This is a genomic window from Candidatus Viridilinea mediisalina (genome assembly GCF_002532535.1).
GTDB classification, from domain to species: Bacteria; Chloroflexota; Chloroflexia; order Chloroflexales; family Chloroflexaceae; genus Viridilinea; species Viridilinea mediisalina.
In genome coordinates this window covers 1-95,327 of record NZ_NQWI01000006.1, presented here as the reverse complement: position 1 = coordinate 95,327, position 95,327 = coordinate 1, and the positions used below count along the sequence as shown (strand labels likewise).

Below are 95,327 nucleotides of genomic sequence, written 5' to 3'. Positions count from 1 at the left end.
GAACCCCTCCCTTTCACGATTCTTTCTATTCCTCTGGTGGCAGTGAGGTCGCAACATCATAGACCAGCACCTGCACATCGAGGCCATCGCCAGTAAGCAACTGGATGGTGTAGTCTTGAGTAGCAGCCTTAATTGCGGTCTCATCGCCAGCGGGCGCATAGGCACGGATACTCGCCTCTTCCTCAGAGATGCGGGTAATGCGTAGAATGGCGGTAGGGCTTGCAGCTTGGACACGCTGGCTAATCTCGGCGATAGCTTCCTCAACCGTCATGGACTCCTCCAGAATTATAGCAGGCTGAATAGTATAATCGGCTACTACTATACTCGTTTGCGCGGCTTTCGGCAAGGGGTGTCCGCGTTGCGACCATGTTGCAACGTCTTCTTGATCGTCCGCAGATTACGCAGATGAGGAAGCAATAATCTGCGTAATCTGTTGGGACAATTTGGGCGCATTTGTGACGGTTCGGTATGCTATGCTTAGGGAAGGATACTGGATATTACTACCGTTGTGACTTACTCTGTGGGGAGGTTTGGATGGGCTGTGCGCCTCCAAAATCCCCTTCTGTTGAGTTGTGCGGACAGCTTGCTTCGCCGCCCGCACAACCCACCAGCCTGAAGGAGCTTTGAGGATGCAACGTCACCTCTTTTTGGTTACGCTTGGTCCGGTGCAGGAGTTCATTGCGAGTGCGCGCCGGAGCCGTGATCTCTGGTTTGGGTCGTGGTTGTTGAGTGAGCTATCGCGGGCGGGGGCGGAGGTGTTGCTTCAGCCAACGTTTGACAGTCAACTTATCTTTCCGGCACCCAGTTCTGATGATCCGAGTCGTCTCACGGCATATAACGTAGCGAATCGTATCTTGGCAGAGGTACCGCAGGGTGTTGATTGTGAAGTGCTTGGCAAGGCTGTGGCAGAGGGCGTCCAAGCTCGTTTGGCAGCGTTGCGCGAGGCAGCGTTTGCCAACATCTCTTGGCATGCGGATCATCCCAACCTACGCACATTGGCATTGCGTCAGGTTGAGGATTTGATTGAGGTTACTTGGGTAGCGTTGCCGCTTACTGATGACTACAAAGCCTCGCGCAACCGTATTGAGGATGTTATGGCGGCACGCAAAGCTACCCGTACATTTGGGGCTGCGCCTCAGTTGTCGGGGGTGCATCAACCCAAATCATCGATTGACGGGAGCCGCGAATCGGTGATACCTCAGGCGCTCTCCCGTGCAGCGAAGGCTAACGTTGAAGGACGACGTCTGCTCTACCGCAGCTACCGGGCCGACTATGCGGAACAACTCTCTGGGGTTGATCTGCTCAAACGCTGGGGGGCTGTTGAGGCGCAAGAAGCCGACTTCCCTAGTACCTCGCACTTTGCGGCGCTGCCCTTTCTTGATCGTGAGACCGTCGGCGACCAAGCGGTTAGTACGGCCTTTGCACGCTACCTAGAGGGCTTGCGGGCTGCAGGTGCCCAACTCCATACGCTTGATCGCCGCTTTCAGCGCCCGCTCACTGGTGAGGTAGATGCGGCGATACTCTTTGAAGATCGGCTGGCGCTAGAGCTTGGTCAGGCCGATGTTGCGACTGCCCACGGTCACCTGCTTGACTTTTTTGTAGCGGCCACCAATAACCGCCGTCCTGATCCCTATTACGCCCTGCTGCTAGCCGATGGCGATAATATGGGCCTAGCAATTGATATGCAGAATTCTCCGGAGGCACATCGGATGGTTTCACGTACCCTTGATGGCTTTGCTGCTCGGGTGCGTGAAGTGGTTGAACAAGAGTATAGCGGCGCACTGATCTATGCGGGTGGTGATGATGTGCTCGCATTCTTGCCTATGCATACCGTTCTAGGTTGTGCACAGGCGCTCGCAGCGGCGTTTCAGCAGCAGATGGCCGCTGTTGGCTTAGGAGCAAAGACACCAACCCTCTCGGTTGGCGTTGCGCTTGTTCACCATCTTGAGCCTTTGGCCGATGCGCTGACCTTGGCTCGCCGTGCTGAACGCCTAGCCAAAGAGCTGCCTGGCAAAGATGCCTTGGGCCTGATTCTGAATAAACGGAGTGGTGCCGAGTGTGCGATCAGAGGCCGCTGGGCGGGTGGTATCTTCTTGCGGCGTCTTAAGCGATGGATTGAATGGTACCGCCGAGGGCGTATACCCGATGGGGTTGCGTATGAACTCCGTGATGTGCATATGCGCCTTACTTCACTTGGGCAATGCGATGAGCATGCGCTTACCGAGCATGTTTTGGCTGAAGAAGCGTTGCGTATTCTTAAGCGAAAGCGGGTTCGGAGTGAAGATGAAATGCGCGAGCTTGATCCAAGCACACTGGCGTTTGTACGCGCACAGCTTGGCTTGCCGCCAGAGCTACCTGATGGCCCACCACCCCTGCCCGCTGCGGATTGTATCTCTGTTGCTACCCTTGCACTCGAGTTGATGGTTGCGCGTGAGTTTGCCCAAGTTATGGGGCCGCTTGCGGAGCAAGAAGGAGCAGACTAGTGCCTACTTGGATTATCGAGCCGCATGATCCGCTGATTGTTCGTGATGGTCGCCCCTTTGGGCCGGATCCGGGGGTGCGGGCTGTCTCACTGGCCTTTCCGCTGCCTTCAACGACAACGGGCGCAGCACGTACCTGTGCAGGCTTGAATGCACAAGGGCAATTTGATCCGCAGCGGATCGCTGCAGTGAAGCAGCTTGCGGTACGTGGCCCATTGCTGGTTGAGTTGGATGAAAATGAGGACGTAGCCTGGTATGCACCTGCGCCATCCGATGCGCTTATGTTGGCCTCAGAGAAGCAGGATGATACGCTCGCTATCCGACGTTTGGTGCCTTTGGCGCTACCGACGGGTGCGACGACCGATCTGGAAGCAAGCTACAGCTTGGTAGGGCGGAGGCAGCGCGAAAAGGCCAAGGTGAGTGGCCAAGCACCCCAGTTTTGGCATTGGAATCGCTTTGAGCAATGGTTGGTTGCGCCGCAAGACGACGATGCGCTACGCGCCAGTGATCTTGGTCTGGCGGGTCTCCTGCGCGACTCGCGGATGCATGTGCAGATCAATGCCCAGCGCCAGACTGCCAAACAGGGTGCCCTCTTTCAGACCGTTGGCTTAAGTTTTACCACCAGAGATCGGCGTCGGCTTGCGCTGCTGGTTGAAGTTGCCCAGCCCTTTCCGCACTTTGCTGGTGGTATGGATTCTCTCGCTGGTGAGCGTCGGCTGGTGACGTGGCGGCAGAGCGCTGTGCAACTGCCAACATGTCCAGCGGAGCTACGCGAGGCGATCATCCGCGATGGGGCATGCCGTGTTGTGCTGCTAACGCCTGCTATCTTTCGCGCCGGTTTCCGGCCAGAGCGGCTATTGCGGCCCGCCTATGGGGTTGCACCTCGGCTTGTGGCGGCTGCTGTTGCACGTACCCAAGTGGTTTCGGGGTGGGATTTGCAAGTGCAAAAGCCCAAGCCGACGCGACGCATGGCGCCTGCGGGCTCTGTCTATTTTTTGATGCTGGAGGGTAGCCCTAGCGCACGGGCGGCATGGCTCGATGCCCATTGGATGGCAGTCGTGAGCGATGATGAGCAGGATGCGCGTGATGGTTTCGGCTTGATGGCCCTTGGGGTGTGGGATGGAGCATTGCAAGCGATGGGAGAAGATGATGCGCGGAGCTAATCTCAAAGAGCCACCAGAACTTACGCTGCGGGAAGACATGAACCGGAGTGTGCAGACACGAGCCTACCGCCTGCTCACCCCTCTGTTTGGCGGGAGTGTTCAGCCAGGCCAGCCCGATCAGCATGCTGCGGTGCGCGGAAGTAGCGTGCGTGGTCAGTTGCGCTTCTGGTGGCGGGCGACACGGGGCGGCTACTATCAGGGTGATCTGGCGCGGATGAAGGCGGCTGAGAGTCTGCTCTGGGGCGCGGCCAGTTCACTACGGCACAAAACGGGACGCTCACTGGTGGATGTGGTGGTTATCAATCAGCCTGGAGCACACCCGTTTACCCCAGTTAATCGCAGCAATCAGCCAATCCGCCCGCCGCTTACGATTGGGCATCCAAGCTCTATTGACAGCTATGCCGCCTTTCCGCTCAACGATAAGCCGGATACGTTTGTGCTCGATCACGTTGCCTTTCATCTGCAACTCACCCTTCCCGTGCGCTGGGAGGATGAGGCGAGCAGCGCGTTGTTTGCCGGAACACCAAGCGATGAATTGGCGGCGGCACTGTGGGCGTGGGAGACCTTTGGTGGCATTGGGGCGCGCACGCGCCGGGGGTTTGGCGCATTGCACTGTCTCCAAGTGGATGGTGTAGCGTGCCCCTTGCCCAACGACGTGCGGACGCTTAAGGCTTGGCTCAATCGGCAGTTGGCGCAACATGTGGTGGCTGGGGTGTGGCCTGAGCATGTACCCCACCTTGCACAGCATCTGCGCTTTCACGTTGGTACTCGGCACAACGAGGCGCTTAGCGCATGGCGTGAATTGATCGGTAAACTGAAAGATTTTCGTCAGCAACGCCCCGTGAATCGGGTGGAGAGACGCGGGAGAATCGTACCGCAACCAGGACGCAACCACTGGCCCGAACAGGATGAGGTGCGAGAGATCACGGGGCGGCGCAGTCGTCGCCACCAAGATGTCATCTCAACTGTTCGCAAATTTCCACGCGCCGCTTTTGGTTTGCCGCTGCTCATTCAATACAAGAAAGAGGATCAAAAGGATGGCGATCCGCGCGGCGACAATAAGGTCGTGGGGCGCTTGCGTGATGGTACAAATGTAGAACGGCTAGCCAGCCCGCTGATACTGCGTCCGCTGCTGGTGAACAACGGGGCGGTAGGGTTGGCCGCTATCCTTGAGGGGGTTGACATGCCCGACCAGTTGCTATTGAACTATGAGCGTGGAAGTCAAGTTGTGGAGTGGCAGCTTACCGCTGAGGAGGCGGCCATGCTGACGAATCATCGTGGCCAACCTATCCTTGGCAACGAGACGGATGTGGTGCAAGCCTTCTTAAATAGACTTGAGGGATAATTCATGAGTACACGTCTTCTGTTTGTTCATGCGCTCTCGCCGCTGCACGCTGGTACTGGCCAGGGGGTTGGCGTGATCGATCTGCCGATTGCCCGCGAAAAGGCGACTGGCCTGCCCTATCTGCCCGGCTCGTCGCTCAAGGGGACGCTGCGTGATACATCAGGCATTGCCGATGAGCAGCGGCAACTTATGTTTGGCCTTGAGACGACAGGTAGTGAAGACCATGCTAGCTCTGTGCGCTTCTCGGATCAGCGCTTGCTGCTCATGCCGGTACGGAGTCTTGCGGGTACTTTCGCGTGGGTCACTTCGCCCTATGTGCTGCGCCGTTTTGCGCGTGATGCGCGTGATGCAGGGGTGGCGGATGTACCGACGGAGGCGCCCGAACCTACTACCCAACCCAAGAGTGAGCAGGCTATCGTCTGCGACGAGAGTAGCCAATTGGTTGTGTCGGGCACCGACTTAGTGGTACTTGAAGATCTTGATCTCGCAGTGAAGCCTTCGCCAGAAGCAAGCATTTGGGCTGAATGGCTGGCACCCAAGCTCTTCCCTGACACGCTACCCGATGCTGCCTACTGGCAAGGGGCGCTCAAAGCGCGTCTCTGCATTGTACGTGACGACATTCTTGATTTCTTGTTGAACACCGCAACTGAAGTGGTCGCACGGGTGCGCCTTGAGGATGAGCGCAAGACCGTCATTAAAGGGGGGCTCTGGTATGAAGAGGCGCTGCCCACCGAGACCATCCTAGCTGGGCTTGTCGTTGCCGCGCCGGTGACAAATAAGCATAACCAGCGGTTGACTGCCGAGACGATCTCTGCCAACCTGGAACGGCTCACGCAGCACGCGCTACAGTTTGGCGGCAAAGCTTCGGTTGGACGCGGACTCTGCCGTGTCCAGTTGTTGTAGGAGCAGAAGACATGCATACCCGCGACCAAAAATTGGCTGCCGCTGTCTATGAACGGGTTACGGCGTTTAAGCAGCAGGGTGGCGATGCCCAAAAGTATGGCTCAATGGCCCACAAACTTCCCGTGCTGATTCGCACTGCTGGTTTGGCGCAAGCCCTCGCCTTTGTCGAGGCGCGCAATGATGTGCATCAACTGCAACTGATCAGCGATTTGGCTGCGGCGATCCAACAACCAGCACTGGTAGTGCGCAGTCGTCAGGCGCAGCTTGGCGAATATATGCTCCTGACCCGTGAAGCGCTGGCGGCGTTGCTCTGGTTCAAACGCTTCGCCCAATCGGTACTCAAGATTGACGACGCTACCAGCGGGGAGGAGTAGCCATGACCTTCAATCCACGCGCTGCGCTGCGCCGCATCGGGAACCAAGAGGTGGAACATGCCGGTCTTTGGTTTGATTGTTGGGCACCTGGTGATGATGCAACGCGAGAGGCGAGCCACGTAGCGAAAACCGCCGAGATCGGCATACCCGCACTCTATCCGCACGCTTTCGCCCGCTGGGAAGCTAGCCTGATAGCGCGCGGCATACGCCCACGAGTTGGGATTGTCGAAGGACGCATGGTGCTTGGGCTGGGGGCGGAGAGCGTTATCGAGACCGCCATCAGCCTACACCGCACCTACGGCGTTCCCTACATTCCAGGCAGTGCCCTCAAGGGCTTGGCGGCAGCCTATGCCCGTCGTTTCCTGAGCGGCGAGTGGGCAGCGGATGGAAGCGCCTACACAACCGTGTTTGGCCGTGGTGGTCATACTGGGGCAGCCGGCTACATCACCTTTTTCGATGCGCTCTACATCCCTAGTTTAAGCCCAGGCGACTGTCCGCTGCGCCCAGACGTGCTCACGGTACACCACCAAAACTACTACAACAGCGACCAGCCGAACCCCCCCGCTGATTGGGATAGCCCCATCCCGGTGCCCTTTCTGAGTGCAACGGGGCGCTATCTGTTGGCACTCGACGGCCCCTCTGCGGCGTGGGTTGAGCGCGTCTTTGATCTGCTGGCCGCTGCCCTCCAAGAGCTCGGCATTGGCGCAAAGACCTCCAGCGGCTACGGGCGCATGCGTGTGGAGAGGGTGGCGGGAATTGGGCAGGGGAACGCCGACGCAGCGCCGGTTGATCCAGCGGTGGCGCAGGTTGATGAGTTGTTGAAGCTGCTCAATGCTTTGCCGCCAAAACGGGTAGCTACTGAGATCGAAAAGTTTTACCACCAAGCGGTCGCGCTGGAGGTTGGCCCAACACAACGGGCGCGCATTGCCGCAGCAATTATTGCCAAGGTGCGCGAGGCTAAACGTGAAGAGCAGACTGCGAAGCGCCCGTGGTACCAGACGGTGCAGGGGTGGGTGGGTTAGGATGGCGTGCGTTGCCGCAACAGAGGGCAAAGGAGTGAAGGAAGAGGTGATGCCACCTTGAAGCTACGGATAAGCTATGGGGCTGCCACGTAATGGCCCTCACCCCCTGCCCCCTTCGACTACGCTCAGGGCATCGCCTCTCCCACGTTGTGGGAGAGGGGGGAAGGCATCAAGATTCTTGGTGTTGCAATGCGGTGGTGCAGATTCATAAGTGACTGAGGAGGTACAACTATGCATTCGCTCATGTATGCTCTGGTTGGTGAACAACCACTGCCCAATTTGCTCCCGGTGCGTTTTCTTGAACCGCACACTACGGTTCTTGTGCCTACCGATCGCACGGAACGGGTTAGCCAACGTTTGCGTGGCCTATTACCCCAAACCCGTCTTCTGTCGGTTGATCCCTACGACATCGCACAGATTGAACAGAAGATGCAGCAAGATTTTGACGCGCAGCCTCAAGCGTATGATCAAGTCGTCTTTAACTTGACATGGGGCACCAAAGCGATGTCCATTGCTGCCTATCGTCTGGCTGAACGCTTACAGATGCCCTTTCTCTACTTTCAGACTGAAGGGCGGCGCAGTCTGTTGTATCGCTATGTATGGAATGATAGCTCCCAACCGATCTTAGAGCACCAGCAAGAGATTCCTGGCATAATTTCGATCCAGGATTATGTGCAAGCGCATCTTGGTAGCTACAGCGTCGTAGGGCCTGCCAAAAACACAGGCGGCGCTTTTGAGCAGGCGATTGCTGCCGCATTGGGTGACGCGGTTGATGAGGTTGTGCTTGGCGTGAAGCTCAGCGGGGCGCTTGATGTTGACCTGATGGTACGCATCGGGAATCGTGTCGCGGTTGTCGAGGCGAAGACTGGCGGGGCTTCAAACTCGAAGAAGGGCATTGATCAACTCAACTCAATTGCTGGCCGTGAGTATCTTGGCATCTATACCGCTAAGTTTCTCGTTGTCGATCAGCGTTGGGATCATACCCGCTCAAACCTGAGGGAATTGGCCGAGGCACGCAATATTACGCTGCTTGAATTGCCGAGTTATAGCGCAGATCAAGTCATTAGTGATGATGAGGTGCGTCAATTGCGTGCGGCGGTGCAAGCGAAGTTGTGAATGATACACCCTTGGAGCAATAGACAATGATGACCACACCAACTGTCATGCTGAATAGTCCATGGGCAGGCATCGTAGTGCCGACGTTAGTCGGCTGAGGTCTTTGGCAGCGATGGGAAGCCGACGAACGTCGGCACTCCCTACGGCGCAAATAGGAATGTTCCTACGAACCTTCGCTCAGGGTGGCAACGCAACGGGGCAATCAACAACATCCGCTTCCCTAAGATGTTTGTGAAAGGAGGCAAAACCCTCCAATCCTCCCCCTTTTGGGCGCATTTGTGACGGATCGCTATGCTATGCTTAGGTTGGTGGTAAGCGTGCATTGCCGCAAAGGAACGTAGGAAAAGATCGCTGCTGTGCCCTGGGGCGATCCACGTTTGGCACTTCGTTCGCGTTCCCAAGGCACAAGTTCCTCATTGAGATCATGGAGTGATATGAGGGGCTTGGATGCGCATCAAGAAGGGCGTAGCAGCGGCCCGTGGGCTCTCCTTTCTGCCCATGAGCGGTGGGATGGGCCGCTGCTACGCCCCTACATGTGGTGTCTACGAATTTGAGGGCGTTCCGAATTTTTAGGAGGTCTCCGAATCATGGATTTCCAAGAAGAATTACGCCGTTTCCGGGAAAAGGTTGGCAGTCAACAGGTCGCCGGTTTGATCATCCCAGGCAGCTTACAAGCCACGACGGCGGCGCTCTTAATTGGCGCTTTACAACCTGCACGGGTAGCTTTTTTGCTGACCCCAGATACACGTGGTATGTCCCAGAAAGTCGCGCAACTGCTTGCGACTGATGCCACCCACTGGGAGCAGCCGCCTGATGATCACAGCAATATTCTCCAGATGTATGGTTCGCTGCGTAAGATCATCGATGCGTGGTCCGATCTGCCGCGTGAGCAGATTGCGGTTGATGTGACGGGTGGTACAAAGCTTATGTCGGTTGGTCTGGCGAAGGCGGCCTATGTACTCAAGATCACCACGCTCTATATAGAGAGCGAGTTTGCGCCTGATGCCAATGGCCGAAATGTGCCGCAACCAGGGACGCAAGGCCTTGTGCTGCCATCTGACCCCTACGTCGTCTTTGGCGATCTGGAAGAGGCTGAAGCCCGTCGCCTCTATGACGCCCACGACTATGATGGGGCGCACCGGGTCTTTACTGAGCTTGTCGGACGGGTGCCTCTACGTCACGACTATAAGCTCTGTGCCGCTATGGCGCATGCCTACGCTCTCTGGGATGCCTTTAATCTTGCTGCGGCGGAGGCTGAGTTGCACTCGATCCAGCAGCACCCGGCGTTGAACCAAGCGCAACAGCAATGCTTGGCCGAGCAGATTGATCTGATTACGACGGTGCGTCCGTTGGTTGAACTTCCTAAGCATCGATCGAACATGCAGCAGTTTGCTACAGCACAGGTGCGGCTGCTGGCCGATCCGCGAGTGGCGGGGGCGTTGCTGGCAACGCTCTATAGCAATGCATTGCGCCGCGCCGATCAGGATCGGCGCGATACTGCTGCGCTGCTGCTCTACCGTTGCCTTGAGTTGATGAGCCAGCAGCGCCTGGCGACCCATGGCGTCTGTACCGAGTGGGCGCGCGATCCGATGCGTCGCTTAACGGGACAGTTTCCTGATCTCGCAGATTTGCTGCGTAACCCAAAAGCCGGGTGGAGTAAGATCACCTTAGGCCAAGGCTACGATATTCTCAGGGTGATCGGCGATGCGTTTGGCACACGCTGTGATCTGAGCCGCATCCAGCAAGGTGCTGAGAATCGCAACCAGAGTCTTTTGGCACATGGTTTTGCTTTTATTAGCAGCGGCGATTACGATGACTTCAAGGCGGTGGTTGATGAGGTGATCGCGCACTGGTGTGCGGTGCAGCAGGTAGATTGGCAAGCGAGCTTGCAGCGTGCGACCTTCATGCCACTTCCGTAAATGGTGGGTAGGGTTTTCGGGGAGGGCTTTGCCCTCCCCGAACCCCTCCCCTTCAAGATTCTCTTTATGAGGCTCTCCCTATGTCCAATGCTTCTTCCCCCCGCCGTGGCGGTACCAAGCGCGATTCGTGGCGCACGTTCCATCGGCGGCTCTTTCTGGTGCGGCGCCTCGTGCGTGGCCCGGCGGATGCGCCGACGCTTATGGCTGATACGCGTGCCTTCTTTAATCAGGCGGGTGATGCTGAGGATATCTATCCGCCCGATGCGCGTACCGCTCTGCGCCACGATCTCGCGGCGCTGCGCGAGGAGTTTGGTTGTACTATTGATCGTGTGGGCGGCTGCTTCTATCTCAGTGACTATGGGCGCTTGGCGCTGCTCGATCTGCCCGATGATGATCTGGAGGCGTTGGCGTTTCTGTTGAGTTGGTTTGATGATAGTAGCCTGCCTTATGCGACATCGGTGGCGGCGCTGCTTGATCGCATTGTGGCCCTGCTGCCCCCTGAACGGCGTCAGGTGGTGGATCGTGATGATGGGATGGTGCGCCTTGAGCTGCCTCGCCCTTCACGCTCGCTGGAGCCAGAGACGCTGGCACGGGTGCGCCGCGCGCTGGGACGGCAGCAGATCAGTTTTGCCTATCGCTCCACCTTTGCCAGTGATGATCGGGTGGTTATCCATCGCGTTGCGCCCTATAAGATCATCTTTCGTGATGGCCATAACTACCTTGATGCCTACTGTATCGATTGTGGCGATGCGAGCATTGCGCCCCACTACCAACTCTATCGCATGGAGCGGATTGTGGCCGATAGTATCCAGATCCTACCAAACGTCTTGCCGCCTCTTACCCCGCCCCGTCCGCGCTACCGCCTGCACTACACCCTAAGCGCTGCGGTGGCCCGTCAGCGCGATATTGCACTCTGGTTTCAGCCGAGCGATGTCCACTTTTTGCCCGATGGCTCGGCGGAGATCCACGCCGAATGTAATAATCTCTGGCAGGCACGCCAGATTCTCTTGCGCTACCGCGAACATTGTGTTGTCCACGAACCACCTGAACTGGTCGCCATGATCCGTGAGAGTATTCGTGGTATGGCGGAGGCGTACAACACGTAGTAAAGGAATACCCATGAGCATCCTTCTTCTCAACTATAGCCACCCGCTCAACAAGGAGCAGATCGCACGCTTGGCGGCGCTGCTGCCCGATCCGGTGGCCGTGCGTGATTTGGCGAGCCAGGTTGATCGGGCGCGGCCCTTAGACGAGGTTGCGTGTGAACTGGCCGATGCGGCGGGCTTGAGTCCGATGGAGTGGCAGACGACGCCGCTGCTTATCAATCCGCCCGCTTTGGCCCCCGTGGCCTTGGCCTTGATCGCTGAAGTTCACGGGCGCTGCGGCAGCTTTCCGGCGCTGTTGCATGTTCGCCCGGTGGCCAATAGTACGCCAACGCGCTATGAGGTTGGTGAGGTGCTGAATCTCCAGGCGGTGCGCGAGGCGGCCCGGGGACGGCGCTGATCTATTGGCGAGGAGGCGAGGAGGCGAGGACGCGAGGACGCGAGGACGCGAGGAGGCGAGGAGGCGAGGAGGCGAGGGCGCGAGGAGGCGAGGACGCGAAGGTTTGGCGCTCAAATGCAAAAACGCAATAGCGCAAAAACCACAGCCCTATTTCCTGCTTCCTGCTTCCTATTTCCTATTTCCTATTTCCTATTTCCTGCTTCCTTGCCTTAGATGCATTCAGGAGGTGTAGCAACGTATGCTGACCTATACCGGACACCCTTTTGTTGATGTTGGTCTGGCGGCGATGGCGACGTATGTTGGTAAGGCTTCGTTTGCCGAGCTAACTGAGCAGGATTTTGATCAGGTGGCGCGCTATATTGAGGCCAATTATGTGCGTCCGCCGCTGCGTGGCCATTTGACGATGGCTTTTACGGCGAATGCTTGGTTTATTCAGGATGCTTTTAATCCCGATAAGCCCAATTTGACGGCGGAGAAGCGGGCGGAGCGTTTGAAGACGCGTGAGCGTTGGGCGCGGCTGCATGTGCGTCAATGGGAGGATGCGAGCACTACGAGTGACGAGCGTTGTGTCTTTACGGGCTTGCCTGCTGCCGCCCACGAGCTTTCGGGTAAGCTCCAGGCGGGGCGTGTGGGACGGAATCAGATGCCGCTCTTGCAGGGTGATGAGGCGATTAACTTTTTTGCTGGTGGTGATCCCGGTCTGCCGATTGCGCCCCAGGCGCTCTTGGCGTTGCAGTTTATGCCGCTGGGTTGCGCGAAGGTGGGCGTGGGGCTGTTGGCGGTGCATGCCGATAGCGAAGCGTTGACGTTGGCTTTTGCCCACAAATTCCGGGCGCAGAATGTCGCAGCCGTAACGCAGATGCAGGCAGCGGGTGAGGATAAGTTGCCGAGTGCGCCGCGTGCCTTGAAGACGCTGCTGGTTGAGGTGTTGTTGGAGATTGAAGGACAGCGTGTGCGTGAGCAGCGCCGTAGTGAGACGGCAGCTTCGCTTACGGCTTACAACTTTAACAATGGTAAGTCGCCGCAGTTGGTGATCTACCATCTGCCGTTGCAGATTACGAGCTTCCTGCGCGCCGTCTACGCGCCAGCCTACAAGGATGTCTGGCAGCAGGTGGTGGCGCGGGGTTGGCAACAGGTGGTGGCAAAGCGGACGAAGAAGGGGGCTGCGGCTGATCTGCCGCCGCCGCGCCATAACTATCTCTTTGAGGATCTCTTTACGCTGCCGCAACAGGCTGCCCGTTTTATTCGTACCTATTTTCTGCGGGTGCCTAGCCCCTCGCGCTACGAAGACGATCCGCGCAGGAACTATTCGCCGCAGCGTGAACGGGAGTTGATTACATGGCCGCTGGTGGAGCTTTTTCTGAAGGAGGTGTTGACCATGCATGAGGAACGGGTTGAGCAGATTAGGCTGCTCGGCGATAAGCTCGCGGACTATACGCGTCGTCAGGGGGGGAAGCAGTTCTTTCGGCAGTTCTTTACTGAACGAGAGACGTACAAGTTTCTTAATCTGTTGAGTAAGACCAATATCGCCTACACCAAGTTGACGCAAGGCCAGGATACGCTCTTTGATCTCGATGGCTACCTGCTGGTCTTTATGGAGGGTGATGATATGCTGCGCCCCGATTGGCGGCTGGCTCGCGATCTGGTGCTGATTCGGATGGTTGAGCGGTTGAAGGATTGGTTGGTTGATAATCCGCTGCCCGATGAGACGTTGCAACTCGATGCTACAGATAAGGAGCAATAGACATGGCTTTCGTAACTGGCCTCTTGCTGATCGATGCGCCCGCTGCGGCACTCAACAATCTTGGTTCGATCCCCGGTGAGCGTGAGGATAATACGGTAGGGGTGAAGGTGATTAAGACCAAAGAGGGCGCCTACCCCTATGTCTCGGCGCAGGCGTTGCGCTATTGGCTGCGTACCACGCTGGAGACGCGGGTGGCGGGTTGGCAGGCGGCGCCGATCTATCGTGAAGAGAAGGTTGCCTATACCGATGCCAATCCGCTGCTCTATTGGGATGATGATCTCTTTGGCTATATGCGTGCGCCCTCGAAGCGTGAGACGGCGAAGGCGCTGCGGGCGGCGGATACTTCGCGCGCTGGTGAGACGGAGACGACCGATACGATTACCCGCGTTGCGCCTTTCCGTGTGAGTACGCTGGTCTCGCTGGCACCCGTTACGCCAACGAACGATTTTGGTACGATGTCGCGCCACGAGGGCAATCCGGTGCCCCACGAGCATCAGTTTTACCGGGCGACGCTGAAGGGGCTCTTTTCGCTCAATCTACAGGCGTGTGGCACCTTCTCCTACCGCAACAAGACGGGCTTCCGTAATTTGGATGATGTGCGCATGAAGTTGGCTGAGGCGCTGGAGGGGTGTGAGCATCTGGAGGCGGAGAAGTCCTTTCGTTTGCCGCAGGCGCAGCGTGTCGCCCGTGTGCAGGCGCTCTTTGAGGGCATGGCCCAGCTTGAGGGCGGCGCAAAGCAGACGCTGCACTATACCGATGTGAGTCCGGCGTTGGTGCTGCTGGCGGTCACCAAGGGTGGCAACCATATCTTCCACCATGCGGTGGGGGCGAATCGGGTTGGGCAGCCTGAGATCAAAGCGAAGGCGCTGGAAGAGGCGCTGCGCGTCTACCGTGACGGTCTGCTCTCGCCGGTCTATGTGGGCTGGGTGCAGGGCTACCTTGACGCGGAGCGGGCTGCGTTTGAGCAGTTCGCAGCGAGCTACAACCAAGCGTTGCAGGCCGAGCATCCCGACCACCCGGCGCTCATCCAGATCGGCCATCCGCGTGAACTGTTCCAGCAGTTGGTTGCGGGCTTTGCAGCCAATCCGCGTTGGCTCGACTAGGAGGAGCATGATGCGTGTGTTAAAAGTTGTACTCGAAGGGACAACGACATCCTTTCGTTACCCACACTTCATGTTGAGTGTCCATCCGAGTTTTCCGTTGCCGCCGCCAGCGACGATCTACGGGCATATTTGTAGTGTCATGGGCGAGTGGGTTGCGCCTGAAGGTCTACAGTTTGCCTACCACTTTACGGCCCAAGGGATCGGTGAGGATCTGGAGCATATCCACGTCCTCACCGCCGCAACGGGGAAGTTGCCAGGAACAAAGCTGCCCAAGGTGATCGAGGGCAATGTGAATCCCTTGACGCGCCAGATTTTGCTGCATCCACGCTTGGTGCTCTACCTCAACCGGCCAGATTGGGTGGAGCATTTTCGCCATCCGCGCTACCCGGTGCTGTTGGGGCGTTCACAAGACCTGGCATGCTACACTCGTGTGGAGGTGGTTGAACTTGAGCAGCGCCCAGAGGTCTATTTTGAGCATACGCTCTTGCCCTACCGCGTGGCTACGCAGACGGCGGTGGGGGTTGTGGCGCTGATGCCGCGCTGGCTCGACTATGAGCAGCAGCGGCAGCCATCCTTTGCTCGCTACCTGCTGCTGCAACAGCGGGTACGCAGCCGCGACTTCAAGCAGTTTGGTGCGGCGGAACAGCCACGTTTCTGGGCCGATCCGCGTGCAATGCAGAGCAAAGGTGTTCCGCTGGGCCTTTGGTTCCACAGCTTTACGGGAGCAGAGGATGAAGCCCTCAGTCTGGCCTGATTGGGTGGATGGCCTGAAGGCGAAGAGCGTCAAGTATGGCGGCGAGAGTCTGGCCGAGCATACGTGGGCGGTACTGGTCAAGTTGGCCGAGTTGTACCGCCTACGGCCCGCGCTGCCCGCTCTTGTCGCTCTGCCTCGGCTTTGGCACTGCCTCTTTTGGGCCTGCTTGCTGCACGATGCTGGTAAAGCGGCTCATGGCTTTCAGGCACGGCTGCGCGGCGGGCCCGCCTGGCGGCAGCGCCATGAGGTCTTGTCGCTGGCGTTGTTGGCCTGGCTGTCCCACGGTTTTGATGATGATGAGGCGCGTAGTGTTGTGGCGGCGATTGTCTCGCACCACCGCGATGCTGATGTGATTCAGCAAACCTATCCCGACCTCGATGATGATCCTTTGGAGCCCTTGTTGGCTGAACTGGATGCGCCAACCCTGAGCCAGCTCTGGCGCTGGCTGGCGGAGTGCGCCATGGCCTGGCGTGATGCGCTGGGCTTGCCCAAAGCTGTGGTGCAGCCCATCGCGCTGCCAGACGAGGCGCAGGCGTTGCGTTTGGTGCAAGAGGAAGGGGTGCAACGGGTGCGGCGCTGGCTCTATGTCTACGACGATTGGCTCGACGACCTGCCACTGGCCCCGGTCAGCCAACGCATGTTGGGCATCATCCTGCGCGGTCTCACCACCAGTGCCGATCATATGGCCTCGGCCCATCTCGCATGTATGCCCTCGCCAGTGCAGGAACATTGGCAGCAGTTTGCCGATCGCATTTTGGCCCCACTGCGCGTACATGAGCCAACATTGGCCCCCTACCGCCACCAGGGAGCGAGTGCGGCGGCAGCAGGCCAATCGGTGCTGCTCAGTGCGCCAACGGGCAGCGGCAAGACCGAAGCGGCGCTCTATTGGGCCCTTGGTGCCGGACAGCAGCCGGTGGCGCGCCTCTTCTACGCACTGCCCTACCAGGCCAGCATGAATGCGATGTTTGATCGGCTGCGTGCCCCGCAGACCGGCTTTGGCAGGGATGCGGTCGGCTTGCAGCATGGGCGGGCGCTCCAGGCGCTGCATGCACGCCTGCTGGAAGCGGATGCTTGGGCAGCCACGGCGAGCACAGCGGCCCAGTGGGAGCAGAACCTGAACATGCTGCACGCCCGCCCGATCAAGGTCTTCAGCCCCTACCAGATGCTCAAGGCGCTCTTTCAACTGCGCGGCTTTGAGGCCATGTTGAGCGACTACGCCTATGCCGCGTTTATCTTTGACGAAATTCATGCCTACGATCCGGCGCGTTTGGCACTGATCATGACCATGATTCACTATTTGCGCGAGCAGTACCAGGCCCGCTTCTTCGTCATGTCGGCCACCTTCCCCACGCTCATCCGTGAGCGGCTGGTGCAGGCGCTAGATAACCCGGTGATCATTCAGGCCGAGCAAGCGCTCTTTGCCCAATTCTGTCGCCATCGCCTACACCTACTCGATGGTGAACTGCTGACCGACGGGCCAGCAGCGATTGTCCGTGAGGTACAAGCGGGTAAACAGGTTCTCGTGTGTGCCAATACGGTAGCGCGGGCGCAAGGGCTGCATACAGCACTGTTGGCAGTAGGCTTGACCAGCGAACAGGTCGTACTCATTCATAGCCGCTACACCTTTGGTGACCGCAACCAGCGCGAACAGGCCATCCGGGAGCGTTGCGGAGTTGGAGTTGCGCCAGCAGCACGCAAACCCTTGGCACTCGTCGCCACCCAAGTGGTTGAAGTGAGCCTCAACCTCGATCTCGACACCATCTATAGCGATCCTGCGCCGCTAGAAGCCCTCTTGCAACGCTTTGGGCGCGTCAACCGCAGCGGCAAAAAGGGCATCTGCCCCGTGCATGTCTTCCGCGAACCAACCGACGGCCAGGGCGTCTATGGGCGTAGCAGGGACGCGGAGCAGGCGGGCCATATTGTGCGCGTCACCTTGGCGGAGCTCGAGCAGCACGACGGTGAGCTAGTGGATGAAGCGGCCATCAATGGATGGCTTGACGCGATCTACGCCGACAGCCAACTGTGGCAGGCGTGGAACGAAGAATATGAGCGTGTCGCCGAGCAAGCAACAACGATTGTGCGCGATCTGCTGCCCTTTCGCAGTGATGCCCAGAAGGAAGAGGCCTTTGAGCAACTCTTCGACGGCGTTGAGGTCATTCCAAGCGCTTTTGAGCAGCAATACATCAATCTGCTCATGCAGGATCGCTTTATTGAAGCCAACAACTTCCTCGTAAGCATCAGCAAGCAGAAGTTTGCGATCTTGCGTAACCAGGGCAAGCTCCGCAAAGCGGAAACTCACGGTAGGCGGAGAGCTTGGATCATAGATGTGGTCTACGATGATGATCTAGGGGTACAATTTGACGCAGAAGCGCGTGACAAAGACTGGGATTAGATCAAAACAACAATCTACAATCTGCAATCTACAATCTGAAATGGAGCTCCACCAATGAACCTCATCACCCACCACCTCATCTTTACTGCGACCGCACAGACCCCGTTGGCCCTCGGCGAGCAGAGCGGCTCGGCGGTACGCGGGGCCATTGCGGGGGCGCTCTGGGGGCGCTTTTGTGTCAACAAGGAGGCACCGACATGTTCAGCATGCCCACTCTTCCACGCCTGCCCAGTGGCAGCATTGCTCGCTCCGCTGCGCGATGAGCAGCAGAAGGGCGGCGAGCAGCGCCCGCGCCCGTATGTCACGCGGCCCCCCCGCGACGGGGCGCGCACCTATGCGTCCGGCGAGCAATTCCAGTTTGGGCTGGCGCTCTTTGGCTCAGCGACCGCTTTCTACCCCTATGTGATCATGGCCGCCCACGCACTCGAAGAGCATGGCCTAGGGACGCGCCTGGCGCAACTGGGTGGTCAGCGCGGACGACTGCGCCTTGCGGAGATTGCCGCCCTCGATCCGCTCAGCGGAGCGCGTCAAACGCTCTACAGCGCAGAGAGCGGCATCGTCGAGCAGCCCGCACTGCCCATTGATAACCAAACGGTCGCGCAGTTTGCGGCAACGTTGCCGAGCGATCAGATCACCTTGCGCTTCCACACACCACTGCGCCTGATCGAACAGGATCGGCTGCTCAAGCGCATCGCGCTGCGTCCGCTGCTGCAACGGCTCATGCGCCGTCTCGACGATCTGACCATCGCCTATGGCGAGGGGCCGCTAGACATTGACTTTCGCGGCCTGCTCGCAGTAGCCGAAGGGGTGCGCGTGGTTGATGATCGCACCCGCTGGATTGACGTCGTAAGCATGAGCCAGCGTCAAGGACGACGCACGCCCATTGGCGGGCTGGTGGGCCAAGCGACCTTTGCGGGCGACCTTGGCCCGCTACGCGAACTCTTGGCCTGGGGCAGCCTAGTGCATGTTGGCAAAAACGCCGTCAAAGGCGACGGCTGGTACAGCGTCGTATAACGTTTGGATGCACCTTACCAATTTGTCTTTTTACATTACATTGCCTGCGGCAGGGCGGGGGCTGCGCCCCAAACCCCATTTTTTGTTTCGTTTTGGCGGCTTCGCCGCCAAAACGAAACAAAAAGAGTTTTTTTGGGGGAGGCGAAGCCTCCCCCAACCCCCCTCCGGGGGCTACGCCCCAAGCCCGCTTTTTTGGGGGAGGCGAAGCCTCCCCCAAACCCCCTCCGGGGACTTGACTTAAATTGAGAGAAAAAGAGTTTTTTGGGGGAGGCGAAGCCTCCCCCAAACCCCCACCAGGGGCTTCATGGCCTGCAACAAAGGAGAAAGATCACATGCATCTCTTTGTACAAGAAAAGGGTGCCTTCATCGCCAAGCACCAGGGCCGTTTGCGCGTAAATAAGGAGAAGACACGTTTGCAAGAGGTGCCACTCTTGCATCTGCAACAGGTGATTGTCAATGGTGGCGGGGTGGGTATTAGTAGTGATGCCATTCGTGCATGTTCCGAAGAGGGCATTCCTATTCATTTTATTAGCTCGAATGGGACGCCTCATTCCAGCCTCTACAGTGCCGGGCTGACCGGGACGGTCTTAACGCGACGGGCGCAGTTGCGCGCCTACGATGGGCCGCCGGGGGTGGCGCTGGCGCAGGGTTTTACGCTCGGGAAGTTGCAGAATCAGGCCAATCTTTTGCGCTACATCGCCAAATATCGCAAAGAGGCGGCACCCGAGTTGTACGACAGTTTTATGCTGGTGGCCAGCGAGGTGGTAGACAGCCTACAAGCGATACGCAATCTGCGCGGGGGTTGTGTTGATGAGCTGCGTGAGCAACTGATGGGTATTGAGGGGCGTTATGCTGCCCGCTACTGGGGCGCATTGGCGGCGTTGGTACCGAGCGAACTGGCCTGGCCGGGCCGCGAGACACGCGGCGCCAGCGACCCCTTCAACCAAGTGCTCAACTATGGCTATGGCGTTCTCTATGGCCAAGTCGAGCATGCCTTGGTCTTGGCGGGGCTTGACCCCTATGCGGGCCTGTTGCATGCCGACCGGCCTGGCAAACCCAGCCTCGTGCTCGATCTGATCGAAGAGTTTCGCCAGGCGGTGGTAGATCGCACACTGCTCGGCCAGATCAACCGAGGCTGGAGCATCGAGCGTGACGAGCGGGGTTGGCTCGTGGCAGCGACACGCGAACGCATCGTCGAGAAGGTTCTAGAGCGGCTTGAGTCTGCCGAAGCCTACGAAGGTAAGCGCCAGCCCCTGCGCCACATCTTGCAGTGTCAAGCGCGCCACATCGCCACCTTCGTACGCGGCGAACGCGAAGAGTACACCCCCTTCGTCATGGGGTGGTAGCCATGCAATGCCTGCTCATCTACGACATCCCGCACGACGGAACGCGCCAAAAAGTGGCCGATGCGTGCCTCGACTACGGCCTCCAGCGCGTCCAATACAGCGCCTTCGTCGGCAACCTGAGCCGCACCCACCAACGGGCGCTCTTCCAAGAGATCGAGCGACGGGTGCGGCGGCGCAGCGCAAACATCCAACTCTTCCCGCTCGACGAGAAGAGTTGGAATGGACGGCGCGTCTTGGAGCAGCGAGGAGTTGATGACGCCAACAACAATTGAAGTAACCGACCTCAAACAGTGGCGCTACTGCCCACGCATCGTCTGGTATCGCTACTGCCTGCCAGCGGTACGCCCGGTCACCGACCTGATGGAGCACGGACGAGAGGCGCACGAACGGGAAGAGGGGCGCGAAGAGCGGCGCTCGCTGCGCCCGTACGGACTAAAGGAGGGCGAACGCCACTTTGACGTGCGGATCTACAGCCCAGAGCTGGGCCTCCGCGGGCGGGTTGACCTTGCCATCATCACGCCGCAGCGCAACCACCCCCAAGCGGAGGTGGTGGTGGTGGAATACAAAGACAGCGAACAGCGTCCGGGGCCACACTTCAAACTACAACTCACCGCCTACGCACTGATGCTCGAAGCGATGTGGCGGCTGCCGGTACGGAGCGGCTGGTTCTACCTCATCCCCCTTCGGAGGGCCGAGCGCATCGCTATCAGCCCAACGCTGCGGCGGCAGGTAACAGAGAGCGTCGCAACCATCCAGCAAGCGATTAGCAACGAAACCATGCCAGCCCCACCCGCAACACGACGTATCTGCGTAGACTGCGAATTTCGCCGCTTCTGCAACGACGTCGTATAACTTCGCACCACCGGCGGGGCATCGCGGTGGCTTCGACAGGCTCAGCCACCGCGATGCCCCGCCAAAAAAACCTCGTGCGCTGCGTGGGCGGCTTCGCCGCCCACGCAGCGCAAAAAAAGAGTCAAACACCACCAAAACAACCCCTTTCAGAGGGGTCACTCGCAACTCGCCAAAATCGCACCGTTTGGCGGGGGCCATTTGTACAACGTGTAAAGCATTTTAAGGTAACAAAACGCATCACAAAGGGTTCGCAAATCACTCGCAACTTAACGCGGATCTGACACAAAAACCAAGTTGCGAAACGGAGGCTTGACATGGTGCAGCAATGGGTTACAATGAGCGCACAGAACGCCTTCTGCGGTCCGCAACGGGCACCAGGCGAGGGAGAGGCTAGGCTTTGGTTTTTTGGACTGGCGGCGCTTCAACGAAATCGGCTCAGGGTTGAGCACTGAAACTTGAGTCAGGTCGCACAATCGGTACCTTATTCCAAGCTTCAACGAAATCGGCTCAGGGTTGAGCACTGAAACGCGAGCTTCGGCGCTGATGTGGCGCTGGCTGTTGGCGGCTTCAACGAAATCGGCTCAGGGTTGAGCACTGAAACATGATCTTCAGTACCGTCTCGTCGCCCTCCGCGTAACGCTTCAACGAAATCGGCTCAGGGTTGAGCACTGAAACGCTGGCAGACGGCCCGCCTCGTCGAGAAGGCCGGGGCTTCAACGAAATCGGCTCAGGGTTGAGCACTGAAACGGCCGATGAGCAGGTGCAGACTCAGGCTCTCCGCGTTGCGCTTCAACGAAATCGGCTCAGGGTTGAGCACTGAAACTCATCAGAAAGGTTTGAGAGATGAGTACCACGAATGGGCTTCAACGAAATCGGCTCAGGGTTGAGCACTGAAACTGGCGCTTGCGGAACTCCGCAATGCCGCCATCTGGGGCTTCAACGAAATCGGCTCAGGGTTGAGCACTGAAACATTTTTGGTGTTACTCCATCCGGGTCGGGTTTGCCGCTTCAACGAAATCGGCTCAGGGTTGAGCACTGAAACGAAACAAACTGCGTTGGGCCGCCAAACGCCGCAAGGCTTCAACGAAATCGGCTCAGGGTTGAGCACTGAAACGTCCGTTTACGGCGCTCCCAATACGAGTTCTGCTGGCTTCAACGAAATCGGCTCAGGGTTGAGCACTGAAACTGACTTGGTTGGATTTGTCGGTACACAATCGTCTAGGCTTCAACGAAATCGGCTCAGGGTTGAGCACTGAAACGGTTGACCGTTCGTCCGTACTTGACCGTGATTGAGCTTCAACGAAATCGGCTCAGGGTTGAGCACTGAAACAAGAGCGCAGTGGCATCCTTGCGTGGCTGGTCAAGGGGCTTCAACGAAATCGGCTCAGGGTTGAGCACTGAAACATCATCATTCGCGGGCGCCTCGACACCCAGCGCCAACGGCTTCAACGAAATCGGCTCAGGGTTGAGCACTGAAACAAATACCAAAGTGGACGAGCGTTGCCGACGCTGCGTGCTTCAACGAAATCGGCTCAGGGTTGAGCACTGAAACACTGTAGTGCGCGGCGGTCGCTTCTGATCCTGCTCAGGCTTCAACGAAATCGGCTCAGGGTTGAGCACTGAAACTCGTAACCGCCACCCTTGCCGTCGGCTCGGTCTTCGCTTCAACGAAATCGGCTCAGGGTTGAGCACTGAAACTCGGCAACCAGATGAAGAAACTGATCGAACTTGTCAGGGCTTCAACGAAATCGGCTCAGGGTTGAGCACTGAAACGCAGGAAGTCGCCGCCTATCTCGCCACGCTCACGCCCGGCTTCAACGAAATCGGCTCAGGGTTGAGCACTGAAACTGATTTCACCGTGCCATGCGCCGTCGGAGAGGATATTGGCTTCAACGAAATCGGCTCAGGGTTGAGCACTGAAACTCCTTTCTTCGGGCTTTCTTCTGTCGTCAACCTGCGTGCTTCAACGAAATCGGCTCAGGGTTGAGCACTGAAACCGCCTCTTCCGCCACGGGGTAGAGGGTGGCGTAGAACGCTTCAACGAAATCGGCTCAGGGTTGAGCACTGAAACTCACCGCGCAGCATGACAATCGTGTTGGCGAGGGCGGCTTCAACGAAATCGGCTCAGGGTTGAGCACTGAAACCATACAGACTAAAGCTCACACGTCGCCCGTCATGAGCTTCAACGAAATCGGCTCAGGGTTGAGCACTGAAACATCGCGTTGAGGCGGCGAACCGCCTCGCTCATGTCTCGCTTCAACGAAATCGGCTCAGGGTTGAGCACTGAAACATTGCGACGGTGGATCGGCTCTTTGAAGTTGCGCGCGCTTCAACGAAATCGGCTCAGGGTTGAGCACTGAAACTTCACAAAATCGGTCAGCACGGGAAGGGCTTGGTTGCGCTTCAACGAAATCGGCTCAGGGTTGAGCACTGAAACATCCGGTGGCGGCGTTTGTCCAACAGCGCAACGAAGAGCTTCAACGAAATCGGCTCAGGGTTGAGCACTGAAACAGTTTCCAGTAGCACCGCCCGGTGCAGCGGTGAAGGCTTCAACGAAATCGGCTCAGGGTTGAGCACTGAAACAGTAGCTATTTTGCTGGACGTTGCAATAGTCATACGCTTCAACGAAATCGGCTCAGGGTTGAGCACTGAAACTTGACGAAGACATACATAAAACCTCTCTTGCTATACTGGCTTCAACGAAATCGGCTCAGGGTTGAGCACTGAAACGAAAGCGGCAAGGGTCGACGCAAAGCGTTCAGTAAGCTTCAACGAAATCGGCTCAGGGTTGAGCACTGAAACGCGACGGGCGCTTACTGGCTGTGCGCCGCCTCACGGGCTTCAACGAAATCGGCTCAGGGTTGAGCACTGAAACTGGCTCGCCATCGTTGAGCCTCACCTCATTGACGACGCTTCAACGAAATCGGCTCAGGGTTGAGCACTGAAACATCACTGGCGCGGGGGCGGTTTGCGGCGCTGTGATGCCCTTCAACGAAATCGGCTCAGGGTTGAGCACTGAAACCGTCGGTGCGGTCGGCGGCGAACGCTGCTGCCATGCGGCCCTTCAACGAAATCGGCTCAGGGTTGAGCACTGAAACACCTCCCCGCAGCCGTGCGTCTCTACGCGCCAGATGCCCTTCAACGAAATCGGCTCAGGGTTGAGCACTGAAACGTAGCGCGGCACAGCGCCGCGCAACGGGCTAGGAGGCTCCTTCAACGAAATCGGCTCAGGGTTGAGCACTGAAACGCGAGCGCCGCCCCCGCTGCACGGGAGTCAGGTTCGCCTTCAACGAAATCGGCTCAGGGTTGAGCACTGAAACATGCCAACGTGACCACGGCGAAGATCGCCAATGCCAACCTTCAACGAAATCGGCTCAGGGTTGAGCACTGAAACGCAACTGCGAGATCTCGTTGGTTGCGCCCTGCTCCCCTTCAACGAAATCGGCTCAGGGTTGAGCACTGAAACGCCGAAACCGTCCTCCGCACACTGGTGGAGCGCAACGCCTTCAACGAAATCGGCTCAGGGTTGAGCACTGAAACTGGCGGCTTCAATGGCGTTGTAGGCGTCCATGTCGCCCCTTCAACGAAATCGGCTCAGGGTTGAGCACTGAAACACGGCAACCATTGCGCCGCTGGCAACGCGGGCGCGCCTTCAACGAAATCGGCTCAGGGTTGAGCACTGAAACCTTAAACTCTCGCTCATCTGACACTCCTTGTGTCTCCTTCAACGAAATCGGCTCAGGGTTGAGCACTGAAACCCTCAAAGCGCCGCCAGAGCGGAACGCGGGTTTGCGTGGCTTCAACGAAATCGGCTCAGGGTTGAGCACTGAAACGCGAGGCACGCGAGGATTGGTAGCACCGTCAAGCCGCGCTTCAACGAAATCGGCTCAGGGTTGAGCACTGAAACAAGGCAAGACAAATGAGCAAGCGAAATATCACCAAGGCTTCAACGAAATCGGCTCAGGGTTGAGCACTGAAACGCTCTAGCGGGTCGTCGCACGGCTCGTAACTCAGTTCACTTCAACGAAATCGGCTCAGGGTTGAGCACTGAAACCTGAACAGGCACACCACCTGACGAGGCCTCCACTCCTTCAACGAAATCGGCTCAGGGTTGAGCACTGAAACCGGTTCGCAACCGCCAGAGGAGGCAGATATACATCTGCTTCAACGAAATCGGCTCAGGGTTGAGCACTGAAACTGCGACGCGGCAGCTGCAATGCTTGACGCACCTCCCTTCAACGAAATCGGCTCAGGGTTGAGCACTGAAACGCGTACCGCGTCAATGGCGGCTTGCTGATAGTCTCTCCTTCAACGAAATCGGCTCAGGGTTGAGCACTGAAACTCGCACGGCGCGAGGGGCTTGGTGGGCGGCTTGGCTTCAACGAAATCGGCTCAGGGTTGAGCACTGAAACGCACCACCAGCCGCGACATCGTGGTATCGCGTCGTGCCCTTCAACGAAATCGGCTCAGGGTTGAGCACTGAAACGCACTTGACAAGGCGGGTTGATTGTGCTATACTTCATCTTCAACGAAATCGGCTCAGGGTTGAGCACTGAAACATCCTGAAATATCCAGGCGCAAAATGGGCGCTTGCACTTCAACGAAATCGGCTCAGGGTTGAGCACTGAAACCCGTCACGTTTGCGTTCGTGTTAGTCATTTCATTCTCTTCAACGAAATCGGCTCAGGGTTGAGCACTGAAACTCGACATGGGGCGCTGGGGAGCCGAGCAGAAGAAGGCTTCAACGAAATCGGCTCAGGGTTGAGCACTGAAACACGGTTCGGTAGACCTCGCACCACATCTGGTTCTTCTTCAACGAAATCGGCTCAGGGTTGAGCACTGAAACCCACATAAGCGGCGGGAGGCTCGGGGAAGGGTCGCTCTTCAACGAAATCGGCTCAGGGTTGAGCACTGAAACTTCGCCAGCCGCACGTCACAGCGGTTGACGGGAACCCTTCAACGAAATCGGCTCAGGGTTGAGCACTGAAACGTGCGAAGTGCTTGTGCCAGGTCTGCGGCCACGCACTCTTCAACGAAATCGGCTCAGGGTTGAGCACTGAAACAAGCGCCATCGCCTCCATGTCGGCGATGGCAAGCGACTTCAACGAAATCGGCTCAGGGTTGAGCACTGAAACGATAACTCCATTCACTACTCAATCTCGTCGCCACCCCTTCAACGAAATCGGCTCAGGGTTGAGCACTGAAACTCGCGCATCTCGTCACGCGAGAACCACATATTGGCTTCAACGAAATCGGCTCAGGGTTGAGCACTGAAACCTGGCGCGACACCTACCGCGCCGAAGAGCAGAAGGCCTTCAACGAAATCGGCTCAGGGTTGAGCACTGAAACATGTGTGCAGCGGGAACGTACAATGGCACACGCTCCACCTTCAACGAAATCGGCTCAGGGTTGAGCACTGAAACTCGCCACCGTGCAAAGCCTCAACCCGCGTCGCTTGCTTCAACGAAATCGGCTCAGGGTTGAGCACTGAAACTGGTAGCTGGCAATCCATCCCTGACGCTGGGTTGGACTTCAACGAAATCGGCTCAGGGTTGAGCACTGAAACGCGCCAGTTGAGCGCTTCATCGGCAATCTGCTGCGCTTCAACGAAATCGGCTCAGGGTTGAGCACTGAAACCTCGTTGAGCGCGAGGGTGGCGGTTCGTTCCTGGACCTTCAACGAAATCGGCTCAGGGTTGAGCACTGAAACTTGTGACCCTCCATGTGGTACGGATGTCCAGTGGTTTCTTCAACGAAATCGGCTCAGGGTTGAGCACTGAAACTACCATCGCTGGCGGTAGTGCAAGCATGGCACTTGGCCTTCAACGAAATCGGCTCAGGGTTGAGCACTGAAACCTGACGGGGTTCGCGTCGTCCGAGAAATCGTGGATCTTCAACGAAATCGGCTCAGGGTTGAGCACTGAAACTTCCCTGGCCGCGTCTTGGTTGAGGGTGTCATTGCTCCTTCAACGAAATCGGCTCAGGGTTGAGCACTGAAACCGCTTTCGCCGTACCGCTGCCGGCGAAGAATCCGGCCTTCAACGAAATCGGCTCAGGGTTGAGCACTGAAACACGCATCGCGCAAGCGACGGCGGGTAAAGCCGTAGACTTCAACGAAATCGGCTCAGGGTTGAGCACTGAAACCTGCTACGTTGTCTCCAAAGATCTCCGTAACAGCATCTTCAACGAAATCGGCTCAGGGTTGAGCACTGAAACTGCAGCAGATCGATGTCGGCTACGGGACGGATGCCCTTCAACGAAATCGGCTCAGGGTTGAGCACTGAAACGCAGGAGTACGCCCTGTTGATGTGGGGCCAGGCGGACTTCAACGAAATCGGCTCAGGGTTGAGCACTGAAACCCGCGCAGCGGGGGCGGCGCTCGCGGGGCTCGTCGCCCTTCAACGAAATCGGCTCAGGGTTGAGCACTGAAACAGCAGACATGGACGACCATCGCCAACATTATCACGATCTTCAACGAAATCGGCTCAGGGTTGAGCACTGAAACAAGCTGTTGCCGCAAACGATGCGGCGTATGTCAAGCTTCAACGAAATCGGCTCAGGGTTGAGCACTGAAACGCTGTGCAGGTGCGCGACAAAGCCGCCGCCGTCGCACGTCTTCAACGAAATCGGCTCAGGGTTGAGCACTGAAACGTCGGGGGTCGTGAAGCTGTACTCTCCGGCGACGCTCTTCTTCAACGAAATCGGCTCAGGGTTGAGCACTGAAACTCGAAGTGGGCGCGTAGCTCGGGCAACATCTTCAACTCTTCAACGAAATCGGCTCAGGGTTGAGCACTGAAACGCGACGACGCCATCGAGTTCGGCCACAACGATCTCTCTCTTCAACGAAATCGGCTCAGGGTTGAGCACTGAAACGCGATTCGCGTGATTCGCACCTGGCGCGTGGTGCCGTTCTTCAACGAAATCGGCTCAGGGTTGAGCACTGAAACACGGCAAACGAGTAGCGCTGGCCCACGGTTGCCGGTGGTCTTCAACGAAATCGGCTCAGGGTTGAGCACTGAAACCCTGGTCTTCTTGCAGCGCCGCCACGCGACCGAGGTTCTTCAACGAAATCGGCTCAGGGTTGAGCACTGAAACGATAGTTTCGGCTTGTGAAGTCTTGCCCACGGGCGCGTCTTCAACGAAATCGGCTCAGGGTTGAGCACTGAAACATCTTGCGGTACAGTTCCGCAAGGTTATTGAGGAGCTTCAACGAAATCGGCTCAGGGTTGAGCACTGAAACATAGGTCGGCATGCCCGATGCATGCCGTTCGTGTCTTCAACGAAATCGGCTCAGGGTTGAGCACTGAAACTCGGCTCGTCGGGCTCGTCGGGCGCTTCGAGCTGTGGTTCTTCAACGAAATCGGCTCAGGGTTGAGCACTGAAACCGGCTTCAACGGATCAGGCGAGGGCCAGCGGATGTGTTCTTCAACGAAATCGGCTCAGGGTTGAGCACTGAAACTTTGAGGTGACTGGGTAATGACCGTGCGCGGTACGGTCTTCAACGAAATCGGCTCAGGGTTGAGCACTGAAACGCTGATGGATCAGTGCAGACTGCTCATCGGCGACGAGTTCTTCAACGAAATCGGCTCAGGGTTGAGCACTGAAACGCTCACGGCGGAGGAGGCCAAAAAGGAATTTGCGGCGTCTTCAACGAAATCGGCTCAGGGTTGAGCACTGAAACGCGAGGATCAAAATCGTTCCGATGTGCACGCGGGTGACTCTTCAACGAAATCGGCTCAGGGTTGAGCACTGAAACACGACCACATGGATCGCACCAGTGAAGCTCTGGATTCTTCAACGAAATCGGCTCAGGGTTGAGCACTGAAACGTTTCCGGTGAATAATGAATCGCGTCCTTATATTATTCTTCAACGAAATCGGCTCAGGGTTGAGCACTGAAACACCGTAGTCGTTCGTGCGCGTGTCGCGCAGTTCCGCAAGGCTCTTCAACGAAATCGGCTCAGGGTTGAGCACTGAAACCCAGGCGGTTCGTGCCACGTTCGCCGCCAAAATGCCTCTTCAACGAAATCGGCTCAGGGTTGAGCACTGAAACAGCCCACCAAGCCCCCGCCTCACACGCGGGGGCAAGTCTTCAACGAAATCGGCTCAGGGTTGAGCACTGAAACCGATAGAGGCATGTCCGAGGCGGAGGGACTTGCCGAGTCTTCAACGAAATCGGCTCAGGGTTGAGCACTGAAACCCGCCTCTGGCGCGACACCTACCGCGCCGAGGAACAGTCTTCAACGAAATCGGCTCAGGGTTGAGCACTGAAACAAACCCTATTGGTTGACCTGCTGCACACCATATGGGTCTTCAACGAAATCGGCTCAGGGTTGAGCACTGAAACGTGAGTCATGGCGTGTCATGCCGTTACGCGATCTGATTCTTCAACGAAATCGGCTCAGGGTTGAGCACTGAAACTAATTAAGGAGTTTGTTATGGCCTGCATGGAACCATTCTTCAACGAAATCGGCTCAGGGTTGAGCACTGAAACTCGCGCCGTGCGAGGGGCATAGCACAGAAAGAACATCTTCAACGAAATCGGCTCAGGGTTGAGCACTGAAACCCTTCATCGTCACCTTCACCGCCGACAATCCGTTCTTCTTCAACGAAATCGGCTCAGGGTTGAGCACTGAAACTCGCCGCGATTGACGGCGCGATGGTTTCAACGGTGATTCTTCAACGAAATCGGCTCAGGGTTGAGCACTGAAACCTGATACGGATCGACGCCATCCGGTGCGCCAAAGAGTTCTTCAACGAAATCGGCTCAGGGTTGAGCACTGAAACCGTCGAGGTCGCGAAGGTTGAACCAGGACGGATCATCTTCAACGAAATCGGCTCAGGGTTGAGCACTGAAACTCATAGGGCCGTATAGCCCCGCATCGCCAGCACATTCTTCAACGAAATCGGCTCAGGGTTGAGCACTGAAACGATAATGTGATTCGGCAGCGTGCCGGGCCGACGGCGGCTCTTCAACGAAATCGGCTCAGGGTTGAGCACTGAAACCGGCTGACAGCGCGGCGGGCTGGGCCTCGGCAACAGCGCTCTTCAACGAAATCGGCTCAGGGTTGAGCACTGAAACCTCATCCGATTCGCCATTGCCGCAATACGACTGCCTCTTCAACGAAATCGGCTCAGGGTTGAGCACTGAAACCCCTTTGCGATCCTCCGTAACCCAAACGTCCCGCTCCTCTTCAACGAAATCGGCTCAGGGTTGAGCACTGAAACCGCCGCCAAAATTAATCACCGTGTCAACGCCGAGCATCTTCAACGAAATCGGCTCAGGGTTGAGCACTGAAACCGCCAGACGGCCCCATCGGGCGGCGGTAGGTCTCAAGTCTTCAACGAAATCGGCTCAGGGTTGAGCACTGAAACACCTGCATGGCCGTGGCTTCTCTGATGCGACCATCCGTCTTCAACGAAATCGGCTCAGGGTTGAGCACTGAAACCGCAAAACGGCGACACCGATGTAGGGTATCGCCTCGACTCTTCAACGAAATCGGCTCAGGGTTGAGCACTGAAACTTTGGAACATGGCGCTTGACGTGGAGTTCGAATTCGTCTTCAACGAAATCGGCTCAGGGTTGAGCACTGAAACTCTCAGTAACGGCAACCCCGTGCTGCACACCGCGAACATCTTCAACGAAATCGGCTCAGGGTTGAGCACTGAAACATCGTCGTGCTGAACGGCGAATTGCTTTGGGCCTCTCTTCAACGAAATCGGCTCAGGGTTGAGCACTGAAACGTGTACGGAGGACGGTTTCAGCAGGGACGCCGCTGAATCTTCAACGAAATCGGCTCAGGGTTGAGCACTGAAACTTTTGACCACCGCATGGAACAACATCAGCACCGTGATTCTTCAACGAAATCGGCTCAGGGTTGAGCACTGAAACACGTCGGTCTCCAGTCAGTCACCAGGTCAAAGACGATTCTTCAACGAAATCGGCTCAGGGTTGAGCACTGAAACCACTGAGCGCCACGGGCGTCACAAGGTCGCCAGCAGTCTTCAACGAAATCGGCTCAGGGTTGAGCACTGAAACATTGACGCACCCTCCCCCGCCAATGGCGCGGGGGATCTTCAACGAAATCGGCTCAGGGTTGAGCACTGAAACTTGCGGTCAATGCACGAAGCCAGGCGGGTATGGCCGCTCTTCAACGAAATCGGCTCAGGGTTGAGCACTGAAACGCAAGCCAAGCCGGGCGAAGGCTTGCGCCGTGGTGTTCTTCAACGAAATCGGCTCAGGGTTGAGCACTGAAACGTGGTGATGCTCACGCGAGCGAGCGGGATATCCCACTCTTCAACGAAATCGGCTCAGGGTTGAGCACTGAAACCGAAGCCGCCAGCGCCCCCGCGCCTGAGCCAGCGGCTTCTTCAACGAAATCGGCTCAGGGTTGAGCACTGAAACTCGAGCTTCAGGTCAAGGGTGATGCTTACTTCGCTTCTTCAACGAAATCGGCTCAGGGTTGAGCACTGAAACTTGTTGAGCCGGTGACCGATGCGCTCGTTGCGGCGCTGGTCTTCAACGAAATCGGCTCAGGGTTGAGCACTGAAACGTGTCACGCCCCCTGCGGCGCCCCATTCGTATCTCGTTCTTCAACGAAATCGGCTCAGGGTTGAGCACTGAAACTCATTACTCGTTACTCGTCACTGGCTCACCGCACTTCTTCAACGAAATCGGCTCAGGGTTGAGCACTGAAACCTGGTACGTCTGGCATATAGGTCATTAGATTATATTTTCTTCAACGAAATCGGCTCAGGGTTGAGCACTGAAACTGGATGGTTTACTCAGAGGGGGCTGCAATCCATCAGTCTTCAACGAAATCGGCTCAGGGTTGAGCACTGAAACCTGCTGCTTTTGGCGCTGCAACAGGAGATGCAGCTCTTCAACGAAATCGGCTCAGGGTTGAGCACTGAAACTCACGGCAGAGCGGGCCGATGGTGCGCCGGTGATCATCTTCAACGAAATCGGCTCAGGGTTGAGCACTGAAACTATTCTACAATCCTGACACGATTGTTACGATGTCTGATCTTCAACGAAATCGGCTCAGGGTTGAGCACTGAAACTCCAGGGCTGTAGCGCCGGACGGACATGGGGCTATCTCTTCAACGAAATCGGCTCAGGGTTGAGCACTGAAACTCTGTACTGTCACGTTTGCGTTAGTCATTGTCGTGTTCTTCAACGAAATCGGCTCAGGGTTGAGCACTGAAACCCACTGCGCGATTTTTCGTGCATTGTCGCGCTTGTTCTTCAACGAAATCGGCTCAGGGTTGAGCACTGAAACTCTGAATCAATCACCTCCACCGGACGGAAGAAGCCGTCTTCAACGAAATCGGCTCAGGGTTGAGCACTGAAACGCATATCGCATTGCAACGCGGCGCAAGTAAGCAAGTTCTTCAACGAAATCGGCTCAGGGTTGAGCACTGAAACAATTCGGAGCGGAGGCCTGGGGGGGCTTGAAGGATTGGTCTTCAACGAAATCGGCTCAGGGTTGAGCACTGAAACGGCATACCTGCCCACGCTTCGCTATCCCTGACGAATCTTCAACGAAATCGGCTCAGGGTTGAGCACTGAAACCGACGAGGAGCGCAAGGTTGATCATTCGCGTGTCGATCTTCAACGAAATCGGCTCAGGGTTGAGCACTGAAACGCGTCAGGAGTTGACGCAGCGAGGCGAGGAGGCGGTGTCTTCAACGAAATCGGCTCAGGGTTGAGCACTGAAACCGACTCAACCGCAACGTGCGACTGGTGCGCAGCCAATCTTTCTTCAACGAAATCGGCTCAGGGTTGAGCACTGAAACAAGACCACGCAACGGGGCGGACTAGCCGAAATCTCTTCTTCAACGAAATCGGCTCAGGGTTGAGCACTGAAACTAGAACGCGGTGATCTTGACTACCTTGGCAGTGTTCCTTCAACGAAATCGGCTCAGGGTTGAGCACTGAAACCGAATGATCACCAGTTGTTCCTGCATGGAACGTCCCTTCTTCAACGAAATCGGCTCAGGGTTGAGCACTGAAACCCAATGGCGGCCCACGTAATCACGTCCGCTTTGATTCTTCAACGAAATCGGCTCAGGGTTGAGCACTGAAACGTGGAATAAACCCACGGTACTCTCCCCAGAAGTTGCTTCTTCAACGAAATCGGCTCAGGGTTGAGCACTGAAACGAATGAAGAGACTGATGGTCTCTTCCGACCAGTCTTCTTCAACGAAATCGGCTCAGGGTTGAGCACTGAAACAAGTCCTCTCGCACGCCGATAAAGATCATACGCTCTCTCTTCAACGAAATCGGCTCAGGGTTGAGCACTGAAACTAAAGTGAAGGACGTCGCGTTCATCGTGGCCCTTCGTCTTCAACGAAATCGGCTCAGGGTTGAGCACTGAAACTCAACTCTTTGAGGATTTCGACAAAGACTAACTTCATCTTCAACGAAATCGGCTCAGGGTTGAGCACTGAAACTGCAAGGCAACGTTGTTGCCTGTGGCAAGCCACACTCTTCAACGAAATCGGCTCAGGGTTGAGCACTGAAACACGTCAGCCAAGCCGCCACCGGCGAAGAGGGTTGCGATCTTCAACGAAATCGGCTCAGGGTTGAGCACTGAAACAGCAGTGCAAAGACGGCGTGCGTAGCGGCGTCAAGTCTTCAACGAAATCGGCTCAGGGTTGAGCACTGAAACTAGCACCACTGACAAAACTTGTCAACAATGTTTGACAATCTTCAACGAAATCGGCTCAGGGTTGAGCACTGAAACCCTCGGTGCGGCACATGCGCTTGGCAATGGCGGCGATTCTTCAACGAAATCGGCTCAGGGTTGAGCACTGAAACATTGCGGTGGTCTCCTTGCTAATTGCTTCCCTCACTTGTCTTCAACGAAATCGGCTCAGGGTTGAGCACTGAAACTGACTCGCATGCGCTCCACTCGTCCCGCCTGCGCGTTCTTCAACGAAATCGGCTCAGGGTTGAGCACTGAAACAAGCCGCCTCGAGGATCGCGGGGTAATAACTACTTTCTTCAACGAAATCGGCTCAGGGTTGAGCACTGAAACCATCTATCAACGCTTGCAGCGCTCCATCATCGAAGCTCTTCAACGAAATCGGCTCAGGGTTGAGCACTGAAACGCACGCAGTTAGTTATCAATCTGCACTGCATACGTGCTTCAACGAAATCGGCTCAGGGTTGAGCACTGAAACTTACCGCGTTCTGGACAGCAAACGGCGAGTCAATTCTTCAACGAAATCGGCTCAGGGTTGAGCACTGAAACGCGACATCTTCTCGATGTCGGCGGGCGTGGGCGTGTCTTCAACGAAATCGGCTCAGGGTTGAGCACTGAAACGAACAATTTCTGGCAGGCGCGCCGAATGATCAACTGCGTCTTCAACGAAATCGGCTCAGGGTTGAGCACTGAAACGCGCTCGAGGCGGCGTGGGAGCAGATGCGCGAGGCGTCTTCAACGAAATCGGCTCAGGGTTGAGCACTGAAACATTCATTCATCACGCCCCGGTAGACGCCCTGACTCGTCTTCAACGAAATCGGCTCAGGGTTGAGCACTGAAACACGTCCCGCAGGCTGCCGAGGCCGATCTAGTCACCTTCTTCAACGAAATCGGCTCAGGGTTGAGCACTGAAACCGTCTTTCTCTGGCGGCGAGTGCGAAATCAGGTACTCTTCAACGAAATCGGCTCAGGGTTGAGCACTGAAACCTGGTGAGGCGGTCAAGTACGGCTTGCTCATATCCGTCTTCAACGAAATCGGCTCAGGGTTGAGCACTGAAACACCGAGAGCTGTCGCTACGGCGTACACTACGATTTTTCTTCAACGAAATCGGCTCAGGGTTGAGCACTGAAACTTGATCGTGCCATGTGCCGCGCCCCCGACTAGACGCTCTTCAACGAAATCGGCTCAGGGTTGAGCACTGAAACGTAGTCGTTGGCACGGGTGTCGCGCAGTTCCGCAAGTCTTCAACGAAATCGGCTCAGGGTTGAGCACTGAAACACCTCGCGGCTTTGCTTTGCCGCAGGCAAACCCCGGTCTTCAACGAAATCGGCTCAGGGTTGAGCACTGAAACAGCGGCACACGCTCCGCGATCATCGCCACGAGGGTGGTCTTCAACGAAATCGGCTCAGGGTTGAGCACTGAAACACACAATGCTGAGTGGCGCGAGGTGCGGGCGAACGCAGTCTTCAACGAAATCGGCTCAGGGTTGAGCACTGAAACTTCCGTGGCGGTTCTCTACGTAGTAGATTTTGCGCGTCTTCAACGAAATCGGCTCAGGGTTGAGCACTGAAACCGTCTCAATTCAAGTCGGTGCTACTCATTCCTGACGCTCTTCAACGAAATCGGCTCAGGGTTGAGCACTGAAACAGTGGCTCTGGGTGAGTAGCACGCACGACATGCATATCTTCAACGAAATCGGCTCAGGGTTGAGCACTGAAACATTCTGTTCCGACGGCACATGCCGCCATCTCAGCCTCTTCAACGAAATCGGCTCAGGGTTGAGCACTGAAACCACGACATGCGTTGATTCGGATCGGGATCGAGCATGGTCTTCAACGAAATCGGCTCAGGGTTGAGCACTGAAACAGGTAACATGTAGCATGCTCTGTCCTTCTACGAGTACGTCTTCAACGAAATCGGCTCAGGGTTGAGCACTGAAACGAAAACGTCCCCGAGGGCGTCACGCCGCGCACGGTATCTTCAACGAAATCGGCTCAGGGTTGAGCACTGAAACCCGACACGAACGTCACCTTGTGTAAGAAAAAATGCTCTTCAACGAAATCGGCTCAGGGTTGAGCACTGAAACCGTCGTTGGTGCGGGTGTCGCTGTTCACCGCTTGACTCTTCAACGAAATCGGCTCAGGGTTGAGCACTGAAACCTGCTAACCATTGTTTCCTTGACCTTAATCAGTGCGTCTTCAACGAAATCGGCTCAGGGTTGAGCACTGAAACGTGCCCGCGACGGACGGGCGGCGCTGGAAGCGATGTTTCTTCAACGAAATCGGCTCAGGGTTGAGCACTGAAACGTATTTTGGGTGCCCCGCCACCACAGCGGCGACGGGGCTCTTCAACGAAATCGGCTCAGGGTTGAGCACTGAAACACTCAATCAGGGCGCGGGCGATACCGCGTCCCTCAACTCTTCAACGAAATCGGCTCAGGGTTGAGCACTGAAACATGAGAGCGCATGCTCCAGAACATGACGCAGAACACTCTTCAACGAAATCGGCTCAGGGTTGAGCACTGAAACAGTGTTGGTAACGGCGTTGGTTAGCGCGATGAGTTCCTCTTCAACGAAATCGGCTCAGGGTTGAGCACTGAAACGTGAGAGGGGAAGGATGATACATGGAGATAATAATTCTTCAACGAAATCGGCTCAGGGTTGAGCACTGAAACGGTCAAACAGCGCGTCCACGGCTTCGGGCGCAATGATCTTCAACGAAATCGGCTCAGGGTTGAGCACTGAAACGCTCGCGGATGGCGAGGGCACGTTCGTACAATGGCAATCTTCAACGAAATCGGCTCAGGGTTGAGCACTGAAACGGCGGCTCGTTCCGCATTGGCCGATAGCGCCGTAGACTCTTCAACGAAATCGGCTCAGGGTTGAGCACTGAAACCTAGCTCGTTGCCTCCCGATGAACCGGGCTACTTCACTCTTCAACGAAATCGGCTCAGGGTTGAGCACTGAAACTTCCGCACCATGTCGCTTCAACCATGTGAACAGATTATTCTTCAACGAAATCGGCTCAGGGTTGAGCACTGAAACATTGCGTTTGATGAGGAGTGCTGGCTTATTCATATTCTTCAACGAAATCGGCTCAGGGTTGAGCACTGAAACTCGCCATCCGCGAGCAGGTGCTGGGGGAGAATCATCCTCTTCAACGAAATCGGCTCAGGGTTGAGCACTGAAACGAATGAAGAGACTGATGGTCTCTTCCGACCAGTCTTGTCTTCAACGAAATCGGCTCAGGGTTGAGCACTGAAACAGCGGCACACGCTCCGCGATCATCGCCACGAGGGTGGTCTTCAACGAAATCGGCTCAGGGTTGAGCACTGAAACGTACGCGGTCTGGTTGTCTGGCAGGCCGCGTGCGGCTCTTCAACGAAATCGGCTCAGGGTTGAGCACTGAAACTGTTAGCGGCGATCAAGTATTCGTGTTCTGCGCGGCTCTTCAACGAAATCGGCTCAGGGTTGAGCACTGAAACGCTTCGGGCTGATGGGCATCCGGTGAGGGCGTTGAATCTTCAACGAAATCGGCTCAGGGTTGAGCACTGAAACAGCTCACAATGTCGCGCTGAAATGGAAACAGGCGCGGTCTTCAACGAAATCGGCTCAGGGTTGAGCACTGAAACCAATATATGAATGATGATTTGCTTTTTCGTTCGCTCTTCAACGAAATCGGCTCAGGGTTGAGCACTGAAACCGAAGCGCTCGCAACCGACCTGGACTGCAACGCCGCCTCTTCAACGAAATCGGCTCAGGGTTGAGCACTGAAACACCAGGGGCCGGTGGGGAGCTTCGGGGGCCGATGGTCTTCAACGAAATCGGCTCAGGGTTGAGCACTGAAACCACGGTGATCGGTTGGTGCAATCCCTCGGCAGCAATTGTCTTCAACGAAATCGGCTCAGGGTTGAGCACTGAAACACAACACCCAGGCTTCGTCCGGCTCATCTGCGACGATCTTCAACGAAATCGGCTCAGGGTTGAGCACTGAAACAACTCCGCCACGGGGCAATCATCGGCGCACGTCGCCTTCTTCAACGAAATCGGCTCAGGGTTGAGCACTGAAACGGCTGCTCCAGAATCCATTCGAGCGCGGAAACGTCGTCTTCAACGAAATCGGCTCAGGGTTGAGCACTGAAACAGGAAATACTCAAGATGATTCTGTCCCGTTCGCCCTCTTCAACGAAATCGGCTCAGGGTTGAGCACTGAAACCCGCAAGCAGCGCCGCCTTGCGCCCGTTCAGTACGCCTCTTCAACGAAATCGGCTCAGGGTTGAGCACTGAAACGCGTGCATGGAGCACGACGGCCAATTCCACAACCTTCTTCAACGAAATCGGCTCAGGGTTGAGCACTGAAACGCATCTGGCGCAAGAGCTTGACGGCATCCTTTTGGCTCTTCAACGAAATCGGCTCAGGGTTGAGCACTGAAACTCACCTTATCGATGGCGGGGGCGAAGTCGAGCGTAGCATCTTCAACGAAATCGGCTCAGGGTTGAGCACTGAAACTGCTAAACTGCTTGCTTGACTTGAAAGAAGTATAGTCTTCAACGAAATCGGCTCAGGGTTGAGCACTGAAACATACCGCCCTTCCGTACTCGTGGTGGCTGTAGGCGAATCTTCAACGAAATCGGCTCAGGGTTGAGCACTGAAACCACCGAGAGCTCGTCTCCGCTGCTCTGTGTCGCCATTCTTCAACGAAATCGGCTCAGGGTTGAGCACTGAAACGCACCCGCCCTCCGAGCGCGACGTGGCGCTGAGCGAGTCTTCAACGAAATCGGCTCAGGGTTGAGCACTGAAACGGCTCTGGCTCGTCTGGCTGGCCCTCGCAAATATCTATGGTCTTCAACGAAATCGGCTCAGGGTTGAGCACTGAAACATCGTCACATACGCGACGCGGGCGGCGTGGGCGCGGGTCTTCAACGAAATCGGCTCAGGGTTGAGCACTGAAACTGCGCGGAGGATGCTGCCATTTTGCCAACGTTACATTTCTTCAACGAAATCGGCTCAGGGTTGAGCACTGAAACGCATCAGGATTGAGGTAGGTCATAGGATTACGCCTCCTCTTCAACGAAATCGGCTCAGGGTTGAGCACTGAAACAAGGGCATTGGCCCTAATGCTTGTCCGATTCCACAACGGATCTTCAACGAAATCGGCTCAGGGTTGAGCACTGAAACGCAAGCGCCACCACTGCCCAATGGATGGTGGCGAATTCTCTTCAACGAAATCGGCTCAGGGTTGAGCACTGAAACCCTCAACCTCGCGCCCGATGTCGTCATTTGCGCCTTTCTTCAACGAAATCGGCTCAGGGTTGAGCACTGAAACCGTCAAGGATGGTTTCTCCGTCAATAACGACGATTATCTTCAACGAAATCGGCTCAGGGTTGAGCACTGAAACGCCATCGCTAAGGTGATGGCGGAGAAGGAGGTCGAGTCTTCAACGAAATCGGCTCAGGGTTGAGCACTGAAACAGCAGCGGCAAGCGCGTCGTAGCTTGCGCTGCTGATAGTCTTCAACGAAATCGGCTCAGGGTTGAGCACTGAAACATGTGCCGGTCTACCACGGGGACATTGCCAAGTTGATCTTCAACGAAATCGGCTCAGGGTTGAGCACTGAAACCGGCTCGCTGAGCGAATTGATGATCAAGTCACCGTCGTTCTTCAACGAAATCGGCTCAGGGTTGAGCACTGAAACCCATCACCAACTCGTAACTCAGTGGGGTTGGCGTGCCTCTTCAACGAAATCGGCTCAGGGTTGAGCACTGAAACAGCTGAAGCTACGCCACCGCCGTGGCGGCGTAGCTACTCTTCAACGAAATCGGCTCAGGGTTGAGCACTGAAACTGTTGAAGAGTTGCGCGACGCGGGTGTCACCGCAGAATTCTTCAACGAAATCGGCTCAGGGTTGAGCACTGAAACCGCGTCGCTCGTGCCGTCGTGAAAATCGACGTTCGTGATCTTCAACGAAATCGGCTCAGGGTTGAGCACTGAAACTCACTTGAAAGAAGTATAGCACATTCAAGATAGATTGTTCTTCAACGAAATCGGCTCAGGGTTGAGCACTGAAACGTCCGGACGCTTCGCATACGCGGAATGAAGCTCCTTCTTCAACGAAATCGGCTCAGGGTTGAGCACTGAAACCACACCGCAGCGTGAGCGTCACGGTGTCCACGCCAACTCTTCAACGAAATCGGCTCAGGGTTGAGCACTGAAACGTGCTTCAGCGAAGCGCATCGCCTCGCGGAAGGTTTCTCTTCAACGAAATCGGCTCAGGGTTGAGCACTGAAACGTCTATTAGCCACAGATCGCCCGATTGCGCCCGTGTTTCTTCAACGAAATCGGCTCAGGGTTGAGCACTGAAACGATTGTGGCGGCGTGGCAGGCGTACAAGCCACTCTCTCTTCAACGAAATCGGCTCAGGGTTGAGCACTGAAACGGGTACACCGCGTCTCTGGGGCTTGCCGGTGGTTGAGTCTTCAACGAAATCGGCTCAGGGTTGAGCACTGAAACCTCCCACTCTGCCCATACACCGTTGCGTATCACGACGTCTTCAACGAAATCGGCTCAGGGTTGAGCACTGAAACGCGTGAGTTCTGCGATGACCGGCATGCAGTCCGCAATCTTCAACGAAATCGGCTCAGGGTTGAGCACTGAAACTAGCGCGGCATATCCGAGAACACTTGCTATGAACCTTCTTCAACGAAATCGGCTCAGGGTTGAGCACTGAAACCGCAAAGGGGGCGTACAGGACGGCGTTTAAAAAGCGTTCTTCAACGAAATCGGCTCAGGGTTGAGCACTGAAACACGGCGGCGCTCGACGCGGCGCGGGCAGACCGCCGTCTCTTCAACGAAATCGGCTCAGGGTTGAGCACTGAAACGCTGGGGATTGACGGCGAAGGCGAGCAAATATGGGTCTTCAACGAAATCGGCTCAGGGTTGAGCACTGAAACGCCATACCCGTGCCGCTCGCGACTGATGCGATCTAGTCTTCAACGAAATCGGCTCAGGGTTGAGCACTGAAACTTGGGTTTACGGTGCGTCTCATTGAGCTGCATCGTGCTCTTCAACGAAATCGGCTCAGGGTTGAGCACTGAAACAAGAACTTGCGGGGTGGCACCGCGAACGGTGGTTCGTCTTCAACGAAATCGGCTCAGGGTTGAGCACTGAAACCTTGAGAGCTTCATCGGCAATCTGCTGCGATGGCCCATCTTCAACGAAATCGGCTCAGGGTTGAGCACTGAAACGCCGTAGTAGTAGCGACCCTCGTTGTCCTTGAGCAGGTCTTCAACGAAATCGGCTCAGGGTTGAGCACTGAAACATCGTATGTTTCGTGTATCGGAATGAATTGTGTAATTTCTTCAACGAAATCGGCTCAGGGTTGAGCACTGAAACATTGCGTTTGCTATGCCGGATCTGTCTGTGCATATCTTCAACGAAATCGGCTCAGGGTTGAGCACTGAAACGTCGGAACGGTACACATTGGTAGCACACCAGTGTGTCTTCAACGAAATCGGCTCAGGGTTGAGCACTGAAACTGCGCTGGGCCATACCGCAATGCAACGATTGCAACGATCTTCAACGAAATCGGCTCAGGGTTGAGCACTGAAACTTGGACCAAGCTGCTTGTCGGTTTCGGCGGCTTTATCTTCAACGAAATCGGCTCAGGGTTGAGCACTGAAACGTGGGCAGGGGCAGGGTTGCCGCGCTCACCCCCAGGCTTCAACGAAATCGGCTCAGGGTTGAGCACTGAAACAATCCCGCCGTGCCGCATCCTTGAGGTGCGGCGCAGACGGCTTCAACGAAATCGGCTCAGGGTTGAGCACTGAAACGCCCGACGTGGGCGCGGCGACGGGTGATTGGGTAGACGCTTCAACGAAATCGGCTCAGGGTTGAGCACTGAAACGATAATGCTTTGGAGATCTGCAGGCTCCACCGCCCGCTTCAACGAAATCGGCTCAGGGTTGAGCACTGAAACGCGCAGTCGTAGCGCTCAAGAAGATCGTTAATCGGCTTCCTTCAACGAAATCGGCTCAGGGTTGAGCACTGAAACCCGCCGGTGGCGGAGTGTAACACGGTTGAACTCGCCTTCAACGAAATCGGCTCAGGGTTGAGCACTGAAACAACGGCAATCAGCTCGGCACGCATCGCGCCAAATGCCCCTTCAACGAAATCGGCTCAGGGTTGAGCACTGAAACGCCACGGGCGCGGGGACTGGTGGGTGGTGGCTTGGGCCTTCAACGAAATCGGCTCAGGGTTGAGCACTGAAACTGGCGAAAAAATACTGGTCGGGATCGCCGTACCGGGCCCTTCAACGAAATCGGCTCAGGGTTGAGCACTGAAACACAAAGTGGCCGCAGGCATCATTTGGTGCCTCGGTCTCCCTTCAACGAAATCGGCTCAGGGTTGAGCACTGAAACGACGATCGGGACGGTGCGGACGCTGTTTGGGCGCAGCCTTCAACGAAATCGGCTCAGGGTTGAGCACTGAAACTGCTGGTGTTGTCGCGCATCCAGCGGTACACGGTACGCCTTCAACGAAATCGGCTCAGGGTTGAGCACTGAAACGTGCTCGAAGACATAGGCGTAAAAGATCCCAGCCGCCCCTTCAACGAAATCGGCTCAGGGTTGAGCACTGAAACTTCAGCGCCGAGTTGGTGAGTGGGTACATGCTGACCCTTCAACGAAATCGGCTCAGGGTTGAGCACTGAAACTGGGCTGTAAGCCTTGCAGCAGGCGCACGTACTCTCCCTTCAACGAAATCGGCTCAGGGTTGAGCACTGAAACGCGATCTCGCTCCGCAGTTGGGTACCGCAAATCTGGCCTTCAACGAAATCGGCTCAGGGTTGAGCACTGAAACATTTTGTAGAAATCAACAAACTCGTGCGTGCGCTCCACCCTTCAACGAAATCGGCTCAGGGTTGAGCACTGAAACCGATACACACTCTGCTTAAACTTCTCCGGCGGAAGGAACCCTTCAACGAAATCGGCTCAGGGTTGAGCACTGAAACCATCGAACTGCTGCGGGCTAATATAGCCCGCCGCCCCTTCAACGAAATCGGCTCAGGGTTGAGCACTGAAACGCGGCTGAGTGTATCGAACCACACCCGGAGCGACGAGCCTTCAACGAAATCGGCTCAGGGTTGAGCACTGAAACCTACCGTAACCCGAGCTTTGACACCAACAAGATCCCCTTCAACGAAATCGGCTCAGGGTTGAGCACTGAAACGGCACGGGACATGGCGAGTATTCGGATCGCCTGGGCCTTCAACGAAATCGGCTCAGGGTTGAGCACTGAAACTTCAGAATGCAAAAAGCCCCTCGCCATGCTTGCTGACCTTCAACGAAATCGGCTCAGGGTTGAGCACTGAAACGGGAAATGATTACATCGCAGGCACGAGCACCTACGACCCTTCAACGAAATCGGCTCAGGGTTGAGCACTGAAACTCGCTCGGCGGCAGCGGCCCGGGGCGATCTATCGCCACCTTCAACGAAATCGGCTCAGGGTTGAGCACTGAAACATGCCGAGATACCTGCCGACGGGGTGCATGCGGGGTGCCCTTCAACGAAATCGGCTCAGGGTTGAGCACTGAAACCGTTGGGGGCTCTAAGAATGGTTGGTGGCCATCTGCCTTCAACGAAATCGGCTCAGGGTTGAGCACTGAAACAGTGCAGCGCCATGCCGATCTGTTCCAAATAGACCGCCTTCAACGAAATCGGCTCAGGGTTGAGCACTGAAACTGGATGAATTGGCGCGTCGCCTCGCCCGCGATCTCGCCTTCAACGAAATCGGCTCAGGGTTGAGCACTGAAACGTTAGACAATCGAAACGGCTTCTGATCGCGCTCTCCCCTTCAACGAAATCGGCTCAGGGTTGAGCACTGAAACTGCCTGAACTGGCGAAGATGCTTGAGGATGTGTATGCCTTCAACGAAATCGGCTCAGGGTTGAGCACTGAAACGCGATGGGTACGCCGACAAGCAGTGTGACGGTACGCCTTCAACGAAATCGGCTCAGGGTTGAGCACTGAAACTGCTCGCGTCGCTTGGCGCGTTCAGCGGGGTCTGACTTCCTTCAACGAAATCGGCTCAGGGTTGAGCACTGAAACCGTGCCGCGCTGCGGTTGATGCGCTCACCCCCGCGCCTTCAACGAAATCGGCTCAGGGTTGAGCACTGAAACGTACAACCCAATCCCCATCGGAGTCGAGAGAGGAACCTTCAACGAAATCGGCTCAGGGTTGAGCACTGAAACTGACCGTGATGGCATTGAGTACGATGGAACTCACGATCCTTCAACGAAATCGGCTCAGGGTTGAGCACTGAAACATTCGAGCGCCGTGGTGTCGTGACACTGCACCCATCCTTCAACGAAATCGGCTCAGGGTTGAGCACTGAAACCCGCTACCGTGGTAGCGGGGGCTTTGCTGTGACTACCCCTTCAACGAAATCGGCTCAGGGTTGAGCACTGAAACTTGCCGATCTCAACGGCAGCAATACTACCTGTTGGCCCTTCAACGAAATCGGCTCAGGGTTGAGCACTGAAACATTGGTCTATGATTTTGGCGCGGTGTGCGTTGATGCCCTTCAACGAAATCGGCTCAGGGTTGAGCACTGAAACATTCACATACAGGGTATGCGTTCGCGCCTTAGCCCCCCCTTCAACGAAATCGGCTCAGGGTTGAGCACTGAAACTACGGTGAGGAGCCGGAGATTGAGAGCATTGCAGACATCCCTTCAACGAAATCGGCTCAGGGTTGAGCACTGAAACTCGCCCCGGGGAGTCGCACGGTGCAGGTTACTGCTCGCCTTCAACGAAATCGGCTCAGGGTTGAGCACTGAAACACGTTTGCAGTATTTGGAGTGTGTCGCCCGTTTGCCCTTCAACGAAATCGGCTCAGGGTTGAGCACTGAAACACCAGCGCATCCGCTACCTGGCCCGTGATGGTTTCCCTTCAACGAAATCGGCTCAGGGTTGAGCACTGAAACACCAGCGCATCCGCTACCTGGCCCGTGATGGTTTCCCTTCAACGAAATCGGCTCAGGGTTGAGCACTGAAACGAAATAGGGGCACCATGCAACGCTGACACCCACGGCCTTCAACGAAATCGGCTCAGGGTTGAGCACTGAAACACACGCTGCATTCACCACGCACGACGCGGATGGGTCCTTCAACGAAATCGGCTCAGGGTTGAGCACTGAAACTCTCCGGGGGGGCGTGGATTCCATGGACAGAGGGCTCCTTCAACGAAATCGGCTCAGGGTTGAGCACTGAAACTTGCGCTCTCCCTAGCGTAAGGGCGTTTTGTTATTCCTTCAACGAAATCGGCTCAGGGTTGAGCACTGAAACACGATGCACAGATGACGCTCAGTGCCTACATCCGCCCCTTCAACGAAATCGGCTCAGGGTTGAGCACTGAAACACCGTGCGCGGGTGATCAATCGCACGCTGCATTTGCCCTTCAACGAAATCGGCTCAGGGTTGAGCACTGAAACATGAGCGCCGCCTCGCTGATGGTCTGTGCCGCCACCCCTTCAACGAAATCGGCTCAGGGTTGAGCACTGAAACACTTGCGGTGGGTGCTACGGGCTGTCAACGGGTGCGAGCTTCAACGAAATCGGCTCAGGGTTGAGCACTGAAACGGGCGTTACCGTAGCGCCGCCATGGTCGTCGATGGTCGCTTCAACGAAATCGGCTCAGGGTTGAGCACTGAAACATAATCGGGCTGTTGGCAGTGTAGGGCGCTTGTTGTGCTTCAACGAAATCGGCTCAGGGTTGAGCACTGAAACTGTACCCGGTACAAGGCGTAGAGGGGGCACCAGCCCTGCTTCAACGAAATCGGCTCAGGGTTGAGCACTGAAACTCGCCGACATCAGGCACGGCCTCGCCTGCCTTGTGGGCTTCAACGAAATCGGCTCAGGGTTGAGCACTGAAACAGGTGCAACGAGTGCAGCACTGATGCAGCCGATGTATGCTTCAACGAAATCGGCTCAGGGTTGAGCACTGAAACGTGGGATCGTTGGCGGCGATGGGGTGGAGCGACTCTGCTTCAACGAAATCGGCTCAGGGTTGAGCACTGAAACTCGCCAAGCGCGAGCGCGGCCCAGTTCGCGCCAAGCCGCTTCAACGAAATCGGCTCAGGGTTGAGCACTGAAACGTCAATCCACCCCACCTGAGCCAAAGTGGGCGTGTTGCTTCAACGAAATCGGCTCAGGGTTGAGCACTGAAACGTGGGGTGCTGCCTGATGACGTGCTAACCGACCTGCTTAGCTTCAACGAAATCGGCTCAGGGTTGAGCACTGAAACAGGTCAGGCGGCGTGCCGCGCAAATCCTTCCAGTCAGGGCTTCAACGAAATCGGCTCAGGGTTGAGCACTGAAACACGGGTAGCGCGGTGGTACTGGGTGACGACGGGCAAGCTTCAACGAAATCGGCTCAGGGTTGAGCACTGAAACATCGTCGCCAACGTCGCCTCCGCCACGTGCTACCTGCTTTAACGAAATCGGCTCAGGGTTGAGCACTGAAACTTGTGGTACTATCTCACAAGGATCAGATCGACCTTCGCTTCAACGAAATCGGCTCAGGGTTGAGCACTGAAACTAATAGGAATGATTGTCAATACGAGGTCTATTGGGGCTTCAACGAAATCGGCTCAGGGTTGAGCACTGAAACTCGAGGATGGCGCGAACCATCGCGGCGCTGAAGAGAATGCTTCAACGAAATCGGCTCAGGGTTGAGCACTGAAACGCTCGTGGCCGCTCTACAAACAGCCAACGGGCCGCTCTTCAACGAAATCGGCTCAGGGTTGAGCACTGAAACGCGAGCGCCTCAAGCGCCACGCCGCAACGCTCTGCTTCTTCAACGAAATCGGCTCAGGGTTGAGCACTGAAACCTGCGTATGTGTAAAAGCTAGGCATTTTGCCACCATTCTTCAACGAAATCGGCTCAGGGTTGAGCACTGAAACATTCAAACAAGCTCGGTAGCAGGGTAAAGCCGGTGATCTTCAACGAAATCGGCTCAGGGTTGAGCACTGAAACTGCCTGCGCCGGGGGCGGTCATCAGCCGCCACATACACTCTTCAACGAAATCGGCTCAGGGTTGAGCACTGAAACTGGTAGGTGCCGCGATGGAATGACAAAGATGAGGGCTCTTCAACGAAATCGGCTCAGGGTTGAGCACTGAAACAATGCGACTGGCCACCATCCAGAGGATCGCCGCACGTCTTCAACGAAATCGGCTCAGGGTTGAGCACTGAAACAGTTCCGCTACGGTGTCGAGTGGGGATGGGGTGATATTCTTCAACGAAATCGGCTCAGGGTTGAGCACTGAAACAGATCACGGGCGAGGCGAGCGGCGAGGACGGCTCGGTCTTCAACGAAATCGGCTCAGGGTTGAGCACTGAAACTGGCGTGCTGGGTGTCTGGGGGCGGGAAGGGGCGCGGTCTTCAACGAAATCGGCTCAGGGTTGAGCACTGAAACTCGCAAGTGCTGCGAGTTTACGAATTGATAGTGGTCGTCTTCAACGAAATCGGCTCAGGGTTGAGCACTGAAACAATCTTTCACTATAGTATGTTGGCGGAATAATGAGCTCTTCAACGAAATCGGCTCAGGGTTGAGCACTGAAACCTGATGGATTTGGTACGTGTGTGGTGGCGGGTGCAATGTCTTCAACGAAATCGGCTCAGGGTTGAGCACTGAAACGTGCGCTCAGCCACGCGAGGCGCTGCTGGCTCACCCCTCTTCAACGAAATCGGCTCAGGGTTGAGCACTGAAACACGCCTTGAAGAGCCGGGCCGTGCGCTCTACGGCCTCTTCAACGAAATCGGCTCAGGGTTGAGCACTGAAACAAGAGTCGACTGGGAGGGGACGCTCTGGCTCTGGCGTCTTCAACGAAATCGGCTCAGGGTTGAGCACTGAAACAGACGCTACGCGGTTGCCAGCGGCCAGCATCGATGAATCTTCAACGAAATCGGCTCAGGGTTGAGCACTGAAACTGCATGTGCAATGGAAGTGGTTTGCGCAGTGGCACGATCTTCAACGAAATCGGCTCAGGGTTGAGCACTGAAACGCGAATTTCAGCGGATCGCGCTCCATCATCATATGCTCTTCAACGAAATCGGCTCAGGGTTGAGCACTGAAACTTTTTGTTGCGCTCTGCTGTTGGTTGTTTGACGTATCTTCAACGAAATCGGCTCAGGGTTGAGCACTGAAACGTCGGAGACGGGCGAGTGATGAAGCCGCTACAGGTAGGTCTTCAACGAAATCGGCTCAGGGTTGAGCACTGAAACCGCCAAGCTGTGGCACACTCGTGTTGGCACGGCTGGTCTTCAACGAAATCGGCTCAGGGTTGAGCACTGAAACAAGGGAAGCTAATCAAGTCCTGCGAGACCTTCCGCGTCTTCAACGAAATCGGCTCAGGGTTGAGTACTGAAACCCGCCACTGCGAGGCGGGCGGCTTCTTTCACCTGCCTTCAACGAAATCGGCTCAGGGTTGAGCACTGAAACTTGGGCGCGTGGTGCGTATCCTGCAGAGGAACGGCGGGGCTTCAACGAAATCGGCTCAGGGTTGAGCACTGAAACAGCAATTCGGGTGACACTTGGGGCAACTGGGTAAACTTCAACGAAATCGGCTCAGGGTTGAGCACTGAAACCCCGCTGGGGGAGGGGGCCGCGCTGGGGGAGGGGGGCTTCAACGAAATCGGCTCAGGGTTGAGCACTGAAACTATGGGGCGCGTATGTTTGCCGTTTGGATAGGTAAGAGCTTCAACGAAATCGGCTCAGGGTTGAGCACTGAAACTTGAGCCGACAAGGGGCACGGTAGCAAGTTGGTTAGCTTCAACGAAATCGGCTCAGGGTTGAGCACTGAAACAGGCGGAGATGGCCGGAATATCGAGCGAGAAGATGGCTTCAACGAAATCGGCTCAGGGTTGAGCACTGAAACGGGCGGCGCTTGGCCACGTTGCGCAGCCATGCCGGTTGCTTCAACGAAATCGGCTCAGGGTTGAGCACTGAAACACACTGGCTCTACCGCGAGATCCAGCGGCGTGGGCGCTTCAACGAAATCGGCTCAGGGTTGAGCACTGAAACGTACTTAGTCGCTTTCAGCCTCCCCGCGTGTATCCAAGCTTCAACGAAATCGGCTCAGGGTTGAGCACTGAAACTCGCTCACACGGCGGTCATTCAGAGTAATCCTTATTGCTTCAACGAAATCGGCTCAGGGTTGAGCACTGAAACTGTCCAGCGCCATCATTGCGGCGCTGGCAGGCGTTGGCTTCAACGAAATCGGCTCAGGGTTGAGCACTGAAACATTACTCAGTTCGATGGCTTTACGGGACATAGCAAGCTTCAACGAAATCGGCTCAGGGTTGAGCACTGAAACTCGCCTCCTCCGCGCGGTAGGTGTCGCGCCAGAGGGCTTCAACGAAATCGGCTCAGGGTTGAGCACTGAAACACCGACCGCCCATTCGGGGATGGTAACGCTACGGTTAGGCTTCAACGAAATCGGCTCAGGGTTGAGCACTGAAACGCATGCGCGTCCACAAATTGCTCAACCGGCAGCGGATGCTTCAACGAAATCGGCTCAGGGTTGAGTACTGAAACTTCTCCTCTCACAACCATCATAGCACGGTCACAAAAGCTTCAACGAAATCGGCTCAGGGTTGAGCACTGAAACTTACTTGATGATCCATGCCGTCACCTCCCCTCTATGCTTCAACGAAATCGGCTCAGGGTTGAGCACTGAAACCGCTGATCCTGCGCCGGGCCGCGTGCTGCTGTTGGGCTTCAACGAAATCGGCTCAGGGTTGAGCACTGAAACGTCGGTGTTGGCGTTGTTGTGCCGCCGGTGGGCGTGCTTCAACGAAATCGGCTCAGGGTTGAGCACTGAAACCAATGATGCTGGTTGCGGACGCCAACGATGTTCTCCGGCTTCAACGAAATCGGCTCAGGGTTGAGCACTGAAACATGTGCGTTCGCCATACATAGTAGTGAGGACATAAAGGCTTCAACGAAATCGGCTCAGGGTTGAGCACTGAAACGAAGAGCATCAAATGGAGTGCCGCAACCTCTACCTGCTTCAACGAAATCGGCTCAGGGTTGAGCACTGAAACCGCCAACAGGTGACGCGGGCGGCTCAGGCGTGACGCGCTTCAACGAAATCGGCTCAGGGTTGAGCACTGAAACGTTGCGGTGCCAAAATCGGGCACAGGCCGCCGTATCAGCTTCAACGAAATCGGCTCAGGGTTGAGCACTGAAACCTTCGGGGGTGCGCACGGGCGGGGGCGGCGGGGGCACGCTTCAACGAAATCGGCTCAGGGTTGAGCACTGAAACACACAGCCGCATTGATCTGCGGCGCACCGGGCGCAAGCTTCAACGAAATCGGCTCAGGGTTGAGCACTGAAACGTCACTTGGGCCGTTGCGCTCGCTGCACCTCACCCGCGGCTTCAACGAAATCGGCTCAGGGTTGAGCACTGAAACGTCACTTGGGCCGTTGCGCTCGCTGCACCTCACCCGGCTTCAACGAAATCGGCTCAGGGTTGAGCACTGAAACTCGAAGGCTCGCGGGATCTGGTTGCCGCCCTGGTGGCTTCAACGAAATCGGCTCAGGGTTGAGCACTGAAACAAGCAATTGTAAAGGTGCTGGCGGGGCAAGAGCTGGGTGCTTCAACGAAATCGGCTCAGGGTTGAGCACTGAAACGACGAAACGTGCCTCATCCTCGACTTCCTTCCCGCGCTTCAACGAAATCGGCTCAGGGTTGAGCACTGAAACGCACTGACGCGACGGCTCTTGGCGGTCGTCGGCGTCAAGCTTCAACGAAATCGGCTCAGGGTTGAGCACTGAAACACGTCGTCGGCATCTCCCTGCCAGTGTCGGCGGCAAGCTTCAACGAAATCGGCTCAGGGTTGAGCACTGAAACCCGAAACAACGAAAAGCCCCTACCGTTGGTGCGGTAGCTTCAACGAAATCGGCTCAGGGTTGAGCACTGAAACGCGATGTCGAGGACAATCTTGCCGGTTGCAGTACCAAGCTTCAACGAAATCGGCTCAGGGTTGAGCACTGAAACCTGGGTACGCGAGACGTGGGCAGTGCGACCGGGGTGTTGCTTCAACGAAATCGGCTCAGGGTTGAGCACTGAAACAGCCTGATCGGCTGTGATCGTTTCGAACGATCCGGCGGCTTCAACGAAATCGGCTCAGGGTTGAGCACTGAAACGTTCGTGCAGGGCGATCACTGGCAGAACGGCCAGGCTTCAACGAAATCGGCTCAGGGTTGAGCACTGAAACGGTAGCAGCCAGATCACCATTGCGCAGCATGGGGCGCTTCAACGAAATCGGCTCAGGGTTGAGCACTGAAACATTGTTTTAGGTCTGATCGTATTGACCGTTGGCACGATGCTTCAATGAATGATCAACGATAATTAGATTTGCCGGTGAAGGCGTCATGGTAGGTCATCGCAGGAGCAAGCGGGATCGGCAATTCTAAAGATCGTCACCGGCAAATCTAGTTGACATTTAACAGCCGTCCATTCTGCTTTGTCAGGACACCAGAGGATTGTTGTACGAGCCCCATTTGATGGGACAAGAAGCTACAATAGCGCTAATGACGGTGGCTGAATTGTTTCAGTGGGCGGCAATGCGCAATTGGAGTTTGCCTCGCGTGCAACTTTAGAAACAATAAGCAGAACATTTTTATAGCTCTAAGATCTGCTCGGCGACACGGAGTCCCGATAGATAGGCACCATGCGTTGTGCCGAAATATGCGCTATGCGATGCCTCGCCTGCAAAGAAGAGTTTGGCATCTACAGGCATTGCGAGCGTGTCACGCATGGATGGGGTTGAGCCGAGCGCGTTGTACGAATAAGCGCCCCGTGCAAACGGATCAGTTGCCCAGCGCGTTATCTGGTAGGCGCTGGGCTGGGGTGTCCCAGCCCCAAATATGATCCTCAAGGTCTCTATGGCGCTCGCCACAATCTGCTGGTCAGACCACGCCTCAATTTCTAGGCCATGGTCGGCAGCGTTAAAACCGAGCAAGATAGGCATCTGGGCGACGCGCTGAAAACTCACCCATTCATTCCAGACGCCGTGTTGGGCTGAAACATGCCCCAACCAATCGATGTCGTGAGGCCAAAAAGCTTGGTTGAAACGCAGATAGCATTTGTTCAACACCCCCATGCCGAGCGCTGCAAGCGCCTGGCGCTTTGCGCTCGGTAGTTCAGGTGTAAACCGCACGCTGTTGCTCTGCAATACGCCGAGAGGCAACGTAACCACGACACGGTCAGCGGCGAAGGTCATTTTCTCGGTGAATACCCGCACTTCATGCTCGCCCCAGAAGATCTCTTTGACTACCTGTGAAAATTCGATCGGCAAATCAGTTGCTAAATAGTCGGTGATGACCTGAAATCCACGCACAAACAGTGCGTCATCACCCTCAAAATCATCTGCACTATCATACCAATGGGCAGAGAGGCGATGTGCACTAGCCGCATACTCATGCTCGATCTCACTGCTTACAACAAAGTTGAGCAGGCGTGTTGCTGCCAATGACGGCTGCAAGCGTTGCGTGAGTGCGGCCACAGCTTGACGCACCGTAACATCGGCATCCCGCTGCTGTGCATTGTGCAACGCCATGCGCACCTGATTGCCTATCGCTTCTCTATGCGCTGCTTCGGCGTCAGTGAACAACTGACCGTTGGCATCGTACGTGGCCAACTTGTCATAGCTTGTCACCAAACGACGGGCTTGGAGCGTATCGGCCAAATCAGTCATAGGGTTGTCGCGCACGCCATGGATCCACGTTGCCCCAAGATCAAGCGGCATGTCTGGCCATGCGCTACTCGTCCAAAGACGTCCGCCGATCCGGTCACGCGCCTCCACAACAACCACGTCGTGTCCGTTGTGCCGCAGTTCCCTTGCCGCTGCAAGGCCTGCGAGCCCGGCACCAATCACGATGGTTCGCCCCTTGCTCGCCATCCCAGCACCGATACCCTCGCCTGTACCACAAGCACTGCTGCCACCGCCTAAGAAGATCAAAGCTAGGAGCTTGAGAGCATCACGACGATGCATGGGTTTCCTCAAATTCTCGTGATTGGGCAGCAGATGGGCGGCCCGTAGCAATGTGTGGTGAACCGCCTCTACATGCAATACTTTTCAAATACGACGGGTTTCTTGACGCAAAGGCGCAAGGGCGCAGAGTTTTTTGCATATGAGCGCCAAACCTTCGCGGCTTTGTGGCTTTGCGCGAGCTTAAATGATATTGCGCTCGTGATGGGCCGCACCCTGCTGAAAACGGGTGATGCGTAGCTCATCAATGTTGATCGTATGGGCGCGTCCGTCGAGCAACTCTTCGGCAATGAGCATGCCGGTGGCTGGGGAGTGCATAATGCCGTGACCACTGAAGCCGCTGGCGTCAAGGTAGCCCGGTAGGTCGGGGTGGTGGCCCAGGATCGGGTTGTGGTCGGGGGTGATTTCGTAGAGCCCGGCCCAACATTGGCTCTCGGCCAGCCCCGCTTCTTCTAGGATGGGGAAGCGCTGTAAGCCCGCTTCGAGTACCTGATCGAGCCAGGCCCAATCTACGTTCTGGTTGAAACTGCTTGGCTCGGCGGGGTTGGAACGGCCCATGAGCATACTGGCTCCTTCATGGCGCATGTAGAAGCCGCTGGCCATGTCAATGGTCAGTGGGATGGTGCCGGGAATCTGGGGGAAAGGGGTGGTCATGTAGATGTTGCGCCGGTACGGGCGTACCGGAATGCTAAGGCCCGCTAATGCCCCCACTTCACCAGCCCAGGGCCCGGTTGCATTGACCACAAACTCACAACTGACCGGATCGTGATTGGTGCGTACCCCCACCACGCGCCCGCCTGCAAGCGTAAAGCCGGTTGCGGTGGTGTCTCGTTGCAGGCGCACACCCATCGCTTGGGCGGCACGCACATAGCCCATCCCAATGCCATGCGGGTCTACATAACCATCATCAGGGCAGAAGGTTGCGCCTACGAGATCTGCGCTACGCATGCGCGGCACAAAGCGTGCAGCCTCCTGGGGGGTTAAACATTCAGTAGGCACTCCAAGTTCGCGTTGCAATGCCACGCTGCTCTGGTACTCCGCCCAGACCGCCGCATCGCTGAAGAGCAGCAGGTAGCCTACTTGACGTAACTCAGCATGGCCGCCGACTTCTTGATCGAAGTTACGCAGACGTTCAATGCTGTAGCGCGAAAGCTGGATATTGATCGCACTCGAAAACTGGTGGCGCACCCCGGCTGCCGAACGCGCCGTACTACCACAAATGGCTGAAGCCTCTTTTTCGAGCAGCAGCACATCACGGCAGCCGCGCAGAGCCAAATGGTAGGCAATACTCGCCCCGATCAGGCCCGCTCCAATAATGACAACGTGGGCGCGTTGTGACATGCTGATGATCTCCAAAGCCAGAACACATGTTCATTGCTGCAAAAGAGTGCAAAGGGATGGTTTCAGAGTACGTTTAATGTTTCTGGAACCTCTAGGATCGTGGGAGGGGTTTTCGGGGAGGGCGAAGCCCTCCCCGAACCCCTCCCTATTTACGATTCTTTCGGCGCAAAACAGGAATGTTCCTATTAGGCCGCAGGAGGGGCGACATGCGTCGCTGAAGCCGGATCGGCGGCAATCGCGGCCACGGCGGCGGTCAGGGCAACTTTGAGGACTTCGTCCATTGACGAGACCGGAATGAGTGTGAGGTCTTTGCGTACCTTTTCGGGGAGATCAACGATGTCTTTGGCGTTCTCTTTGGGCAGAATGAAGGTGCGAATGCCAGCCCGATGGGCCGCTAGGGTCTTCTCTTTGAGGCCACCAATGGGCAAGACTTTGCCCCGCAGCGTCACTTCACCCGTCATGGCTACGTCGCGGCGCACCGGCTGGCCAGTCATCGCACTGATCAATGCGGTGGTCAGGGTAATCCCCGCCGAGGGGCCATCTTTGGGCACTGCGCCTTCGGGGATGTGAACGTGGATGTTGTGCTCCTCGAAGTAGTTGGGATCGATTCCCAAATCTTTGCAGCGGAAGCGCACATAGCTCATAGCCGCTTGGGCGCTCTCCTTCATCACGTCGCCGAGTTGGCCGGTGAGCTGCAAGCCGCCTTTGCCCTTCACGGGCAGCACCTCAATGCTGAGAATATCGCCGCCGGTGCTGGTCCAAGCCACGCCAGTGGCCACGCCAATCTCATCACGCTCTTCAGCCAAGCCAAAGTTGAAGCGCTCTGGGCCAAGGTAGATGGCCACATCGGACTGATTGATGCTGTAGGTTGTCGCAATCTCCTCAGCGCCGGGCTCGCTGGCCGAGGCAACCTTACGGGCCACTTTGCGGCAGAGGTTGGCAATCTCGCGTTCGAGGTTACGCACCCCCGCCTCACGGGTGTACTTGCGGATAAGCTGAACCACGGCTTCATCGTCAATCGTAAGCTGATCAGCCTCAAGGCCGTGGAATTCGCGCTGCTTGGGAATGAGGAAGCCACGCGCAATCTCTAGCTTCTCGTCCTCGGTGTAGCCACCGATCTCAATGATCTCCATGCGGTCACGCAGCGGCCCAGGGATCGGTTCGAGTTGGTTGGCGGTCGCAATAAAGACTACCTTACTCAGATCGAAGGGGATCTCTAGGTAGTGATCGGAGAAGGTGCTGTTCTGCTCAGGATCAAGCACCTCAAGCAGGGCCGACGTAGGATCGCCACGAAAATCGGTGCCAACCTTATCCACCTCATCGAGGACATAGACGGGGCTATTGGACTTGACCGACTTAATGCCCTGGATGATGCGTCCGGGCATGGCTCCAATGTAGGTGCGGCGGTGGCCACGGATTTCGGCCTCATCACGCACCCCACCGAGGCTCGTGCGAATGAACTGGCGGTCGAGCGCCCGGGCAATACTGCGCCCCAGGCTGGTCTTGCCAACTCCAGGCGGGCCCACAAAGCAGAGGATCGGGCTGCGCATCTTGTTGCCTGCCAACTTACGCACGGCGAGGTACTCAAGGATGCGCTCTTTCACCTTCTCAAGCCCATAGTGATCCTCATCGAGGACCTTCTGGGCCTCAACAATGCTGATCTCGCTATGCTGCTCCTCACCCCAGGGCAGGTTGGTTAGCCAATCGAGGTAGGTGCGAATGACGCCAGCTTCGGGGCTATTCATGCCCTGCTGGGCGAGGCGTTTGACCTCGTGGAGCGCCTGGCTCTTGACATACTCAGGGGCGTCCATCTCATTGATCTTACGCCGCAGTTCATCAATCGGATCGTCGGAGTCGTCGTCTTCGCCCAACTCGCGGCGAATAACGCGCATCTGCTCACGCAGGAAATACTCACGCTGGCTCTGATCAAGCACCTCTTTGGTATCCTGCTGGATTTTCGCACGCAGCTTGAGCAGTTCGAGTTGGCGCGCCAACACGACATACGCTTTACGCAAGCGTTCAACCGGATCGAGCGAATTGAGAATATCCAAGCGATCACGGAAATCGAAAGCTGGCCCCCAAGTCACAATATCGGCCAAATGGCCTGGGCGCTCAATCCGGTGGACAAACTGCACCGCCTCTTGGGGCACTTCACCCAAGTGGTCTACAAATTCGTCAACCTGTTGCTTGACCGTATCCATGAGTGCCTGAACCTCCATGCCACCCGCATCGCCATCAAAGACAGGCGTACAGCGCACACGGTAGAAGGGCGCAATCTGGACGGCACCATCAATCTCGGCGCGATGGATGCCCTCAAGGATGACACGGGCGGTGCCATCGGGCAACTTCGCAAACTCCTCAAGGCGCGCAATCACCCCAATCGGCGGCAACTGCTGGGGCTGGGTACTCTTATAGCCTTCGAGTTCAGCTTCGCGTACAAAGATGAGCAGAACCTCACGATCCTCCTCCCAGGCCCGCTCCATAGCCCGGTAGGATTTGCCCTGCGGCACTTGGAGCGGAATGGTCATGTGGGGCATAATCACCATCTCGCCCAAGACCACTAAAGGCAAACGGCGTTCGGTAGGGGGCTCATCGAAGTAGCCCGACTCCAGAGCTTCAAGTTCGGAGTCAAGATGATGTTGGTTAGGGGCACGGCGCCTATTCTTTTCCATGAGAATCTTCCTTAGAAGCTGTCTGAAAAGCTAATGGGCACGCGTTGGAGTGCCGGCTTTAGCCGGCTGAAGCCGGCACTCCAACGCCAGTTCATAGACGTTTCAGACAGACTCTTAGCACACATTGCAATCGGGTACAAATCTTTTAGGCCAAACGTCCACTTTCGGCACGTTCGAGGGTCCGAACCATACCAGCCAAGACACGGTCGAGCAGAATCATCAGCGCATCAATCTCAGGATCATCCAAATGGGCCAACGCCATCTGCATCTGGTCGTGGCGCGCCTGTTTGATTTCGCCAATCAACTCACGGCCTTGCGTCGTCACCACAACCATCACTTGACGCCGATCACGTTCATCGCGTAAACGTTCGATCAACTGCTTATCGCGCAGCCGATCAACCACACCAGTGAGTGATGCCGCTGACTGGTGGGTCGCCTCAGCCAGATCCGACATCTTACACGCTGTACCTGTCTGCTCCAGGTGGAGGAGGGTATAAAATTGGGGGAGGGTCAGGCGAAAACGTTCATCATCCAGCAGCTGCATAAATTGGCGCTGAGCCAACCAACTGATCTGCATAATCGAACGCTCGATCTCCTCCAAAGCGGTACGCTCGTTGTGGAGCGTTTCGTCGTGGTGCCTTTGGGTCATTATGGTACTTACTTATTTCTCGACCCTGTTGATATTCAATAACCTTTAGTATATCACAGGCTTGAGTCAGGAGCAAACCCAGAGGGTACAGAGAGCACCGAGCAATCTTCACCACAGAGGCACAGAGGCACAGAGAACACAGAGTGAAAACTTGGTTAGCGCGAAAAAGTTCTGGGCCGCGACGTTGGCTCGGTGGCTGAGCCTGTCGAAGCCAGCCTGTCGAAGCCAGCCTGTCGAAGCCCAACGTCGCGGTGGCTTCGACAGGCTCAGCCAACGCGACGCTCTCCTATGAGCCCAGGGCTTCTTCGCGCTAACCAAATTTACGCCCCTCTGTGCTCTCTGTGCCTCTGTGGTGAACAACTCTGCGTACCCTGCTTGCCTCACTCACAACTCACGCACAAAGGGTGCCCGCAGCAGATTCACCCCAATCAGCAGCCAGCCAATCATCGCGCTTGTGCCAACCACGAGGGGGGCGCTGCCGACCAGTTCGGCAATCAGGCCGGCCAGCATGCCACCCATAGGGCTGAGGCCCATGAGCAAGAGGGTGAAGACACTCATGACCCGTCCGCGCAGTTCATCGGGGACGATCGATTGGATGATGGTATTGGTAAGTGCCAGGGTGGTGACACCGGCCCAGCCGGCGCAGGCCATGAGCATCAGTGCTAGGGGGAAGCTGCGGGTGATGGTGAAGGCGATCATAAAGACAGGGTAGAGCAGCACCGCAAAGCTGAGCAGGCGTCCTCGGGGGGCATCTTCGTTCAGTTGAGCGAGGATAAGCGCAGCAGTGAGCGCACCCAGGCCACTGGATGCCGAGAGCATGCCGAGCCCCATCGCACCTTGACCAAAGACATCACGGGCAAAGATGGGCAGCAGAGGGATGTGGACAAAGCAGAAGAGGCTGATGGTTCCGGCCAGGAGCAACAGGGTACGCACGCGCACTTCACCGGCAATATAGCTCAACCCGGCCCGAAGCTGCCCGCGTTGCCCAGCGCCACGCGGGCGGGTATAGGGTGGCAGGCGCATCATCAGCATGCCACCGAGCACAAAGATGAAGCTGGCGGCATTGAGCGCAAAGGCGCTACCTTCGCCCACAAAGGCCACCACGATCCCGGCAATGGCCGGGCCAACCAGACGCGCCCCATTGAAGATCGAGGAGTTGAGCGCAATCGCATTGAGCAGATCCTCGCGCCCAACCATCTCGACCGTAAAGGCTTGGCGGGCCGGGCCATCAAAGGCATTCACAATCCCCAACAGGGTTGCCAACAGCAGCACATGCCAAACCTGCACCACTCCCGTGAGGGTCAAGACCGCGAGGGTTGCGGCGAGCAGCATGGCTACAAACTGCGTAATCAGCAGCAGTCGCTGTTTCGACATGCGATCGGCCAGAGTACCGGCGGGCAGGGCGAAGAGCAGGATAGGCAACGAACTCACGGCAGCCACGAGGCCGAGCATAGCCGGTGAATCGGTCAGACGCAGCACCAACCAACCCTGGGCCACATGTTGCATCCACGTGCCGGTGAGCGAAATGAGTTGACCAATGAAGAAGAGGCGATAGTTGCGATGGCGTAGTGCCCGTAGCATTGCGGGCGCTTGACGACGGGGCGTGGCAGCAGGTGGACTTGTAGAGGCCATAGGGATTTTTTTGATCTGTGGGAAGGTGTGAAGCGGCTATGTCTATGGGGTGTTAGGGCTGTGCCCCAAACTCGCTTTTTTCGTGCGTGTTGGCGGCTTCGCCGCCAACACGCACGAAGAAAACTTCGGGGAAGGCGAAGCCTCCCCCGAACCCCCGCCGGAAGGCTTAACCTACGTATTGGGGCTTAGGCCCCATCATCCTGATGCAGCGCCTCATAGAGCGTCTGCATGGCTGCATGGAGCGCTGCTAATTGCTCGGCGTTCAAGTGGCTCATGCGTTGTTCCACATAGGCGCGATGGCGCGGGCGCAACTCATCAATCAACGCTTGGCCCGTGGCCGTCAGTTGCACCAACGTCACCCGGCGGTCGTGGGGGTCGGGGGCGCGACGCACAAGCCCACGCGCCTCCAAGCGATCCACGAGGCGCGTCAGATTACTATTGTCGGCCACCATCTCTTGGCAAATAGAACTCAACGGTACGCCCTCAGCCGAAGCATAGAAGAGAATGGCATACTGAGGGGTCGAGAGATCATAGGGGCGAAACTCTTCCCGATTCAACTCCTGAAAGCGCTTGTGCAGCTTCAAAAAGAGCCGATAGGCTTCAATCTGCGGCGAGTCGGGGCTGGTGATCTCTGGCATAGCCGCTGCTCCATGAGAAGGTAAAAGGCAAAAGGTAAAAGGTAAAAGGTAAAAGGTAAAAGGTAAAAGGTAAAAGGTAAAAGGTAAAAGGTAAAAGGTAAAAGGTAAAAGGTAAAACTGCTTACTAGCAAGCGTACCTGAGCATATTGGACTTGTCAACTAATACCATTGTAGATTGCAGATTGTAGATTGCAGATTGTAGATTGCAGATTGTAGATTGCAGATTGTAGATTGCAGATTGCAGATTGTAGATTGCAGATTGTAGATTGCAGATTACAGCGTCCCAACATGGCACAAGCCGAAGGGGAACAATCCCGCTTCGGCTTGAGTTGGCCTCCCGGTGGGGGTTCGGGGGCGGCTTCGCCTTCCCCGAAAAAGCTCTTTTTGTGTCGTATTGGCGGCGAAGCCTTCGGCTTGAGTTGGCCTCCCGGTGGGGGTTCGGGGGCGGCTTCGCCTCACCCGAAAAAACTCTTTCTGTGTCGTGTTGGCGGCGAAGCCGCCAACACGACACAGATAAAGGGGGGTTGGGGCGTAGCCCCAATAGCGGGATGTAGGGCGGTAGCCCTACATCCTACCAATAGAACGCAAAGACAAAGACCAAAAGCAGGAACGAAATCAGACCGCCCAAGGTGAACATCATGATGGTTGGGGCAACTTCGGGGTCGCCACTCCATTCAGGCTTCATAGGGTTTTCCTTCCAAGTGCAAGCGCGGTTTGCCCTATTGTACCCCATGTTGGACCGTAAGGTTGCGCACGGGAACATGGTTTTCGCGTGTACTCTAGCGGCGTTGCCGCCCCTGCCCGTCTAGTGTGAGGTGACATTGGCTCATCTGGCAGGGGTTGACTGGCGCTGGGCTACCAATTCAGGCAACTTGTTTGTAGCCGGCAGATTATTGGCCTTGAGGAAGCGCAGCAATACATCATTGAAGAGGGCTGGTTCCTCAAGGAAGGGGAAGTGGCGGCTCCGTGGCATCATCACCACTTCGGCTTTGGGGTTGTGGGTAAAGAGATCGGCCTGATTAGGGTTTACCACATCATCGCGCCCGCCATGGACAATCAGGGCTGGCACACTGAGTCGAAACAGCTCTGGGCTCAGGTCGGTGCGCCACATCGAACTGACGGCGTAGCGTAGTGTGTTGGCGGTTGACTTCACGCTATCATCAATCATCTCGCCCACGGCAAGATCGTTTGCAACCCCTAGGAAGAAGCGGAAGAGTTGACGGCGTAGCCAAGGCATACGGGCGAAGGCATCAGCAAAAAAGGGCCGATCGGTGAGCTTGAGCAGCCACGAGAGCGAATCGCCGTTAATGGGCGCACCAACGGTGGCAACTGCACAAATGCGCTCAGGATAACTCAACGCGGTCTTGAGTGCGACCATCCCGCCCATCGAGTGGCCCACAAGGATCACGCGCTCGATCCCGAGTTCATCGAGAAAGCGGGTAATCTGGTCGGAGTAGGCTTGAATACTCTCTTGGGTCTGTTTGCGGCGCGATTCACCAAAGCCCCAGAAATCGAAGGAGTAGGTGCGAAAATGTTTCGCCACAACCTCCATAGTAGGGAACCAATAGCGCCAACTCCCCAGCCAGCCGTGCAAGAAGACGACAGGTCGCCCACGCCCAAGCACCTCGTAATGCACCACCTGATTATCAATAACGACGATGCTCATAGCCGCGCCTTCCGCCTACGTATATGGTTTGTGCCTCTGCTCGGCATGCACACGCCGCACGAGCGAGGTTATGCTTGCTTCTTCTATGATAACGCATAACTGCAACCAGATTCGCACAGGTCACTAGGAATTGTAGCAAAACGTGGGAAGTGGTCGCTTGACACGTCTACAGATGTGTATACCATGGGACATAAGCTTTACGAAGGAGGCTTGTATGGCTACCACAACTATTCGTGTCTCGATGCAAACCCATCGCAATCTCACGCATTTGGCCCAAGCTGTGGGACTACCGATGGCCGAAGTAGTTGAGCAGGCCATTGAACTCTACCGCCGCCAGCGCATTTTGGAAGAGGCCAATAGTAGCTATGCAGCGTTGCACGAAGACACCGCAGCATGGACTGAGCTTCAAGCTGAACGAGCTATCTGGGATACTACGGTGGGTGATGGATTGCCAAAAGAGTAACTGCGTATGACGGATCTTACGCTACCTTCACGTGGCGACATCTGGCTTGCCGACCTCAATCCCACCCGTGGACATGAGCAGGCCGGTATGCGTCCGGTTCTGATTTACTCAACCAACATATTCAACCATGGCCCATCCAACTTGCTCTTCGTGGTTCCGCTCACTACGAAGGTGCATCCTTACCCCTTTCGGGTGCGTATCGATCCGCCAGAGGGTGGACTACGAGAACCATCTTTTGCCCTATGTGATTCCTTGCGTTCGATCAGCAAAGAGCGTCTCGTGAAGCGTTGGGGCAAGGTAAGCCCGGCAAGACTAGAGCCCATTGCCGACTATTTGCGCATCCTGCTGGAACTTTGATGCACAACGGAACGCCTCCTGTTTTAGGATGATAACCCAATGGGTATGGTTAGCGCATACCCCTCACCATCCTGTCTAATTCCTATGGTATGATTGGGAGGCTGAGGAATGGCTTCATGCCACCTGTACGCTTTAGGCGCTTCCAGCATATTTTGACGCCCTGCGCCTATGTTCTCTCTCCCACTTCCTGATTTCTTTCATCATCGTTTCTGTCAACTCTATTGCGGAGGGTATGGGTGCGTAGCTGGAAGTTTTGGATCGGCCTGGTGGTTAGCATCGTTTTCCTTACTATCGCGCTGCGCGGGCTCGATCTGCAGCTCTTCTGGCAGGTTGTGGTTGATGCTAACTATTGGTGGCTGCTACCAGCGGTAGCAGTCTATTTCGTTGGGGTTTGGCTGCGGACTTGGCGCTGGCGGGCGATGTTGTTGCCCCTACGGGCTATTGCGGTGCCCCGGCTCTTTCCCACGGTTGTGATTGGCTATATGGGGAATAATGTTTACCCTGCGCGGGCCGGGGAGGTGTTGCGTAGCTATGTGCTGCGGCGCAATGAGGCGGTGCCGATGAGCGCTTCGCTTGCTACGGTGGTGCTAGAGCGGCTCTTTGATGGTTTGGTGATGCTGCTCTTTATCTTTGCTACGCTGCCTTTTGCTCCGTTGCCGCCCACCTATCAGTGGTTTGTGCTGGTGCTCAGTAGCATCTTTTTGGTTGCCCTCAGTGCCTTTATGCTACTCGCAGCACGCCCTCAACGTCTCAGTCAGTTCTATAGCCTGCTGGTGGATCGTTTGTCGCCCGCCCGTGTGCGCCCCAAACTCCACGGCCTCTTCGACCGCTTTGTGGTCGGGTTGCAGTCGCTCCGTAGCCCCCGCGAACTCGCCATGATTAGCGTGGTCTCTGTCGCAATCTGGCTGATCGAGACGCTGACCTATTGGTTTGTGATGCACGCTTTTGGGCTCAATTTGCCCTTTGCGGTACTCATGCTGATGACGGCGGTGATCAATCTCTTTACGACTATTCCTTCGACACCGGGCTATGTGGGTACCTTCCATGCCCCTGGCATCGCTATTCTCATGCAGTTTGGCGTGGCCCACGCCCTCGCCACCGGCTTCACCATCGTGCTCCATATGACCCTCTGGCTGCCGATTACGCTCTTGGGCGCTATCTTCATGCTGCGGCAAAGCATCGGCTGGAGCGATATGGAGCGCGCCGCTACGCTGAAAGAGCGCCCGGTTGAGGCAGAAACGGTAGAACTCCAGACGCGCCAGGGTGGCGCTGACGATATTGCTCCGCGAGTGGTACTATGAAGGTTGCAATTGTTGGGGCCGGGATTGCGGGTATGACCGCTGCCTATGAATTGGCCCAAGCCGGACGTGAGGTGACGGTCTTTGAGGCGGCGCCGCTGGTGGGGGGCTTGGCTTCAGGTTTCCGCGATGAAGGCTGGGCATGGCCGCTTGAACGTTTCTACCACCATATCTTTGCGACCGACACGGCGATCATTGAACTGGCCAAGCGCATTGGCTGCGCCGATCAACTCTTTTTCCGCAGCCAAATGACCGCCCAGTGGTGGCAAGGACGCGGCTATGATCTCAATGGCCCGCTCCAGGTCTTGCGCTTCCCTGCACTGCCCTTTGTGGATCGGGTGCGTTTTGGGGCCGTGGCCTTCTACCTCAAATATGTGACGCGCAACTGGCGTCGACTCGAACAGCGCACCGCAGCAGCCTGGACCTCGCGCTACGCCGGGCCAAAGGTCTATGCCACCATCTGGCGGCCTCTGCTCGAGGGCAAGTTTGGCCCCTATGCCGACGAGGTGAATATGGCGTGGCTCTGGGCGCGCTTACGCGCCCGGAGCTTCAAATTGGGCTACTTTGTTGGCGGTTTTCAAGCCTTCTGTGACCATCTGCTGGCAGCCATTCAGCAGCAAGGCGTACAGGTGCATCTGAATTGCCCCATTAGCAGCGCAAGCCCCCATGCTGGTGGCTGGCGTCTGAATGTGCCTGGGCAAGGTGAACATGAGGTTGACCAATTGTTGGTCACTGGGGCACCCGGCCTGTTAAGCCGGTTAGCGCCCCAACTCCCTCGTGCCTACTTGGGCCAACTGAGCCAACTGCGCTCAATGGGCGCGGTGGTGTTGACCCTCGCGCTGAAACAATCGCTCACCGGCGGCATCTATTGGCTTAATCTGCCCAAGGATCAATTCCCCTACCTAGCCCTTGTGGAGCATACCAACTTCGTTGAAGCACAACACTATGGTGGTGATCACCTGATCTACTTGGGCGACTACGTAGAGCCGGAACATGCCTACTTCCAGTTGAGCCAGGCGCAGCTCCTGGAACATTTCCTGCCCTCGTTGCAGCGCATCAACCCCGCGTTTGAGCCAAGCTGGATCCGGGCAAGCTGGCTCCACCGTGAGCGCTATGCCCAACCCATCGTACCCGTTGGCCACAGCCACAACATCCCACCGCTACGCACACCACTACCCGGGCTCTACTGGGCCAGCATGAGCCAAGTCTACCCCTGGGATCGCGGCACCAACTTTGCGGTCGAAATCGGCCAGCGGGTTGCAGGCAAGATGCTAGAATAGGAATCCGTATGACCAAACCCGACCCCAAGTCGCCGGTTGTGCGACGGCGGCCCCATACGCTGGTGTTTGTTGGTCTGTTCTTGGCTGTGGTGGTGGTGTTGACGATTAAGGCGCGTTTGGAACCACCAACCAATGTGAGCCTTGCGGTCTCTGATCTTGCTCCGACGGTGCAGTTTGCCCAGGCGCAGGCGGCAGGGCAGCCGATGCTGCTCTTTTTTCATTCTGATACATGTAGCTCGTGTACCTACATGAAAGCAACCATTGGCCAGGTCTGGCCCGCCTATCGCCAACAGATTGAATTGGTCAGCATCAACGTCTATGACCAGCAGAATAGTGATCTGCTGCGTACTGAAGGTATACGCGTGGTTCCGACACTGGTCTTTATTGACCAGACTGGTACACGCCAGGTAGAGGTTGGCACCATGCGCCCAGAGATGCTTGACCAGCGCCTCGCGGGGCTCGCGGCGGGGAGCTAACATGATTACTGAGCAATTTGCCTTTGACGGCTCGCTCCTCACCTATCTGTTGGTCTTTTTGGGTGGCATTGTTACCAGCATTGGCCCTTGTAGTGTTGCTTCGATTCCTTTGATTATGGCCTATGTCGGCGGTGGGACTGCCGTATCACGCGGACGCGCCTTCAGCTTGGCCTTTACCTTTGCTGTAGGCATGGCGATCACTTTTATGCTGCTGGGCATCATCGCCGCGCTTGTAGGCGGCTTGCTGGGCGGTTGGAGTGCGTGGTTCTACCTGTTGGCGCTGGTCTGTTTTTTGATTGGCCTGCACATGGTTGGCGCCTTACGACTACCCATGCCCAACTGGTTTGCCGATCTGCCCGACCGGATTCATGTGCGAGGGCTACCGGGCGCTTTGGTGTTAGGGCTTGCCTTTGGGATTGTTGCCTCACAGTGCGCTACGCCAGTCTTGGCGGTGATTCTCACCAGCGTGATGCTCAGTCAGGATGGCATGGCCTACGGCGCGGCCCTGCTCTTCATCTATGCATTAGGGCGCGGTATGCCCGTTGTTGCGGCTGGCACTTTTGCCGGGGCGCTGCGCCAACTGCGCGGCATGGCCGCATGGACACCCTGGATCCAACGGGTGAGCGGTGTGGTGATCATGGGAGTGGGTTTGTATCTGGTCTGGATTGCTTGATCGCTGCAGAAGTGAGGGTGCGTGAGGCGAAGCGGCGATGTCCTCGCGTCGTCGCATCCTCGCGTCCTCGCGCCTCCTCGCGCATCCTCGCATCCTCGCGTCCTCGCATCCTCGCGTCCTCGCATCCTCGCGTCCTCGCATCCTCGCATCCTCGCATCCTCGCATCCTCGCGTCGTCGCGTCGTCGCGTCGTCGCGTCGTCGCGTCGTCGCGTCGTCGCGTCGTCGCGTCGTCGCGTCCTCGCGTCCTCGCGTCGTCGCGTCCTCGCGTCCTCGCAAACCCATTGGGACGCCATGTTCGGCAATCTACAATCTACAATCTATAATCTACAATCGGAAAATGGCATCACTGCTCTGGCGCTTTGATCCCAAAGATAATCCGGCTCCCACGGGCGATCCAGTCGCCATTCAGAACGGCTGGCCCGTTTTCGATCTGTGCGCTGACGACTTCGTTGTCTCGGAAGCGGTCGTAATCAATCAGCCGATCACGCCCTTGGAGATCAACATAGACCAGGGTGAGGCCAGGGGTGCGTTCTAGCACCTGTTCCGCCTGGTCGCGCTGCAAGCCAATCACCTCTGGGAAGCGCACAACGTCACCCATGCTGACGAAGATGGTCACCAGTTGCCCTTCAGAGACGCGCAGCCCGGGGCTTGGCTGTTGGCGGATGACGAAGCCACGATCTACGCTGCCACTTGGTTCGTTGACGACCTCCACTGCAAAGCCCGCTCCGCGCAGGCGTTGCTCGGCAAGCTCGGCTTGGAGCCGCCCAACATCGAGTACCTCGATCACCCGTGGCCCTAAACTGACCGTGTAGGTGACGTTGCTGCCTGGCTCTAGGGCGGTGCCGGGGGCTACTGCTTGGCTTATAACTTGATTAATCGCTACCTGTTGATCGTGGGCTTCGAGCCGCACCGGGCGCAGTTGTAGTTGCCTGAGGGTTGTCTCGGCCACTTGGCCACTCATACCACTCAGTTCAGGGACGCTCACCGTTACCCGCGTGGGCTCAGGGGTGTGGGTGGGATCGTCGGGGGTTGGGCTGGCTGTGGGTTGGGTGGGGGTTACTCCACCGCCTGTGCCCCCGCCGCCAATGCCAGCAAAAAGATCGCCAAAAAGCCCGGTACTAAAGGCAAAGACAACGGCAAGGACACTGGCAAGAATGAACATGCCCACAAGAAAGACGCCACAGCCAAGGCCCTCTTGGCGTGGGGCGCGGGCCGGGCCGGGCCGGGGGGCAATGGGCATGCGGCCTGTTGCCCCGCCGCCAGCACTTGGGCGGATGGGGCCACTGGGCGCGGGCGCACGGGGCTGCGGGATGGGGCGCGGCATCGCCTGATTGACCACTGTTGCTTGGCTGGCCAACTGGTCGTAATCGTTGAGCAGCCGCGCAAACTCGGCGGCATCTTGGGGCCGTCGGCTCGGATCCTTCTCAAGCGCACGCAGCACCAGCGCCTCTAAGCCCAGCGGAATGCTTGGGTTCAGATGGCGCGGCGGGGTTGGAGCCTCGTTCACATGCTTCATCGCCACCGCAACCGCATTCTCGCCCTTGAAGGGCAAGCGCCCGGTCAGCAGTTCGTAGAGCAGAATGCCCAAGGCATAGACATCCGAGCGTGGTGTAGCAGGCCGCCCTTGGGCCTGTTCGGGCGAGAGGTAATCTACCGTGCCGAAAGCAATCCCCGTTTCGGTCATGGCTGTGGAAAGATGGCTCTTCGCCACGCCAAAATCGGTCACATGGGCTCGGCCATCGGGGGTGACAATCACATTCTGCGGCTTCACATCGCGGTGTACCATCCCGGCCCGATGGGCCGCGTGCAACCCGCGCGCAATCTGCTCGGCCAGATTGACCGCCCGATCAATGGTGAGCGGCGCTTCACGGTTGATAATTGACTTGAGATCGGTGCCGTCCACATACTCCATCACAATGTAGTGAACATCACCATCTTGTCCCACATCAAAGATATCAACAATATTGGGATGGGCCAGCATCGCCGCAGCCTGAGCCTCATGGCGAAAGCGGCTCAAAAAATCGGGTTCGTTGAGAAAATGGCTATGAGGAATTTTGATCGCCACGCGCCGATTGAGCCGCCGATCAAGGCCCACATAGATGCGCGCCATGCCACCTTCGCCAATTTTGCGCTCTAGTTCGTAGCGATTATCGAGGATTTTTTTTTGCATTTGGTCGTATAACGTACAGTTTGCGAGGATGCGAGGATGCGGGGATGCGGGGATGCGGGGATGCGAAGCTCTCACCTCTTCGCCTTACGCATCCTCGTTGCATTCATTATACCATTGCAACTTTCGCTACGGCTATGCTCGTTTGGCTGCGATACGTGCCCGTACAACGCCGACGAAGAAGTCAAAGGCTTCGATCCGCAGCAGCCGACAGAGCAGTGCATAGACCATTGCCCCCAGGCTGCCGCCGAGCAGTACCACGACCCAAGGCGCTTGGGGGCCAACCAGCCAGATCAGGCTACTCACGGCTAGGGCCATCACGCTGGCGGCTACGAGACCCTTGAGTGCCGCTTCGCCGAGCCGTAGTCCGCCTAGTGGCACCACGCGGGTAAGCAGCAGATAGGTTAGTAGGGCATGGCCAATCCATTGGGCCGAATTGCCCAATACTAACGCCAAAAAGCCCAGTTCGCTCAACCAGAGCAGTGGGAGCGCCACGAGCACGTAGCATCCAATGGCTGCCCCTTGGATCAGGTTGGGCGTAAGGGTGTTTTTGCGCGCATAGAAGGCGAAGATCAGCACCTGATCCAATGCTGCTGCCGGTAGCCCTGGGAGGTAGAGCAGGAGGGCCAAGGCGGTTGCCGCGCTATCTTCGGCCCCAAAAGCGCCGCGCTGAAAGACCAGGGCCACAACTGGTTCGGCCAAGACCGCGAGGCCCGCCGTTGCGGGCATAATAAGCAGCAAGACCACCTTGAGGCCCATGGCTAGGGTTGCGCGAAAGTTGGCTTCATCGGCCACTGCATTCTGGCGTGAGAGTGTCGGCAGGACTGCGAGGGCCACGGCTGAAGCGACCAGGCCCAAGGGCAACTGGATCAGGGTAGTGGCGTAGCGCATCGTACTCAACGCGGCCTCAAAGCCAGCCGCAAGCCGCCGGTCAATCAGGGTGCCCAGCACCGAGAAGGCGATTCCCAAGGCCACTGGCGCGTAGAGCCAGAGGATGCGGCGTACTGCTGGGTGGGGTTGGCCCCAATGGAGGCGCAGGCGCGCATCGCGGAGACCCGGTAGTTGCAGTGCCACTTGGCCCAACGCCCCCAGCAGCGCCCCAACGGCAAGGCTATTGATCCCAAGTTGCTGGTGCAGCAGCACAACCCCTAGCACCATGCCCAGGTTGAAGACCACCATCGTAAAGGCGGGCAACAAAAAGCGCTGCTGTGCGTGTAGCACTGCCGTGGCCAACCCCGAGAAGCCCATGAGCAGCACAGCAGGCATGAGCCAGCGTACCAAGGGGGTGGCCAATTCGCGCAGTTCAGCCTGCTGCGGCCCAGCGAGCAGCGCAATCAGCAACGGCGCTTGCCAGATCGTCAGGGCCGTCAGGGCGGTCAAGGCCGCCAGAGCAATACTCAGAACCCCTGAAACAACGCGCCAAAACTCGTCGCGCTCGCCTTCGGCATACTCAGCAAAGACCGGCACCAGCGCCGCACTGACCGCGCCCGCAATCAGCAGATCGTAGATCGTACTGGGCACCGTCCACGCCAACTGGAAGGCATCCACCTCCACGCCACGGGCGAAGAAGAAGGCAATGGTAGGCTCCCGAATGAAGCCCACCAAACGACTAGCGATATTCCCGAAGGCAATCAGCAGCGCCGCGACAGCTACTGAGCGGAAGGCGCGATCAGGGTTAGCCATGTGGCGCTGTTAGGAAAGAGAAACGAGGAGATAGGAAATGGAGCAAAAACCACCCTGTTGAGCGTAGGGGCACGGCGCGCCGTGCCCCTACGCTCTATGCCTGAAACCATCCCCACGGCCTCAATTACCGGAGGCCGTAGTGATCACCTCGCCCTTAAACTGGCGCATAATCCGGGCCAGGGCTTGGGGATGGGCCTCAAAGGTAGCGGGTTCTTGCAATTCTACAATCGAGCGCGAATCGATGGCATAGCGCAAAATATTATCGCTATTCAACGTGCGCGCAAACCCAGCCAACTCAAACATCATCCCACGACTGAGATCAGTCTGGATATAGCCACGCATTGCCCGCGTATAATTATCGATACTAGTCAATTGCATCAGCAGACCACGCTCACGGATACGCTCAAAGATAGCCATGAGAACCTGTTGTTGGCGCTGATTGCGTCCAAAGTCACTATCAGCGTGGCGCGTTCGCACATAGATCAAGGCGCGTTCCGCATCGAGGATTTGGGGCCCAGCATCGAAATGTACCTCCATGGTGCCATAATCCTCAGTGGGGTAGGTCGGATCATAAATCTCATAGGGCACATCCACCCTGATCCCACCAATCTCATCAATCAGCGTCTCAAAGCCTCGGAAGTTGATCAGCATGAAGTAATCAACCTCAACCCCCAAGAGCCGCCCGACGGTTGACTTAGCCAGCGCCGCACCACCACCGGCTCCAAAGCGCACTTCGCCAATGGGGTAGGCCGCATTGATGCGTCCTTGCCCGCCGGTTGGATAGCTAACCCAGAGATCGCGTGGGAGCGAGAGCATACTGACCTGCCCACGATCACGGTCAATCCGCACCAGCACCAGGGCATCGGTACGGGTCGGATCAAGATCATCGGGGCGCGCATCGGTGCCAAGCAACAGAATATGCAAGGTTGCCTGACTCAGCGGCGGGGGCGGTTCTTCAACTGCGGGGGTAATAAAGACTTGGGGTAACGCAGTCGGAAAGGGCGTCGTTTCGGAAGTAGCTCCTTGGTTGTGCGCGGCTTCTGTTGAAGCAACCTGAGCTTCCGTGGACAGATCAAGCACCGCTGGGGTAACGATCATCGAGTCAATATCAGCCAGCGCCTGACGCCATTCAAAGGCCAGGCGCAGCACCATGACTACTACCAGCAGGCCAATTGTAACACTCGCACCTGTAACCAGGCGCCGGTATGAAAGCGGCATACCTCCGTATCTCCACAAAGCTTACGCGAGATTGCATGACACGTGGCACAGTGTATCGTCCACGCTGTGCCGGAGGAAGGTTGAACCTTCCCCTCATTACTATACCACTATACCATAGGTTGTTACACGCCAACGTTGAATTGGCTGAGATTAGGATGATAAGCAGGGTATGGTGCGTGGCGGTTTTACTGTTTGTGAGGATGCGAGGATGCGAGGATGTGAGGATGCGGGGATGCGAGGATGCTGAGGATGCGAGGATGCGAGGATGCGAGGATGCGAGGATGCGAAGTCCTTGCCGCTTCGTCGCACTCTTACATTGACTATTGGCTATCCCTCGTCATCAGTGGCAGGTAGCAATTGTGGCACTGCCACCGATTGGCCATCGTCGCCAATGGCGACCAAGACACACTCTGCTTGGCAGGCCAGCACCCGCTCATCGCGATCCATTGGCTCCCACCACAACTCGACGGAGATGTGCATGGAACTGGTACCAGTACGCACCAGACGCGCCACTAGTTCGATGATCGAACCCTGGCTCACCGCGTGGTGAAAGTTGATCTCACCAAGATGCACCGTTACTACCTTACGCCGACACCAGCGCGTCGCACAAATAAAGGCAGCTTGGTCGATCCATGCCACAGCTTGACCACCGAAGAGTGTTCCATAGTGGTTGGTGTCGGCAGGGAAGATCGGAAAGACCATGCGCGTCTCGGCGCGATTTGGTTGAATCATGGTATTGCTCCACGTAGGGAAGGATACAGAAACGAGAAACGAGAAAATAGGTTTGCGGCATCAGGATGCGCTGAATGCCTCCAAACTGTAAAGTATCCTGAAACCATCCATTAGGATGAGTTTCTTGACGCAAAGGCGCAAGGGCGCAACGTGTTCAGTGGTAGTTGTACCAACCCTTCGCGACGTTGCGGCTGTGCGTGAACTTATTTGCAAGGTCTTGGGTTTAGCCTAGACCTTGCCGCGTTTTGTAGGGGATTTGCGCCACTCCACAACGCTGGGGCATTCCTGTGCCGCTGCTTTGAGCGCCTGGGCAATCGGGTGATCGAGGGAGCGGATCTGAATGACGAGGGTGTCGATTGCTCGCGTGAGCGGGATCATCAACCAGCGTGCGGCAAAGTAGTGCGCCTCGCGATCGTCATCACTGAAGAGCGTGGATTGGGCTGGTGGAGTGTATTGTCGCCGCTTGTAGTCATAGAGCTCATCAAAGCCAAGGTTGATGCTGCTCCACGCCTCGAGGCCACGGCAAGAGTCGTACTGGACGATCCGAATCTGATCGAGATAGAGCGGATAGTTTGAGCGCACATGATCCGCTGCACCGTCCCATACCCGGTAATCCCAGGCTTGCAACTGATCCGCGATGAGGGAGTGAACCTTCTGATGATCGCGGTGTTTAACTAGCGCAGGCGGCACACAGAAGAGCATGTCGATCGGATAATTGTGTGCTGCTTGGGTTGTCTGTACCAGTTCGTCATGAAAGCTGCGATCAGCGCTATAAGGCCCCTCAAGAATGATCACCCGCCCCCCATATAGGTCGGCATCTGGCTCAAGATTCCAGTTCGGCAGATTGAGGTGTAGGGCGAACGCCTGGGCAAACTGGCAGAGCCCAGCCTTGAGGCGCAGTGATTTTGAGAAGGTGACAACCTGTGAATCTTTGGAGGCAATCACCTGACGCCAGTTGATATGCTGTGCACCGCGCACCATCTGGTCTACACCATCGGCCACCACAAAGCGGCGGAAATCGTAGAGTGCAAAGAGCAGGTCTCGCTCATCTGCAGGCCAGTCCTGGGACTCATCCACGAAGATATAGTCCCAATCAAAGTGTTCGGGAGCAGCAGCGATCAGTGCATCGAGTGGCTGTTGGTTCTGAAGGTTCGCCTTGCGGAGGTGATGAAGTGCCTGCTGTGTGTGCTGTGCGATCTGCGGGATGAATGGATCGAGATGTGTTTGGCTACTTCCAAGGTGCTTGACGATCTGGTACAGAAACGCATGCACCGTCTTGAAGATGATCGCCCGCGGTGTAGCACCATCGCCTGCGTTAATCATGACGAAGAGCCGCTGGAGATCGGCGACCAATGCTTTGTTGTAGGTCAGAATGAGTACCCGTGCATCCTGCTTTATGTACATATCGTAGGCAAGTTGGAGCAGACGTATGGTCTTGCCGGTGCCCCCCCTGCCGCGAAAGATGAGCAACTGCTTGCCCATCTTCTCGATATACTGGGGGGCTTGGCTCTGCCCAATATGCCTGCGCGTAATCCGATCGACTCTTATCCGATCAAGCTTCGACATCTCCAGGCGTTTACTCAAAAGATTGATGATCTCTGTCGTTTGCGTCACATTTGTATATGAAAATGCATTAATCTCCCGCACTCCTGCCACCCGCTTAGGCCAGGGTCGCCCTAAGGCGACCACAGAGCGCAGGATGTCACCCCATGTCGCCTGTGCGCCGATGATGTTGCTCATTACGTCGGGTAGGCACTCTTTTGGTACATTGGACAGCCAGATCAGGTCGGTCACGAAGGGTGGATTCATGCCGTGCTGTTCGTAGAACCTCCGCAACGCTACCTGTTGCTTCTGGGCTTGTTCGCTCGCTTGGTGGCGACGTTCGCCATAGAACACGGTAACCTGATTGCCGTCAAAGATAACCTTATCGGGCTGGTGGCTCTTCAGTTCGATGGTCAGGCAGAGCGAGCGAATGAAGATAGGATCCACATTCGGCGCGGCATCAGCAAGCGCAGCGTGCGGCATAGGGCGAAGCTTAGCGAGCAGAACAAAGACCACCAGATCAATATCGGTCGTCGTTTGGCCATAGCATTTTGCGCCAGCGACAATCCGAATATCGTCATGCTGATCAGTATCAACACCTGGCCAAGCCTCAACAATGAGATCGCGTAAGCGTTGTGCGGCACTGAACTCTTCACTCCCTTCGGCACCAATAATGCGAATCATGGGGTAACTCGTTTCATGCTTTGAGTGAACTTCACCTAAAGAGTTGGGGTTCCAGATCAATTTTGGAAACTGCGAGAAGCAGCACCAACTTGACTAACACCAAGTATAGCATAGCCCCCGAACCAATGACCTATCAGCAACGTTGTTTTTACAATTGCCTACATGATTAAGGCGGCCTCAAGTCTCATCTCAGTGGGGACAAGCGTTGGGGGGAGGATTAGGTGAAGTTGTGCATGATCTCACGATTTCTGATAATGGTATAATCGGTATGTCATGCATAGAAGAACTAAGGTATATTAGGAATGCAATTCGATATTATCAGTGACATCGATGATGTTGAGACCATTGCTACAAATGCTGGCATTCGTGAGGTTGAACGGCTACGTAAAATCTATGGGAAAGCCAGATGGCGCAAGAAAAAAGGAATTGCTACTATTCTCCTTGCAGATGGAACCATGCATCGCGCAGAATTGCATTGGTATGAAGCGACTAGCTTCGGGCGTAAGGAAGTGAAGATCAAGTATCTGCTTGATTAAGGAGGAGCGTATGACGACTGAACAATCAAAACTCCGCTTCGTAATCTGTATTGAGAATAGCGCTTATCCGGCTGCACTTGAGCGACGCAAGCTTTATCAGGTCATCCCAGATGATCATGCGGCAAGTCATCACCTAATCCGGGTGATTGATGAATCGGGCGAGGATTATGTCTATCCTGAAGCCTATTTCATCCCTGTTGATTTTGCACCGAGCATCCAAGAAGCGCTGCTTCGTGCGGCATAAGTATCGTCCTTGTTTCGTGGTGAGGTTGTGCATGATCTCACGATTTCTGATATTTGTCGACTCCGGCCCCCAACACGAGGCCGATGGCCGCCCCTGCTCCGGTGATGGCTATATAGACCGCATTGCCCGTGGTGCTCAGTAGGATCACGCCCAAGCCACCACCGATAAAGATTCCGAATAACATGCCTAATTGTGCGTAGGTGTACTGGCGCTTTTCCATGAGTTTCCTCGATTCTTCGTGTCTTCAGCGAAAGCCAGACTGCAAGGCTCTGGTTCAAGCATAACGCAGCTCCACGCACCACGTACCGGCCATGCGACTGATCTCTAACTGGTTCTCTGTATGGATATGGTTCGGTTGGTTGATCTGTGGCCCCAAAACCGTATCTTTTGGCTCTTTTTTACGGTACATGTTATAGGCGCATGAAATGGTCATGGGCCACTTGTATCAAGGGCCATATGGCAAAAACCGATAACCCCCTGAAACGTTTGGTCATCTTGGCTACCAACGATGTGGCCGCGTGGCTGCTGGAGCGACCGATCCGCGAGGTCACCAGCCGCCCAAGCAACCTTGTTCCACCAGCGGAGGCGTTGGATAGCGATCTGGTCTTTTTTGTCACGCTTGAGGATGGCGGAGAGGAAATTCTCCACCTTGAATTCCAAGGGCCAGGCAGTAAGCGACCAATGCCGCTGCGCATGCTCGAATATCAGACTCGGCTCACCACGACCTACCCGGACATCCCGGTCACCAGTGTGGTATGGTATGTAGGGCGGGCTGGGGCGCACGCCGTTGGCTTCGACAAGCTCAGCCAACGTCACATGTTGTTGGCTGAGCTTGTCGAAGCCAACAACGTGATCCACCTGTGGCGACTGGATGGCGAGGCGCTCTTAGCCTTGAACCGTCCAGTCCTCGCGGCACTGATTGGCCAGACGCAGTTGCGCGATCCCGAGTCCGCGTTGCGCCAAGCGGTAGACCAGATCGTTGCGGGCACGCGTGGTGAACTGCAAGAACTGTTGTTGATTGAATTTCTTACGCTCTGTACTGATAAGGAGGTTGCGGCGATGGCTGAACAGATCGTGCAGTATGATAGTTACGGCATGGAGGAATCGCCCTTCGTCCGCAAGTGGCTGGCGAAGGGCCGCGAAGAGGGCCGCGAAGAGGGCCGCGAAGAGGGCCGCGAAGAGGGCCGGGCTACGATGCTGCAAGAGTTGACGCTGCGTCTCCTAACGCGGCGTTGCGGCACATTGCCCGCTGCTTTGCACCAGCGGGTCGTTCAGCTTCCACCGGCTCAATTGCTGGCGTTGAGCGATGCGGTCTTTGAGCTAACTTCGTTGGACGAGTTGCAGGCTTGGCTCGCTCAGGTAGAATAGAGAAGGGGCACGGCAGCGCCGTGCCCCTACACCGCGTTGCTTTTTGCGCTATTGCAAAAAAAGCCCGTCCTTGTTGCAAATATGCTGAAAGGCTCCAATGAAGAAGATCGTAATTGTCGGCGGGGTGGCTGCGGGGATGTCTACCGCAGCGCGCCTGCGCCGCCTTGATGAGCAGGCAGAGATTGTTGTCCTCGAACGCGACCGCTATGTCTCCTATGCTAATTGTGGCTTGCCCTACCATATTGGCGGGGCGATTCCTGAACGTGAGCAGCTTCTGGTGGTTACGCCTGAGCATTTGCGCGCAACCTTGGCACTTGATGTGCGGACTGAGCATGAGGTTGTGAGCCTTGATCGCGCTGCACAGCAGGTGGAGGTACACGATCATGCGGGTGATCAGCGCTATACCTTGAACTATGATCTGCTCGTTTTGGCCCAGGGTGCAACGCCGCTGCGTCCCCCTATTCCGGGCATTGACCACCCCCGGGTCTTTACGCTCCGCAATATTCCCGATATGGACGCGATTATTGCGACGCTTAACGAGGGGGGGCAGCGCGTGGTGGTGGTTGGCGGTAGTTACATTGGTGTTGAAGTTGCCGAGGGGCTGCGCGAGCGCGGGCTTGAGGTGCATCTGGTTGAATTGCAAGATCAACTTATGCCGCTCTTTGACCGTGAGATGGCTACCGATCTGCGTCATCATATGGAAGCACATGGGGTGCAGTTGCACCTTGGGACGGCGGCAACCAAGATTGAGGAGCAGGCCACTGGGCTGGCGATTGAGTTGCGTAATGGGACGTGTATCAACGCTGATCTCGTGGTATTGGCGGCGGGGGTGCGTCCCCTTGCAACCCTGGCCCAAGCGGCGGGCCTTGAGTTGGGGCCGCGCGGTGGGATCAAGGTGGATGCGTCTATGCGTACCTCCGATCCCAAGGTCTACGCGGCGGGCGATATGGTCGAGGTGACCGATACGGTCACTGGGGAGCCGACGCTGGTGGCGCTGGCTGGCCCGGCCAATCGCCAGGGGCGGATTGTGGCCGATCAGATTTGTGGGCGTGATTCAACGTATAGTAGCACGCAGGGTAGCGCGATTGTGAAGCTGTTTGCCATGACTGCTGCGGCGACTGGCGCATCCGAGCGTACGCTGCAACGCTGTGGCATGGCCTACCGTAAGGTCTATCTGCATCCTGCGGGCCATGCGAGCTACTACCCTGGGAGCCACGCGATGCACATGAAGCTGCTCTTCGCCCCTGAGGATGGACGCATTCTTGGTGCCCAGATTGTGGGCTATGAGGGTGTCGCGAAGCGCATTGATGTGCTGGCGACGGCGCTGCGTGGTGGTATGACCGTCTATGAGCTTGAACACCTTGAGTTGGCCTATGCGCCACCCTATAGCTCGGCGAAAGACCCGGTGAATATGGCGGGCTTTATTGCCAGCAATCTGCTCCGTGGTGACCTCGCGCTCTGGTATGCCGATGAGTATGAGGCGCAGGCGGCTACCGCAACCTTCATTGATGTGCGTGGCCCGGATGAGTATGCCGAATGGCATATTGCAGGGGCGATCAACATTCCGTTGCCCGAGCTGCGCGAGCGGATTGACGAGGTACGCAACGTAGCGCAGAATGGCCCTATTCGGCTCTACTGTATGGTTGGTTTTCGTAGTTACCTAGCCTACCGTGTGCTGCACCAGCACGGCTTCAGTGATGTTGCGACCCTCGCCGGGGGCGTGCGTACGTTTGTTAGTTACCATGAAGTGAGATAGAGTGTGTTTAGGCAAGGATACAGAAATGAGAAAATAGAAAATAGGTTTGCGGCATTAGGATGCGCTGAATGCCTCCAAATGGTAAGGTATTCTGAAACCATCCCTATATGGCAAAAACCTCTGTGTTCTCTGTGCCTCTGTGGTGAAATCCTCTGTAGCTCTCCAAAACCTCTCAATCTACCATAGGCCACGCCCCCACGAGCGCCAATTGTTCCGCGAGATCATCAAGCTGGGGCCCATGGGCCAGCCATGCCGCCTGGCTCTGATGCGCGGCAAGGGCATGGGCCATGCTGGTGGGGCTGAGACGCAGAGGATCACCGGGGAGCAGTTGGGCCGCTAGGGGTAGGTCGGGTGCGATCACGATGGCAACCACCGGGTAGCCGCCGATGGTCTGTGCCTCAGCCATGAGCAGAATGGGTTTGCCGTCGGGCGGCACTTGGATTGCGCCCGCAATGACGCCGAAGGAGGGCAGGCTGAGGGGTTGTTGGAAGCTGAGGTGTAGCCCCTCTAGGCGGTAGCCAATGCGGTTGGCATCGGGGCCAATGCGGATGTTTGCATGGCTGAGGGCTGCTTGGGCCTCTGGGCTGAGGGCTGCATAGTGGGGCCCAGGCAGCCAATGTAGCGTTGGCTGCGGCCCATAGGCAGGGCGGGCATGCTGTGGCCAGTGTGCGCCTACATAGGGCCAGAGAATGCCAGAGGTTGGCGCTGTCGCTAGTTGATCACCCGCACGCAGAGCCCGTCCGGCCAAGCCGCCGAAGCCTCCGGCGAGGTAGGTGGCCCGCGAGCCCAGGACGTGCGGCACCGCAACGCCTCCGGCTATGGCGAGGTAGGCGCGTGCGCCCCAATTGGTGCGCCGTCCATGCAGGCGCAACGTCGCCCCCCGTGCAAGCAGTTCGCTGCGCCAGGGCGGGAAGGGACGATCCTCTAGGGTGGCGCCCAGCTCTGCTCCAGCCAACGCAACCAGGCATGGGCGCAGGCACTCTAGCACCGCCCCGCCAGAGGTCAACTCGAGGGCAGCCGCGTCGGGCCCATTGCCAACAAGCAGATTGGCGGCGGCCAGCGCAAACTGATCCATCGCGCCACTGCGCGGCACCCCATAGCGCCGCGCCGCTTCACGCCCAGCGTCCTGCACGCTACTGAGCAGCCCTGGAGTCACAATCCGCATGGTTGGAAGCATTGATCCCATATTTGTAGGCTACCGTTTGCGAAGAGGCGAAGAGGCGAAGAAGCGAAGAAGCAACGCCCGCGTATTCTCGCCTCTCGCATCCTCGCCTCCCGTGTCCTCACTTCGGCATTTCTGAAACCATCCCATCTCCCCCATTCTAGCACTCTCTCAAAAAGAGTGCTAACATGCCTCTTGACAAATCGTTCCAGATTGGGTACTATACACATCGGTTAGCACTCTCACTCAAAGAGTGCTAACCACTTCCAAGAGTCTTAAGCGAGTTATGGAGGGATAACCATGTCCGACTTCCGGATCCGTCCGCTCGGCGACCGCGTGGTGGTCAAGCCAGCCGAGCGCGAGGAGAAGACCAAGAGCGGGATTATTCTCCCCGACACCGCCAGCAAAGAGCGCCCCATGGAGGGTACCATCCTCGCCATTGGTGAAGGGCGGCGCGATGACAGCGGTAAGATCATCCCCATGAATGTGAGCGTTGGCGACAAGGTGATCTTTGCCAAGTATAGCGGCACTGAGTTCAAGGTGGACGAGGTTGAGTATCTGATCCTCTCGGAAAAGGACATCCTGGGCATCATCCAGGGCTAGTTATTGTTGAGGAGTGTAGAGCGATATGCCCAAGCAGATTCAGTTCAATGAAGAGGCCCGCCGCTCGCTCAAGCGCGGCGTAGATATGGTCGCCGATGCCGTTAAGACCACCCTTGGCCCGCGTGGGCGCAATGTGGCCATTGACAAGAAGTTTGGTTCCCCCACGGTTACCCACGATGGTGTGACGGTGGCTAAGGAGATTGAGCTCAAGGATCCCTTTGAAAATATGGGTGCCCAGTTGCTCAAGGAGGCCGCTACCAAGACCAACGATGTCGCTGGTGACGGCACCACCACCGCTACGGTTCTCGCCCAGTCTATTGTTACCGAAGGTCTCAAGGTGGTCGCCGCTGGTGCCAACGCCATGCTGCTCAAGCGCGGCCTGGATCGTGGAGCCGAGGCGTTGGTCGCTGCGATTAAGGCCAGTGCTACCCCCGTGCGCGACCGCGCCGATATTGCCCACGTTGCTACCAACTCCGCCGCTGATAGCGAAATTGGCGAATTGATCGCCGAGGTTATGGAGAAGGTTGGGAAAGATGGTGTGATCACGGTCGAGGAGTCCAAGGGTGTCGCCTTCGAGAAGGAGTACACCGAGGGTATGCAGTTCGACCGGGGCTACATCTCCGGCTATATGGTTACCAACGTTGAGCGCCAAGAGTCGGAGTTGGATGATCCCTACATCCTGATTACCGACAAGAAGATCAGCAGCATCCAAGAGATTCTGCCCGTCCTCGAAAAGGTACTCCAGGTCACCAAGAACTTTGTGATCATCGCTGAGGATGTGGACGGCGAAGCTCTTGCGACCCTCGTGGTCAACAAGCTGCGTGGCACCATCAATGCGCTGGCGATCAAGGCGCCCGGCTTTGGCGACCGCCGCAAGGCCATGCTGCAGGACATTGCGATCCTCACTGGTGGCACGGTCATTTCCGAAGAGGTTGGTCGCAAGCTTGACAGCGCCACCATCGAAGATTTGGGCCGCGCCCGCAAGGTTGTTGCCACCAAGGACGATACCACCATTGTCGAGGGCCGGGGCGAAGAGGCGGCCATCCGCGCCCGCATCGAGCAGATCCGCGCCCAGATCGAGACGACCACCAGCGACTTCGACCGCGAGAAGCTTCAGGAGCGCTTGGCCAAGCTGGCCGGTGGCGTCGCGGTGATCAAGGTTGGTGCGGCGACCGAGCCGGAACTCAAGGAGAAGAAGCACCGCGTCGAGGACGCTCTCTCGGCCACCCGTGCCGCCGTTGAGGAAGGCATCGTTGCTGGTGGTGGTGTCATTCTGATCAATGCGATCAGCGCCCTTGATAACGTCACCGTAGGCCACGAGGACGAGAAGGTGGGCATCCAGATCCTGCGCCGCGCCCTCGAAGAGCCGCTCCGCATCCTCGCCCTCAATGCTGGCGAAGATGGCTCGGTGATCATCGCCGATGTGCGCCGCATGCAGGTTGCGAAGGGCGATAAGAGCCTTGGCTACAACGTGCTCACCGGCGAGTATGGCAGCATGATCGAGCAGGGCATCATTGATCCCGTCAAGGTCACGCGCAGCGCCGTGCAGAACGCGGTTAGCATCGCGGGTATGATCCTCACCACCGAGGCCCTGATCACCGACCTGCCCGACGACAAGCCCGCCCCGGCGATGCCTGGTGGTATGGGTGGTATGGGCGGCGGAATGGATTTCTAAGGGAAGCAGCGCGGACGCGAGGCTCTCACTGCTTCGCCTCACGCATCCCTTTAGGGTTGGGGCTATGCCCCAACCCTGCTTGTTTTGTCCGTTTGAGTCTGCCAGATGCCAAGTGCGCCTAGCATCAATAGGTAGCCCCCCACGACGCTCCATGGTGGCAGGCCCAAGCCAAACTCGAGCCAGCGGCTGATCTGCATGAGCCCGATGGCCAGCAGGGCCGACCAGCGCATCCAGGCTGTAGGTGCAGCAAAGCCTAACCAGGCCAAGGGAATGGCAAGGAAGATGAGGTGGTGGTACCAGATCAGGCTTGAAGCAAGGGTTACGACCGCCACCCCATAGGCAAGTGCGCTGCCGTCGTCGTGGTGGCTGCGTCTTCGCCAGGCTACAAGCACCCAACTGCCTAAGAGCATGAGCGTGAAGCCGCGACCTAACCCTAAGGCGATGCGCTCGGCAGAACTGGCGTGTTCGGTTAAGACCACCAGTTGTGCGACAAGGGCTTGGTTGTAGGGGTTGCGCGGCGTCCCGGCTAACAACTGTGGCGCAATGTTGGCAAACTGTTGCCACGGTGTAATCCCGAAGATAGCGAGGCTTGGTAGGCACAAGAGCAGCAGCAAAGCGCCAATGCGTACTAGGCGCATCCAGTCGCCGCGCAGGAGTGGCCAGAGCAGCAGGATGCCTGGCGTGAGCTTGATCAGGATCACGAGGGCTAAACTAAGATCGCCCACCCACCCATAGGCCCGGTTGCGCTGCCCCAACATGAAGAGCGCCATGCCCATGAGAATGAGGCTGTTGATCTGGCCAATTGCTACATGCTCCCAAAAGGGCGCAAAGCCAAACCCCAACCCTAGCAGTGCCACAAGCGCCCAACGGGGGGCTTGCTGCGGCAGCGCCGCGTAGATGCCCAAGAGCGCAATGAGGTAGATCACGAGATTGCCAAGCAGCCAGAAGCGTTCGGCGTGGCTTGGTTCGAGCAGCGCCAAGACGGCAAAGACCGGCAGACTCGCTGGAGGATAGACAAACGAGACCCCAATGATTAACTCATCCAGACCAAAGGTGGCATAGGGATTTCTGCCTGCCAATATTTCCCGCCCAGCCTCGAGGTAAATCCCTAAATCTAAAGTTAAATCAGGATGAATGTAGAGCTGATTCCAAAACGATTGGCCCCAATAGGCTACAAGGAGGGCCAAACAGAGTAGCCAGATGATCCCAGAGGGTCTTTGCCCAGCAGCAGCTACAGGAGCGGATGGCGTATGCCAGCGTTCCCACCCAGGCAGCGTCACCCGGTAGCCCAGTAGCGTCACCATCAGTACTAAGCCGCCCAAGGTCGCAAAGGCTGCAAAGGGCAGACTTGGCCAACGTAGGCTATAGCCTACCAACAAGGCGATGACGAATAATCCAGTGCCACTCGCTGCCATCCAAGGGCGCAAGCTTGTGCGGAGCAGCCCATAGAGTACCAAGCTGAGGAGCAGGCTGCCTCCATGCACGATGGCGGGAGCCGCGCCCCCACCATAGATGCCCACAGTACGCACTACCACCCCAAGCTCACGCGGATCGCCCGCTGGCTGGAAGGGTTCTACCACAAAGCTGATCGTAAGCGCTTCATGGGGTTGCTCATCGGCCAAAAGTTGGTAGCGGCGCACCTCAGGGCCAAGGGCAAGTTCCACTTCAAGCGCCCCCGCCACCTGTAGGTAGCGCGGCTCGGCCATGGCACCACTCAGTTCCAAGACAACCAGGGGCCTGCCACCCGGATTGGGCAAGCTGAACTGTGCCTGCCCCGCTGTCCAGCGCACAGAGCCCTCGCGCTCACCCAAGGGCTCGACGCCATAGAATCCCGTTTCCACCGGAAGTTGCTCGGCGGAAAAGAGCTGCATCCGCTGCCCACTAAAGAGCCACCAACTCACCACCAGTATGCTACAAAGGCCAAAGGCTAATGCCAGAGCATCGCTACGCAGAGATCGCAAAGGATATATCCCATCACGTATTAGCAGGAAGACGATTCCAGATTAATTTAAATACCTCCATCACCAACAAAATCGTACAGGCCAGTGCCGCCATGAGCGCAAACTCGGCAAGGCTAACTGGGGCAACATCAAGAACCTGTTGCATGAAGGGGAGGCTGAACATGGCCAAGAGGTGAATGCCGAGCGCAGCAAAGACACCGATCACGAGGAAGAGGTTGCGCTGAATGGGTACGCGGAAGGCAGAGACATACTCCGAACGAGCATTGAAGACATGGTAATTTTGGAAGAGTACCATCAGCAGCAGGAGTAGATTGCGGGCTTCAGCCTCTGCATAACCGTTGCCCAAGAGCCAGATCCAGAGCGTCATACAGCCAACAAACATCACGCCGCCTGAAATGAGCGTCTGCCAGATCATGAGCGGGTTGAAGATGCCTTCACTGGGCTGGCGGGGTTTACGCTCCATCGCGCCTGGTTCACCTCCCTCAAAGGCCAACGCGACCCCTTGGATACCATTGGTTACCAAGTTCAGCCAGAGAATTTGCACAGCCAGCATGGGCAGAGGCAACCCCATGGCAATCGCCGTCAGGAAGAGTGCAATCTCTGCTGCACCCGTCGAGATGAGCAGGTAGATCACCTTCCGTATATTGTCGTAGGCGTAGCGCCCCTCTTCTACCCCATGCACAATTGAAGCGAAATTGTCATCGCGCACAATGATCTCGGCGGTATCTTTGGCCACATCGGTACCCGAACCCATCGCTACTCCAATGTTGGCTGCCCGCAGCGCTGGTGCATCATTGACCCCGTCGCCCGTCACGGCCACAAAGTGGCCTTGGGCTCCCAATGCCTCGACAATGCGCAACTTCTGTAGCGGGGTTACGCGGGCAAAGACACGTGCCTTATGCGTCTTTGCCGCAAAACGTTCCGCTCCAGTCACATCATCGTCCGCCGGTAGTTCACGTCCGGTCACCAAATCCGCACGGCTCTGGGCGATCCCAAGCTCTTGGGCAATTGCTAGGGCGGTCGCAGGATGATCGCCTGTAATCATGGCCACCTCGACACCCGCACGGCGACATGTTGCTACGGCTACTTTGGCTTCAGGCCGCAGGGGATCGATCATGCCAATCATGCCCACAAGCGTCAACGCGGGCATCGCATCTTCATGAAAGGCGGTGCCATCGCCTGCGACTAACCCTGTAGCCAACACCAAGACCCGGTACCCACGCTCGGCTAAGGCATCAGCTTGGGCAAGCGCCTGTTCACGATCCAGTGCTTGGGGGCCAGCAGCAGTGAGTGCTGTTTCGCAGAAGGCCAAGACCCGCTCGGCACCGCCTTTGACGGCAACCTGAACACCCTGCTGATCGCGGTAGACGACAGCGGCATACTGGCGCTCCGATTCAAAGGCGATTCGTTCAATCACTTCGACTGCCGCCCGCGTTGGCTCAGGCTCAAGCCCCAACTTGTAGCCCAGGCTTAGAAAGGCCACATCTACCGCATCGCCATCATGCTCCCATTCGCCCTCCGCGTTGGCTTCGACAGGCTCAGCCAACGTGGAGGGCGGGCGCAACGTTGAAGCCAACGTGGAGGGCGGGCGCAACGTTGAAGCCAACGTGGAGGGCGGGCGCAACGTTGAAGCCAACGTGGGGGGTGGGCGCAGCTCGGCTTCATTGCACAAGATGCCCGCCTTAGCCAACAGACGCAATTGCGTCTCATCCTGTTCGTTCAGTGAGCCTTGATCCGCATGAACCTCACCAAGCCCCGCGTAGCCCTCCCCCGTCACTTGGAAGGAGCGTTCACCAGGCAGCAGCAGCGTGCGAATGGTCTGGCGATTCACCGTAAGCGTACCAGTCTTATCACTGGCAATAATCGTACAACTTCCCAGCGCCTCAACCGCCGTCATTTTACGCACAATCACATTGCGCTGGGCCATGCGTCGCACTGCAATCGAGAGTGCCACGGTCATGGCAATGGGCAAACCTTCGGGAATAGCGGAGACAGCCAGAGCTACGGCAAGGAAGAAGACCTCGGTGAAGGGCGTTCCCTGGGCCATCGAGATCAGCACGAGTAGCGTCGAGGAGGCGAGAACCACAACGCTAATCGCCCGTACAAAGCGCTCCATACGGATAACCAGCGGCGGACGTAAGCCCGTCCCCTCCGCCGTTGCCGCCGCAATCGCGCCAATCTCAGTACGCAGACCAGTGGCAACCACGAGTGCCTCAGCTCGTCCAGCGGTCACGGTTGCTCCGGTAAAGGCCATCGTCACACGCTCACTTACAGGCGCATCGGGCGCAACCTCAGCACGAGCATCTTTCTCTACCGCTGCCGATTCACCTGTGAGGAACGACTCGTCCACACGCAAGTTCTTGGTTGTTAGCAGGCGCAGATCGGCAGGCACACGGTCACCCGATTCGAGCAGGACAATATCACCGGGAACCAATTGTTCCGCATCAATACGGCGCACTTGGCCAGCGCGGCGCACGCGGGCCTGTACAGTTAAAAGATTCTGCAATGCTGCCGCACTCTGCTCGGCGCGATACTCCTGATACGCTCCTAGTGCAGCATTGAGTACAATCACGACAATAATAAAGACCGAATCCTCAATCTCGCCAATTGCCACCGAGACAATCGCCGCGATGACCAAAATAGCAATGAGGGGATTCATGAACTGGTGCAGAACAATAGAGAGGAGCGTGGGTGGTTCGCGGTGGGGCAAGGTATTGGGGCCAAACTCAGCCCGCAACCGTTCCACCGCAGCTTCGTCAAGACCCTTGGGTTGGGCTTCAAGCTGGGTCAACGCGGCATCAATTGGTGTCGCATGCCATGCAACCGGAGGATGAGTTGCCGGAGTAGCATCCTGTTTCGTCATTGCCATTGCAAGCCTCTTCCCTATGGTTGCACAAAGAGTTGAATATTCCCATTTCCCTATGGTTGCACAAAGAGTTGAATATTCCCATTGCGGGCCCCATAGGCGTTCAGACGGTAGCGTAACATGCCCGCCTCATCGGTGTAGACGACGCCCGAATGGGTCACCTCAACCCCAGGGTGCGCCGCCACTACAAAGGCAACTGCGCCATCAGGTTCAACGAAACTCAGCTCCAAGTCACCCGATTCCACGCCAACAATAGCAATCACATGGACGGCAGTAGCAGGCAAGCCCAGGGCTATGCTCCGTTCACCGCGCCCCTCGGCACCAACAAAGCGCGTCAATAAATTCCCTGCGCCCTCCTGCACATCCAACGCGGTTGCTTCACCACTCACCAGCAGACAGCCAGTGAGGCTGAAGAGCATCAGGGTGATGAGCATGAGCGCACGGAGCATGCGATAGGGCAAAGACGAAAACCACTTCATACCTTACCCATACGATTCTGGGCGATAATCCACATGGTAGGTCTCCACTTCGGGTACCTCCTCAACCCGTAGGGGTTTGCGGCTCACGACGCGCAGACTGGTGCCGCAGCGGGGATTGGCACAGACCACCAATGAATCCTTGACCACGTATGAGATGACGCCCAACTTTTGCTTGCAGGTTGGGCAGGCGATGAACTCAACGCTCATGACAACTCCTCGGCAAACAGCGCATCCACAAACGTTTGGGCATCAAAGAGGGCCAGATCGTCAAGCTTCTCACCTGTACCGAGGTAGCGAATGGGGCGTTCAATATCTTGAGCCACGGCAAAGGCGATGCCGCCCTTGGCGGTACCATCCATCTTGGTGACGGCGACATCGGTTACGTCGGCTGACTTGAGGAATGCCTTAGCCTGCAGCACCCCATTCTGGCCGGTGGTGGCATCAATCACCAAGAGTACCTCGTGAGGCGCACCGGGTAGCTTACGCCCAATGATGGTCTTGATCTTCTCTAGCTCTTGCATGAGATTAAACTTGGCCTGCAAACGCCCGGCGGTATCAATGATCAAGACATCCGACTCCTGCTCAAGGGCGGCATCAATCGCCTTATAGACGACAGCAGCCGAGTCGGCCCCTTGGCCCAAGCTGATGCAGGGCACACCCGCCCGTTCGCCCCATGTTTCGAGCTGTTCTGTGGCGGCAGCACGGAAGGTGTCGCCCGCCGCGAGGATCACGCGCTTATTGAAGCGGTGTTTCATGCGCTGGGCCAACTTGGCAATCAGGGTCGTTTTACCCGCGCCATTCACGCCCACCACTAGAATCACAAAGGGCTTTGGCGGATCAGCGGCGGGCGGCTTGACCTGATCCTGGAAGACGCGCACCATCTCGGCCTTCAGCATATCACGCGCATCACTCGCCTTCTTCGTGCCATAACGATTCACCCGGTCTTTGGTGCGGTTGACAAGATACATCGTGGTTTCAAGACCAACATCACCCTGGATCAGAGCCTCTTCCAAATCATCCCAGAGTTCATCGGTAATGGGATCATCGGTGGCAAAGAGCTGGGAAATCTTGCCAAAGATACCCTGGCGCGACTTCTCTAGGCTCTGGGTAACCTGTTGTTCCTCAACCTGGGCCTCTTCTTCGCTACGGGGTGCGTCTTGGCCAAAACCAAAAAGACGTTTAAACATTATGATCGTAATCCTTCTGCCTCATGGAACGCTACGTTTGGAGCTATAGATCAAGTTTAGGGCTATGCCCCTGCCTATTGTAGCATAGTGACTTATCAATGCTGTTCCAGTTCTGCGTCGAGGATTTCACGCCACAGATTGATCGAATGGGCACCAGCGAGCAGTTTGGCATTGATGAAGAAGGTGGGGGTGCCGTAGACGTGAAGCTCATGGGCTTCGTTGACGCTGCGATCCACGCTGGCGCTCTGTGCGCCTTGAGTAACACAGGCCGTTAGGCGCTCAACCTCAAGCCCCACTTCAGCGGCGGCGGCACTGATGCGCGCTATGGCTTGGGCTTCGTTGCCGCGCCATGCGCTAGGTTCGGCAAAGAGGGCACGGTGCATCGGCCAGTAGCCCGCTTGAAGCCCCGCACACGCTGCGGCTTGCGCGGCCAAGCCGCTCTGCCGACTGGTGACCGGCAGGTCTTTAATGATATAGTAGACCAGTCCGGTTTCAATGTATTCCGCTTTGAGCTCCGGGAAGGTGAGCATGTGGAAACGACGGCAAAATTCACAACCAAAATCGGTAAACTCAACAATGGTGATGGGTGCATGGGGATCGCCAAGGGCGGCATAGCCTGCGCCACTGAGTCCAAGTTGGGCCATACTGGCGGTAATTGGCCCCGCGTCGCTGAAGACCACTTCAGGGGTTGCGGTGGGTGGTGGGGTTGCCGTCGGCACACGGGTTGGGGCGGGTACCACGGTGATCACCTGGGTTGGACGGGGCGTGTGGGTTGCGCTGGCCGGGGTCACACTCGGCAACCGGGCTATCGTTGGTGCGCTTGGCTCACTGGCGCTAGGTATGCCACATGCGGTAAGGAGCAGGAGCAGAAGGATGATACCAATGACCTTTGAACATGCCGCATGATCAAGAACGCTACAGCCCATTGGGACACCATGTTCGGCAATCGGAAATCGGATTACGCCTCCTGCTTGCTGCCGAGTGCGCCAGTCCATTCGAGGATGCTGACAATTTCGCTCATAGCTTGGGCACTTTTGAAGAGCCCTGCGACGCCGATCCCAACGATGATGAGCGGCCAAATGGTGCCAAGGGGGGCACTCGGTGTGGGAGCAAGATGATCCGTCATGGTCCTTACCTCCTAAGCTTGAGTTAGGGGTAATCTTAATATAATTGATTGATTTTGTCAAGATATTCCTTTTTCATTCTGTCATCTTTTGGCTACGCCCGATTTAGCAGCGCGTTACGTGAGTATACTATGGTTACGGTGTGTAGGGTTAGGTTAATCTAACAAGCATTTTCTTAAAGGCTTCTGCTATGCGTCGTCCGTTGCTGATCTTTTTCCTTTTGCTGATCAGCTATGCCTATGTGTTACCGCGTTGGTCGGATTGGAACCAGAACTCGCGGCTTAACCTAGTGTTGGCAATGGTTGATGATGGTACGGTGAAGATTGATCGCTATGTAGCGAATACTGGTGATTATGCGATCTATGAGGGCCATGCCTATACCGATAAGCCGCCGGGACTCTCGCTTATGGCGGTGCCGGTTTACCATGTGCTGAGTCCGCTGCTCAATCTGCCCGTGGTCGAGGCGCGTTTGGCGGCCCTTGGCGGCGGTGCAGCCTTTGCCCAGACGCTCCAAGCCGATGGCGCGGGCTTGGGGGGCGAGCGGGTGCGTTTTGCGTTGGTGCAGTATGTGCTAACATTGGCGGTGGTCGCGACGTCCAGTGCAGGCTTGGGGGTTGGCTTCTTTTTGGCGCTTCAGCGCCTTGAGGTGGCGCCTGGCCCTGCGGCGTTTGGAGCCCTTGCCTTTGGCTTGGCGACCAGTGCTGCGCCCTATGCCGGGAATTTTTATGGCCACCAATTGGTGGCGGCGCTGCTTTTTGGTGCGTTCTATGTGGCATGGCCTCATGCCGATTCCGCAGTACATGGGGCTACGCGCCTTGCGCTGCGCCCGATGTGGGATCCGCGAGCCTTGCTCTGTGGTCTGCTGCTGGGCTGGGCGGTGATTAGTGAGTATCCTGCGGTGCTGCCCGGTAGCATCATTGGCCTCTACGCGCTCTGGGTGCGTGGTCTGCGCTGGTTGACGCTGCTGGTGCTTGGAGGCATTATTCCGCTGATTCTGCTGGTTACCTATGATCTGATCGCGTTTGGGACACCGCTGCCAATTGGCTATGCCCACTCGGCGCTGTGGCAGGATCAGCATACCACTGGCTTCATGAGTATTACCTACCCGCAGCTTGATGCGCTCGTTGGGCTTACCTTTGGAGCCTTTCGGGGGCTCTTCTTCCGCGCACCGTGGCTGCTCTTGGCCATGCCGGGGCTGGTGATCTGGTGGCGTAGCGGGCGTTGGCGCGCCGAGTGGTGGGTCTTGCTTTTGGCCAGCCTGAGTCTGCTGCTCTTCTATGGCTCTTCGATGATGTGGTGGGGTGGCTTTGCGGCAGGGCCGCGCTACATTGTTCCGCTGATTCCCTTTTTGGCCCTGCCTGCCGCGTGGCTGATGGCCCAACTCTGGGCCAAGCTGAGGCTGCGTCTGGTTAGCGTTGGGCTTGTAGTCCTTTCGCTGCTGTTGGTCTGGATCGAAGCAACGGCACGGCAACTGTTTCCCACTGATGCGCTGCGCAATACCTGGACTGGCTATGTCTTTCCGGCTTGGCTTGAGGGCGATATTGCGCGCAACTTGGGTATGGCGCTGGGCCTGAGTGGGCCGTGGAGCCTGTTGCCGCTGTTGGGTCTTATCATCTTTGGTACCATCATGCTGCTGCGCGACGATGCACAGGTGTTGGTCTTGCCCCAGCGTCGCCCCTTGCAGCGGCGCTATGATCAGTGAAAACCTCCATGCGTATTCTGCTTCTCACCCAAGTTTTGCCCTTTCCCCCCGATGCTGGCCCCAAGATCAAGACCTACCATTTGTTGCAGTACCTGGGAAAACACCATGAGGTGACGCTCGTTTCGTTGATTCGCTCGGCGCAAGAAGAGGCCCATGCGGAGGTGTTGCGCAAGCTCTGTAGTGCCGTGTATACGATCCCCTTGCAGCGTTCGCGGCTGCGTGATGCCTACTATTTGGCGACGAGTATGCTCAGGCGCGATTCCTTCTTGATGCGTCGTGATCATTCAGATGAGTTGCATGCCTTTCTGCATGGATTGACCCGACGCCAGCATTTTGACATTATTCATGCCGATCAGCTCAATATGGCCCAATTCGCGGTTGATCTGCCCGGCGGGGCGCGGGTGATCGATCAGCACAATGCGGTCTGGACGATTGTGCAGCGCATGGCCGAACATAGTCCCTATCCTCGGCGGGTTGGGCTGGAATTGGAGGCGCGTCACCTGCGGCGCTATGAGGCGCGTATCTGTGCCCGCTTCGATGGCATGCTGGCAGTGAGCCAGCCCGATCTTGCCTTTCTTGAGCTTGCTGCTGCCGAAGTGGGCGTGCGCCTCCCAGCGACGGCGGTGATCCCCATTGCGGTGGATGCGCTGAGTGAAGCGCCAGTGCGCCGTGTGGCCCAGCCGCGCACGATTCTGAGTATGGCAACCATGTTCTGGCCCCCCAATGTGGACGGCGTGCTCTGGTTTGCCCATGAGGTCTATCCACTGATCAAGGCGGCGGTGCCCGATGCCGAGTTTGCGGTGGTAGGGGCGCGCCCGCCTGCGCAGGTACGGCAACTGGGTAGCGCCGATCCCAGCATTCATGTAACCGGCTATGTGGCCGATCCGCAGCCCTTTTTGCAGCAGGCCGCAGCCCTGATTGTGCCGGTGCGTGCCGGTGGCGGCATGCGGGTCAAAATCCTTGAGGCTTTGGCACGCGGCTTGCCGATTGTTTCAACCACCATTGGCTATGAAGGTATTAGGCTGCAACCGGGTGAGCATCTGTTGGTTGGCGATACGCCGCAAGCCTTTGCGGCGGCAGTGATTGAGTTGCTGCGGCACCCCTCCTTGGGCCAACGCCTCGCCAAGGCCGGGCGCAGCCTAGCCGCAGAAGTCTACGATTGGCGGGTGGTGAATCCGCAGGTCGAGCAGTTGTATGAAGCTGCGCTTAATCGTTAGGGCTACGCCCCACATCCTGTTTTTTGTTCCGCTTTGGCGGCGAAGCCGCCAAAGCGGAACAAAAAGAGTTTTCTTGGAGGCGGCGAAGCCGCCCCAAACCCCCGCCGTACCGTTTAGGTTACTAATCGAAATATTATGCGTGTTGCAAACCCTCCAACCCAATTACGTATCCTTGTTGTTGCGCCCTATGTTCCTTCGGCGATTCGGGTGCGGCCCTACAATCTGATGCGCGCCCTTGCGGCGCGTGGCCATGTGTTGCACCTTGTCTGTGCGACGCGAGGCGCAGCCGATGCGGCTGATCTAGCGGCACTCCAAGGCATCTGTACGGTGACGACGGTGGCGGTGGGGCGGGTGAGCAATGGGTTGGCCTATCTGCGGGCCTTGCCGAGCAGCTTGCCGCTGCAAGCGGCCCACTGCCTTGCGCCTGACTTTGTGGCGGCTACGCGGGCAGCAATGGCTCATGGTGGTTTCGATGTGGTTCACATTGAGCATCTGCGTGCTGCCGAGATTGCTTGGCAAGCAGCGGCGACCTTGCCCAACGCGCCGCCGCTGGTACTCGACGCGGTGGATAGCATCAGTCTGCTCTTTGAGCGCACCGTGCGTCACAGCCCACGCATGAAGAGCCGGGCGATAGCCATGCTTGATCTGGCGCGTACCCGTCGCTACGAAGCGACCTATAGTCGCCGCTTTCACCACATTGTGATCACCTCCGCCGAGGAGCGTTGGGCCCTTGAGACGCTGCGGCACCACTTTGGGCAAACCCAGGTTGCGCCGGTTACGGTAGTGCCCAACGGCGTGGATTTGGACTATTTTCAGCCGCAAGCGGGCCAGCGCGACCCAGAAACGATTGTATTTAGTGGCAAAATGAGCTACCATGCCAACGAAGCCGCTGCGCTCTACCTGTTGCACGAGATTATGCCGCGTGTTTGGCAGGTGTGCCCCACGGTACGGCTGGTGCTGGCCGGGGCTGAACCAGGCGCAGCCTTGTTGGCCCAACGCCGGCCAGGGCGCGTCGAAGTGACCGGAGCGGTGCCCGATCTACGGCCCTATCTAGCCCAGGCAACCATCGCCGTGGCACCGATCCGCTATGGCGTAGGCGTACAGAACAAAGTCCTTGAAGCCATGGCGATGGCTACGCCCGTGATTGCGGCCCGCCAAGCGACGATTGCCCTTGCTGCCCGACCTGATCACGAATTGCTTGTGGCCGATGACGCGCCTGAATTTGCCAGCCAGATCATCAGCCTGTTGCACAACCCCAGCCAGCAGCAGCAGCTTGCCCAAGCTGGCCGCAGCTATGTCGAGCGGGAACATAGCTGGGGACGCAGTGCGGAAGTGTTGGAAGGGTGTTATCGAGGGGTACAGGAGAACAGAGGAACAGGGGAACAGGGGAACAGAGGAACAGGGGAACAGGGGAACAGAGGGACAGAGGGACAGAGGAACAGGGGAACAGAGGGACAGAGGAACAGGATAACAGAGGAACAGGAGAACAGAGGAACAGGGGAACAGGGGAACAGAGGAACAGAGGAACAGGGGAACAGGCTATGAGTACGTGGTTCTTGATTCTACTCGCGACCATTTTCGGCATCGTCAGCCAGACGATGCTCAAGTATGGGATGAACAACTTAGGGCCGGTCACGCTCAATGGCAACCAAATTCCGGCGATTGTCTGGAAGATCGCCACCTCGCCGCTGGTGATTGGTGGGCTGATGATCTACGGGAGTGGCACCTTCTTCTGGCTGGTTACGCTCTCGCGGATTGACCTGAGCATGGCCTATCCCTTTGCCTCCTTGAGCCATGCCATTCTCTTTCTGATTGGCTGGCTGGTGCTGCGCGAGAAGGTGAACCCAATGCGTGCCAGTGGGGTCTTTCTCGTCTGCCTGGGGATGTTGATGGTGGCATTTTCGTAGTATTTGGCGGCTATCAATTACTTCCTAATATCCTATCTCCTACCTCATTATGGACAAAATCGCCATCATTGCCGATATTCACGGGAACCTCGCAGCGTTACATGCGGTGATTGCGGATCTTGAAGTTTGGTCGCCCGATCTGGTGATTGTAGCGGGTGACACGATCAACCGAGGGCCGTGTTCGGGGGCGTGTCTGGAACTGGTATTGCGTATGGTAGCCGAGCGGGGCTGGTTGCTCTTGCGCGGCAACCATGAACGCTACCTGCTCAGCTACCATCGGCAGTACCAGCAGGCCACATTGCCCCAGCACGGCCCTGATTATGAGTTGAGCCGGATTATTGCTTGGACCCATTCCCAGGTGCATGCATGGGTTGACGTGCTTGACGCGCTCCCGGATCGCCTCCATGTTGCGCTTGACACTGATCGGCTGGCGGTCTACCATGCTTCTATCGTTCATGATCGTGATGGCCTCGTGCCAATGGCCTCTGATGAGCGATTGCGGGCACAGATCGAGCCAGAGGCGGCGATCTTTTGCACGGCGCATACCCATGTTCCCTTTGTGCGCCAGCTTGATCAGACCCTGATTGTCAATGTGGGCGCAGTGGGCTTGCCCTTTGATGGTGATCAGCGCCTAGCTTATGCACGGCTGACCCGTGGGCACAAGGGCTGGAACGCCACCATTATGCGCCTTGACTATGATGTCGCCAGTGCGGCCCAAGCGATCTACAGCAGCGGCATGTTTGAGCATGTTGGCCCATTGGCCGAACTGCTGCTCCGCGAACTCCAGACGGGCCATTCGCTGCTTTTTGGCTTTGTGGCCAACTACCGCGACCCGATCTTGGCCGGGCAGATCAGCTTTGAGGATGCGCTCAGTGCGTGTCTGGCCCAAGCCCACTTGGCGAAGCGCTTTGCTTAAGAGGTTTTTGTAGGAACATTCCTGTTTGCGCCGTAGGTAGTGCCGACTTATGGTCTTCCAGAAATTAATCCGGTGTCGCGGCACGGACTAGACCTGATAGATATGCCAGATCTGCGAGGTCTGGTTAGCGGATTATTTACTGGAAGACCATTAGTCGGCTCCCATCGCAGCCAAAGACCTCAGCCGACTAAAGTCGGCACTACGATGCCTGCCCATGTACTATGAGGAGGCGAGGAGGCGAGGAGGCGAGGAGGCGAGGAGGCGAGGAGGCGAGGAGGCGAGGAGGCGAGGAGGCGAGGAGGCGAGGAGGCGAGGAGGCGAGGAGGCGCAGACACGCAGACGCGAGGAGGCGGAGAGGCGAAGCGATTGCCTCTTCGTTTCACGCAGCCTCTTGCGAGGGCACAGGGCACGGCAGCGCCGTGCCCCTACGCTGCGCCATCCTCGTTAATTTTCATCCCTAGACCGTTAGGTATAGTGAGTGTGGCTTTGCTCCACTCATCTTGCGACGATGTGTGAGGCTTCACGTCCTCGCCTCGCGTCCTCGCGTCTCGCGTCCTCGCGTCCTCGCCTCGCGTTCTCGCGTCTCGCGTCCTCGCGTCCTCGCGTCCTCGCGTCCTCGCGTCCTCGCGTCCTCGCGTCCTCGCGTCCTCGCGTCCTCG

The 95,327-nt window shown here is 56.9% G+C and carries 60 protein-coding genes and 1 CRISPR repeat array; of the genes, 37 read left to right on the top strand and 23 right to left on the bottom strand.

The window, feature by feature from the left end:
• Positions 1–25 precede the first annotated feature (25 nt).
• The gene (locus CJ255_RS02570; protein ID WP_097642536.1) at positions 26–271 is read right to left on the bottom strand and encodes a hypothetical protein; all 246 of its coding nucleotides are present in this window, start codon (positions 269–271) and stop codon (positions 26–28) included.
• A gap of 358 nt (positions 272–629) precedes the next feature.
• On the opposite strand from CJ255_RS02570, the gene cas10 reads away from it, so the two are divergent.
• From cas10 to cas4, 19 genes are all read left to right on the top strand, one after another.
• Positions 630–2,483 (top strand): type III-B CRISPR-associated protein Cas10/Cmr2, encoded by a 1,854-nt coding sequence (cas10, locus tag CJ255_RS02565; RefSeq protein WP_097642535.1) that lies wholly within the window; start codon positions 630–632, stop codon positions 2,481–2,483.
• Complete coding sequence (locus CJ255_RS02560; RefSeq protein WP_097642534.1) at positions 2,483–3,643, top strand: type III-B CRISPR module-associated protein Cmr3; 1,161 nt, start codon at positions 2,483–2,485, stop codon at positions 3,641–3,643. Before cas10 ends, CJ255_RS02560 begins: the two co-directional genes overlap by 1 nt.
• On the top strand, positions 3,627–4,988 hold the full coding sequence (gene cmr1, locus CJ255_RS02555) for a type III-B CRISPR module RAMP protein Cmr1 (RefSeq protein ID WP_165774533.1): 1,362 nt from the start codon (positions 3,627–3,629) through the stop codon (positions 4,986–4,988). The genes CJ255_RS02560 and cmr1 overlap by 17 nt, the downstream gene beginning before the upstream one ends.
• 3 nt (positions 4,989–4,991) lie before the next feature.
• Positions 4,992–5,891 (top strand): type III-B CRISPR module RAMP protein Cmr4, encoded by a 900-nt coding sequence (gene cmr4, locus CJ255_RS02550; protein WP_097642532.1) that lies wholly within the window; start codon positions 4,992–4,994, stop codon positions 5,889–5,891.
• A gap of 11 nt (positions 5,892–5,902) precedes the next feature.
• Positions 5,903–6,265 carry a type III-B CRISPR module-associated protein Cmr5 gene (locus tag CJ255_RS02545; protein WP_097642531.1) on the top strand — a complete coding sequence of 121 codons (363 nt, stop codon included), beginning with the start codon at positions 5,903–5,905 and terminating at the stop codon, positions 6,263–6,265.
• A gap of 2 nt (positions 6,266–6,267) precedes the next feature.
• The gene (gene cmr6, locus CJ255_RS02540; RefSeq protein ID WP_097642530.1) at positions 6,268–7,287 is read left to right on the top strand and encodes a type III-B CRISPR module RAMP protein Cmr6; all 1,020 of its coding nucleotides are present in this window, start codon (positions 6,268–6,270) and stop codon (positions 7,285–7,287) included.
• A 231-nt stretch (positions 7,288–7,518) separates the two neighbouring features.
• Positions 7,519–8,403: a DUF1887 family protein gene (locus CJ255_RS02535; protein WP_097642529.1), complete on the top strand. Its 885-nt coding sequence runs from the start codon at positions 7,519–7,521 to the stop codon at positions 8,401–8,403.
• A gap of 447 nt (positions 8,404–8,850) precedes the next feature.
• Positions 8,851–8,976: a hypothetical protein gene (locus CJ255_RS24610; protein WP_281257164.1), complete on the top strand. Its 126-nt coding sequence runs from the start codon at positions 8,851–8,853 to the stop codon at positions 8,974–8,976.
• Positions 8,977–8,990: 14 nt separating this feature from the next.
• Positions 8,991–10,322, top strand: a complete 1,332-nt coding sequence (locus tag CJ255_RS02530; RefSeq protein WP_097642528.1) for a TIGR02710 family CRISPR-associated CARF protein — start codon at positions 8,991–8,993, stop codon at positions 10,320–10,322.
• An 80-nt stretch (positions 10,323–10,402) separates the two neighbouring features.
• Positions 10,403–11,428 (top strand): helix-turn-helix transcriptional regulator, encoded by a 1,026-nt coding sequence (locus CJ255_RS02525; protein ID WP_097642527.1) that lies wholly within the window; start codon positions 10,403–10,405, stop codon positions 11,426–11,428.
• Positions 11,429–11,441: 13 nt separating this feature from the next.
• Positions 11,442–11,825, top strand: coding sequence for a CRISPR-associated protein Csx15 (csx15, locus tag CJ255_RS02520; RefSeq protein ID WP_245863138.1), 384 nt, complete (start codon positions 11,442–11,444; stop codon positions 11,823–11,825).
• Positions 11,826–12,063: 238 nt separating this feature from the next.
• Positions 12,064–13,569 carry a type I-B CRISPR-associated protein Cas8b1/Cst1 gene (gene cas8a1 / locus CJ255_RS02510; protein WP_097642525.1) on the top strand — a complete coding sequence of 502 codons (1,506 nt, stop codon included), beginning with the start codon at positions 12,064–12,066 and terminating at the stop codon, positions 13,567–13,569.
• A 2-nt stretch (positions 13,570–13,571) separates the two neighbouring features.
• On the top strand, positions 13,572–14,672 hold the full coding sequence (gene cas7i / locus CJ255_RS02505) for a type I-B CRISPR-associated protein Cas7/Cst2/DevR (protein WP_097642524.1): 1,101 nt from the start codon (positions 13,572–13,574) through the stop codon (positions 14,670–14,672).
• A gap of 7 nt (positions 14,673–14,679) precedes the next feature.
• Positions 14,680–15,426 carry a type I-B CRISPR-associated protein Cas5b gene (gene cas5b / locus CJ255_RS02500; protein ID WP_245863136.1) on the top strand — a complete coding sequence of 249 codons (747 nt, stop codon included), beginning with the start codon at positions 14,680–14,682 and terminating at the stop codon, positions 15,424–15,426.
• Complete coding sequence (locus CJ255_RS02495) at positions 15,404–17,818, top strand: CRISPR-associated helicase/endonuclease Cas3 (protein ID WP_097642522.1); 2,415 nt, start codon at positions 15,404–15,406, stop codon at positions 17,816–17,818. The genes cas5b and CJ255_RS02495 overlap by 23 nt, the downstream gene beginning before the upstream one ends.
• Positions 17,819–17,872: 54 nt before the next feature.
• Positions 17,873–18,832 carry a CRISPR system precrRNA processing endoribonuclease RAMP protein Cas6 gene (cas6, locus tag CJ255_RS02490; RefSeq protein ID WP_097642521.1) on the top strand — a complete coding sequence of 320 codons (960 nt, stop codon included), beginning with the start codon at positions 17,873–17,875 and terminating at the stop codon, positions 18,830–18,832.
• Between the two features lie 332 nt (positions 18,833–19,164).
• Positions 19,165–20,178: a CRISPR-associated endonuclease Cas1 gene (cas1, locus tag CJ255_RS02485; protein WP_097642520.1), complete on the top strand. Its 1,014-nt coding sequence runs from the start codon at positions 19,165–19,167 to the stop codon at positions 20,176–20,178.
• A gap of 2 nt (positions 20,179–20,180) precedes the next feature.
• The gene (cas2, locus tag CJ255_RS02480; protein WP_097642519.1) at positions 20,181–20,450 is read left to right on the top strand and encodes a CRISPR-associated endonuclease Cas2; all 270 of its coding nucleotides are present in this window, start codon (positions 20,181–20,183) and stop codon (positions 20,448–20,450) included.
• Complete coding sequence (cas4, locus tag CJ255_RS02475; RefSeq protein WP_097642518.1) at positions 20,431–21,030, top strand: CRISPR-associated protein Cas4; 600 nt, start codon at positions 20,431–20,433, stop codon at positions 21,028–21,030. The genes cas2 and cas4 overlap by 20 nt, the downstream gene beginning before the upstream one ends.
• A 418-nt stretch (positions 21,031–21,448) precedes the next feature.
• Positions 21,449–51,089: direct repeats of the CRISPR family, unit length 37 nt; unit sequence TCTTCAACGAAATCGGCTCAGGGTTGAGCACTGAAAC.
• 333 nt (positions 51,090–51,422) lie between these two features.
• Here the strand turns inward: cas4 and CJ255_RS02470 are convergent.
• From CJ255_RS02470 to CJ255_RS02435, 8 genes are all read right to left on the bottom strand, one after another.
• The gene (locus CJ255_RS02470) at positions 51,423–52,796 is read right to left on the bottom strand and encodes a flavin monoamine oxidase family protein (protein ID WP_097642517.1); all 1,374 of its coding nucleotides are present in this window, start codon (positions 52,794–52,796) and stop codon (positions 51,423–51,425) included.
• 180 nt (positions 52,797–52,976) lie between these two features.
• Positions 52,977–54,134, bottom strand: coding sequence for an NAD(P)/FAD-dependent oxidoreductase (locus CJ255_RS02465; RefSeq protein WP_097642516.1), 1,158 nt, complete (start codon positions 54,132–54,134; stop codon positions 52,977–52,979).
• A 185-nt stretch (positions 54,135–54,319) separates the two neighbouring features.
• Positions 54,320–56,806, bottom strand: a complete 2,487-nt coding sequence (gene lon / locus CJ255_RS02460; RefSeq protein WP_097642515.1) for an endopeptidase La — start codon at positions 56,804–56,806, stop codon at positions 54,320–54,322.
• A gap of 145 nt (positions 56,807–56,951) precedes the next feature.
• Positions 56,952–57,455 (bottom strand): MarR family winged helix-turn-helix transcriptional regulator, encoded by a 504-nt coding sequence (locus tag CJ255_RS02455; RefSeq protein WP_097642514.1) that lies wholly within the window; start codon positions 57,453–57,455, stop codon positions 56,952–56,954.
• 384 nt (positions 57,456–57,839) lie between these two features.
• Entirely contained in the window at positions 57,840–59,087 is a 1,248-nt protein-coding gene (locus CJ255_RS02450; protein WP_097642513.1) for an MFS transporter, read from the bottom strand.
• 185 nt (positions 59,088–59,272) lie between these two features.
• Positions 59,273–59,725: a MarR family winged helix-turn-helix transcriptional regulator gene (locus CJ255_RS02445; RefSeq protein WP_097642512.1), complete on the bottom strand. Its 453-nt coding sequence runs from the start codon at positions 59,723–59,725 to the stop codon at positions 59,273–59,275.
• A 155-nt stretch (positions 59,726–59,880) separates the two neighbouring features.
• A complete protein-coding gene (locus tag CJ255_RS24605; protein ID WP_281257163.1) occupies positions 59,881–60,015 on the bottom strand; it encodes a hypothetical protein in 135 nt (44 codons plus the stop codon).
• Positions 60,016–60,551: 536 nt separating this feature from the next.
• The gene (locus CJ255_RS02435) at positions 60,552–61,391 is read right to left on the bottom strand and encodes an alpha/beta fold hydrolase (RefSeq protein WP_097642510.1); all 840 of its coding nucleotides are present in this window, start codon (positions 61,389–61,391) and stop codon (positions 60,552–60,554) included.
• A gap of 214 nt (positions 61,392–61,605) precedes the next feature.
• Here CJ255_RS02435 and CJ255_RS02430 point away from each other — a divergent pair, with 214 nt between their 5' ends.
• The 7 genes from CJ255_RS02430 (at position 61,606) to CJ255_RS22400 (ending at position 66,302) form a co-directional block, all read left to right on the top strand.
• On the top strand, positions 61,606–61,854 hold the full coding sequence (locus CJ255_RS02430) for a hypothetical protein (RefSeq protein WP_217352387.1): 249 nt from the start codon (positions 61,606–61,608) through the stop codon (positions 61,852–61,854).
• Between the two features lie 6 nt (positions 61,855–61,860).
• Positions 61,861–62,211, top strand: coding sequence for a type II toxin-antitoxin system PemK/MazF family toxin (locus CJ255_RS02425; RefSeq protein ID WP_097642509.1), 351 nt, complete (start codon positions 61,861–61,863; stop codon positions 62,209–62,211).
• A gap of 266 nt (positions 62,212–62,477) precedes the next feature.
• Positions 62,478–63,512, top strand: a complete 1,035-nt coding sequence (locus CJ255_RS02420; protein WP_245863134.1) for a lysylphosphatidylglycerol synthase transmembrane domain-containing protein — start codon at positions 62,478–62,480, stop codon at positions 63,510–63,512.
• The gene (locus CJ255_RS02415) at positions 63,509–64,789 is read left to right on the top strand and encodes an NAD(P)/FAD-dependent oxidoreductase (RefSeq protein WP_097642507.1); all 1,281 of its coding nucleotides are present in this window, start codon (positions 63,509–63,511) and stop codon (positions 64,787–64,789) included. The genes CJ255_RS02420 and CJ255_RS02415 overlap by 4 nt, the downstream gene beginning before the upstream one ends.
• A gap of 8 nt (positions 64,790–64,797) precedes the next feature.
• Positions 64,798–65,265, top strand: a complete 468-nt coding sequence (locus CJ255_RS02410) for a thioredoxin family protein (RefSeq protein ID WP_097642506.1) — start codon at positions 64,798–64,800, stop codon at positions 65,263–65,265.
• 1 nt (position 65,266) lies between these two features.
• Positions 65,267–65,938, top strand: a complete 672-nt coding sequence (locus tag CJ255_RS02405; protein WP_097642505.1) for a cytochrome c biogenesis CcdA family protein — start codon at positions 65,267–65,269, stop codon at positions 65,936–65,938.
• Positions 65,939–65,975: 37 nt separating this feature from the next.
• Positions 65,976–66,302 carry a hypothetical protein gene (locus CJ255_RS22400; protein ID WP_124681788.1) on the top strand — a complete coding sequence of 109 codons (327 nt, stop codon included), beginning with the start codon at positions 65,976–65,978 and terminating at the stop codon, positions 66,300–66,302.
• On the opposite strand, the gene pknB is transcribed toward CJ255_RS22400, so the two are convergent.
• From pknB to CJ255_RS02380, 5 genes are all read right to left on the bottom strand, one after another.
• On the bottom strand, positions 66,283–68,109 hold the full coding sequence (gene pknB, locus CJ255_RS02400; protein ID WP_097642504.1) for a Stk1 family PASTA domain-containing Ser/Thr kinase: 1,827 nt from the start codon (positions 68,107–68,109) through the stop codon (positions 66,283–66,285). The genes CJ255_RS22400 and pknB overlap by 20 nt on opposite strands.
• A 132-nt stretch (positions 68,110–68,241) precedes the next feature.
• Positions 68,242–69,789 (bottom strand): murein biosynthesis integral membrane protein MurJ, encoded by a 1,548-nt coding sequence (gene murJ / locus CJ255_RS02395; protein ID WP_097642503.1) that lies wholly within the window; start codon positions 69,787–69,789, stop codon positions 68,242–68,244.
• Between the two features lie 120 nt (positions 69,790–69,909).
• A complete protein-coding gene (locus tag CJ255_RS02390; protein ID WP_097642502.1) occupies positions 69,910–71,007 on the bottom strand; it encodes an LCP family protein in 1,098 nt (365 codons plus the stop codon).
• A 327-nt stretch (positions 71,008–71,334) separates the two neighbouring features.
• Entirely contained in the window at positions 71,335–71,739 is a 405-nt protein-coding gene (locus CJ255_RS02385) for an acyl-CoA thioesterase (protein WP_097642501.1), read from the bottom strand.
• Positions 71,740–71,967: 228 nt separating this feature from the next.
• Positions 71,968–73,965, bottom strand: coding sequence for a DEAD/DEAH box helicase (locus tag CJ255_RS02380; RefSeq protein WP_097642500.1), 1,998 nt, complete (start codon positions 73,963–73,965; stop codon positions 71,968–71,970).
• 302 nt (positions 73,966–74,267) lie between these two features.
• Between CJ255_RS02380 and CJ255_RS02375 the strand changes: the two genes are divergently transcribed.
• Both CJ255_RS02375 and CJ255_RS02370 read left to right on the top strand, forming a co-directional pair.
• Complete coding sequence (locus tag CJ255_RS02375) at positions 74,268–74,501, top strand: hypothetical protein (RefSeq protein WP_097642499.1); 234 nt, start codon at positions 74,268–74,270, stop codon at positions 74,499–74,501.
• 10 nt (positions 74,502–74,511) lie between these two features.
• Positions 74,512–74,745, top strand: a complete 234-nt coding sequence (locus CJ255_RS02370; RefSeq protein ID WP_097642498.1) for a hypothetical protein — start codon at positions 74,512–74,514, stop codon at positions 74,743–74,745.
• 37 nt (positions 74,746–74,782) lie between these two features.
• On the opposite strand, the gene CJ255_RS02365 is transcribed toward CJ255_RS02370, so the two are convergent.
• Positions 74,783–74,965 carry a hypothetical protein gene (locus CJ255_RS02365; RefSeq protein ID WP_097642497.1) on the bottom strand — a complete coding sequence of 61 codons (183 nt, stop codon included), beginning with the start codon at positions 74,963–74,965 and terminating at the stop codon, positions 74,783–74,785.
• Between the two features lie 236 nt (positions 74,966–75,201).
• Between CJ255_RS02365 and CJ255_RS02360 the strand changes: the two genes are divergently transcribed.
• Positions 75,202–76,113 carry a DUF4351 domain-containing protein gene (locus CJ255_RS02360; RefSeq protein WP_165774532.1) on the top strand — a complete coding sequence of 304 codons (912 nt, stop codon included), beginning with the start codon at positions 75,202–75,204 and terminating at the stop codon, positions 76,111–76,113.
• 97 nt (positions 76,114–76,210) lie between these two features.
• Positions 76,211–77,869 carry an FAD-dependent oxidoreductase gene (locus CJ255_RS02355; protein WP_097642495.1) on the top strand — a complete coding sequence of 553 codons (1,659 nt, stop codon included), beginning with the start codon at positions 76,211–76,213 and terminating at the stop codon, positions 77,867–77,869.
• Positions 77,870–78,041: 172 nt separating this feature from the next.
• On the opposite strand, the gene CJ255_RS02350 is transcribed toward CJ255_RS02355, so the two are convergent.
• Positions 78,042–79,055 carry a 5-oxoprolinase subunit C family protein gene (locus CJ255_RS02350; RefSeq protein WP_245863133.1) on the bottom strand — a complete coding sequence of 338 codons (1,014 nt, stop codon included), beginning with the start codon at positions 79,053–79,055 and terminating at the stop codon, positions 78,042–78,044.
• 276 nt (positions 79,056–79,331) lie between these two features.
• Here CJ255_RS02350 and groES point away from each other — a divergent pair, with 276 nt between their 5' ends.
• Both groES and groL read left to right on the top strand, forming a co-directional pair.
• Positions 79,332–79,634, top strand: a complete 303-nt coding sequence (gene groES / locus CJ255_RS02345) for a co-chaperone GroES (RefSeq protein ID WP_097642493.1) — start codon at positions 79,332–79,334, stop codon at positions 79,632–79,634.
• Positions 79,635–79,659: 25 nt separating this feature from the next.
• Positions 79,660–81,309 (top strand): chaperonin GroEL, encoded by a 1,650-nt coding sequence (groL, locus tag CJ255_RS02340; RefSeq protein ID WP_097642492.1) that lies wholly within the window; start codon positions 79,660–79,662, stop codon positions 81,307–81,309.
• Between the two features lie 62 nt (positions 81,310–81,371).
• Here the strand turns inward: groL and CJ255_RS02335 are convergent, their stop codons facing one another.
• The 7 genes from CJ255_RS02335 to CJ255_RS23275 form a co-directional block, all read right to left on the bottom strand.
• Positions 81,372–83,270: a glycosyltransferase family 87 protein gene (locus tag CJ255_RS02335; protein WP_097642491.1), complete on the bottom strand. Its 1,899-nt coding sequence runs from the start codon at positions 83,268–83,270 to the stop codon at positions 81,372–81,374.
• Between the two features lie 13 nt (positions 83,271–83,283).
• Positions 83,284–86,139 carry a cation-translocating P-type ATPase gene (locus tag CJ255_RS02330; protein ID WP_217352386.1) on the bottom strand — a complete coding sequence of 952 codons (2,856 nt, stop codon included), beginning with the start codon at positions 86,137–86,139 and terminating at the stop codon, positions 83,284–83,286.
• 50 nt (positions 86,140–86,189) lie between these two features.
• Complete coding sequence (locus tag CJ255_RS02325) at positions 86,190–86,615, bottom strand: hypothetical protein (protein WP_097642490.1); 426 nt, start codon at positions 86,613–86,615, stop codon at positions 86,190–86,192.
• 3 nt (positions 86,616–86,618) lie between these two features.
• Entirely contained in the window at positions 86,619–86,822 is a 204-nt protein-coding gene (locus tag CJ255_RS02320; RefSeq protein WP_097642489.1) for a hypothetical protein, read from the bottom strand.
• Entirely contained in the window at positions 86,819–87,802 is a 984-nt protein-coding gene (gene ftsY / locus CJ255_RS02315; protein WP_097642488.1) for a signal recognition particle-docking protein FtsY, read from the bottom strand. Before ftsY ends, CJ255_RS02320 begins: the two co-directional genes overlap by 4 nt.
• A gap of 95 nt (positions 87,803–87,897) precedes the next feature.
• The gene (locus CJ255_RS02310) at positions 87,898–88,728 is read right to left on the bottom strand and encodes a DsbA family protein (RefSeq protein WP_097642487.1); all 831 of its coding nucleotides are present in this window, start codon (positions 88,726–88,728) and stop codon (positions 87,898–87,900) included.
• 32 nt (positions 88,729–88,760) lie between these two features.
• Positions 88,761–88,928 carry a hypothetical protein gene (locus CJ255_RS23275; RefSeq protein WP_165774531.1) on the bottom strand — a complete coding sequence of 56 codons (168 nt, stop codon included), beginning with the start codon at positions 88,926–88,928 and terminating at the stop codon, positions 88,761–88,763.
• Positions 88,929–89,116: 188 nt separating this feature from the next.
• On the opposite strand from CJ255_RS23275, the gene CJ255_RS02305 reads away from it, so the two are divergent.
• The 5 genes from CJ255_RS02305 (at position 89,117) to CJ255_RS02285 (ending at position 94,668) form a co-directional block, all read left to right on the top strand.
• Positions 89,117–90,628 (top strand): hypothetical protein, encoded by a 1,512-nt coding sequence (locus CJ255_RS02305; RefSeq protein ID WP_097642486.1) that lies wholly within the window; start codon positions 89,117–89,119, stop codon positions 90,626–90,628.
• An 8-nt stretch (positions 90,629–90,636) separates the two neighbouring features.
• Positions 90,637–91,845, top strand: a complete 1,209-nt coding sequence (locus CJ255_RS02300) for a glycosyltransferase family 4 protein (protein ID WP_097642485.1) — start codon at positions 90,637–90,639, stop codon at positions 91,843–91,845.
• Positions 91,846–91,980: 135 nt separating this feature from the next.
• The gene (locus CJ255_RS02295; protein ID WP_097642484.1) at positions 91,981–93,390 is read left to right on the top strand and encodes a glycosyltransferase; all 1,410 of its coding nucleotides are present in this window, start codon (positions 91,981–91,983) and stop codon (positions 93,388–93,390) included.
• Positions 93,387–93,752, top strand: coding sequence for a DMT family transporter (locus CJ255_RS02290; protein ID WP_097642483.1), 366 nt, complete (start codon positions 93,387–93,389; stop codon positions 93,750–93,752). Before CJ255_RS02295 ends, CJ255_RS02290 begins: the two co-directional genes overlap by 4 nt.
• Before the next feature lie 49 nt (positions 93,753–93,801).
• Positions 93,802–94,668 (top strand): metallophosphoesterase family protein, encoded by an 867-nt coding sequence (locus CJ255_RS02285; RefSeq protein WP_097642482.1) that lies wholly within the window; start codon positions 93,802–93,804, stop codon positions 94,666–94,668.
• The last annotated feature ends 659 nt before the right edge of the window (positions 94,669–95,327 follow it).

Excerpts from the sequence above, each read along its gene's own strand:
- CJ255_RS02375 (WP_097642499.1), top strand. The coding sequence starts at position 74,268 with ATGCAATTCGATATTATCAGTGACATCGATGATGTTGAGACCATTGCT.
- cas1 (WP_097642520.1), top strand. The coding sequence starts at position 19,165 with ATGCATCTCTTTGTACAAGAAAAGGGTGCCTTCATCGCCAAGCACCAG.
- cas5b (WP_245863136.1), top strand. The coding sequence starts at position 14,680 with ATGATGCGTGTGTTAAAAGTTGTACTCGAAGGGACAACGACATCCTTT.
- cas6 (WP_097642521.1), top strand. The coding sequence starts at position 17,873 with ATGAACCTCATCACCCACCACCTCATCTTTACTGCGACCGCACAGACC.
- CJ255_RS02455 (WP_097642514.1), bottom strand. The coding sequence starts at position 57,455 with ATGACCCAAAGGCACCACGACGAAACGCTCCACAACGAGCGTACCGCT.
- CJ255_RS02300 (WP_097642485.1), top strand. The coding sequence starts at position 90,637 with ATGCGTATTCTGCTTCTCACCCAAGTTTTGCCCTTTCCCCCCGATGCT.
- cmr1 (WP_165774533.1), top strand. The coding sequence starts at position 3,627 with ATGATGCGCGGAGCTAATCTCAAAGAGCCACCAGAACTTACGCTGCGG.
- CJ255_RS02320 (WP_097642489.1), bottom strand. The coding sequence starts at position 86,822 with ATGAGCGTTGAGTTCATCGCCTGCCCAACCTGCAAGCAAAAGTTGGGC.
- CJ255_RS02380 (WP_097642500.1), bottom strand. The coding sequence starts at position 73,965 with ATGATTCGCATTATTGGTGCCGAAGGGAGTGAAGAGTTCAGTGCCGCA.
- CJ255_RS02325 (WP_097642490.1), bottom strand. The coding sequence starts at position 86,615 with ATGAAGTGGTTTTCGTCTTTGCCCTATCGCATGCTCCGTGCGCTCATG.
- CJ255_RS02370 (WP_097642498.1), top strand. The coding sequence starts at position 74,512 with ATGACGACTGAACAATCAAAACTCCGCTTCGTAATCTGTATTGAGAAT.
- murJ (WP_097642503.1), bottom strand. The coding sequence starts at position 69,789 with ATGGCTAACCCTGATCGCGCCTTCCGCTCAGTAGCTGTCGCGGCGCTG.
- CJ255_RS02425 (WP_097642509.1), top strand. The coding sequence starts at position 61,861 with ATGACGGATCTTACGCTACCTTCACGTGGCGACATCTGGCTTGCCGAC.
- cas10 (WP_097642535.1), top strand. The coding sequence starts at position 630 with ATGCAACGTCACCTCTTTTTGGTTACGCTTGGTCCGGTGCAGGAGTTC.
- CJ255_RS22400 (WP_124681788.1), top strand. The coding sequence starts at position 65,976 with ATGTCCTCGCGTCGTCGCATCCTCGCGTCCTCGCGCCTCCTCGCGCAT.
- cmr4 (WP_097642532.1), top strand. The coding sequence starts at position 4,992 with ATGAGTACACGTCTTCTGTTTGTTCATGCGCTCTCGCCGCTGCACGCT.
- CJ255_RS24605 (WP_281257163.1), bottom strand. The coding sequence starts at position 60,015 with ATGTTGGGACGCTGTAATCTGCAATCTACAATCTGCAATCTACAATCT.
- CJ255_RS02430 (WP_217352387.1), top strand. The coding sequence starts at position 61,606 with ATGGCTACCACAACTATTCGTGTCTCGATGCAAACCCATCGCAATCTC.
- CJ255_RS02360 (WP_165774532.1), top strand. The coding sequence starts at position 75,202 with ATGGCAAAAACCGATAACCCCCTGAAACGTTTGGTCATCTTGGCTACC.
- CJ255_RS02470 (WP_097642517.1), bottom strand. The coding sequence starts at position 52,796 with ATGCATCGTCGTGATGCTCTCAAGCTCCTAGCTTTGATCTTCTTAGGC.
- CJ255_RS02405 (WP_097642505.1), top strand. The coding sequence starts at position 65,267 with ATGATTACTGAGCAATTTGCCTTTGACGGCTCGCTCCTCACCTATCTG.
- CJ255_RS02385 (WP_097642501.1), bottom strand. The coding sequence starts at position 71,739 with ATGATTCAACCAAATCGCGCCGAGACGCGCATGGTCTTTCCGATCTTC.
- lon (WP_097642515.1), bottom strand. The coding sequence starts at position 56,806 with ATGGAAAAGAATAGGCGCCGTGCCCCTAACCAACATCATCTTGACTCC.
- csx15 (WP_245863138.1), top strand. The coding sequence starts at position 11,442 with ATGAGCATCCTTCTTCTCAACTATAGCCACCCGCTCAACAAGGAGCAG.
- CJ255_RS02365 (WP_097642497.1), bottom strand. The coding sequence starts at position 74,965 with ATGGAAAAGCGCCAGTACACCTACGCACAATTAGGCATGTTATTCGGA.
- cmr6 (WP_097642530.1), top strand. The coding sequence starts at position 6,268 with ATGACCTTCAATCCACGCGCTGCGCTGCGCCGCATCGGGAACCAAGAG.
- CJ255_RS02530 (WP_097642528.1), top strand. The coding sequence starts at position 8,991 with ATGGATTTCCAAGAAGAATTACGCCGTTTCCGGGAAAAGGTTGGCAGT.
- pknB (WP_097642504.1), bottom strand. The coding sequence starts at position 68,109 with ATGCAAAAAAAAATCCTCGATAATCGCTACGAACTAGAGCGCAAAATT.
- cas4 (WP_097642518.1), top strand. The coding sequence starts at position 20,431 with ATGACGCCAACAACAATTGAAGTAACCGACCTCAAACAGTGGCGCTAC.
- CJ255_RS02570 (WP_097642536.1), bottom strand. The coding sequence starts at position 271 with ATGACGGTTGAGGAAGCTATCGCCGAGATTAGCCAGCGTGTCCAAGCT.
- CJ255_RS02310 (WP_097642487.1), bottom strand. The coding sequence starts at position 88,728 with ATGGGCTGTAGCGTTCTTGATCATGCGGCATGTTCAAAGGTCATTGGT.
- CJ255_RS02495 (WP_097642522.1), top strand. The coding sequence starts at position 15,404 with ATGAAGCCCTCAGTCTGGCCTGATTGGGTGGATGGCCTGAAGGCGAAG.
- CJ255_RS02450 (WP_097642513.1), bottom strand. The coding sequence starts at position 59,087 with ATGGCCTCTACAAGTCCACCTGCTGCCACGCCCCGTCGTCAAGCGCCC.
- CJ255_RS02330 (WP_217352386.1), bottom strand. The coding sequence starts at position 86,139 with ATGGCAATGACGAAACAGGATGCTACTCCGGCAACTCATCCTCCGGTT.
- CJ255_RS24610 (WP_281257164.1), top strand. The coding sequence starts at position 8,851 with ATGCGCATCAAGAAGGGCGTAGCAGCGGCCCGTGGGCTCTCCTTTCTG.
- ftsY (WP_097642488.1), bottom strand. The coding sequence starts at position 87,802 with ATGTTTAAACGTCTTTTTGGTTTTGGCCAAGACGCACCCCGTAGCGAA.
- groES (WP_097642493.1), top strand. The coding sequence starts at position 79,332 with ATGTCCGACTTCCGGATCCGTCCGCTCGGCGACCGCGTGGTGGTCAAG.
- CJ255_RS02355 (WP_097642495.1), top strand. The coding sequence starts at position 76,211 with ATGAAGAAGATCGTAATTGTCGGCGGGGTGGCTGCGGGGATGTCTACC.
- CJ255_RS23275 (WP_165774531.1), bottom strand. The coding sequence starts at position 88,928 with ATGACGGATCATCTTGCTCCCACACCGAGTGCCCCCCTTGGCACCATT.
- CJ255_RS02295 (WP_097642484.1), top strand. The coding sequence starts at position 91,981 with ATGCGTGTTGCAAACCCTCCAACCCAATTACGTATCCTTGTTGTTGCG.
- CJ255_RS02285 (WP_097642482.1), top strand. The coding sequence starts at position 93,802 with ATGGACAAAATCGCCATCATTGCCGATATTCACGGGAACCTCGCAGCG.
- CJ255_RS02415 (WP_097642507.1), top strand. The coding sequence starts at position 63,509 with ATGAAGGTTGCAATTGTTGGGGCCGGGATTGCGGGTATGACCGCTGCC.
- cas8a1 (WP_097642525.1), top strand. The coding sequence starts at position 12,064 with ATGCTGACCTATACCGGACACCCTTTTGTTGATGTTGGTCTGGCGGCG.
- groL (WP_097642492.1), top strand. The coding sequence starts at position 79,660 with ATGCCCAAGCAGATTCAGTTCAATGAAGAGGCCCGCCGCTCGCTCAAG.
- CJ255_RS02445 (WP_097642512.1), bottom strand. The coding sequence starts at position 59,725 with ATGCCAGAGATCACCAGCCCCGACTCGCCGCAGATTGAAGCCTATCGG.
- CJ255_RS02305 (WP_097642486.1), top strand. The coding sequence starts at position 89,117 with ATGCGTCGTCCGTTGCTGATCTTTTTCCTTTTGCTGATCAGCTATGCC.
- CJ255_RS02350 (WP_245863133.1), bottom strand. The coding sequence starts at position 79,055 with ATGGGATCAATGCTTCCAACCATGCGGATTGTGACTCCAGGGCTGCTC.
- CJ255_RS02465 (WP_097642516.1), bottom strand. The coding sequence starts at position 54,134 with ATGTCACAACGCGCCCACGTTGTCATTATTGGAGCGGGCCTGATCGGG.
- CJ255_RS02290 (WP_097642483.1), top strand. The coding sequence starts at position 93,387 with ATGAGTACGTGGTTCTTGATTCTACTCGCGACCATTTTCGGCATCGTC.
- cas7i (WP_097642524.1), top strand. The coding sequence starts at position 13,572 with ATGGCTTTCGTAACTGGCCTCTTGCTGATCGATGCGCCCGCTGCGGCA.
- cas2 (WP_097642519.1), top strand. The coding sequence starts at position 20,181 with ATGCAATGCCTGCTCATCTACGACATCCCGCACGACGGAACGCGCCAA.
- CJ255_RS02535 (WP_097642529.1), top strand. The coding sequence starts at position 7,519 with ATGCATTCGCTCATGTATGCTCTGGTTGGTGAACAACCACTGCCCAAT.
- CJ255_RS02545 (WP_097642531.1), top strand. The coding sequence starts at position 5,903 with ATGCATACCCGCGACCAAAAATTGGCTGCCGCTGTCTATGAACGGGTT.
- CJ255_RS02435 (WP_097642510.1), bottom strand. The coding sequence starts at position 61,391 with ATGAGCATCGTCGTTATTGATAATCAGGTGGTGCATTACGAGGTGCTT.
- CJ255_RS02410 (WP_097642506.1), top strand. The coding sequence starts at position 64,798 with ATGACCAAACCCGACCCCAAGTCGCCGGTTGTGCGACGGCGGCCCCAT.
- CJ255_RS02525 (WP_097642527.1), top strand. The coding sequence starts at position 10,403 with ATGTCCAATGCTTCTTCCCCCCGCCGTGGCGGTACCAAGCGCGATTCG.
- CJ255_RS02390 (WP_097642502.1), bottom strand. The coding sequence starts at position 71,007 with ATGCCGCTTTCATACCGGCGCCTGGTTACAGGTGCGAGTGTTACAATT.